The sequence below is a fragment of the Helicobacter canadensis MIT 98-5491 genome (genome assembly GCF_000162575.1).
GTDB classification, from domain to species: Bacteria; Campylobacterota; Campylobacteria; order Campylobacterales; family Helicobacteraceae; genus Helicobacter_D; species Helicobacter_D canadensis.
The window spans coordinates 1,327,300-1,442,642 of the sequence record NZ_CM000776.2 but is presented as its reverse complement, the minus strand read 5'-3'; the positions used below and the strand labels follow the sequence as shown (position 1 = coordinate 1,442,642).

The following is a 115,343-nucleotide window of genomic DNA, read 5'->3' as shown; positions in this document are numbered from 1 at the left end:
GTTGAGCTTGTAGCGGGAGATTTGAGTGTGAAAAGCGTGGGTGGTGCTAGTGGTAAATTTCAAATTATCAATGTTGTGCCTTCATTAGATACAGGTGTATGTGCCACTCAAACACGAAAATTTAATAAAAAAGCTGCAAGTCTTTCTAATGCTGAAGTGTTTGTAGTATCTCTTGATTTGCCTTTTGCACAAGGGAGATTTTGCTCAACAGAAGGCATTAAAAATGTTGTTGCATTAAGCGATTTTAGAAACAAAGCATTTGGTGAAGCTTATGGTGTGGTTTTGGCAGGTTCTCCACTTGAAGGACTTCTTACACGCGCAGTGTTTGTAGTGAATCCAGAAGGTAAAATTGTGTATAAAGAAATTGTTAGTGAAGTAACAAGCGAACCAGATTATGAAGCAGCTTTAGCGGCTGTTAAATAATTAGGCTTTTGTGATTTGTAAAGCGATCAATTAAAGTATTAATAAGGCGAGAAAATGCTTTTGTATTTGCATGGATTTAGGAGTGTTGGGCTTTGTTACAAAGGTAGTTTAATAGCTAGTTTTGCCCCTAATGCACTAACTCCTAACTTGCCTTATGTGCCAGATTTAGCTATAGAATTGATAGAAAATCTTATTGAAAAATACCAAAAGACGCAAAAAATTTGCCTTGTAGGCAGCTCTCTTGGTGGCTATTATGCAACTTTTTTAGCAGAAAAATATCAGCTTAAAGCAGTGTTAATCAATCCTGTTATAAATGCGTATCAAACTTTACTTCCAGCGATTGGCAAAGTATCTGTCCCTTATAATGGAGAGAATTTTATTTGGACGCTTGATTTGGTTTGGAGCCTTAAAAAATATTATGTTGAAGCTATTAATCCTAGTTTGTATTGTGTATTGTTGCAAAAAGGCGATAGGATTTTGGATTATAGGGTGGCTGCACAGAAGTTTAAAGATTCTAAATTAGTGATACAAGAGGGTGGTTCGCATCATTTTGATCATTTTCTCTCCCAAAAAGATTTATTGTTAAGTTGGGATTCTTAAAAATATATAAGCATTAATTAAAATATTTTAAAAAATTAGTAATAATCTCTAAAGCTTGTTATACTTTATGTCTTTTGTTTAAAAATAACTTGTTATAATAGTCTAAATTATTTTATTTCAAGGAAAATAAACAATGGAGCAATCAACACTCAATCTTTTAAGTGCATATATGCCAATGGCACAACGCTATAAATCTCAATTTTCATCGCTTAATACCTTGCTTAGTAAAACTACATTGACTGGAAAAATTAGTTCTTTAGATATTGCAGCTAATCTATTTGACTATATGGAGCAAACTCAAGAAAAATTTGAAAATCTCCAAGAAAAATTAATTAATACTATCATAGAGCAAAGTTTTTTGAATCTTTATGAAGAGGCGAAAACTTCCTCAAAGATTTTTTCAGAAATGTTGAGTGCTTTTTTGCAAAGTCGTTATGGAGAGATTCTAGCCTTTTCAAAGAGTCGTTATATTTTGGAGCAATGCGCTAATGCACAGGCTCAAGAAACGATTTTTGAATATCTAAAAGAATTTGCTAATCATAGTAATGCTTATAAAGACATACTTTTGTTTGATGATAAAGGGAATTTATTGAAGTCTCTTTCATCAAAAGTGCAAAATAAAACGAGCTTATCGGTTATTTTAGAGGCAAATAATCTTGAAGCCTTTGGGGATTTTTATAGTAAAGTTGATTTTTATATGCAAAATGGTATACAAGAAGAAAAACAAGAGTTTTTCTTTGTGTTGCCTTTGCGTGAAGATGAAGGTCGCCCAATGAAATTGGTAGCGGTTTTTGTGTTGGATTTTCAGGGTATTTTTGAGTGGTTGAATCGCCATTTTGCTTACCGATTCCCACAAGCAAATCTTGTTATCATCAATCAAAGAAATACGATTTTATTTTCAGATAATCCCAAAAATTTTAGCATAGGACAGCCTCTAAAGGTTAATGTTTTTGGGGATTATAGCTTTACAGAGTTTCGTTCAAAAGTATGTATGTTGTCGCAAGATGGAATTGAACCTATGCAGGTGGGAAGTCTTGTAGAGAATTGGAAAGTGTGTCGGATTTTACCTTTGTATGTAGCTTTTGATATTAAACAGCAAAACAAACAAAAGATAGACACTGAAATGCTAAAAGATTCACTTTTAATTACAGATGAGCTAGATTCTGTGATTGCCGAGGGAGAAAATATCAATGAAGAGTTAGGCGATGCAGTGATTAATGGAGAAATTATCGCCTCCAAAAGCCATTCTTATACACTTAATCCTATTTTAAATAATATTAGAATCTTGAGTGAAGAAATGAATACCTTATGTATTCAATCAACAGAGGAATTACAAAAGGGCATTTATGGTGCACTTTTTAATATTGTGAATTATTACTCTAAATACGCCGTAACTTTAATGGATAATTGGATGAAAGAGAGTATTGATGAAATTGGTTGGATTAAAAATATCCCAGAATTTTCAAGTTTTATTGTTTCTAAAAATGATAATAAGCGTTCTAGTATCACAAAAGAAAATTTGCAATTATTTTTGAAAAATCTTAGTGAAAGCTTGAAAAAATATCACAATATTTTATTGTTTGATCGAGAGGGGAATATTCTTGTTGATGCTCTTGATGAAGTTAAGATTGATAGCAATCAAAAAGCAAAATTAGTTGAACGCATTGAAAATGGTTCTTTGAATGCAGGAATTGTGCCTTCAAATTATGAACCAACACCATTGTATGGTGATAATTCGACAATTATATTTTATGTTGGCATTAAAGAAGGAATGCGTTTTATTGGAGGTTTAGCTTTTGTTTTGGATATTCAAAAAATCACAGAATTAATTCAAAACATTATACCTAAAGATTCGCCTATTATTTCAGATAAGAGTGAGATTTTTGTGGTTCTTTTTGATAATCATAGGAATATTTTAGCAAGTACAAATCCTGATTTTAGTTTTGAAAAATATGAGTTGAATGAAAAAATAGATTTCAAAAACATTAAAGATGCAGAGCAGATTATTCAGATTGGGCAAAAGTATTATCTTTTGAGGACTGAAGTTTGTTTGAATTCCAAAGGCGGTTTTACAGAATATACAAAAAAAATGCTTTATTCTATGGTGCTTGTCGCTTTAAAAGAAGAAGTATTAGAAGCATAGATTTAATAAGGATTAATAATGATTGCTTTATTAGAGACACAAGATGTTGATTTTAAGATTCGCTTTGAAGAATTATTAAAACGCGGAGCAATGGATATTTTAAGTGTTGAAGGGCGTGTGAAAGAACTATTAGAATCTATCAAGCAAAAAGGCAAAAATGCAGTTGTAGAGCAAGTTTCTAGATTTGATAATTGGGAACCAAAAGATTTTTTGGATCTAAAAATTTCACAAACCCAAATGCAAGAAGCTTATGAAAAGCTAGATACAAAGCTTAAAAAGGCTTTGCAAAAAGCTTATGAGAGAATCTATGCCTTTCATTCTAAGCAATTGCCTAAAACTTGGTTGGATTTTGAAGAAAATGGAAGTATTTTAGGGCAAAAGGTTAGTGCTGTGGATAGAGCGGGGCTATATATCCCAGGAGGCAAGGCGGCTTATCCAAGTTCGCTTTTGATGAATGCGATTCCAGCTATTGTTGCAGGGGTGAAAGAAATTGTAGTTTGCACACCAACTCCTAATAATGAAATCAATCCACTTCTTTTGGCAGCAATGCATCTTTGTGGGATTAAAGAAGCCTATAAAATAGGTGGTGCAAGTGCTATTGGAGTGATGGCATATGGTTGTGAAGAATTGCAAAAAGTAGATGTGATTAGCGGACCGGGAAATATTTATGTAGCAACTGCTAAAAAACTTGTATTTGGCGAAGTTAATATTGATATGATTGCAGGACCAAGTGAGATTGGAATTATTGCTACACCTAAGGCAAAGGTGGAATATCTTGCTTGGGATTTGCTCTCACAAGCTGAACACGATGAAATGGCAAGTTCGATTCTAATCACTCCTAGTCAAAGTCTTGCTAAAGAAGTTGCTTTGAAAATAGATGAATTTTTGCAGCAGTTACCACGCAAAGAAATTACAACAAATTCTATTAATCAACGCGGGGCGGTTATTGTTACAAAGGATCTTGATGAAGCGATTTTTTTAATGAATCAAATTGCACCTGAACATTTAGAGCTCATTGTAGAAAATCCTCTCGAAATTTTGCCAAAAATCAAACACGCAGGAGCAATTTTTATTGGAGAGAATACACCAGAGCCGATTGGGGATTACATTGCAGGACCAAATCATACGCTACCAACAGGTGGAAGTGCGAAATTTTTCTCTCCTCTTTGTGTGGATCACTTTATGAAAAAGAGTTCTATTATTGCATTTTCTCAACAAGCCATTCAGGAATTGGGTGAAGATTGCGGTATATTAGCACATACAGAAGGTTTGGATGCACACCAAAATTCGGTTTTAGTGCGATTAAATCAAAAATAAAGGAAGTATGATGGATCATATTTTTGAAGGATTACCACAGGATAAATGGACAGAGATTGTTTTAAATGCCTCCCATTCTTCAAGCAGTGTTGAGCTTAGAAGGATTTTGGAGAGATTAGCGGCGATGGAAATTTTGTTAGAGAAGCGATTAGGTGAGACTTGGGAGGAAGAATTGCAATATCTTTTAAGTAGTGAAGAAGTTTCTGAAGAAATTCATACGCATACACAGAATCTTGCTATCGAATCTATGGGGAATATTTTGACGCAAAATGAGTAAAATCCTTTTTTTGCTTCTTTGTGGAATCTCATTGCTTTTTGCTCCTATAGAGTGGAAAGCGCAAAACACAATAGAGCTAAAAAAAGATGAATTTTATGTGATGAAGTTGCAAGCCAATCAAGCACAAAAAACTTTGTATTTTCGTTGGACTTTACTTAAAAATGATGGATTAGTGATGCATTTAAATTATGATTCTTTTCCGCATCAATTTGTGCTTTATGAGGATTATCAAAGAAATTGTTATAAGATAGCTTTGTGGAAACCTGTTGAGGGTTATTACAAAGAAGAGCCTTATTTTATGCTTTGTTTTAAGGATTATAAACGCGTAGAAAAAATTGCAACTTTAAAATATTATATTTATGAGGGTAATCGAGATTTTAATATTATCGATGAAAGGAAGGTGGCTAATGGAAGTTTTGGCACAAATTAATCAAAAAATCCAAGATTTTTTAGAAGAGCTAGAATCTCCAATTGTTCTAGGATTATCTCAAAAGATTCAAAGTGGCAAGATGTTACGCAGTAAGCTTGCTTTGAATATTGCTGGTGAAAGTGATGAGTGCATTTTATTGTGTGCAATTATTGAAATGATACAAAATGCTTCTTTATTGCATGATGATGTGATTGATAATGCGACAACACGAAGATCTCAGCCTTCTATTAATGCAATTGCAGGGGATAAAAATGCAATTATGCTAGGAGATGTTTTATATTCTAAAGCCTTTTGCGAATTGAGCGATTTTCAAGAGAGTTTTCCGATGATTCCGCGTATCGTTTCTAATGCAGTAACTCTATTGGCTATAGGAGAAATGGAGGATGTGGAATTAGCCAAACAATTTAACGCTAATGAAGCCAAATATTTAAAAATGATTGAACACAAAACGGCTTCTTTAATTGAATCAACTGCTTATGCTGCGGCGTTTTTGGCAGGTAGGAATCAAGAAGAAGCAAAAGATTTTAGAGTATATGGTAGAAATTTGGGAATTGCTTTTCAGATTATTGATGATGTTTTAGATATTACTGCAAATGAAAAAATGCTAGGGAAACCAATATTGAGCGATTTTAAGGAGGGTAAAGTTACCTTGCCTTATATTTATTTGTATCATAGTTTAAATGGATTAGAGAAAAAGCGTTTAGAAAATGCCTTTAAAAAGGAGCTATCTAAAGAAGAGCAAGAATGGATTTTGCAGAATCTAAAAGAAAGTGGAGCGATACAAAAGAGTATTGATTTGGCAAAACATTTAGGAAGAGTTGGGATTGAAGCTATTTCCAATTATTCTTGTGATAAACTTGTAAAAATAATGGAAGAAATGATTAATAGAGATTTTTAAGGCTAAAAATGGATTATTATATTTTAAGTTATTCGCATAAGAATACCGATATTGCATTGCGTGAAAAATTAGCACTAGATACAAAAAATAAAAATACTAAACAATTATTGTTAGAATTGGTGGAAAATAAATTTATAGAAGAAGCAGTTATTCTTTCAACCTGTAATCGTATTGAATTTATTTTGAGTGTGCATAATCCGCAAAAGGCAGAAGAATTTTTGTTTGCAAAATTATGTGATTATTCAGGAATTAGCGAAGATTCTTTGAAAAAACACGCCGATTCATATGATAATATCGCTGCAATCCATCATCTCTTTAGTGTGGCAAGTTCTCTTGATAGCCTTGTTATAGGAGAAACACAGATTTCTGGGCAGCTTAAAAATGCTTTTAAATTTTCTTATGATTTGGGTTGTTGTTCGCTTAGCCTCTCTCGTGCTATTCATTTTGCCTTTCGTTGTGCAGCAAGTGTGCGTAACTCTACAAATATTTCGCGAAACTCTGTTTCGGTTGCTTCTACAGCAGTAGCAAAAGCAAAGGAAGTTTTTGGTGAATTAAAAGGGCAAAAAGTCCTTGTTGTGGGTGCTGGAGAGATGAGTTCATTATGTGTTAAGCATTTAATCAATCACGAAGCACAAATTGTTTTGCTTAATCGCGATATTGGGAATGCAGAACATTTGCGTGAAGAAATTTTAAAAAGCAGTCCTAATGCAAAAATTGAAGTGGCAAGCTTTAGGGATTTAGGGGTTTTGATTAATCAACTTCCACTTGTTTTTACGGCTACAGGTGCGCCTCATACTATTATCACACAAGATATGATAGAAAAAAAAGAAATGTTGCGTTATTGGTTTGATTTGGCAGTTCCACGCGATATTGATCAAGTGTGTGATGAAAAAATACATATTTTTGCAGTGGATGATTTGCAAGATATTGTTAAAAAGAATCTTGCCCTAAGAGAAGAACAAGCCAAAGTTGCTTATGGAATCGTTGGGCGATGCACTCAAGAGTTTTTTGCTTGGTTGCAGACTTTGAATGTGGAGCCATTAATCAAAGCAATTCGCCAACAAGCTAAGGATTCTAGCCTTAAAGAATTGCAAAAGGGGATTGCTAAAGGTTATTTGCCTAAAGAGTATGAAAAGAATATTGAAAAAACTTTGCACAATGCGTTTAATACCTTTTTGCATCAATTAACTATCAATCTAAAATCTGTGGCAAATACTTCAAGAGGTGATGGTATTATCGAATCATTGCGTTTTTTATTTGAAGAGAATACAGAGACAATGATGGTTGAAAAATATAAGTGTGAATATTCTGATAATAAACCGCTAAAGGAAGACTAATGAGATTTTCTAAATTTTTTATTCCGACTTTTAAAGAAGTTCCAAAAGATGTGATATTAAAAAGCCACGAATATTTATTAAGAGGCGGTTTTATTCAACAAATTGGGAGTGGAATCTATAATTTTTTGCCTTTGGGTAAAAAGGTGTTGGATAAAATTTCTAGAATTGTTAAAAATAAAATGGATGAAGCAGGAGCTAATGAAGTTTTATTAGGCTGTGTAACTCCAGCGAGTTTATGGCAAGCAAGTGGTCGCTATGATCGTTATGGAAAGGAGCTTTTGAGATTTAAAGATCGCAAAGAAAATGAATTTGTCTTTGGTCCTACGCATGAAGAAACAATCACAGAACTAGCAAAGACATATATTAAGAGTTATAAGCAATTACCTTTGCATTTTTATCAGATTCAAACTAAATTTCGCGATGAGATACGACCGAGATTTGGGTTAATGCGTGGAAGAGAATTTATTATGAAAGATGGCTATAGTTTTCATAGTAATTATGAAGACTTAAAGCGTGAATTTGATGTAATGGAAAAAACTTATAGTGCGATTTTTTTAGAACTTGGATTGGATTTTAGAGCAGTAGAAGCAGATAGTGGTGCAATTGGTGGAAGTGGTAGTAAGGAATTTATGGTATTAGCAGAGAGTGGGGAAGATACGATTTGCGTGTGTGATTCTTGTTCCTATGCAGCAAATTTAGAAGCAGCCAATCGCCTCCCTAAAATGCCTTTGACAACTCCTCCTGAAGCAAATTTTGCAAAATTTCATACTCCACAAATTAGGACTATTGAATCTTTGGCGGAGTTTTTTAAAGTTGATTCTTATTGGACTTTAAAAGCAGTGGTTAAGAAAGCTTTGTTTGATGGCGGAAAGAGTGAATTTGTATTTTTCTTTTTAAGGGGTTGTGATAGCCTTAATGAAACTAAGGCGCTTAATGCAATCAATGGGGCTAATGAAATAGTTGATGCAAGTGAGGAAGAGTTAAGAAAGCTTGGTTTATTTCCTAGATTTATTGGTCCTTATGCTTTGCGTAATCTCACTCAAAGTCCTTATATTTATTTTGACTTGGAATTACAAAATGCTAAGAATTTGATTTGTGGGGCTAATGAAGAGGATTATCACTTTGTGGGCGTGGATTTGGGGCTTTTTGAAGGTTTGGAGTTTAAGGATTTATTGGAAGTTAAAGAGGGAGATTATTGCAAGGAATGCCACAAAGGGAAGCTTTATTTTACTAAAGGCATTGAAGTGGGACATATTTTTCAATTAGGAGAAAAATATTCTCAAGCAATGGAAGCGACTTTTTTAGATGAAGAGGGCAAAGCAAAGCCTTTTGTTATGGGTTGTTATGGAATTGGAATCTCAAGGTTACTAGCAGCCATTATTGAACAAAATCACGATGAAAAAGGTATGAAATGGACAGCCACCACCGCACCTTTTTTGCTTGATATTGTGGTTTCAAATATTAAAGATGAAAATCAAAGTGAGTTAGCAGAAAAGATCTATCACGCCTTAAGTGCAAATGGAATAGAGTGTTTGCTAGATGATAGAAAAGAGCGTTATGGTGCTAAAATGGCTGATTTTGAGCTTATTGGGATTCCTTATGCGCTGATTGTGGGTAAAGGTGTAGAAGAGGGCAAGATTGAGCTTGTGTGTAGGAAGAATCTAGAAAAAATAAATTTAGAAATTGCTGATTTTGAATCATTGATAGAGAAGATTAAGCAGAATTTGCAAATGTGAAGATAAACTTCATAAAAATACTTTAAGATTTGCCCAAAAAGAAAGGTTTTGTATGCGACTTGTTTTGCTTGTGATGTATTTGATTATTGAAGTATTTGTAAGTTATGAAGTGATTTATATAATCGGTGTTTTAGGATTTGTGCTAGAGATTCTTGTGAGTGCTTTTTTGGGATTTGGGATTTTATTGAATTTCCGATTGTTCTTTGGGGAAGCTTTGGAGAAGTTGCGTTTAAAAGAGATGACTTATGAGGCTTTTGTGGGATCTAATATTTTTAGAATCTTGGGGGCGATTTTATTGATTTTACCTGGTGCTTTTACTGATATTTTGGGTTTATTAATGCAATTTAGCGTTTTTGGCTTGATGCTTGTTAAGCCTTTTGTGAAAGTGGATTCTGCAAAACAAAATTCTGATATTATTGATGTGGAAGTTATAGAAAAAGAAATAAAGGATTAAAGATGCAAAAAATTATCATAGGCACAAGGGGAAGCGTTTTAGCACTTTGGCAGGCAAATTTTGTAAAAGATTCTTTAGAGAAGCAATATCCTAATTTGCAAGTGGAATTAAAAATCGTTAAAACTAAGGGCGATAAGATTCTTGATGTGCCTTTAGCTAAGATTGGCGGAAAAGGGCTTTTTACTAAAGAATTAGAAGAGTTAATGCTAAAGGGTGAAATTGATGTGGCGGTGCATAGCCTAAAAGATGTCCCTGTGGAATTTGTTGAGGGGCTTGGTTTGGCTGCGATTACTAAGCGCGAGGATGTGCGAGATAGTTTTTTGAGTTTTAAATACAAAAACTTACAAGAATTGCCACAAGGTGCAAAAGTGGGGACAACTTCACTAAGGCGTGTAATGCAAATTAATACTTTACGAAAAGATTTGGATTGTATGAGTTTAAGAGGGAATGTGCAAACGCGACTTAAAAGGCTAAAAGAGGGGGATTTTGATGCTATTATTTTAGCACAAGCGGGAGTGAATCGCTTAGGGATTGAAGGGGAAGTGGATTGTATTGCGCCACTTGATTTTATGATTCCTGCTATGGGACAAGCGGCATTAGGGATTGAATGTAGAGTGGATAGCGAAGTTGCAAAATTACTTGAATTTTTAAACGACACAAAAGCTTCTTTTGAGACAAGTGCTGAGAGAGAGTTTGTAAAAACTTTGGAAGGTGGTTGCCAAGTCCCTATAGGCATTAATGCAACGCTTGAAAAAGATAATTTAACTATTAGGGCAATTTTGGGGATTCCTGATGGATCTAGGATTCTTAAAGATGCTAAAGTATGTGCCGTTTCTAGCTTGGAGGATTGTAAAAAAGCAGGGAGAGATTTTGCGCTAGAATTTATTAAAAAGGGAGCAAAAGAGATTCTGCAAGAAGCGCAAAAGTGGGAATTTATTAAAGCTTAGAAATAAAGGTTATTTAATCTAGACAATAAGGCTTTTATGGCTTTGAATTATTTGATTGAACTTTTAAGTGGTTTTGTCATAAAGGTAGATAATGAATTTATACACAATTGTATTGGTGGGTTTGGGTGGCTTTTTAGGAGCTGTGTTACGCTTTTTGGTTTATGAAGTGTCTTTTAAAATTTCTAGCTTTTTAGCTAATGTAACTAATATGCAATTTATTTCTTTGTTAGCTACATTGTTTGTTAATATTGTAGGTTCTTTTGCTTTGGGATTCTTGTTTGCTTATATCCAAAATGAAGAATTTAGTCTATTATCCAAAGATGTTTTAATGAGTTTCTTTGGTGTTGGGCTTTTGGGAGCATTTACGACTTTTTCTACTTTTTCGTATGGGAATTGGTTGCTTTTACAAAATGGATTGTATGGACAATTATTGCTTAATATTCTTTGTAATGTTGGACTTTGTCTTTTGGCTGTGTGTGGTGGATTTGCGATTTATAAAATTAGTGGGTAAGATACAAAGTGATTTGTGAAAAATAGTTCACTTTTTGTTTGAGTGTTGCTTGGTGATTGATTTTAAAATTTATCCTTTGGGGAAGCTGTGGAAGAAGAAGTGAATAATGTCCAAGTTGAAGGAGTAGATATGATAAATGGATTTTTTATAATAGGCTATTATTTTAGAGGCATTTATAGAGAGTATCAAGTGAAAAAAATATAAAATATATACACAAGGATTTCCTAAAAACAATGATAAAAGCTAGAAAAGAGCTTATTTTGGAAGTCGCCTTAGTAAAAAATAGAGATAAAAACATTGCAATGCCTAGTTTGTTGTTTAAAACCTTTAGGCAGAAATCCCAACTGCTTTAAAAGGGTGAATAATCACAAAAGGAAAAGATAATGAAATACCTACTTAAAAACAAAGACAAAGTGGTTTTAGAGTTTGAAGTAGAAATTGATAGTGAAATTCTTAAAGGACAAACCATTCATTATATCTCTTTAAAAAATGCAAAAATTTTTAATGAAAATTTGCTTCCAAGAATGGTTGATAAAACAAAATTATTAAGCTCATTAGAATCTTGGATAAAGCAAAGAAAAATTCCTAAAAATAGACAATTTGCAAAAAATGTTCTTGCCTCAATTCCTACAAACATTGAAGATAATTTAATGGCTTATGTAGATATTTCTTTTGCACTTTCTCTAAATGATTCTTATTGGATAATTCCCACAAATAAAGATTACAAATGGAAAGATTATAATCTCTATGAGAATGAGTTTAGCGAGGCTTTAGCCTTAAGTGCTTTTGGGCTTAAAACGACAAAGGCAAATGGCTTTACAAGTTCTCCTGAATACACTACCAATGGAATGTTAAAAAAATGTTGGTATAGGGAAAATGATAAAGTTTGTCTTTATAAATGTATTAGCGAAATGTATAATGGTTTAGGCGAAGCATATAGTGAATATTATATGGCTCAAATTGCTGAAATTATGGAATTTGAACACATAAATTATGATTTAAAAATGTTTCATAATCAATTAGTGAGTTCTTGTGAAATCTTTACAAGTGAAAATGAGGGTTATTTGCCAATTTACACACTTTTAGATGAATCAATCAAAAACTATAATAAATTAAGATTAATGAGAGAGATTCCAAAAATTTATGGTGAAAATGCTTTTAATGACCTTATGGTTTTTGATGCTTTAATTATGAACATTGATAGACATTTAGGTAATTTTGGAATGATTGTAGATAATGATACAGGAGAGATTCTGCGTCCTGCACCGATATTTGATAATGGACTATCTTTTATGGCAACTTTGGATAAAAATGATTTTTGTAATATCGCAAATAGTTTAGATAAAGATATAAGTTATTTTGAATTACAATTTGATGAGCAACTTAAAATATTCATAGAGCCTCGCCACGCTAAAAACCTCCAAAAACTCTCTAGTTTTAACTTTAAAAGACACGAAAAATATAACTTAAGCGAGGAATGGCTAAAACCCATAGAATCTTATATGCAACAAAGAGCTAAAATGGCTTTGAGATTTATAGAGGAACACAAACATAAATTATCTAAAGATTCATCTGAACATTCCAACGAATCTGACAACATACGAACAATGTTATAATAAGAAGTAGAATTCTAAAATTTGCTAAAAACTAGAATTCTAGCTGTATTTTAATATAATACTATCTTTAATTTAAGGGGTTACTTGTTACTTCTTCTAAAAATTAAAAATTTATTTTTAGATAATTATTCTTATTTTTTAAAATTTTGTCTATAATTATATTTTTAATTTTAAGATAAAGGAATGACAATGCTTAAAAAAATCGCAGTAAGTCTTGCTTTGGTAGGGGCTTTGGCTGTAAGTGCTTCTTCTCAAGAGATTGAAGGGTTTTCTCATCCTGAAAGTGTTTTTATTGTAGGTGAAGATGTTTTTGTAGGGAATGTGGGGGAAAAATTAGAGCCATTAAGCAAGGATAATGATGGCTTTATCTCAAAGCTTGATAAAAGTGGAAAAATGATAGAAAAGAAATTTTTATCCAATCTCAATGCACCAAAAGGTATGAATATTATTAATGGCGTTTTGTATGTGGTGGATATTGATACACTTAAAGGGTTTGATTTAAAAAGTAAAAAAGAAGTGTTGAATCTGCCCATCAAAGATGCAATCTTTTTAAATGACATTGTGGCTTTAGATGATGAGAATTTGCTTGTGAGCGACACAGGGACAGGGATTATTCATCAAGTGAATGTTAAAAATAAGCAATATGAAACTTTTGTAGTTGTGGATTCAAAGTTTGGCGGACCGAATGGAATCTTGCTTGATTCAAAGAATAATCGCCTAATTGCCGTAGGCTATGATCCAAATGGAAAGGCTAAAGGAAGCATTATAAGTATTGATTTAACAAGTAAGAATCAAAGTGCATTAAGTGAGCCTTTGGGTGCTTTAGATGGTGTGGTATGGGCTAAAAATGGAGATTTATTGGTAAGTGATTGGGGAGAAAATTTGCAAGGTGTGATTTATCGCTTGGATAAAAATGGAAAGATAGAAAAGCTTGATTTACCAGCTATGCAAGGACCAGCAGATATGGTAAGCGATGGAGAGAATCTTTGGATTCCAAGAATGGTTGAAGGAAAAGTGCTTAAAATTACTTTGCCTTAAAAAATAGCTTAAATTTGCTTTTATACTTCACAAAACCACCGCGAATCTATGGCGGTGGTGAAACTGCTATAATATAAAATATCGTTGTCTTTTAAAGATTAATTTGCTTTTGTTTTTATTATTTATGGATATTGTCATAACTCTATTTTGGATATTTATAAAATAAGTGTGCTATTTGTTAAATATTTTTAAGGTTTGGTTATTTACAATTGAATATTTAAATCAATCAAAGCTCAATAAGAATATTATGGAGAGTATGGATGCCACTAGGGGAAACGGATACAAGAATCAAATTTATCGATACCAAACTCAAAGATTCTGGCTGGAGCGAGGATTTTATCAAGCGTGAATATTATTTTACCGATGGTAGAAAACTGCTTGGAGGCAAAAGGGGTGTTAGAAAATTTGCTGATTATTTGCTGTGCTTCCAAAACAACAATCTAGCTATTATCGAAGCAAAAAGGCTTGGCAAAGATTCACTAGATGGATTATCTCAAGCCATAGAATATGGCGAGATTCTTGGTGTGCGTTTTGTGTATGCTACAAATGGCATAGACATTTATGAATACGATAGACTAGATTCACAAGGTCGCTATATAGATGAGTTTCCAAGCCCACAGATTCTCTTTGATAGGATTTTTGGCAACCTTTTGGAATGGCAACACAAACTCCTAACCCAAAAAGAACTTCATATCCCACAAAAGCCATTGCGTTATTATCAAAAAATAGCACTAGATAGAGTGATACAAGCCCTTATCAATAACAAAAAGCGAATCTTACTCACCCTAGCCACTGGCACAGGCAAGACAACTATCGCCTTTGCACTTTGCTATCGCCTCTTGCAATCCAAATGGAATCTTGATAATGCCAACAGAAAGCCAAAGATTCTCTTTCTTTGTGATCGCATTACCCTGCGAAATCAAGCTTTAAACGAGTTTAATCCCATAGAGGAGGATTGCAAAGAGATTAGTGCAGGAGAGATACGCAAAAATCAAGACAAAGTGCCTACAAGTGCTGATGTGTTTTTTGGTATCTACCAAAGCCTAAGTAGCGAGGAGAATATTCAAGAAGACGCCGAACAAGACAGACACAAAGAAGAAAGCAAGTTGTATTTGCATACCCAAAAGATTTCTTTGATCTTATTATCATAGATGAATGCCACAGAGGCGGAGCCAATCAAGAGGGGAGCTGGAGAGCAGTGCTAGATTATTTTGCGAGTGCGGTGCATTTGGGGCTTACTGCCACACCAAAGCGAAGCGATAATGTGGATACTTACAAATATTTTGGCAACGCTGTGTATGAATACAGCCTAAAAACTGGGATAGAAGATGGCTTTCTCACACCTTATAAAGTCAAGCGTATCATCACCACTCTAAGCGATGGCTATACATACAACCCCGATGACATTGTGCAAGGCGAACTACAAAGCGGACATTATGCGCCAATCAAGTTTGAGCGTGAGATCACACTACCCAAATACAACGAATTTATCGCCAAAAAGATTCTAGAGCTTATCGAGCCTATGGATAAAACGATTATCTTTTGTGTCAATCAAGCCCACGCAAGTGCTATAAAAATCGCCATTGATATACACAAAAAGATTCAAAGAGATGATTATTGTGTGAGAGTTACAAGCGATGAGGGGACTATAGGACTAAACTATCTTAAAGAATTTCAAGACAATGATAAAAGCTATCCTGTGATTCTCACAAGCTCCAAAATGCTAACAACAGGTGTCGATGCTAAAAATGTCCGAAATATCGTGCTTTTAGCAAATATCGGATCAATGATTGAGTTTAAGCAAATCATAGGGCGAGGCACAAGAGTGTATGAGGGCAAAGACTTCTTTACAATACTCGATTTTTTTGGTGCGACCAAGCTTTTTTATGATCCAAAATGGGATGGAGAAAGCAATGCCATAGATGAAGAGAGTAGCACAGATTCTGATACTAGTTTCCCTGCAAGCACCAAAAGCAACGAGCAATCAAACAAAACAGATAAGACGCCAAGCCAAAAGGTGGTGATTCACCTAAAAAGCACCAAACTAAAAGTGCTAGATATACAAACGCGTTATGTAGGAGGAGATGGCAAACCGCTAGGCACAAAGGAGTTTTTGGAATTTCTCATCGGTAAGCTTGGTGCATATTATGATGATGAAAAGAAACTAAAGGCGATGTGGAGTGAGCCAAAAAATAGACAAGCATTCTTAAAAAGTCTCCAAAATGATGGGATTGATGATGAAGTGTTAGAGAATCTACAAGAGATTTTTGAGCGAAAAGATTGCGATATTTATGATATTTTGGCGCACATTAGCTTTAGCAGCGAAATCGTATCACGCAGTGAGCGAGTGATAAGCGTGAGAAAAAGTGGCTTTTTGCAAAGATTCCATAAAGAGAGAGCTATAAGGCTTATAGAGTTTTTGCTTGGATATTATGAAAAACACGGAATCAACGCCTTTGACAACATTAGCACTTTGCTAGAGCTTAGCTCACTTGGCTCTACACAAGAAATCATTAATGACTTTGTCGGAATCTCTGCACTAAAAGAGAGCATAGAGGATTTACAAAGGGAGATATATGGGGTGTGAAAAATGGAAAATAAAATGATAAATACTTATGTAAAAAATCATGCTAATGATAATTTTATTATGATTTTAGATGAAACTCTATGTCATCAATATCATCATTTTTTACTATCCATTTCAAATCAATTTGAAAGTAAAAAGTGGAAAATGAAAAATTTTAAAAATTTTATTATTACTAATTTAAAAGAATGCACTCTAACAGAACAAGAAAGGCAAAGTTTAGCAGGCAATGAAGGTGAAATTTTAGATAAAGCTATCTCAAAACTAAGAATAAATGAAAGAAGTGGAGAGATAGGAGAAATTTTCCTCCATGGTATCATGAGGGAATATTACAATGCTCTACCTATTGTTCCTAAAATTTTTTATAAACAAAATCGCAATGTAGAAGCATTAGGATTTGACAGTGCCCATTTAACTATAGAAAATCAAGAATGCCATTTGTGACTAGGAGAATCAAAGTTGTATGATAAATTAGATGATGCTATAAGAAATGCTATAAAATCTCTAAAAGATCATCTAAGTGACGACGAAATTATGCGTAATGAAGCTAGAATAATTGCAAATCCATATGAATTAGATAATTTAGCAAAACATCATAACATTCAGGCAAGCACATTGGCAAATTTCAAGCAAATTATTAATGAGAATATTAATCTTGATGAATTAAAAAGCATTTTACATGTGCCAATATCTATTATTTATAATTGTGATTATACAAAAAGCATTGAGGAAATTACCGACGATTATAAAACAACAATAAAAAACTTTCATAAAGAAAAGGGGAATAAAATATCAGAGGAAATCAAAAAACTTTCAAATAAAATTACATATATCGATAGAATAAAATTTCACATAATTTTATTTCCTGTTCCTGATAAGGAGGAAATTATTAGCAAAATAAATAAAATCTTTGAGAGTTACAGAAATGCCGACTAATGAACAAATTGGTGAAAAAATTTTTGATAAATGTGTAGAAATATATGAAATTCTAAATAATGATAAAGAAGCAGAAGCTAAAGAAAAGCTTTTGTATTTGCTTGATGAAATTCAAGATAAAGCTTTATATCCACCTATACTAAATCATCTTATCAGACAATTTGGGTTATATCCCTATATGAATCAAGATACTTCAATTTTAGAAGACAAATTCTTACTAGAATGTTTTAAGGCAAATATCGGAGAAGACGAACCAAAAGTTTTACATAGAGAACAATCAAGAGTTTTAAAAAGACTTTTAAGTAATGAAAGTCTTATTCTTTCTGCTCCAACAAGTTTTGGCAAAAGCTTTATTATCGATGCTCTAATAGCTATGAGAAAACCAAAAAATATATTAATCATTGTTCCTACAATTTCTTTATTGGATGAAGCTAGAAGAAGACTTATAAGGAAGTTTCATAACTATAAAATAATTACAACCACACAACAAATTAATCTTGAAAGCAATAATATCTTTGTCTTTTCTCCAGAAAGAGCAATTGAATATTTTTCATTTATGAGCAAAGAAAACGTAAGGCTTGATTTTTTTATCGTTGATGAGTTTTATAAAATATCAAAAGAATACGAAAATGAAAGATTTGCTCCACTGCAAAATGCTATTTTGAAATATATGAATATTTCTAATCAAAGATATTATATTTGTCCCAATATAGATAAGATAAAAAATGAAAATAGTATTCTTTCCAAAGGAATGGAATTTGAATGCCTTAACTTCAACACTGTTTTTATTCATATTAATAAATGTTATGAGGATAAGGATTTTAAAAAGGAAGAAAAAATTATAGAAATAGTAAAAAAAGATGAAAAAACTCTAGTTTATACCCAAAGTCAAAGCAATATAAAGAAAGTTTGCAAAATCTTGGTGGAAAATGCCATTATAGAAAATTCAAATGCTTTATTGGAAAATTTTGCAAAATGGTTATCAAAACATTATGGAGAACACTACCTTAATGATACATTAAAAATTGGTGTGGGAATACATCATGGAAGACTTCATAGGTGTCTATCACAATTACAAGTAAGATTATTTGATGAAAAAGATTTACTAAAAACCATTGTTTCTACATCTTCTTTAATAGAAGGGGTTAATATTCCAGCAAAAAATCTTATTTTATGGGATAAAAGAAATGGAACAAAAAATATAAATTATTTTACTTATAAAAACATTATAGGTAGAAGCGGAAGAATGTTTAAATATTTTATAGGCGAAGTATATTTATTTGAATCCCCAAATGAAGATAGCAATGAAGAAAAGATATTAGATGTAGAAATCAAATCAGAATCTTTATCTATTAATGATGAGATAAATAATGAAATTCCCGATAATATACAAGCAGAAGTTAAAAACAATCAACGAGAGATAATAAACTTAATAGGAGTGGATAAATTCAATTTACTCAAAAAAGAAGCTTCATTAAAAAATGATTTAAAAGTTATTAAAAAAATAATTCAAATATTGCAGTATAAAGATTTTGATTGTGGCATTTTTACGCATTTATTTAATGACGAACCTGACAAATGGTATATCTTATCTAAAATTGCGTCTATAGGAGAATTTCATTGTAAAAATATTGGCGATATAAATACTGTTGAGTTGGTAAAAAAATTATCACAAAATTGGACTAAGCCGCTACCAGAACTTATTGAATATATGGGTATTGATTTGGATGATTTTTTTAAACTTGAAAATCATGTAGCTTTTAAGGTCGCATCGATATTTTCTGATATCAACACTTTACAAAAGATACTCTACCCCGAAAAAGCGATAGATATTTCAAGTTTTGTTACAAAACTTTCAAATGCCTTTTTGCCATCTGTGGTTTATACCCTTGAAGAGTTTGGACTCCCTAGAATCGTTTCTAAAAAACTTCATAAATGTGGATTCATTGATTTTGAAAATAAGGATTTAGCAATAGAACAAGTATTAGATAAATTTAAAGAATGTACAGCTGATGCTATAATCAATAAATTAAAAGAAAAAAATCTTTACGATGATTTTGAAGATTATATATTAAATTATTTTTATGAAGGTTTAGGGCAATAAAATGACACATTTACCGCAAGGGTGGGAAGTAAAAACAATAGAAGATGTGTGTAAAAATTCAAACTCGAATTTAGCCTTAAAAGATATAAAAGATAAAAGTGGAGATTATCCTGTTTTTGGTGCAAGTGGCATAGTTGGTTATGTGGATTTTTTTCATAAAGCTCAAGAATGTTTAGGCATAATTAAAGATGGTGCAGGGGTTGGAAGAGTCTTTGTTTTACCTAAACAATCATCATAATAGGCACTTTAAGCTATTTAGAAAACAATGAAACTACGAATCTCAAATATTTGTTCTACTTTCTTAAAAATCTAGATTTTTCAAAATATATTTTAGGTTCGGCAATTCCACATATTTATTTTAGAGATTATAAAAAAGAGCAGATTCCACTTCCGCCGCTAGAAGAGCAGATGAGAATTGTAAAGATTCTAGATTCTGCGTTTGAAAAGATTGATAAAAGCGTGGAGTTGCTCAAGGCAAATCTTGCCAATCTCGATGAGTTAGCCCAAAGTGTGCTTGATAGAGCCTTTAATCCTTTGGGAGATTCTATAGATTCTACAGAATCTACACAGAATCCTAGCACACACGATACACAATCTCCCTATCCCCTCCCGCAACATTGGGAATGGAAAACCTTGGGGGAGATCGGAGAAATTATTACAGGTAGCACCCCTAGCAAAAATAATCCAAAGTTTTATGGCAATGACTATCCATTATTTAAACCTAGTGATTTAGGGAGTGGTAATACTATTAAAGCGAGTGATAATCTTTCAAAATTAGGTTTTGAAAATGCAAGAAAGCTTCCCAAAAATACACTTCTTGTTGTGTGTATTGGGGCTTCTATTGGAAAAATTGGCTTAAGTGGAATTATTGGAAGTTGTAATCAACAAATTAATGCCATTATTCCAAGCCCTAATGTCTTATCAAAGTATTTATTTTTTGTGTGTCATAGCAAATATTTTCAATCCATTCTTAAAAAAAATGCCTCGCAAACTACTTTGCCTATCATCAATAAAACTGAATTTTCAAAGCTTGAAATCCCCCTCCCAAAAGACATAAAAGAGCAAGAGCAAATCGCTATGCACTTAGATTCTGTCTTTGATAAGATACAAAAGCTAAAAGAGCTTTATAACGCACAGCTACAAGACTATGAGGAGCTTAAGCAATCCCTGCTTAATCAAGCTTTTAGCGGAAAGTTATAAATGTTAAAAAATTTGCCAAACTTTAACACAACAGCAAGATATGTTAAAAATTTTGGATTTTTTTAACATATTATCAAAGGATAACAATGCAAAAAAGCATAAAACGAAATCTTACTATGGATTTTTTAAGCTTTAGTTTGGAAAATCAAGAAGAGTTTTTAGAAGTAGTTTATAAAAACGATGATATATGGCTTAGTGTTGCTTTAATGGCTAAATTATTTGAGTGCTCTAGTGATAATATTTATTTGCATATCAATAATATCTATAAAGAAAACGAACTTGATAAAAATTTAACTTCCGAGGAAATCTCGGTAGTTCAAAAAGAAGGAAAAAGGGAGGTTAAAAGAAAAATAACATTCTATAATCTTGATGCTATTATAAGCGTAGGATATAGGATAAATTCTTATAAAGCTACAAAATTTAGACAATGGGCTACAACAATTTTAAAGCAATTTAGCATCAAAGGATATGTGCTGGATAAAGAACGCTTGAAAAATGGTAGCGTAATAGATAAAAACTATTTTGATGAGCTTTTAGAATTAAATCGTATAGTAGGTATGTATCTTGACTATGCTGAAGATAGGGCAAAGAAAAATATAGCAATGACTATGCAAGATTGGAAAGATAAGCTTGATAGTTTTTTAGAATTTAATGAAAGAGAAATTCTAAAAGATAATGGTAAAATCAGTAAAAAAATAGCAGATGATTTTGCCAAAGAAGAATTTCATAAATTTAGAGTTATTCAAGACAAAAATTATAAATCAGATTTTGATAAAGCTATTTTAAAAGCTTTAAAGGATAATAATGCAAAACACAATCGATAGAATCACAGACATACTAAGGCGTGATGATGGTATAAGTGGTGCGATGCACTATAGCGAGCAGATTAGCTGGATATTGTTTTTGAAGTTTTTAGATGATTATGAAAGAGAATTAAAAGATGAAGCGTTTTTGAATGATGTGCCTTATGCAAGTATTTTGGATTCTCAGTATGCGTGGCAGAGTTGGGCAGCACCCAAAAAAGATGGCAAACTTGATGTGAAAAATGCGCTAAGTGGAAGTGATTTGCTAGAGTTTGTCAATAACGAGCTTTTCCCTTATCTCAAAAGTTTCAAAAACAATGAGGACTTTAAAAGTATCGCGTATAAAATCGGTGGAATCTTTGAATTTATCGACAATAGAATCGCCAATGGACACACGCTAAGAGAAGTGATAAACCTCATCGATGAGCTTAGCTTCAGCAAAGAAAGTGATGTATTTGCACTAGGTGATGTGTATGAGAAACTGCTCAAAGATATGGGAAGCGATGGCGGTAATAGTGGGGAGTTTTATACGCCAAGGGCGTTGGTTAAAGTAATGGTAGAAGTTATCAACCCTAAGCCAAAAGAGAGAATCTATGATCCAGCGTGTGGGAGTTGCGGATTTTTGGTGGAGAGCTTTTTGCATATTTTGTATGAAGATAGGGCAAAAGGACAAAAAGCAAATCTAAGCGTAGAGGAGCTAGAGTTTTTGCAAAAAGATGCACTCTTTGGCAAAGAAAAAACGCCACTTAGCTATGCTATGGGGGTTATGAATATGATACTTCACGGGATAAAATCCCCAAATATTATCAAAACAAACACACTAAGCAAGAGAATAACAGACATAACAGAGAGTGAAAGATACGAAGTCATACTTGCAAATCCTCCTTTTGGTGGCAAAGAAAAAGAACAGATTCAGGGCAATTTTATCGTGCCTTCCAACGCTACAGAGCTTTTATTTTTGCAACATATCCTAAAATCACTCAAAACCAATGGTAGATGCGCGATTATCGTGCCTGAAGGGGTGTTGTTTCAAAATTCAAATGCCTTTGTGAAAGTCAAGCAAGATTTGATAGAAAACTATAACCTAGAATGTGTGCTAAGCCTACCTAGTGGCGTGTTTCTCCCCTATAGTGCAGTAAAAACCAATGTGCTATTTTTCTCCAAAGGGTTAAGGGGCATTGTAGATGAGCAAGATAGCAATGTGTATTATTATGAGCTTATCCCGCCTTATAAACTCACCAAAAATAAGCCTTTGGAATATGTGCATTTTAAAGAATTTTTGGAGTGCTACAAACAACGAAAAATCACACCGCATTCTTATCTTGTGAGTTTGGAGGAACTAAAAGCAAGGAATTATGATCTAAGTGCCAAAAATCCCAATACAAAAGAGGAAAAATCCTTGCGTGAAGTGGGTGCGATTTTAGAATCTTTGCACAATACCCAAAATCAAGTGATGACACTTTTGGGAGAGCTAGAAACACAAATACACACAAAGATTTGAAATTTACATACGCTAAATTGCTTTTAAAGCAGGGAGTATAAGTGATTTTATATATACCACCTTATGCTTTTTAAAAATTTTTAGTTGTATTTAGGTGGAGTATTGAAGCTTGAAGCGTTGTTATTTTAGGGATTTTAAGATTTTGTGGTATTTTATTTACTATAAGAGTTTATAGAGACTATAAAAGTGTGGCCGGGAGAGAGGGATTCGAACCCCCGGAGGTGTTACCCTCAACGGTTTTCAAGACCGCCGCTTTCGACCACTCAGCCATCTCCCGAAAAATGTAAAATACTAAAAAACTAAAAGTTTATTTTATAAAGCATTATAAAGTGGAGGCGACACCCAGATTCGAACTGGGGAATCAAGGCTTTGCAGGCCCATGCCTTACCGCTTGGCTATGTCGCCACCATTTTGATTATTTCATCACCATTTAGTGGTGCCCGGGGCCGGACTTGAACCGGCACGGACGCAATGTCCGAGGGATTTTAAGTCCCTTGTGTCTACCATTTCACCACCCGGGCAAACATTATTAAAAGTCATTACTTTTATGATTTAAAAATGGAGCGGGAGACGGGGATCGAACCCGCGGCCCCAACCTTGGCAAGGTTATGCTCTACCACTGAGCTACTCCCGCATAAAAGCAAGGGTAAAATTATAGCAATGCTTTTAAAAAAAATCAATAGTTTTGTGCAAAAAATCAAAAATAATGTTAGAATCTTTTAAAGATTTTTTGAATTCAAAGGGCGGATAATGCAAACTAGGGCGATTTTATTAAAAGTGTTTGTAGGCGTAATGTTGGCATTTACAAATGGTTTTGGAATGCAGGGTGAGGATATTACTTATACGATTTATCGTTTTGACAAAGGGAAATTATATCTTGCACAAAATGCACAAGGAATTTTGTTTGCTGGAGTGAAGAATCAAAAGTTTCAAAGCTGTGAAATATCGCCCAATAAGGTTTTGGAAAATGGAAAGCTAGAGTGTGGAGAAGAGAGTTTTATGATTGAAAATGGAAAGATTCAAGATGAAGTTGTGCTTGAAGATTCTTTTAATCTCAAAAGTCAAGAGATTGTCTATCAATATTCTGAAGATAGCCCAAGCCAAGTTAGCGTTTTGGTGTTATGCTCTAATGATTCTAAGATTCAAAACCTTTTAGAATTAATGTATCAAAAAGAATTTAATTGCACAAACATTAGAGAAACTTTTTTGCCTTCTTTGAAAGAATCAATGCAGGAATATTTGAAAAATACCGAAGGAATGGAAGCTTTGGAATATCTTAAGAAGTTTCCTTTGGAAGAAACGATTAAAGATAGACTTTATTATTTTGATGATGAGATTTTAGTGTTTGAAAAAATGAGTTATCTCTATACGGGAGGAGCTCACGGAAATTATGGAAAATGGGGTGTTGTAGTCTCAAAAAAGGAAGGAATTATTCCGCTTAATGAAATGATTGATTTAAACAATTTGGAGTTAAAAAGGCTTCTTTGGGAGGAATATCAAAAGTATCTTGCAAAAGTTGATGATGCAGTGCAAGATTATATTGATTTTGAAAATTTTAAGGTATCTGATGCTATTTTGTTTGGTTATGATGGAATGATTTTTATTTATCAGCCTTATGAGATTATGCCTTATGCTTATGGTATTGTGGAGCTTAAATTGCCTTTGGAAGTCATTGAGAAATTTGGTGATTTTAGTCATTCTGCTTTGGGGTATTTATTTACAAAATAAGCTTTTTAATGTGGTTTTTCTTTTTGGGAGTGTATAATTTTTTCTTTATTTTAGGAGAGTAGATTTGAAAAAAGTAATCTTAGCATTGATGATTTTAGGAATTGGATTGTTTTTTAATGCTTGTGAGAAGCCAAAAGAGACTTTGGAAACCACTCAAGAGCAAGCAACTTTAGAAAATTTAAATATTTTGATGAATAATGGAGAGAAGCTTATTATTAATCAAAGAAACACACAAGACAAAAATCATAATTTTAAAAATATTGAACCTAAAAAAGCAAATGTTTTGCAGGATTTGCTTGTTACTTCAGATAAAAAGAATATAAAGTTATTGTTTTTTTTCACGACTTGGTGTGAGCCTTGTGTGGCTATTTTGTCTCATTTAGAGAATCTACAAAAGCAATTTGGCGATGAAATTGGTATTTATGGAATTGCTATTGATGATTTGGTTGGGGAAACGGAAAATTTTCAAGAAAGTGTTGAGGTTTTTATTCAAGAGAATCAATATTTTTTGCCTTTGGCGTATGGAAAAAATAGAGAAGAGCTTTTTTCAGCTTTAGGAGGAATTGATGGAATCCCTCTTATTGTATTATATGATGAAAAAGGGGAATATATTATTCATTATTTAGGGGCAATTCCAGAGGAAATGATGGAGTTTGATTTATCGCAGAGTGTAGCAAAAATGAGGACAAAATAATGTTTGATATTTTAAAAAGAACTTTACAGAAAACAACACAAAGCATTAAAGAAATATTGCCAAAAGCCCATAAAAAACTTACTAAAGAAGAATTAGAAGAAGTGTTAATTGCTACGGATATGGATTATGATTTAATTGAATTAATCCTTTCTCCATTAGGTGATGAGATTAGTAAAAATGAACTTGAAGTTGCATTGCTTAGGCTTTTTAGGGGAGAGAGTTATTATGATAAAGTGCAAGCTAAGCAAGTGGAGGCTAAGCCTTGTGTGGATTTGATTGTTGGAGTGAATGGAGCGGGCAAAACTACAACAATTGCAAAGTTAGCTAATCGCTACAAAAAACAAGGTAAAAGTGTCATTTTAGGGGCAGGGGATACTTTTAGGGCAGCAGCTATTGAACAATTAACCCTTTGGGGGAATCGTCTTGGCATCCCTGTGATTGCTTCTAAGCAAGGACACGATCCATCTGCAGTAGCCTTTGATACTATTACTTCAGCGGTGGCAAAAGGGATTGATTGTGTGATTATTGATACTGCAGGGAGATTGCATAATCAAAGTAATTTGCAAAATGAATTACAAAAAATCTTGCGAATCTGTAATAAAGCAAAAGAGGGTGCGCCCCATAGAAAAATTTTAATTTTAGATGGCACACAGGGCACTTCTAGCCTAGATCAAGCCAAGGTTTTTAGCCAAACTTTGGGCGGTATTGATGGAGTGATTATTACCAAACTTGATGGGACGAGTAAGGGTGGGGCTATTTTTAGTATCATTTATACTTTGCGTGTGCCTATTCTTTATATTGGGGTAGGAGAGGGTGCAGAAGACTTGGTAGAGTTTGATGAAAGCAAATATATTCAGACAATTTTAGATTCTATTTTTGATTCTTAAAATACCAAGTGATAGATTTTGCCACTAGTTTTTGGATGTTTGCAAGTTTTAAACAAGATTTATCTTTGAGAGTGGGTGCATAAGAGGATTAAAATGGCAAAGAAAAAAGCACAAATCTTTGAATGCCAACATTGTGGATTTCAAAGCTCAAAATGGCTTGGAAAATGCTCTAATTGTGGTGCTTGGGAGAGTTTTTTAGAATTAAAAGAAGAACACATAGAAGCTTTTAGTTCTTTAAAGCAAACTTCAAAAGTTACGCCCATTACAGAAGTTAAAGAAGAGGAATTTATTCGCTTTAGTTCTGGAGAGAGTGAGCTTGATATTGTGCTTGGCGGTGGAATCGTGCTTGGCGGAATGTATCTTGTGGGTGGAAGTCCTGGGGTTGGAAAATCAACTTTATTGCTTAAGATTTCTAGTAATCTTGCAAAAATAGGTAAAAATGTCCTTTATGTAAGTGGTGAGGAAAGTAGTTCGCAAATTGCCTTGCGTGCGGAGCGATTAGAAGCGATGAATCCGAATCTATATCTTTTAAATGCGATTCAATTAGAAGAAATTATCGCAGCTATTAAAAACAAAGATCGCAATTATACGATGCTTGTAATTGATAGTATTCAGACTCTTTATAGTGAGAAAATTGCTTCAAGCCCTGGAAGTGTTTCGCAGGTGCGTGAAGTAACTTTTGAATTAATGCGATTGGCTAAAGAATGGGGAATTTGTGTTTTTATTATTGGGCACATTACAAAAGAAGGATCTATTGCAGGTCCTAGAATCTTAGAGCATATGGTAGATTGTGTGCTATATTTTGAGGGAGATTCTAGTCGCGAATTAAGATTCCTAAGGGGTTTTAAGAATCGCTTTGGAAATACTAGTGAGGTTGGGATTTTTGAGATGAGGAGCAATGGGCTTGTAGGAGCTAAAGAAGCATCAAAAATATTTTTTTCCCAAAGAACTTCAAGTCCTGGAAGTGCCTTAAGTGTAGTTTTGGAGGGTAGTAGGGCATTGGTTTTGGAGGTTCAAGCCTTAGTGAGTGATTGTGCTTATGGTATGCCAAAGCGAGCTAGCACAGGTTTTGATACAAATCGTTTAAATATGATTTTAGCTTTATTGGAGAGAAAGCTTGAGATACCGCTTAATCGCTACGATGTTTTTATTAATGTAACAGGCGGGATTAAAATTTTAGAAACAGCTGCGGATTTAGCCATTGTTGCAGCGATTCTTTCAAGCTTTCGCAATCGTGTGTTATCATCACAAAGCGTGTTTATTGGTGAAGTAAGTTTAGTGGGAGATATTAGAGAAGTTTCTAATGTAGAACAAAGACTTAAAGAAGCATTATCTCTAGGGATTGACAAGGCAATTTTACCCAAAAAACCTCCGCAAAATTTAGGTATTAAATGCTTTGAAGTCCAAGAAGTTACAAAAATTATTGATTGGATGTGATTTGCTATAAACGCCTTAAAGGATTTGATATTATTTTAAGGCTTTACATAAGTTGTTCGATTCTATCTTTTTTAGGAGCTATTTCTGTAATTTGGATTCCAAAGTTTCCATCAACAATGACCACTTCTCCTTTAGCAATCACTTTATCATCCACTAAAACCTCTAATGGATCATTTGCAAGTTGATTTAATTCAACAACGCTTCCTATATCCATAGCAATGACATCTTTTAAAAGCATTTTTTTCTGCCCGATTCGCACTTTGACTTGCAAACGCACATCAAGCAACATTGCCATATTTTTCATTTCTGCGTTATTGAGTTCTAAAGCAGCATTGTCTTGGTGATTTGTATTTTGAATCGAAGGTTGTGGTGTTTCTTGGTTGGTTTCTTGGGAATTTTCTTTAAAGAGATTTTCAAACTCTTCTGAAAAGGCTAAAAATAGGGAGTCTTGAATAGTTCCTAGATTAAAAGAGAAAGTATAAAAATTTGTGAAGCGATCGGTTTCTAAGTCCGCAGTTTCGCTAATAAAATGAATGTCTTTAAGGCTAAAACTAAGTTTTGGAAGTTCCTTTTGTGCACCAAGTGAAGTAGAAACTGCCCCAAAAATATTAGACACAATTTCTTTGGTTGCATCTAAATCATCATCATCCATTGTTTCTTTCGTGCTACCTTCTCCTCCTAGCATCATATCAGCAAGGGCAGTCGCGACTTTTGGAGAAATGAAAAAAGCAAGTTTAGCACCATTGTCTGCTTCAATATCCACTCTAGCCATAGGAGCTTGGAGTGCAGATTTATCGCCATCTTTTTCTTGTAAGTGGCTAACATCTGGAGCTTGACCTAATAAACCTTCAATAGTAGAGATACTTTCTTGCGTGATGAGATTTAAAAAATTATTAAGCATATTTTCTCCTATTCATCTTCGATTTCATTTGCTCTTGATTTACGTTGTGATTCAAGCATTTCTAAGATTTCTTTGACTTGATCTTTTTCGGTTTTTATCATTTCTTTGATTTCAATGGTTTTGCGGTATCGGTGTAGCCCAATACTTGCTAAGAATTTTTCCCTGCCATCTACATTAATAATCACGGTGTCATCAGCAGGTCGATCAAGTCTCATAATATCGCCCACTTCCAAATCCAAAATTTCTCTTAATGTGAGTTTTGTTTCTCCAAGGATTGCAGCAACATTAACTTTAGCTCCACCTAAAAGGGCTTGAAGTTCTTTATTGCGAGATTTTTTGGAGCTAGTTTCGCTTAACATAATATCGCGACTAGCAAGGCGAGAAAGAACGGATTCTAGAGAAATAACAGGATAGCAAAGATTCATCATTCCGCTGCTATGCCCTATGATGATTTCCATAACCACCATAATAACAATTTCATTTTGCGCAACGATTTGCACAACATTGGGGCTTGATTCTTTAACATCCACATTAGGAAAAATTTCTGTAATAGGCGCCCACGCTTCTTTTAAGTTTTGCATCATTTGGCGTAAAATAGTATCTAATAAATTAAGTTCAATGTCACTAAATTCACGCGTTGATTCATAAGGATCGCCTTTGCCCCCTAAAAGTCTATCAATCATAGGGAAAGCGATACTTGGGTTAATTTCTAAAACGCCCGTTCCATCAAGGGGTTTCATAGAGAAGACATTGAAGCTTGTTGGGCTTGGTAAACTCATTAAGAATTCTCCATAAGTCATTTGATCTACGCTATGGAGTTGAATCTCAACGATAGATCGCATAATAGCCGAAATTTGGCTAGAGAGAGAACGAGCCATTTTATCGTGAATCCCTCTAAAAGCTCTTAATTGTTCCTTGCTAACGCGATTGGGACGCTTAAAATCATAGAGGGTAATTTGTCTTTGATGAATGGTAGCAGGTTTCTCAAAGCTTTCTGGCTCTGTCCCTTCATCATCCACGACTTCTAGTAGTGCATCAATTTCTTCTTGACTTAATATATCAGCCATCTATCCCCCTTTCTTCAAGGTATGCTCTAATTTTGCGAATCACAGATTTATGAATTTGTGAAATCCTTGATTCACTAATTTCTAGAATTTCTGAAATTTCTTTAAAGCTTAATTCTTCATAATAATAAAGTTGTATCACAAGTTGTTCATTTTTTGATGCAGATTCTAAGATATTTTGAATGATTCCAATTAATTCTTGTTTTTCTATTTTATTGTAAGTTTTATCTTCTTGTGCTGCACTTAATTCTTCATCTAGGGGCAAGATTCCATAGATTTCACTAGCATTCCTTGCTTCTTTTATTTTTTCAATATCTTCATTTAAGACTTTACTAAGATAAGCATTATCGGGTTCTTCTTGGTATTCATTGTAATATTTTGAAATTTCTTTGTTGATGCTTTTTATCAGCGTTCTTGTGTGGCGACTCATACAATCAAGCCCCCTTAAATAGTCAAGCATAGCTCCATAAACCCTTGATTTTGCATAGCCCCAAAAAGAGTCATTAAGATTTTGATCGTATTTGCGTGCAAGCTTGATAAGCTCTTCTGTGCCTATGGACACTAAATCAGCAAATTCCACATTAGCAGGTAATCTCTCCTTTAGTCGAGCTGCAAGTGCTTTGAGTGCTGGTAAATAGTCTAATGCTAGATTATCTTGATTTTGTTTGATGATATTTTCATATCCCTTAGAAGTTTTCAGCATTAGTTTTTTCTTTCTTTGATTTACTTATTTGAGTGGCTTGATCTTCTTGTTCTTCCTCTCGCATAGTTTTTTCCATAGCACGTAAGAAGCCACGAATTTTGTTTGCGACTTTTTCTCGTTTGTCAAATTCTTGAATATATTCTTCTAATGTTGCATTATAAGAAGTGCGTTTATCGTGAGTTTCTTGATCATTAACAAAACGCACAAAAAGAGAAACGCTTACTAAAGTGATTAAATAAAATCCTATGGTTGAAATAAGAGTCCAAGCGACAATCATTTCTGGTTCATCGAATTTTAAAAAGGATAATAAAAGTCCGATAAAAAATCCATTTACAATCGCAAAACTTAAGAAATTATCCATTTTTAATGCCATAAATTTATCCTTAAATGTTTAAAAATGTCCTAAAATTTTCTTGAGAAATTTCCCAAACTTTTTATCTTCTTGCACTAGCACATTTTGTTCCAATTTTGCAGCTAAGGATCTTGCGATTTTTTCTATTTCCATTGAAGCGTTGCAGTTTGGTTCTTCTTTGACAAAAAGAGCACGATTTTTGCTATAGCGATTAATAAGCGGTGTTTTGGTGAGTTTGCCGAGATATTCTAAGCGAATATTTTCAATATTGCTTTGTGCAATTTTTTGGATTTTATTAAAAATCATTTCGGCTTCTTCTTGATTTTTTGCCATATTAATAAGCATAAAGATTCTGTCTTTGAAATTAGCAGCAAGTTTGATCGTGGCATAAGCATCGGTGATAGCTGCTGGATCGGGGATTGTAATAACAATGGAATCATCGCTATTTTTTAAAAAAGTTTGGGTGTATTCGCCAATCCCTGCTCCTGTATCAATCAAGATAAAATCTAAAGAATCTAAAAGGCTAGAATCTTCAATAAGAGTTTCAAACATAAACTCACTTTTATAGCGAAAAATATCTGTGCCTGAATCACCTGGAATCAAATAAAGATTATGTTCTATGGGGATAATAATATCTTTTAGCTTGGCTTGATTTTTTAGCACATGTAAGAGGTTTTTTTCGCATCGAACTCCAAAGAGAATATCTAAGTTTGCAAGTCCAATATCAGCATCAAAAATCCCAACTTTGAAACCCAATTGCCAAAGTTTATAGGCAAGATTTGCACTAAAGGTGGATTTTCCAACTCCACCTTTTCCGCTTGTAATAGTGATGAATTTGGTGTTTATTTTTTTTGTTGTGTCAAGGAGAAGTTCTAAATTTGCAGCTTGATTTTTCATGATCGAACTAATCCATCTAACAAGCAATCAATTAAAAAATCGCTGGTAGCAACCATTAAATCATTAGGCACTTCTTGCCCAATTGAGAAATAGCTAGTTGCCTTTTTGGTTTCATAGATAAGCGAGAAAATATTCCCATAGCTATGGGTTTCATCTAACTTAGTAAAAATGAGTGTATCGATGCCTAGTGTGGAAAAGGTGTGATAAATGTCTTTTAAATCCTCATATTTTGTAGTCGCACTCATTACAAGGCTTACATCAATTTTTGTATTGGGATCGGCATTGACAAAGCTTTTGAGCGATTCAAGTTTGGATCTATCGTGTTGGGAGCTTCCTACCGTGTCAATTAAGATGTAATCACAATATTTTAGCGAATCAAGGGCATTAATAAATTCTTCTGTATCTACAACGGTGTCAATGCTTAGTTTCATTTTTTTGGCATAAAACATAAGTTGATCTACCGCACCAATTCGGTAGGTATCAAGAGTGATGATTCCAACTTTATAGTTTTTATTAAGCATTCTAGAGTAACGCGCAGCAAGTTTGGCTAAAGTTGTGGTTTTGCCTACTCCAGTTGGACCTACAAGCATCATAATATTTTTAACATTGCTATTTAGATTTTCTGTTCTTGCATAGACCATTTTGCGTAAAACTTCACGAAAATAACGCTTAATTAGCACGGAATTTTCACGCATTTTAATAGGCATTAATTCTAAAGTAAGCTGCATAATTTTTTCTAAATGCTCCCTAGCCATTCCACTAGCTTTGGCAATACGATAGATTTCTGCAAATTCATGAGGGATAATCAATCCTTCTTTTTTGGGTCCTTTCTCTTCCCAAAACATATTTTGTATGAGTTTGATTTTGTCATTAAGTTTATCGATTTCACCACGAATAATGCGTAAATTTGATAGATCTTGAGCTTCTTCTTGTTTTTTTGCCTTGGTGGTTTCTTTAGGCTTTTTGGGAGTGGAATCATCTTTGATTTGAGGCGATGGAGATTCTTTTGGGTAAGTGGATTTTGGTGGAATCTTGGTATTAACTCCAGCAATTTGAGAGATTTGACGCACTGCATCAGAGAGTTGCAAGGAAACATCTTCAGGTAGATTCTGCAGACTTTGTGCTGCGCGTTTTCTTTCTAATTCTTTTTGGGCAATAAGTTCTAGGCGTTCTGCAATATTGTTATTTTTAATGGGAGGTGTTTGTTCTTGCTTGGTTTGTTCTTGTTTAGTTTTGAGTTGTTTTAAATCTTCTTCGCTAATGGCAACAGAGATTTCATAGTTACCATCGGCAAGTTTTTTTTGCGAGATGATGGAAAATTCATCGCCGAGTTCCTTTTTGGCTTCTGCTAAAGCAAGGGCAGAAGTTTCAGCATTATAAGTAAATAATTTCATAAAAATCCTTTAAGAGGGATAGTTACACTCGGTCTATTTGCCCATTCTTTGTGTGGAATGCACAAATGTTTGAAGCAAATAGTTTTGTTTTTAAATCCCAAAATGTCAAGATCTAAAGTCCTTGGTGCGTTTTTAAATTCTCTTTTTCTTTTACGCCCAAAAATTCTCTCTAAGTAAAAACAAAAACTAAAAAAATCGGCGTAACAAAGTTTTGTTTTAATCCAAATTATACCATTAAAAAAATCAGCTTGTTTGGTGTATCCAAAGGCTGGATTTTTTAAAAAAGGCGAATAAGCAATTATAGCATTTTTCTTTTTGAGCCTTAAAAAAAGTTTCCAAAAAATTGCCAAAGAATCACCTTGATTGCTACCAATGCCTAAGAGGGCATAGGATTGTAATTTTTGTTTATTTTTAAATAAATCATAAGGACTTGGTTGGCGTATGAATCGGAATTTTGGGATTTTTCTTGCAAGAGAAAAGGTATTGTTTTTGGGGAAGTGTTTGGGGATGTAAAGCAAAAAATCTTTTTTAAGTGGAATGATTTTGTAAGATTTGTTTCCAAAATAAGAAATCAAGTGGGGTTTATTCTCCAAGAATTCTTGCTCCATTGCTTTCTATAACCACTAAATCTTCGATTCTAACTCCGTATTTATTTGGAATATAAATGCCAGGTTCAATAGAAAAAACCATTCCCTCTTCTATGCGGGTTTTTGAGCGTGCTGAAATAATAGGAAGTTCGTGAATGTCTAAGCCTATGCCATGACCTGTAGAATGCACGAAATATTTACCATAACCTGCTTTTTCAATGACATCGCGTGCTAAAGCATCAATTTCACAGGCTAACATTCCAGCTTTAGCGTGTTTAATAGCATTTTTTTGAGCTTTTAAAACAATATCATAGATTTTTTGAAGTGTTGAATCTTTGAAGTGTTGCTCTTTTTTGAAGTTAAAGCCGTTTTTGCTAAAATACCCTGTCCTTGTCCTATCTGAGCAATACCTTTGGTATTTTATTCCGGCATCAAAAAGCAATAAATCGCCTTTTAAAAGTAGATCATTAGAAGGTAGGGCGTGTGGTTTTGCAGCATTTGCATTGATTCCAACGATGGGATTAAAACTTAAATCGTATTTGCCTTTTTTGGTTAAAAAGGCTTGGGATTTAAAATGTAAAAAAGCCTCACTTCTGTCTTTGGCATTTTTAGAAATCCACGCTGCAAACTTGTCAAAGGCTTTAATATTTAGCTTTTGAGAATGCTCAATGAGTGCAATTTCTTCTTTGGTTTTACAGATTCGTTTTTCTTGGTGGAAATTGGGCTTGGGTAGGAAATTAATTTTTAAACCACTAGTGAGTTTTTCATAAAAATAGAGTGAAAACTCTTGTGGATTAAAAATAAAGGTAGCCTTTTCGTGTTTTTTAAGAATATTTCTTGCAGTGCGTATGAGATCGTGACTGATGAGAATTTCAATCTCATATTGGGTGCTTTTAATATGTTCTTTTGCTTCTGTCTCATAGCGACCATCGGTGATAAAGTATCCCTTTTGATCAATGGCTAAAAAAATTGCATTATCACAACTATAATGTGTTTCAAAATAAAGGGCATTTTCGTCTTTGATAATGAAATTTTCCATATTTGATAAGCTTGTTATGAATTTGCGTTAGCTTGAGCTTGTTGTTCTCTAGCTTGTTTGATAGCTTGAATTTCATTGAGAATTTGCGAAAGACCTTGTAAGGCTAAATGGTAGCCCATAGGACCAAATCCCGCAACAACTCCAGCACAAACTCCTGCGGTTATGCTTTTGTGGCGAAATTCTTCTCTTGCATGGATATTACTAATATGCACTTCAATAGTAGGAAGATTGACAGCACTAATGGCATCACGAATAGCAATAGAAGTGTGAGAATAAGCAGCAGGATTGATGACAATTCCATCATATTGTCCAAGTGCTTCTTGGATTTTATCAACAATTTCTCCTTCAAAATTGCTTTGGAAAAAATCCACTTCTAAGCCGATTTGTTCGGCGTGTTTTTGAATATTTTGGTGAATTGTTTCAAGTTTGGCAGGTCCATAGATTCTAGGATCTCTAATGCCTAGCATATTAAGATTTGGACCTTGGATAACAATCACTTTCATAAAAAACTCCTTGAAATAAATTGCAAGGATTATAGCAAAAAAACATATAAAGCTTATTAAAACTAAAGATTTTAGCGAAATTGAGTTTTAAAATGAAAGATGTTTTTTTGAAAATATTCTTATTTTTAAATCAATATGGTAAAATGTTTTTTGCCTTTAAAAATATTGATATAAGGAGTGAAATAATGGTTAAAAAAATTGTAATGGGTGCATTTGCTTTGGGTATGGTTTCTAGCTTTTTAATAGCTCAAGATGAAACAAAACTTTATAATCCTAAATCTGAGAAGAATCATCTTGCTATTAAAATGGAAATTTTAGGCAATAATGGTAATGTTGAGGCAGGAGAGATTATTGCTGTGGAAACTCAATATGGAGTAGCCTTTTATCCAAATTTAAAGGGCATTGAGAGTGGTATCCATGGATTCCATGTGCATACTAATCCTGATTGTGGTGCTACTGAAAAGGGCTTAGGAATGAAAGCAGGTGGGCATTGGGATCCACAAGAGACTAAAGCACATTCTTTTCCTTGGTTTGATAATGGACATAAAGGAGATTTACCAGCATTGTATTCAGATTCTAAACAGGAAGTTAAAACCCCCGTTTTGGCACCTAAAATCAAAACTTTGCAAGAATTGAAAAATCATTCCTTAATGATTCATGTAGGTGGTGATAATTATCACGATCATCCGCAGGCTTTAGGCGGTGGAGGCGCTAGAATGGTGTGTGGAGTGATTAAATAATATCTATAAACTGAAAACAAGGATTTATCCTTGTTTTTGACTTTTTTTCTTACTTAAACCTTTCCTCTTACTTTTTTGTATTTTTTTTAATATAATGTTTTAAAATTTTTCTTTGTAGAATTTAAGGAAAAAGTATGAAAATAGCTCTTATTAGTGATTCTCTTTTATTGGGTAAAACTTTGGAAATGTATTTAAAAGATTATTTGACGAGTTATAAATTTTGTGATTTTGTGGTTGCTACCCAGCCTATAGATTCTCAAAAACCTGTTTTTTTGATTGGTGAATATGAAAATGCTAGTTTAAATAAGCCTTTTACTAAAGAGGTTTTGATTGATAGATTGCAAAGATTTTTTGAAAGGATTCAAAAACAAGAAGAAAATAAAGAAGAAGAGGAGATTAAACAAGCTAATGTTGAGAGTGCAAATTGGCGTGAAATGCTAAGTGATTTGGAATTTCAAAAACAAGAAAAAAGAGATGATGTTTTGCATGAGAAGATTCGAGATGTCTTGGAGAGATATGCAAGGGAGATTGAGGGCATTATTTTAGAGCATTGGAAGGAAAGCTATGCAGATAGATAATTCAAAAAAAGCTACTTTAAAGGTTATTGGTGGAATTTTTAAAGGAAGAAATCTTCAAATGGCTCCTTTGGAGATTACTCGTTCTTCTAAAGCAATCTTAAAAGAATCGCTTTTTAATACATTAAATTGCGATGTAGTAGGATCTAATTTTGTGGAATTTTTTGCAGGGAGTGGGAGTATTGGCATTGAGGCATTAAGTAGGGGAGCTAAAAGTGCTATATTTTTTGAACAGAATAGAGAATCTTATGAAGTTTTAAAAAGTAATATTCAAAAGGTTTGCAAAGATTGTGATTGCCAGATTATTTTTGGTGATACTTTTGAAAATTATAAAGAAACACTAAAGGGAATTAAGGATTTTAGCATTGGGTATTTTGATCCACCTTTTGATATGCGTGAGGGAATGGAGGGAATCTATGAGAAATGTTTTAAGATAATTAAGAGCTTGGATTCTAATGTTTTTGGCATTGTGGTGTTAGAGCATATTTCTAGCCTTAGAATCCCCCAAAATTTAGGTGATTTTGAGTGTGTAAAAACAAGAAAATTTGGCAAAAGTGCTTTAAGTTATTTTGTAAAAGGATGAATAATGCAGTATTATGGAAAGAATTATAAAAGTCTTGCAAAGGCAGTTTATAAAGAAGATTTAAAAGATATTTTAGAAAATGAAGAGTGGATTTGTGTGGATATCCGAATGCCAGAGGATTTTAGAAGAGGGCATTTAAGGGGTGCTAGAAATATTACCACCCAAGAAGAGTTACAAGAAGTTTTAAATCAAGATAAAAAGATTTTAATTAATTGCTATTTGGGGCATTCTGCGTCTTTACTCGGAACTGATTTGGTAGAAGCAGGGTATTTAAATATCTATTATTTAGATGAGGCAGTGGCAAATTGCCTCTAAAGTAGGCAAAATTACCAAAGGATTCCTTGGAAACAGAGAGTTAGCAAATATCCTCCAAAGATTAAGATAATAAAGAGTAAAAAGGCTAAACCAAAGGCTTTTCCGCCTAATTTGATAAATTTTTTAAAGTCAATTTGAAGCCCTAAAGCAGCCATAGCAAAAACAATGCAAAGGGTGCAAAGGAATCGACCGCTTTCAATAATAGATTGAATGCTAAAGGTATTTAAAATAAGCGTGTCTTTATGGGCACTTAAAAAAGTATTAAGCACAATAACCCCTAAAAACATAAAGGCAAAATAGGGAATGTCAATTTTTTTGCTAGTTCTTTGGGCGGTGTTTTGTGCATTGTTATCCCTAGCGATAAAATAAGCAACAATTAATAAAAAAGGCACTAGTAAAATCACACGCATCATTTTAATGATGACTGCAAGATTGGCGGCACTTTGAGTGAAGATTCCATTAGTCATCTCTTTTGCCATTTCAGCAGCTCCAGCAACATTGGCAACTTCGTGCAAGGTAGCTCCCATAAAAAGCCCCATTCCATTACTATCTAAGGAAGGAATGATTCCAGTGCTAAAGGCAATGGGGTATAAAAACATTGCAATCAAGCCAAAAACCACCACGCTACCAACGGCAACAACGCCTTTAAAGGAATCAGACTTTAGACTTGATTCAAGAGCTAAAACCGCAGCAGCACCGCAAATAGCACTACCAGCACCCACAAGCATAGAAGTTTCCCTATCAAGCTTAAAGATTTTTGTCCCTGCAAATAAAGCAATCAAAAAAATACTCACAATCACAATAAAGGCAATCAAAAATCCATAAAAACCAACATTATATAACTCACTAAAAGTAATATTAAATCCATAAAGCACGATTCCTAAACGCAAAAGTTTTTTGGCGCTAAAATGCACTCCTGCTTGGAGTGTGTGTTGGAATCTAAAAAACCAAGGTGATAGGGCTGCTCCAATGATAATTGCAAAAGCAGTAGCAGCCAAATGGGTGGTGTCTTGGATAGCTTGGATTCCAGAGAGATAAAAGGCAAAGGCAACAATTAAGCCAACTAACAAAAGCCCTTTGAAATTTGAAGAAATCATTTTAAATAAATGTTCATTTTTTAACATTTTCCCCCCTATTTGAGAATTTTTGTGGGATTATAGCACCAAATGCATCATAATAAAAATATATTATTTTAATCAAAAATATAAAATATATTAATTTAATAAAAAATATGGAATACTTGATGATAAAGAATAAAATATCTTTTATATGAGATTCTAAGGCTTTTTAAATAAAAAAGGGGTGAAATTGAAAATTAGAGATTTGGAGATTTTCTTAGATTTATTGCACACCAAAAGTCCAACTTTAACCGCACAAAATTTTAAAATTACACAGCCAAATGTTTCGGTGTTAATTAGAAATATAGAAAAAATGCTTGGAATCACGCTTTTTGAGAGATTAGGGAAAAGACTTGTCCCAACAACACAAGCTTTGTATCTTGGGAGTTTGTGGGTGGAAGTAGTGCAGAGTTATTATTCAAGTTTAGAAGCTTTAGGGGAAGAGGGCATTTTGATTGGTGAAATCAATCTTGTAGCCACACACACTATAGGGGAATATTTTTTACCTAGAATCTTATTTGACTTTGCAAAGGCATATCCAAAAGTCAAGGTTAATTCAAAGATTTATAACACTCAAGAATGCTTGAATCTCTTAAAAAGTGGTAGCGTAGAATTGGCATTAGTGGAGGGTGAAATTGGGCTAGAATATGCACAAAGTGAGGGGCTAATTCGTGAAGTTTTGTGTGAAGATCGTTTGATTGTAGCGAGTAATGATTTTATTTTGGCTTCAAAACCGCGTTATATTGATGAATTATTAGATAAAAAGTGGATTTTTAGGGAATATGGTTCGGGATTAAGAGATAGCTTTTTAAATGCTTTGGGAAAATTAAAAAAAGAAGTTCCGATTTTTTTAGAATTAGATAGGACAACGGCTATTAAAGATTTGGTGGTAAATAAAGGGGCTATTGCGGTTTTTTCTGAAGTAGCCATACAGCAGGAGCTTAAAAATGGCATTTTGTTTTCTATTGAGATTGTTAATCTTAATTTAGAGAGGCATTTTTATAGTTTGAGGCGGAAAAGTCATCCTATCAATATTATTTTAATGCGTTTTGAGGAATTTATCAATGAAAGTTTGCAAAACAAACATTAAAATTTAGAGAGATTGGACATAGACTTTAAATTTATCACCCCTTTCTTTATAAGAGCTAAATTGATCTAAACTTGCCGCAGCAGGTGAAAGCATTGCGATGCTTTGTTGTGTGTGGTGTTTGTGGATTTCTTGCACCGCTATTTCTAGGGTGTGGCAAGGAAAACAAGGGATATGGTGATTTTTAGCTAAAAGAGCTATTTTTTGGGTGTTTGATCCAATGGCATAAAGGGTGATTTGACATTTTTCCATTAATGCAAAAAGTGGTGTTAAATCTGCGCCTTTGTCATCTCCGCCTAGAATCAAATGGAGAGTTTGATTTTGATAGCGTTTGATAGCTTCCATTGTGGCATCAAGATTAGTGCCTTTGCTATCATCAACCCAAAGGCGATTTTGAGAATCAAAAAATTCTTCAATTTTATGAGCGCCGATTTTAAAGCTATTTAGCAAATCATAATCCACTTCATTAAAGAGAATCTGCGTGGCACTAAGAGCAAGAATGGCATCGAGTAAAAAAGGTTCTTTAAAAGCGATTTTGTTTAGATCTAGGAAAAATTGCTTGGCTAGAGATTGAGAATTAGAGTAGAAAAAAAGTTTGGCTAGGGTTTTTTGACAAAAAGGATGAGACTGCAAAGATTGGGGGATAATGGCTATTTCTTTGTCTTTCATCGACAAAAGAGGTTTGAGTTTGTCTGCGATATAAGATTCATAATCACCATGCCAACTAATGTGATCTTGAGTTATGGGTAAAAGTAGGTATAGATTGGGTTTGGCTATATTGGTGTAATGGATTGTAAAGGAGCTAGTTTCTAAAATCCAAAGGGGAGCTTTAGGGTTAAGATTAGCCAAGGGAGTGCCAATGTTTCCACCACTAAGAGCGCCTTTATTTTGGAGGAGGTGGGTTAGCATTTGTGTAGTAGTGGTTTTTCCATTAGTTCCGCTAATCCACACGCTAAAGGGCATTGTGGGGGCAAAAAAATCATATTCGCTAATGGGTTGGCTAAGCTTTATCATCGGATTTTGTGGAGGGATACCTGGGCTTGTGATAATTTGTGCGTTAGGGTATTTTTCTAAATAATTTTTTAGTTGATTTGAAGGCAAAAGCGTGTTGCCTTTAGAATCTTTAGAGACTTCTTTAAAGTTATCATCAAAAATGTAGCAAGGGCTAAATTTATCAGCAATGGCTTGATTGGTTTTGCCATATCCAATTAAAAAAAGCATTCATATCCTTTTTAGCGAAGTTTGAGAGTTAAAAGTGCGATGAGGTTACTCATTAGAGCTACAATCCAAAAACGCACGATAATTTTACTCTCTTTTAAGCCTTTTTCTTCAAAATGGTGGTGAAGTGGTGCCATTAAAAAGAGCTTTTTACCCCTTGTTTTGTAGCTACCAATTTGCAAAAGCACAGATAATGCTTCAACAACAAAGATAAATCCTATCACAAAAAGTAAAATTTCATTTTTTGAAATAATTGCCATATAAGCGATGAATCCGCCGATGGCTAGACTTCCACTATCGCCCATAAAAACTTGAGCAGGGTGGCAGTTATACCACAAAAAACCAATAAGAGCACCGATGAGTGCTGCAGAGAGAATCACAACTTCTCCACTCTCTTGAATCTTGGGATACAAAAGATAAGCACTAAGCCCTGAATGACCTGCAACATAAACAAAAACTCCTAAAGAAACAAGTGCATAAATAGAGGGAATTGCCACTAATCCATCTAAACCATCGGTGAGATTGACTGCGTTGCTAGTAGCAATAAAAACTAGCATCCAAAATAAAAGGCTTAATATCCCCCAATCCCAAATGGGATTTTTTAAAAAAGGAAGATAAAGGTGGCTATCCATTCCATAAAAATAAAGCCCCAATGCAATAAAAAGTCCGCTTAATCCTTGTAATGCAAATTTTGTCCGTGCGTTCATTCCTGCATTTTTCTTTTGCATTACTTTGGAGAAATCATCATAAATCCCAATGCTGGAAAATAAAACAAGACTGAAGATTCCAAGAATCACATAAGAGTTATTGAGTTTGGCACAAAGCAGGGCTGCTGCTAAGGTAGAAAAAACAAAAACGATTCCGCCCATTGTTGGAATATTGACTTTTTCTTGGTGGTTTTTGGGTGCAAATTGCGAGATAGGTTGATTAGCCTTTTTGCTACTTGCCCATAAAATATAATAGGGCATTAAAAAAATAGTCATTAAAAATGCAACAAAAAAGGCAATGGCAGCACGAAATGTGATATATTGAAACAGGTTAATGTTTAGAAATTCATAAAAATAATGCAACATTCATCAAACTTCAGTTAAAAATTATAAAAAAATTGGATAGGATTCTATCTAAATAAACTTTAAAAAGAATGGAATAAATATGAAAACAATTTTAGTCATTACAGATGGGATTGGTTATAGTAAGCAAGAGAAGTTTAATGCATTTTTGGAGGCTAAGAAGCCTAGCTATGATCGCTTATTTAAGGAAGTTCCTTATGGAATGATAAAAACTTATGGGCTTTCTGTGGGATTGCCAGAGGGGCAAATGGGAAACTCTGAAGTGGGGCATATGTGTATGGGAAGTGGGAGAATCTTGTATCAAGATTTGGTGAAAATTAACCAAGCTATTAAAGAGGGTCGCCTTTTAGGTAATCCTGCTTTGGAAGTTTTAAAGGAATGTAAGCGGATTCATTTAGTGGGATTAATGAGTGATGGTGGAGTGCATTCGCATTTAGAGCATATTCTTGCCCTAGCTGAAGGATTGCAAGAGAGATTTGAGATTTTGTTGCATCTAATCACAGATGGGCGAGATGTCTTGCCGCAAACTGCTTTGAAATTTTTAGAAGAAGTGGAGCGTAGAATCCAAAATAAAAATATTAAAATCGCTTCCATTAGTGGTCGATTCTATGCTATGGATAGGGATAATCGCTGGGAGCGTGTGGAAGAGGCGTATAATGTGATTGTCTGTGCGGAGAACTTGCAGACAATATCGCCTAAGCAATATATTCAAGAGCATTATAATCAAGGGGTTTTTGATGAGTTTATCAAGCCTGCTAGTTTTGATGCAAGTGGAATCAAAAAGGGAGATGGCTTGATATTTGTGAATTTCAGAAGCGATAGAGCAAGGGAGATTGTTAGTGCGCTTGGAAATGAAGAATTTAGTGGGTTTGAGCGCAAAAAATGGACACCAATTCCGCTTGTAATTATGACGCCGTATGATAAAAACTTTAATTTTCCTATTTTATTCCCCAAAGAAAGCATTCCAAACACTCTTGCTGAAGTGATTTCAAACCATAATTTAAGGCAATTTCACACAGCTGAAACCGAAAAATACGCTCATGTAACTTTCTTTTTTAATGGCGGAATAGAAGATCCATATCCTAATGAAATGAGAGTTTTAGTCCCTTCTCCTAAGGTAAAAACTTATGATCAAAAGCCTGAAATGAGCGCTAGGGAAGTCGGCGATATGGTATTAAAGGCGATGGAAGAGGATTATGATTTTATTGTAGTGAATTTTGCAAATGGCGATATGGTAGGGCATACTGGGGTTTTTGAAGCGGCAGTTAGGGCGGTTGAAGCCGTGGATAGAGAAATCGGCAGAATCTATGAAAAATCTAAAGAAAAAGATTATGCTTTTGTGATGACAAGTGATCATGGGAACTGCGAAGAAATGCAAAATGATAAGGGTGAGATTCTAACAAACCACACCACAGGAGAAGTTTGGTGTTTTGTCTCTGCTCCAAGTGTAAAAGAAGTCAAAAATGGCGGATTAAATAATATTGCCCCAAGTATTTTAAAGCTTATGGGTTTGCAGATACCACAAGAGATGGATGAGGCGTTGTTTTAGGGATTGCTGGGTGGAATTTTGAAAAGATATGAGGAGATAATGTAAAAATGGATAGAAAAATTTATCTTTGTAGTTTTGCAGATACAAGACTTGGGATTTCTGCTTGTAGATTTAAGCAACAAGCAGAGGCAATGAAAGTATTTGATGAGATTTTTATTTTTACAGAGGCAAGTTTGCCTTTGAAATTTAGAGAAGATTTTAATGATAAGTTTTATAGTAATTATCAACAGGCAAAAGCTAGTGGGGGGGGGGGGGATTTAATTCCAACTAGAGGTTTTGGGTATTGGTGTTGGAAGCCAAAGGTTATTTTGATGATCTTGGAGCAAATCCAAGAAAATGATATTTTGATTTTTTTAGATATTGGTTTTGAGTTTAATCCAAACAAGCATGATTTATTATTAGAAATGGTAGCACAAGTAGAAGAGAATGAAATTATGGGTTTGGATGCAGGACTAGAACATTGTGCTGAGAAATATTGGAATAAAGCGGATTTGCTAGCTCATTATGGTTTATTGGATGATAAAGAATTTTTAGATTCTCCGCAAATGATTGGTGGAGCGATATTTTGTAAAAAGACCTTTAGAGTTTGCAATATAATACAAGAATGGTTAAATGTTTTTTATGAGCATTATAATTTTGTTGATGATAGTCCTTCTAAAATACCTAATTTGCCAACATTTAGGGAAAATAGGCATGATCAGAGTGTTTGGAATATTATTGCTAAAAGGGAAAAAGTCAAAAGTTTCCCTTCAAGTTTTTATTGGGAGCGTGATGAAAAAGTGGCGTTATCTTGCAATCGGAATAAAATTTATCTCCCACACGATGTTAAAAAACAAAAAAATTCAATGAATTTATGAGGGGAGAGGAATCTAGTTTTAGATTATACAAGACTTTGTGTTATAGAATATGGAATTTCACAAATTACATAAAAATATACCTTAAAAAATTTTCATAACTTCATTAAATGGGAAGTTGAAGTGGGGAGCAAGTAAAAACAGTGATGTAAAAAACTGCTTTAAGCAATATTTATAGGGGAATCATTTGTGGGTATGATTTCTCCGATAATTTGAGCTGAATCTATCCCTTCGCTTTTTAATTCATTTAGCAAACTTTGAGCTTGATTATAAGGGGTGGCAAAGACTAATCCACCAGAAGTTTGTGCATCAAAAAGTAAAATTTCTACCCCTAAATACAAGGAATCTAAAGGGAGATTAAAGTGGCAATAAGGATTGATTGCCTTTTGATTAGAGTGGCTACCTCCAGGGATAATTCCCATTTTGGCAAATTCTATAGCCTCTTGCAAAAGTGGAATTTGGTTTGAATAAAGCTTAATCGAGATTTTTGGATTTGTCATCTCATATAGATGCCCCAAAAGCCCATAGCCTGTAATATCTGTGCAGGCGTGAATAGTGTATTTAGAAGCTATTTTGGCGGCTTTTTGGTTAAGTGTTGCCATAATTTGAGAGATTTTTAGCTCCGTTTTAGAATCAAGCATATCTGCTTTAAGTGCTGTTGTTAAAATCCCCATTCCAATGGGCTTAGTAAGGATTAAGCAATCCCCAATTTGTCCGGTATTGTTACGCCATATTTTTTGTGGATGGATGATTCCTGTTACGCTTAATCCATATTTTTGCTCCTTGTCTCCTATTGTATGTCCGCCAAGTAGCACACCTCCAGCTTCTTTGATTTTGGATAATCCACCCTCAAGCACTTCGCTAATCATTTGCGAATCAAGGTGGCAACTATCCCACATTAGTAGATTTAGCGCAGTTTTCACCTCTCCACCCATGGCATAAATATCACTAAGCGAATTTGCCGCTGCAATTTGCCCATAAGAATAAGGATCATTGACAAGTGGCGTGATAAAATCCGCACTCTGCACAAGTGCAAGTTCATCGCTAATTTTATAGATTCCGGCATCTTCGTTTCCGCTAAAACCCACAAGGATATTTGGATCCTTGTTATTTTTGAGATTGCAAGAGAGATGTGAGAGATCTTCCAGACCCACTTTTGCAGCTCAACCAGCAGACTGAACGAAATGTGTAATTTTAATATCGTCTTTGATTTTAAGTTCTCCAAATTTTTCGCCATTTTAGCAGTTTTTAGCTTATTTTTGTAATAAAATAATGTTTTTAATTAAAGGTTTGAGTATGGAAGTTTTGGCATTGGACTTTTGGAGTGCAGGTGGATTGCTTGCAGTGGGGCTTTTAGCTGGGATTCTAGCAGGGCTTTTTGGGATTGGCGGTGGAGCGATTATTGTGCCAATGATGATTTTACTTGGAAATGATATTAAAATTGCCATTGGAATCTCTATTATGCAAATGATTTTTTCTTCTGTTTATGGCTCTTATGTGAATTACAAAAAGAAAAATTTAGACTTTAGAGATGGTGTTTATGTTGGGATTGGCGGACTTATAGGGGCTTCTTTTAGTGGAGTGGTTGTCTCTAGTATGCCTTCTAGCATTTTGGAGATTATATTTAGCCTTTTTATTGTTTATAGTATTATGCGATTTTTCTTTACCAATGCTTATGGTGGCGAACGCAAAGTGGGCGAAGGTTGGAAGTCGATTTTGTTTTTAATAGGTTGTGGGTGTGTGGTTGGAGTTTTTGCGATTTCGCTAGGAATTGGCGGGGGAATGATGTTAGCACCACTTTTGGCGTATTATCTTGGATATAGCTCAAAGCAAATTGTCCCTATTTCGCTATTTTTTGTGATTTTCTCATCAGTATCAGGCTTTACTTCTTTAGCGTTGCATGGTTATGTGGATTATGCCCAAGGCTGCATTGTTGGTATTGCCTCTTTGATTGGGGTTAGGATTGGGATTTGGACTTTAAGCAAGGTAGATTCTAAAAAGCACAAATACGCACTTTTAGCGATGTATTTGTTTATTTTAGCTATTATGTTTGAAAAAATGCTCTTTGGGTGATGAAATCTACTTCCTCTCCCCCCTCAACCTCCTAACTTCAAAACCTTCGACTCTCAAATATCAAATTCCATTACCATAATCCAACTTTTATCTTCACTTCCATTGAGTTTTATCAATTAATACTTTCTTTTCTCTTTCAATTCTCTTCTTAACTTACGCACTTCTTTTGCAAAGTTGAAGTAAGCAAGGGGTAATTTGAATAATTGTGCCCCCCCCCCCCGCAGTGTTTGCTTTTATAAAAGCTTCTCCTAGTTTATAAGTAAAACATTCTTTTTCTTTTAAGGATTCTTTGTAATCAGGATAAGATTCTAAATTAGGGAGTTTAAGATTAGGATTCTTTTTAATAGCTTCTTGGTATTGTTGTTGCTCTTGTTTGTGTTTATCTTTGATATAAGATAAAACATAAGGCATTCTAATATAGCCTAATAAAGATTTAGAATTTTCTATCATAGCTTGTCCTAGTTTATATGATAGATGATTGTGGATTCTGTCTTTAGCAGTTCCATAATGGAGAGTGAAGTCTAGTTCTTTAGTTTTTAAATTTAATTGGCTATTGGTTTGGGTGAGTTGTTGATTCTTTAAATCTAATTGCTGATTAGCTTCTGTTAATCTTTGAATTTTTAAATTAGATTGATTTTGATTAGATTCTAAAATCTTGATTTGAGAATCTAATTGATTTTTGGTTTGGATGAGTTCAGTCTCTAAAGAATGAGCTTTATTAAGATATAAATCATTCTCATTTTTTAGGCTCTCATTTTCACATTTCAACATAAAAAAAGAATGTTTTTTTTTGTAATTCCGCAGCCTCATTGCCCTAATTTCTAATTTTTTATCATTAATTTTATTTTTTTGGAGATCATTTAAAGACTGATTAAATAAATTTGCATATTCCAAATCATAATCAAATAATTCAAAATCATTGCGATAAATTTCTGAAATTATTTGATAAGTTTGCTCATTGTAATACTTTTTATAGCTTTCGTGGCTACTGCTATTAGCATGCACCAAATCTCTATTTATTTTCAGTTGTTTTTTTACTACTTCAAAATCTTTTTCTATATTTTCAAATTTCCCTATAAAATTAACCAATATGGACCGATTTTCATCGCAAACAAAACGATATTGTGGAACAAAGTGCATCCATGATAATATTTTATCTCTAACAGTTTTATTTTCTAAAGCTAATGCAAAATCATTAAAATTTTCATAGTCTTTTAAATGTATATCCGCCCATCGTTTATCTCCTAGGGTACAACTCCTTCCTTTAAGATAATGAAAAGCGGACACAGTCCTATCAAATGGATTTCTCACAAAAGCAAAAGAAAAAAGACTTTCAAATTTATCTTTATCTTTTTTAATATAATCTATAGCTTTTTTATGCCCCACCAACCATTTACTAGATTCAAACACAACTCGCTCTATACTTGTTCCAGCTACTTTTGGTATATGAATAAAAATGCAACCATATTTTTTATGAAATTCTTTAAACATATATATACTTTTTTGTCTTATATTTATACTTGGCTAAGTATTTCTTTGTAAGACTTTCTTGGATATATTTTCTATGCACATAAGCCGTCATTATTATCTCCTTTCTAAAATTGATTTTATTTTACGATAAAATATGGATTTCTTAAATCTTCCTTATTATAGATTAAGGGCTTTAGGCTGCTAAAATCATAAGTCATTTTGCCTGATTCTCTAACTATCGCATCGGCAGCTGCTGTATCCCATTCCATTGTTGGTCCAAGCCTTGGGTAGATGTCCGCTTCATTGCTAGCTACTAAGCATAGTTTTAGAGAGCTTCCCATAGAAATGAGTTCTTTTGGCTTATTGGTTTCTAGGCTTTCTATGAAGTCATTAGTTTCCTTGCTCATATGAGATTTGCTAGCTACGATTTTATAGGTTTCTCTTTGGGCATTGAGTGGCAGTTTTTTATCATTTTTAAACGCACCTTCTCCTTGTTTTGCGCTATACATAAGCTCTAAAGCAGGTGCATAAACAACTCCTAGAATTGGCGTATCCTTGTGGATTAGGGCAATGTTGATTGTAAATTCTCCATTTTTCTTGATAAATTCCTTAGTGCCATCTATGGGATCAACGCACCAAAAATATTCCCATTTTTTTCTTTCTTTATAAGGAATGATTTTGTTTTCTTCGCTTAATAGGGGTAGATTAAATGGAGATAGAGCATTGCAAATAATTTCATTGCAAAGCAAATCAGCTTCGCTTAAAGGGCTTTTATCTTCTTTTTCATAAATTACAAAATCCTTTTTATAAATGCCCATTGCTGCCTTACCGGCTTTTAGGGCAATTTCTTGGATTGTTTCTAGTTTGATGGAATTAAGCATGAATTTTTCCTTTTTTTAATAAATATTTTAAAATCGTTTCAATATTTTCATCAAGATTCTCGCTTTTTATATGAATCTCCGGATTTTCTGGTGCTTCATAGGGGCTATCTATACCGGTAAAATTTTTAATCTCTCCATTTCTTGCTTTTTTATAAAGCCCTTTGGGATCTCTTTTTTTGCAAACTTCTATAGGCGTATCTACAAAGATTTCTATGTATTCTCCCTTGTCAAGCAATTCCCTTATGATTTGTCTTTCTTTGCAAAAAGGGGAGATAAAAGCACAAAGCACTATTAAGCCGCTATCAACAAATAATTTGCAAACTTTTCCTATGCGTCTTATATTTTCCACTCTTGAGTTTTCATCAAAACCTAAGTCTTTGTTTAAGCCATGCCTTACATTGTCTCCATCTAGAAGATAAGTGTGGTAACCCATAGTAAAAAGTCTTTGCTCTAACGCATTAGCTAGAGTGGATTTACCACTACCGCTTAGTCCTGTTAGCCATAAGACACAGGGTTTTTGAGTTTTGAGTTTTGATCTTTGCTCTTTGGTGATTTTTGTGTCATGCCATGTGAGATTGTTTTCCATTTTTTTCCTTAAAAACTAAAAAAGATTGGTATTAAGCTTAAAGCTATGATAGAGTAAGTTAAAGAAACAACAAAGCCTATTTTTACAAAATCCATTGTTTTATACCCACACATAGAAGTAACCATCAAATGTGTTTGATAGCCATGAGGCATCATAAATCCACAACTTGCTCCATAGGCAACTGCGAAAATAAAAGGTATAGGGCTAACACCTAGACTTTGTGCAGTCGCAAGAGCAATAGGAAAGGCAAGGGCTGCAGCGGCATTATTGGTAATCATCTCTGTTAAAAGCAAGGTTAAAAGGTAGATTCCAATAAAGCTACCATAAACTCCATATTGCCCAAAAATGCTAATGATGAGATTAGCAAAATCTTGGGCTAGACCACTCTCTACTAGGACTTTGGTGATAGCAAGTGAAGAGCCTACAATAATAAAAATGTCAAGCGGGAATCGCCTTTTAATTTCATCAAATTTGAGAAATTTAAAAACTAGTAACACAAAGAGAAAAACAATTAAAGCTTTAAGTAAAGAAAAGATGCCTAAGGCCGAGAGGGTAATGACTGATAAAAAGCCAAAAACAATGAAAAGACTTTGTGCTTTATTTAATTTTTGAAGTTTATTAATATTGGAGATAATGTAGAAATTTTTAAGAATATTATCTCGCGTTTTAAAATCCTTTCCCACGCTTAGAATAAGTCTATCTCCAGCACTTAAGATGCTTGAACCAATTTTAGAGATATTTTGTGAGCCTTTTTTTAGTGCAATGATTCCTGCATCAAATTTAGTTCTAAAGTTTGCTTCCTTGACGCTTTTGCCAATCAAGTTAGAATTAGGCGTGATGATGGCATCTACTAGCTCTAAATCTTTGATTTTGGGATTTTGTTTGCCGATTTCTAAGCCTTTAAATTCTTTTAGTGTCTCTAAATGTGCCACATCTCCGCTAAAAACTAATTGATCTTCCTTGCAAATAATCTCATCTGGGCTTACAGGGGAGAGACTTCTGCCTTCTCTTAGGATTTCTATCAAAAAGAGAAATTCTAATTTTCTTAAGCCATTTTTCTCGATACTCTTACCAATCAAAGGGCTATTGGGTAAAACTTTTGCGCTAATAAGGTATTCAGAAATTTCTTGTTCTTTGTCAGTATAGTTTGGTAGAAGTTTGCTAAAAAGCATTAAAATAATCATCACACCTAAGCTAATGCAAAAGCCAACTGCAAAAAAATCAAAAATCTTTAAACTCTCTAAGCCATTTTGCACTACAAAGGAATTGACTATTAAATTCGTAGAAGTGCCTATAAGAGTCATAGTTCCCCCTGCGATTGAAAAGTAAGAAAGTGGGATTAGCAATTTAGAGGGATTTTGAAATTTGTTATTTTTGATTAATCCCATAAAACTAGCTACAACAGCAGTGTTGTTTAAAAATGCAGAAATTGCACTTACAATAACACCTAGTTTAAAGAGAGAAAAATAATAGCTCTTGCCGATAATAAATTTTGATGCATAGCTCATAACTGCACTTTTTTCTACCGCGATAGAAACAAGCAATAAAAGCACTAAAACAACTAAAGAATCACTAGTGTATGATCCAAGAAAAGTTTTTAGATCTAAATATCCCAAGAGATAGTATAATAAAGCAACTCCTCCAAAAGGCAAAGAAGCTCTAAATTTCCCACTAACAAGCAAAAGAAGTAAGGTTAAAATACTTAGGGCAACAATAACTTTCATATTTTTTTTACATTCCCACTCAGGATAGTTTTTTCTTATGTATGCATTCAATTCTCTTTCGGCTTGAGTGTAGATTCTATTTTCGCTTTTAGTGTCTAGAATCTCTTCTATCATTCCTGCTGCCAAGGTTTCATTAGAATATTTATCAATAATAATAAAGCTGCCTAAGGTTTTGTTCTTTTTGTAGATTTCTAAGGCAGTCTTTTTGTTTAAATTTAAAGTGCATTTTGCAATGTCATTAAGCTCTAAAGTTTTTGCAGGATATTCTTCAAAAGTATTAATGTCTTTTTTAAAATCAATTTGGCTAAAAATAACATTAGTTGTGAGATTTGCTATTTTGATTAAATAGTTTTCATGGAGATTGAGTGGAATCTCACTCATCCATATAATCATAGCTTTAAAGGCATTAGAAATAGGAATTTCTACATTTTTAGCAGTGATTATATCACCTCTTGAAATGTCAATTTCATCTTCTAGAGTTAGCGTAATGGCACTTGGAAAACTTGCACTTTTTGAGCTTTGTATTTTTTGATCTTTGCTAGGTCTTAATTCTTTGATATTGGGAGTGATAATTTCTTTAATTTTGCTAGTTTTAAGGCTAGGGAGAATGACAATCTCATCACCTACACGCACACTTCCACTTGCAATATTGCCACAAAATCCCCTAAAGTTTAAATGTGGGCGATTGACATACTGCACACTCATAATAAAGTCTTGATTGATATTTGTGGTAATTGGTAAAGTGTCTAATAGTGTAGATAGAGTTTCTCCGCTATACCAAGGCATATTGGCACTTTTAGAGGTGATGTTATCGCCATCTATTGCGCAAATGGGGACAAAATGGATTTTAATATCTTCATAATTTTGCAAACTAGGGAGAATTGCTTTATAGTCTTTGGTGATTTGATCAAAGACTTCTTGTTTGAAATCAACTAAATCCATTTTGTTGATTGCTATGATAAATTGTTTAATGCCTAATAAGCTTACGATATAAGAATGCCGTTTGGTTTGGGTTAAGACACCTTTTCTAGCATCAATTAAAAGGATAGCAATATCAGCATTACTAGCACCTGTAGCCATATTTCTCGTATATTGCTCATGCCCTGGAGTATCTGCTATGATAAATTTTCTTTTTTGAGTGGTAAAAAAGCGATAGGCTACATCAATAGTAATGCCTTGTTCTCGCTCACTTGCTAATCCATCCACCAAAAGAGCAAAGTCTAAATTTTGCCCTTCCTTTGAGTTTTTATTTTTTTGACTATCTTTTTCTAGAGTTTTGATTTGATCTTCAAAAAGTGTTTTAGAATCATAAAGCATTCTGCCTATTAAAGTAGATTTTCCATCATCTACACTACCACAAGTAATAAATCTACAGAGTTCCTTGTTTTCGTGTTGTTTTAAATATTCTTTTATTTCATTTAAATTCATTAAAAATATCCCTCTTTTTTCTTTTTCTCCATACTGGCTTCTTCATCTGTATCGATTAGTCTGCCTTGCCTTTCGCTACTTTTTGAAAGTAAAAGTTCTTGAATAATCTCTAAAACATTACTAGCACTAGAATTAATCGCCCCTGTTAGCGGGTAGCAGCCAAGAGTTCTAAAGCGCACTAGTTCTTCTTTAGCATTTTTTGCTAATTCTTTTGGCATTCTTTCATCATCTACTAGGATTTTAGCTCCCATATATTCTACAACAGGACGCTTTTTTGCAAAATATAGACTAGGGATTGGAATATTTTCTTTATAGATATATTGCCAAATATCAAGTTCTGTCCAATTGCTCAGTGGAAAAACTCTGATAGACTCACCTTTTTTGTGTCGGCTATTATAGAGATTTCAAAGTTCTGGGCGTTGGTTTTTGGGATCCCATGTGTGATTGGCATCACGGAAAGAATAGATTCTCTCTTTGGCTCTTGATTTTTCTTCATCGCGTCTTGCACCACCAAATACGGCATCAAATTGATATAAATCAAGCATTTGCTTTAAGCCTTGGGTTTTTGAAATGTCAGTGTGCATAGATGAACCATGGGTAAAGGGCGAAAGATTTAATTCCTTGATTTTTGGATTTTGATAGACGATGAGTTTGGCACCAAGCTCTTTAGCAGTTTTGTCGCGAAATTCTATCATTTCTTTAAATTTCCAAGTGGTATCCACATGCACTAATGGAATTGGCAGGGGAGCTGGATAGAAAGCTTTTTGTAGAAGATGGAGCATAACAGAGCTATCTTTGCCTATGCTATAAAGCATTGCAGGTTTTTCAAACTCGGCAATAACTTCGCGCATAATATAGATTGATTCAGATTCAAGATAATCTAAATGAGAATAATTATTTTGTATAATGCTACTCATTTTACTCCCTCCTTAAAGCTTTTAGTGTATTTTATGATTAATGTGTTTCTAGTTATGTAATGTAAATTTAAGTTTGATTTGAAATTCTGCTTAATTAAAAAAAATACCTTAAGGAATTTAAGATATTTTTAAATTTCTTTAGTGGATTCACCTTGTTTTTCTTCCTCTTCTTTAATGGCTTCAATGGCAAGATTTGAAAGGATTGTTGCAATTTCCATTGTGGAGTTGATGACACCATAAAGCCCCATTGCTTTGAGTTCTGATTCAAGTGCATTATCGCGTGTTTGGACAATGATTTTGGTGTATTTGGATAATGCTAGGATATGTCTGCAAGCTTTTTCAATCTCTACTGGTGATTCAATGCATAAAATCACTGCAGTAACCTTTTGAATCTCAACTTCTCTAAAAATCATTTTATCAGTGATGTTCCCATAAATGATTTTATCGCCTCGTATGATTCCTTTCTCTACCCTCTCATAATTTGAATCAATCCCAAAAACCTCTATATCGTAGTCTTTTAAGAAGTCAAATATTTTTTGTCCTACAAGTCCATAGCCGCAAATAAGAATGCGTTTTTTAGATTCTTTTTCCTCTTCTTGTTGTTCTTGCGTGTATGTAGTTGAAGTTTTTTGTGGAATCTTGATAGTTTTTAGGGCAAAAGCGGTGCATTTATCAAGATTATCAAGAATAAAAGGAGTGGCAATCATTGAGAAAATAACCATTAGCGTAAGGAATTGATGAATTTCAGTCGGAGTAATGGAAGCAAAAAATTCTGTTCCAAAAACATATTTTAAGATTCCACCATCTAGTTGTAAGTTTAGAATCTTGTGTTGGCTTGCAAGGAGGAAAATTGCAAAAGAGAATTCCCCAATTTGAGAAAGGGAGAGGGCAATTTTCATTGCGATTTTAGTCCCCCTAAAGAAACTCAAAAAAGCAAACATAATAAGAGTTTTTGCTAAAAGTGTGAGGAAAACTAAAAGAATAATAATAATGAAATATTTTGCTAAAAATATGACATCAACTTGCATTCCTATGGTGATAAAAAAGATTCCAAGCAAAAGATCGCGGAAATAAACTAAAACGGCAGCAACTTGGTATTTATAAGAAGTGCTTGAAATAATCATACCTGATAAAAACGCTCCAAGTGTCATTGAAAAACCAAAAGATTGGCTTAAAAAAGCAGAACCTAAAACAATCAAAAACACCGTTCCTACAAAGATCTCATCGGTTTTCATTTTAGCTGAAGAGCGTAAGATGATTTTGGCTAAGAATCTACCGGGCAATAAAAGTAAAAGCACAACAATAAAGGCTGAAATGCCTGTGGTTAGCAAAAGATCACTCATTGCTAGATCTTTGCTACTTAGGAGCTTAATCATCAAAAGGATAGGAATTACCGCTAAGTCTTGAAAGATTAGAATCCCTACAGATGCGATTCCATAAGAAGTTTTGGTTTGATTAACTTCATTAAGGTGTTTGAGAACAATCGCGGTTGAAGAAAGGCTAATCGCACTAGCAACAATAATAGAAGTATCAAAGTTAAATCCAAAAAGAGAATAGCAAATAAAAAAGAAAGTTAGAATGGAAAGTCCAATTTGCAAACCGCCAAACAAAAAAACTTCTTGCTTAATTGAAGACATTTTTTTGAAGCTAAAATCAAGTCCGATCATAAACATCAAAAAGACAATTCCCATTTCGGCTATTTCGCTTAAATCAGTGGAATCTTCAACTCTAAAGTTAAAAATATAGGCGGTTAAAACCCCAGTAACAATATAACCAATAATAGTGGGTATTTTGAGCTTGTTTAAAATAATCCCCGAAATGACTGCCATTGCAAAAACACAAACGATTACAAATAAAGTATCTATGGAATATCCCTTATTAAACAATTTTTTTGAATTATATACAAAGTTACAGGAAGTTACAAGATATTTGAAAGAAAATCTAGTTTTTATTAATAAGAAACATTATTATAATTATCTTTTAAGAATAATTATTCTAGACTCGCCGCATTTAAATTAAAAATTTGGAGAAAATTATGAGTAAAATCGGATTATTTTATGGAAGTGATGGCGGAAATACTCAAAGAGTTGCAGAAAAAATCGCTACAAATTTACGCGAAAAACATTCTAAAGAGGTAGAGGTTTTTGATGTAGCTAAAGCTTCTAAGGAAGATTTAAAAGGATTTACAAATCTAATTTTAGCGACACCAACTTATGGAAGCGGTGAGATTCAAAGTGATTGGGAAGAGTTTTTAACTGCTTTAAGTCCATCAGATTTTGAAGGCAAAGTAGTTGCACTTGTAGGGCTTGGGGATCAAGACACTTATAGCGATACTTTTAGTAATGGAGTTTTTGAGATTTATAATCAAGTTTCTAAAACTGCAAAAATAATTGGTAAAACTAGCACACAAGGTTATGAATATGAAGAATCAAATTCGGCTATAGAGGGCGAATTTATAGGATTGATTTTAGATGAGGATAATCAAGAAGATTTAACCGATGCAAGAATAGAGAAGTGGTGCGATTCTATCGCAAAAGAATTTATCTAATCTAGAGACTAAAACTTAATCTCTAGATTGCAAAATAATTGGTGTGTCTTATTTGGAATTAATGTGGATAAGCACACCTTCTAAGATAGAATCAATATCTCCATCTAAGATAGCTTCAACATTACTATAAGCGATATTGGAGCGTAGATCTTTGACTTGTTGGTAGGGTGCTAAAACATAAGATCGGATTTGATGTCCCCAGCCAATCTCACTTTTATCATCATTTGCAATTTGCTCATTGCGTTTTTGCTGTTCTAGTTCATAGAGTTTAGATTTTAGCATTTTTAGGGCAGTGGCTTTATTTTTGTGCTGACTTCTATCATTTTGACATTGCACGACAATTCCTGTTGGAATATGGGTAATACGAATGGCAGATTCGGTTTTATTGATATGTTGTCCGCCCGCTCCACTTGCTCTATAAGTATCAATTCGTAAATCTTTTTCCTCAATTTCAATGGAAATGTTATCATCAATTTCGGGCGTTACCTGCACAGAGGCAAAGCTTGTGTGGCGTTTGGCATTAGAATCAAAAGGTGAGATTCGAACAAGCCTGTGAATCCCATTTTCAACTTTCGTGTAACCATAAGCATTTTCACCTTTAATGATAAAACTTGCATCTTTGATTCCTGCTTCATCGCCTTCTTGGTAGTCCAAAAGTTCCACTTTAAATCCGCATCTCTCCGCCCACCTTAAATACATTCGATAAAGCATACTTGCCCAATCTTGCGATTCTGTTCCACCTGCTCCAGGTGTTATAGTAAAGATTGCATTATTAGAATCAAGTTCTCCGCTAAGCATAACTTCAATTTCTGCTTTTTTGATTTGCTCTTCTAGCATTGGCGCTTCGTTAAAAAGCTCATTAAGTGTTTCTTCATCATCGCTTGAGAGTTCAAAAAGCTCTTTGGCATCACTAAGGGCTAGACTTGCCTCTTTGTATTTTTCAAGCTGTCTTAGGCAGCGTTTTTTTTCTTTTTGGTATTCTCCAGCTTTCTTAGAATCTTCCCAAAATTCTTTTTGTTGCTCTAAAGATTCAATTTCTTCAATCCTTGATTGTAATTGGCTAGGCTGCATAATTTTTTCAATATTTTGTCGCTTGATTTCTAGCTCTTTAAGTAATTCGCCATATTCATAACTATCCAAAATTATTCCTTTATTTTATAAAATTCTTCTGCAAAAGCTTTGATTTCTGCAATGGCTTGGGTAGTGCTTTGATAATGCACTACTTGATGAAAAGATTCTTTTTTATAGACTTTGTCATAATATTCTACCAGCAAAATTTCTGCAACTTTTTCTAATTGATTGGCAAAAAAGGCATCATAGGCTTCTTGCCAAAATTGCTTTTTCATAAAGGGAGCAATTTTTTGCATCGAATCTTTGAAAAATTTTTCTGAAATTTTACCATATTGTGCGATGATTCTTTTGATTCTTTGCTCTAAGGGTGAAAGGATAAGAATCTTGGGTGCTTTTTGGTAGGCATTATAGAGTGGAGTGGGCAAAATAAGATTGCCAAGCTTCTTGCTTTCTCCCTCAACAAGCACAAAAGGAGCATTTTGTAATTCTCTTAATCTTGTAAAAATTAGATTTTGAAACATTTTAACGCTAGGTTGATTCCCGCAAATTTGACCAAAACTTGAGCCAAGGTGTTTAGCGATTTGTTCAATATCTAAGGAGTGATGAAAAGCACTAATAATCTCACTTTTACCACTGCCTGTAGGTCCAATGAGGGTTAAGAATCGGTGTGTGGGGGCTTGATCTAGGCTTTGAGTTATGAACTTACGATAGGATTTATAGCCTCCCTCTAGCACCAAAACGCGATATCCAATGTGTTGCAAAATAAGGGCAAAAGAGTGGCTACGCATTCCACCTCTAGCACAATAGATTCCAAAAGGAATAGCAGGAGTGATTTTTTCTTTAAGCTTTAAGAGATGAGTGGAGATATTTTGACAAATCAAACTTGCTCCAAGAATCTTAGCTCCAAAGGCATCTTGCCTATAAAGTGTGCCAACTCTTTCAAATTCATCATTTTGTAAAACAGGAAAATTAATGGCAGTTGGAATGTGAGAAAGTTCATATTCTCTAGGAGATCGGACATCAAGAATCAAAGGAAGATTTTGATCTAAAAAATTTTGAATTTCAATATCTTTTTGCACAAATTATTCCTTGGGTAAAATTAAAAAGTATTGTAGCAGAAAAAATTTATAATTATTTTCTTAAAAATATAATTTAGTTATTAAAATTAAGTTAAGTTTTAAGTTAGTATAATTCCGACTTGAATTTCAAAAAAAGGAATGTCAATGGAGAAAATTTACAAAGTTGAAATTATAACGCGTTCTGAAAAGCTCAATGTGCTTAAAGATACTTTGTCTGCAAAGGGCATTAAAGGAATGACAGTGAGTAATGTAATGGGTGCTGGGAACCAAAAAGGAAAAACAGAAGTGTATCGTGGGAATGAAATGCGTATTGATTTGCTTCCAAAGATTCGGATTGAAATCTTGAGTAAAGAAAGTATGGTTGATGAAATTATACAAGTAGCCAAAGAATGTCTTAATACAGGTAATGTTGGGGATGGAAAGATTATTATTTATCCTGTGAGTAATGTAATTAGGATTCGCACTAATCAAGAAGGGACAGATGCAATTTAATAAAGAAAAGGGTGTTAGATGATGAAAAAAATTATACTAATGTTAGGGTTAGCGGTTTTTGGGTTTGCTTCAGAGAATGTGATTTTATCTGTAGATACTTTGTTTTTGATTGCTTGTAGTGGGCTTGTTTTGTTAATGACTCCTGCTTTGGGTATGTTTTATGCTGGAATGGTTAATCGTAATAATGTTTTAAGCACAACAATTAATAGTGTTATTTTGTATGCTTTAATTGCATTGCAGTGGATTATTATAGGTTATACTTTAGCTTTTGGCGATGATATTGGATTGTTGATTGGGAATTTGAATCATATTTTTTTAGTGGGCATTGATGGGCAAAGTGTAGGCAATGTTAGTGAAAATTTATTTATGTTCTTCCAAATGCTTTTTGCGGTAATTGGTGCGGCTATTATTACAGGATCTTTGGCTGAAAGAATGCATTTTGGTGCCCTTTTGATTTTTATTTTGTGCTGGAGCACTTTGGCTTATGATGTTTTAGCACACTGGGTTTGGGGCGGAGGTTGGCTTATGGAGATTGGCTCTTTAGACTTTGCAGGGGGTGGAGTAGTGCATATCGCTGCTGGAGTAGCTGGACTTGTGGGCTGTATTATGCTTGGTAAGAGAAAATATGCACAAGGAATTATGCCTCATAATTTACCTCTTTCTTTCATTGGAGCTGTTTTTCTTTGGATGGGATGGCTTGGATTTAATACAGGAAGTGCTTTGAGTGTAAATTCTGTTGCGGTGAATGCATTTTTGACAACTAATTTTTCTGTGGTTGGTGCAATGCTTTCGTGGATGTTGGTAGAATGGATTAAATATGGCAAACCTACTTTATTGGGAAGTATTACAGGAATTGTGGCAGGACTTGTAGCTATCACACCATCAGCTGGATTTGTTACGCCTTTTGCAGCAGTTTTGATAGGATTTATAGCATCGCCTATTTGTTTTTTTGCTATTAGTTATTTAAAATCCAAATTTGGATATGATGATACTTTAGATGCTTTTGGTTTGCATGGAGTTGGTGGAATATGGGGCGGAATCGCAACTGGGCTTTTTGCGACAAGTTCTGTGAATGGAATCATCAAGGAAGATGCTGCTGGAGAAGGGTTGTTTTATAGTGGTGATGTTAGTTTGCTAGTTGTGCAGATTGTAGCGGTTTTGGCTTGTTTTGTGTTATCAGGAGTTGTGAGTTATGTAATCTTAAAAATTATTGCCCTTTTTAATCCTCTTAGGGTAGAAGAATCTCAAGAGATTAATGGTTTGGATCAGGCTTTGCACGGAGAGATTGCTTATCGCTAAGAGTGCTTAAAAAGCTTGAAATAAGGTTAATTTTGGCTTTTTGGATATGATCTTTGATTTGATTCCCATTGGGTTTTGATTTTTGAGATTGTATCCATTCTTTGGGAGAGTAAGAGTTGATTTGACTAAAGAGTTCAATGATCTTTTTACTCTCAAGTGTGGTATATTGAGCTTGACTAATGCATCTTTTGTAATCGGCTTCAAAGAATCTAATTTGATCAAGCAAGAGGGTTTTATCGCCTTTGAAACTATGAAAAAAATCAAGTATTTTAGAAGGGTGCATAGCAAAGAGATGAGTAATTTTAATATGATTGCCAATTAAAATCAGCATTTTTTTTTGGATTGTTTTTGGGATTTGCATATCAATAAGAGATTCTACTTTTTTTGGATTATCATATTCATTAGGGTTTTTAGAGTTTCTATAAGTGTATGGTTTTGCAATATTGTGATAAAGAGCTGTCAATTTAAGAAGTAAAGAATCATTATCAAGGCGTTTTAAAACTTCCATTGTATGGACAAAAACAGAGGATTCTAAGTGATTGGGATTGTATTCTTTTAGTATGGTGAGTGCATAGATGGAGGGAAAGATTTCCTTTAAAACACCAAGCTCAAAGAGAGTTTCAAAAAATAAATGGCTATTTTTCTGGCTTAAAACTTGTTTGATTTCTTCAAATACACGATTGGGTTCTAGCGTTTTTAATTCTTCTTTCATTGAATGGACTAAAACTTTGGTGCTTGGGTGAATCTTCCAGTGAATGCCAAGTTTTGCTTTAAATCTTGCAAGTCTTAAGATTCTTAATGGATCTTCGCAAAAAGCAGGTGAAGTGTGGCGTAAAATCTTATTTTGTAAATCTTTTTTGCCATTAAAGGGATCAATAAGAGTGTTTGAATTTAAGTCTAATGCCATAGCATTAATGCTTAAATCACGCCTTTTTAAATCTTCTAGCAATGTGACATTATCGGTTTTATAACTAAAACCATTGTAACCTTTTGTAGTCTTGGTTTCTTTTCTAGCAAGAGCAATTTGCGTGTGAGAATCAATAAGGAAAACGGGAAAATTTTTGCCTACTTTTTGGTAGCGTTGAAAATCATTTTCGCTAAATCCAACTGCTACATAATCTTTGTCCTTGGTGGGAAGCCCTAAGAGATAATCTCTAATCGCACCACCTACAAGATAAATTTTTTTAGTAAAGCCCGTATTTTCCATCAATTCGTTTGTAAATCACACGCATTTTAGAATCTTTATCATTAAAAACAAAGAATTGCTGTGAGCTACTTTTGAGCCTTTCTAAGGCATCTTCAATGTCTAAAGGTTTGTGTAAATCTAAATCCATTGGCACAATTTCATCTTCTTGATTTGAAGCTTTGGCTTCGTTTCTTAGGATTTCTATTGCTGTGATCTCTTCACTTGGTGTAGCTTGTTTATGATTGATTTTATCGTGGTAGCGACGCAAAACTTTGTGCATACGCGAAAATGCTAGATCAGCAGCTGTGTAGAGATCTTTATCTTTTTGACTAATGACAATAGTATTTGTTTTGGCGATAGATAGAGTAATATCGATTGTATAAGAACGCTTTTTCTTTTCTTTCCCCTTTTTTTCTTGATAGGAAATAACAATGCGTGTGCTTAAAATATTGAGATTATATTTTTCTAAGCTTTCACTAAGGCGAAAAATGTAGTTTTTAATCGAATCGGTTAATTCAAAATGCCGCGAAGTAATAGTTGTATTCATTATATCTCCTTTGTTTTTATTGTAGCATAAAAACTTTTTTATAGGGCATTTTGCATACTGCTAATGAGGTTATTTTTATGATAAGTGATTCCAAGAGAATCCATAAAAATTTCAAAAGCAAGGATAGCTTGGTTAATGAGCATCATTTTTCCATCTTGTGTGGGAATGTGTAGATTCTTAGCAAGATTTAAAAAAGGAGTTTGGATTCCATAGATTAAATCAAAGGCAAGTTTAGAATCTTCTAAGAGGGCTTTTAATTTGGATTCTTCAAGAGGCAGGGAATTTTGGATTAATCCAGAGGGTGTAGTGTTGATAATAATATCATAAGATTCTTGTTTAAAGAAATTGTCATAAGTGGAGCATTGAAATCCTAAGGCAATAAAAGATTCAAGTCTTTCTTTGGAACGATTGAGAATAGTTGTGGTTATTCCTTTGTCCTTTAAGATGCAGGCTACCGCTTTTGCAGATCCTCCAGCACCAAGAATGAGAGCATTTTTGAATTGGAATTTTTCAATACATTGATAGAAGCCAAGTGCATCGGTATTGTAACCCAAAAGTTTATTTTCTTTAAAAACCAGTGTATTAACCGCTTGGATTTGTTTGGCGATTCCAAAAACTTCATCGCAGTGTGAAAATGCGGTTTCTTTGTAAGGTATGGTAACATTAGCACCTTTAAGTTTTAGTGAGGTTAGGGTAGAAAAATTCTCTGAGTTATCTAGGCAATAGCGTCCATAGTAACCTTTGATTCCAAGAGTTCTAAAAGCGGAGTTATGCAAAAGTGGTGAAAGAGAGTGAGTAATAGGATTTCCAATAACGGCAAATTGCATAGATTAAATCTCTTTAAGAAATCTTCTCATTACCCAACCGCTTTTATTAGAAGTGGGGTTAATATCTTGGATTTTTACCCATTCTCCAGCACTCTCTAAAACTTCAACACTATCTTCAGGTGTGAGAACGCCTAGAACCTTTGCTTGTGTGCTTGGCATTTGACGAATATTAAGCCGTGGAGCTAATGAAGTAAAAAATTGAGGTAAATCAATCTTGATCACTTCCGTGTCTTGAGAAATAACTTTTTGAGGTAGGGTTTGTGTGTAGGTCTTTACAACCCAACCCAATGCTTTGCTATTTTGACTTGCTCCAATTAAAAACCATTCGCCATTATCTTCTAAAACAATGGCTTGAATATAAGGTGTAAGTTTGCCAATAATAGCAGAATTGACATTGGGTTCTTGACGAATATTAAGTGAGGGAACTTTAGAAGTAATTATTTTTTTATTTTCTACTTTAATCTCCACTTTTTCTTCTATCTTATTTTCTACTAATGTTGGTGTATTGGGTTGTGGAGTTTCTAGCTTTGGATCTTGTATAGGCTCGGGGGTAGTTGGTGATTCTTTTGGGGTTTCACTCTGCATAAGTTCTGCTTCGGTAATAGGTTTTGTTGTTTTTAGATCTTGCTTTTTTAAAATTTCAAAAATAGAATAATAAATAGCAAACACTAACAAAAGCACAAAAATGGGAAGCGGATAAATTTTAAAAAAACGCTTTATGTTAGCTAACATAATATCAGCCTTTTTATAGAAAGTTCTTAACATTATAGCATAAAGACGCATTTTAGACAAATTTTATTTCGTGATTACCTTTTGTGAGTTCTCCTAGAATGTATCCTTGGGATTCTTTTGCAACAAAATCTGCATCTTCTTGAGAGCAAACAAAAATCATACCGACACCCATATTAAAGGTGCGGTATTTATCTGTTTCTTCGGTGTATTTTGTTAGTAAATCAAAAATAGGTAAAGTTTTGATTTGGTTTTCTTTGATGAGGGCATCAAGGTTATTAGGAAGGCATCTTGGAAGATTTTCAATGATTCCGCCTCCTGTAATGTGTGCTAAGGCTTTGATTTTATTTTGGAGTTTTTTGAAAGTTTTAACATAGATTTTAGTGGGCGTTAGCAAGGTTTGAATAAGAGGTTTGCCATCAAAATTAGCTTCCAAATCAATTTTATTTTGGCTTAGAATCTTTCGCACTAATGAATATCCATTTGAGTGGATTCCGCTACTTGGAAGCGCAATTAATACATCTCCCGCCTTGGCTTGATTTTCTCTTTGAACGATTTCTTTCTCTCCAATTCCAACAGCAAATCCTGCAAGGTCAAAATCTTTTCCTTCATACATTCCAGGCATTTCAGCAGTTTCTCCACCAATTAAGGCGCATTCAGCTTCCAAGCAACCTTGAGTGATACCTTTAATCACTTCTAAAGCCTTATTTTTATCAAGTTTTCCTGTAGCGTAGTAGTCTAAGAAAAATAAAGGAGTAGCAAAATTACAGATAAGATCATTCACGCACATTGCTACTAAGTCAATCCCCACGCTATCTAAGATTCCATAATCAATTGCTAGGCGAAGCTTTGTCCCAACGCCATCAGTGGCGGCTAGAATCACAGGTTCTTTATATCCACTAGGAAGTGCATAAGCTCCACTAAAAGAACCAATTCCGCCTAAAACATTAGCATTAAAAGTTGATTTGACAAGCCCTTTTAGGCTTTCTACTAATGCGTTGCCCTCTGCAATATCTACGCCCGAATCTTTATAATTAAATTTTTGCATTAAAATTTCCAAAATAATAAAATTGAATATAAAATGATACAAAAAAGTAACTTAAGAGTTTTTTGTAAGGTTAATTTTGCTTTGAATGAATAATCTTTGGCAAAATTTAATTTGCCTAAGGTATAATTATCTAAAAATGCAAATATTTAAGGATGAAAAATGCAAGCACCCTATCTCAAACAATTTCCTGATGAAAATGGATTTTTTGGCAAATTTGGTGGAAGTTTTGTGCCAGAGCCTATTGCTAAGGCTATGGAAGAGATTAATCAAGCCTATAATCTTATCGCGCAAAATAGCGATTTTATCGCAGAGCTTCGCAAGATTCGTAAACACTTTCAAGGGCGCCCTACACCAATTTATTTTGCACATAATTTAACCAAAGAATATGGCGGTGCGGGAATCTATCTCAAGCGAGAGGATTTAAATCACACCGGCGCTCACAAGCTTAATCATTGTATGGGCGAGGCACTTTTGGCAAAATTTATGGGCAAAAAGAAGCTCATAGCAGAAACTGGAGCAGGGCAACATGGCGTGGCTTTGGCTACTGCTGCAGCGTATTTTGGGCTAGAGTGTGAGATTCATATGGGTGAGATGGATATAGCAAAAGAACACCCAAATGTCGTGCGTATGAAGATTTTGGGGGCTAAGGTTGTGAGCGTAAGTCGTGGAGCCAAAACGCTTAAAGAAGCCGTAGATTCAGCCTTTGAAGCATATTTGAGTGATCCAAAAAACACGATGTATGCCATTGGTTCTGTGGTAGGTCCTCACCCATTTCCTAAAATGGTGCGTGATTTTCAAGCGATTGTGGGTATTGAATCTAAAGAGCAATTTTTGGAGATGACAGGGGAATTACCAGATATTGTGTGTGCGTGTGTGGGTGGCGGAAGCAATGCTATGGGAATTTTTAGTGGTTTTATTGATGATGCCATAGATCTTGTGGGTGTGGAGCCACTAGGGCGTGGCAGTGCGCTTGGAGAGCATGCAGCAAGTCTAAGCTATGGAAGTGAGGGTGTGATGCACGGATTTAATAGCATAATGCTTAAAGATTCTCATGGAGAACCAGCACCGGTATATAGTGTGGCAAGTGGGCTTGATTACCCAAGTGTGGGACCAGAACACGCGTATTTGCATAGTATCGGACGCACAAAGATTGCAGCTATTAGTGATAAGGAAGCCATTAGTGCGTTTTTTGCGTTGAGTAAAAAAGAGGGCATTATCCCTGCTATTGAATCTAGTCATGCTCTAGCCTATGCGCTAAAGATTGCACCAGAATTAAAGGGTAAAAAAATTCTTGTGAATCTTAGTGGTAGAGGGGATAAGGATATCGATTTTGTGGTAGAAAAATATGGCTATGGCGAGTGAAGTGTTTTGTTGAAAATTTTAGAATTTCAATGGAGTATTTTTTGTTAGCATAGTTTGCTTTTTTGAATTTTTGGAACGGAAAATAGCTTCTTTAATGGCATTAAAATAGCTTTTTAGGTTGGCTTTGTTGTGATAGGCAATATCAAAAGCCGTGCCATGATCTACAGAAGTGCGAATGATAGGGAGATTTAAAGTAAAATTGATACTTTCTTTAAAATAAAGTGTTTTAAGCGGAATTAGTCCTTGATCGTGATACATAGCAACATAGTATTTTAAGTGTTTGCCAATAAAAGCAGTATCAGGAACGAGTGGCCCAATAAAGATTTCTTTGCCTAATTGTTCATTAACGCAATGGATTGCTTGTTTGATTGCATTTTCTTCATTGCCTAGAACGCCTAAATCACCAGCGTGCGGATTTAAACCCAAAACTCCACAGGGTGTTTTGGTGATGTGGGGAGCAAGATTTAAAAGGAAGCTTGTTAAGGATTCTTCGGTGATTTTATTGGGCACTTCTTTAAGGGGTATGTGATCGGTAAATAAAGCGACATAAAGTTTGGGGGAGCCTAAAATCATAATCGCATCTTGTTTGAATAAATCTCTAAAAGCTTCAGTATGTCCTGCATAGGGAATATTGGCTAATTGCCACGCTTTTTTATGGATTGGGAGTGTAGTTAAGGCTTTGGCTTGTTTGTTTTGTGTGAGATTTAAAGCACAAAGAAAACTAGCATAAGAATAAGCTCCACTTTCTTTGGTTAGTGTAGCAGGGATAATTTCTGGAATTTTGGCATTTGGAGAAATGCAGATAAGGTTTTTTGGGATTTTAATATCAAGTATCCTAGCTGCTTTTTTAAGAAGGGGTTTATCAATGCAATAAAGCGGAGTGCAAATTTTAGAAATTTTTTGATGACTTTTGAGTAAAATTTCTAGTCCAATTCCGTTAATATCTCCAACACTAATGGCAATTTTCATTTAATAGCAATCCGCTTGAGTTTGAAGTTTGTAATTAGAATAAATAAGAGATTTTGGAGCTTCAAATAATGCTTCAAATTCAAAAGATTCTTGTTTTTTTAGGGGTTTTTTGTAAGTCTCTTTGTGGCGAAAAATAGGCCTTATTGTGTATTTGATTTGTTGGAATTGATTAGAATTTTTAGGTATAAAGTTTGTTGTTACCACACAACCTTTTAAATCAAGAGATCCGGCATTTTTGATTGTGCCTTTGATGTAGTAGATGTCATCATATTGTAGTTTGCTATTATGGGAAAGAGTGAGTTCTATTTTTTTGAGATAGGTTTGCATAATATATTGATAAATAAAAGGAGAGGCAAAAAATAAAATAGCACTCATAAAAAGCATTAAAAAACACACAATAGTATTTGAAGACAAAAGGATGCTTAAGAGAAAGAAAAGCAAGATTCCTAAAAAAATTGATGAAAGGATTAGGTAATCATACAATGAAAAATATTGAGTAAATTGTGTTAAGAGTGAAAGGAAAGATTCAAGAGTTAGTTGCATTACTTTTCTCTAGAATTTTTTTCTTCAATTCCACTCAGTCCAAAGCGTCGAATGATCTCTTGCTTGACTAAGTCGGGGCTTAGATCTCTATAGGCTAATCCAACAAGAGAATGGTAGAGTAAATCAGCAGTCTCATAAATAATTTCTTTAGCATTTTTATCTTTGATGGCAAAGCCTAATTCAGCCGCTTCTTCAACGATTTTTTTAGCAATAGTGTTTTCGCCTTTGTGATATAAAGAGGCGGTATAAGAGGTATTTGGATCGGAATTTTTTCGTTCTAGCAAGGTGTGATAAAGCGTATCAATAGCACCATAAAGATTGGAAGTATCAATCGTTTTGGAAGATTTTTGCACTATGGAATCTAAAGTAATTTGATTAAAAAAGCAAGTGTGATTGCCTGTGTGGCAGGCAACTCCCTTTTGTTTGACTTTAAGCAGCAAAGTATCCTTATCGCAATCAAGATAACATTCAATAATCTCTTGTGTATGACCGCTTTGCTCACCTTTTTTCCAAAGGCGATTTTTTGTGCGTGAAAAGTAGTGAGCATAGCCACTTTGCAAACTAAGTTCCAAAGCTTCTTTATTCATAAAAGCAAGCATTAAAACTTCATTGGTTTGGTAATCTTGAGCAATAGCTGGAATAAGTCCATTTTGGAGTTTATCCCAAGCAATAGTTTCTAAAATTTCCACTTATTGTCCTGCAGAGCTTGATCTTTGCGTATCTTTAGAGTCAAGCCAAATATTTGGGGTAGAACCACCTGGAGTTAAGAAAATTTTTGCATCACGATTATTTTGAAGCGCTTCATTGAATTTACCTTGCACTTCAATTTGGCGGAGCTGCAAAAGTGAATTACTTAAGCTTTGACTAATAATTCGGTTGGCTTTAGCTTGTGCATCTGCTTGAATAATTGTTGCATCAGCAGCACCTTTGGCTAGGGCAGCTTGTTTTTCTGCTTCTTGTTTTGCTCTTTCTACCTCATATCTTGCTCTTTCTGCTTCTTGTCTTGCAACTTGCACGCGTTCAATTTGTTCTTTGATAGCTATAGGCAAAACAATCTCTGTGAGTTGGATTGATTCTAATTGCACTGGGCGATTTTCTAGGTTATTAATATTTTCGCGGAATCTTTGATCGATGAGTGTAGCAATTTCATTGCGTTTGGTTGGCAATTCTTCAGCAGGAAAACTTCCTACGACATTGCGGACAATTTCACGAATAACAGGAATAATAATTCTTTCTTCCCAATTTTGCCCCCAAGTAGCGATAGTTTGGGGCACTCCTAGTGGATCTAAGCGGTATTGAACAGCTAATTCCACAGATACAGATAAGCCTCTTGAATCAAGCACACTAATAGCTTTGTCTCTAATGCTCCCTTCATCAATATTACGAAAATTCTGTGTTTCAGAGCTTGTAAATTCTGCGATTCTTACTTTGGTATTTACAGGGATAATTTTTTGAATTCCGGGAATGAAAAAGTGAATTCCAGGTTGCAATGGCGTAGGATCAAATTCCCCAGTGGTGATTTTTACTCCCACCTCACCACTATTAATAATGGTAAAAGGCTTAAGTAAAAATAAAAGTGCAATAAGAATGATAAGCGCATAAAGTGTTGCCATTTTTTTACCACTTGGTAGGTTAAAAGATGGCATTTTGGGATAGTTTTGAAAACCTTTATTGCGATTATTTCCGTTATTACCATTACCGCTATTATTATCGTTTTGAGGTTTATAATTTTTATTTTTTTGTCTTAAATGTTCGTTTAAATCAATAGGCATAAATAACCTTTATGAAATATAAGTTAGCCAATGGCTATATTTTGGGTTGCGTCCATAGACAATATCAAAAAAGGCATTTTGGAGTTTGTAGGTGATTTCTCCTCTTTGCCCATTACCAATGATGCGAGAATCAAGTTCGCGAATTGGAGTTATTTCTGCTGCGGTTCCTGTGAAAAATGCTTCATCGGCAATATAAACTTCATCGCGTGTGATATTGCGTCTTATGACTTCTAATCCTAGATCTTTTGCAAGAGTAATTACGGAATCTTGTGTAATGGATTCTAAAGAAGAATCATTGGGTGGAGTGATTAGCTTGCCTTCTCTAACGATAAAAAAGCATTCTCCACTACCTTCTGCAATCATTCCTGAATCATCAAGTAGTAAAGCTTCTTCATAACCACATTCAATAGCTTCAAATTTTGCCATTTGTGAGTTGAGATAATTTCCAGCTGCTTTGGCTTTCCCAAAAAGTGATTTTATAGAATTTCGAGTGAGTGATGAAGTTTTTACGCGGATACCTTTTTCTAATCCCTCATCACCAAGATAAGCACCCCATTCCCAAGCTGCAATAGCAACTTGCACCGGAGAGTTTTTGTGATAAACTCCCATAGCCCCATACCCTAGATAAATTAGAGGTCGAATGTAAGTGTTACTTGTGAAATTATTATCTTTAATGAGTTCAATTTGTGCTTTTTCAAGCTCTTCTTGTGTATAAGGAGAATCAATTGCAACGATTTTTGCAGAATTTAAAAGTCGTTTGGTGTGTTCTTTAAGTTTAAAAATAGCCATTCCCTTATCGGTTTTATAGGCTCTTGTTCCTTCAAATACTGCATTTCCATAATGCAAAGTGTGGGTTAATACATGGATTTTTGCATCTTTCCAAGGCACGAGTTTGCCATCCATCCAAATTGATTTTGCTTCATTCATTTTTATAAACTCCAATGTAAAAATAAGCATTGGAATATATCAAAATGTTACTTAAAATTTTTTTATGCTATTGAAAAAGAAATTCTTTTGGCGGAGAATCTTCAAAGCTATAACCCAGTAGTGCAATCTTTTGAGCGTGTAGCAAGATTCGATTAGCAGGTTTGCCACCATAGAAAGTATCTCCAATAATAGGATGTTTGATGTGAGCTAAATGTGCTCTTATTTGGTGAGTTCTTCCTGTTTTGATAAGAATCTCTAACTTGGTTTTTTTGCTTTCAATTTCTATGGGAGTGATTTTAGTGTAAGCTTTGATGCCATTTTTCTTAGCTACAATGACTTTAGCAAAATGCCCTTTTTGGATAATAAGGGGCTCGGTAATTTCTTGCTCTTCATCAATGATTCCCTCTACAATAGCAACATATTGCTTAAAGATTTGTTCTTTTTTGAATTCTTCTTTGGCTTTGAGATGAAATGGGCTATTTTCTTTAATGAGCAATAAGACACCACTTGTTTCTTTGTCAAGTCGATGGAGTAGTGCCCATTGAGGATAGAGTTTAACAATTTCTTCTGAAGTTAAAAAAGCGGGTTTAGAGAGGGCAAGGATATTTTCATCTTGAAAAATTATTTTAATAGGCGGGAGCTGTTGGATTTTAAAATGAGTATTTGGGCTAAGTAAGGCACGGGCAATTTTAAGCTTTTTTCCTTGAATAGTAACTAGCCCCCTATCAATAAGATTCTTTGCTTCATTGTGGGAAATTCCTTCTTGCGCACTTAAAAGTTTATAAGCTTTTTGTGCATTGTTTGGAATCTTTGTAGGAATGTGTTGATTTTTTTTGGGTGAATTTTTAGTTTGTTTTGTTTTCATTTTTCATTCCTTATAATATTGATAATTTTGGTAATATCCAGTTTTTTTGTAATTTTACTTGGAGGGAGTAAATCGGATTTTGCGAGTATTTTATGGAGGTTTTCTAAGTTAGTTAAACTATAATTTTGAAGTGATTTAAAAAGACTTTTTTGATTATAGATATAAGGACCGCTAATGAGTTTAGTTCTAAAAAATGCCGGTTCTATTGGATTATGCCCACCAATATTTGGCAAAAAACTCCCACCTAAAATGACTAGTGAAGCAATAGAGTAGAGATTGTTTAATTCTCCTAGAGTGTCAATAAATCCAAAAGGTGCATTAATGCTAACTTGGATTCCATTTTGAGAAGCAACGCTTAGGTTAGGGCAATGATTTTGTTTAAGAAGTGCATTGAGTGTTTTTATTAGAGATTTAAAGCGTTCTGGATGACGAGGGGCAAATAGGATTCTAGGATTATTGGGCGAATTTTTAGGAAGAATCTTTAGAATCTCTTTGAGAATTAAGACTTCTTCTTGTTGGGAATTTTTTTCATGTGTGCTAGCAATTAACCATAATTCTTGAGAGGGTTTTTGATAATGTTTTGTGATTTGTGGAATTTCTGCGAGCTTGAGATTTCCAAAAACTTTAATATTTTTTGCCCCTAGAGTTTTAAGGTATTGTTTATCTTTTTTCTCTTGACAAAATATATTATCAACAAGGGTAAAAAGTCTGCGATAAAAGAAAGTTAGCTTACGATATTTATTGTATGAATTTGATGAGATTCTAGCATTGATTAAAAGGGTGGAGGCTTTTTTATTTTTAGCGCAGAATAAGGGCATAAGCCAAAGTTCAGCTTCTATTAAAGTGAGACTTTTGATTTTGAGATTCTTAGTCCAAAAGGGGATAAAAGTTTCAAAAGGTAAAAAACAAGTGATGGCATTTGGAAAAAGCTGTTTGGCTAGAGTGTAGCCTGTTTGTGTGGTGGTGGTTAAGAGAATTTGTTCGTTGGGCTTTAAAAGGTAGCTTAGGCTTGTGATGATTCCTTGCAGGGATTTTACTTCACCATATGAACAGGCATGAAACCAGTGGATTTGCATTTTGCTATTAATAAAATGGGGAAGAAAAAAACGCCTTTTAATGGAAGTTGTATATTTGGATTTAAAACTTAAAAAAAATAAAAAAGGCAAGGCGCAAATATGCGCTATGCAAAGGAGTAAATAGTAAAAGCTTACAAATAAACCCATAAGATTTTAAGCATTTTCTTCTTGATTATAAAGGATTCTTCCGCAATGTGGGCAGGTGATAATATCATCAGAGCGAATAACATCAGAGTAAATTTTGTCATTAATGCGAATAAAACAACCTCCACAAGCTTGTCTAGTGATAGGCACTACACTTGTATTTTTTGCCCATTTGCGGATTTTTTCATAAAAAGAGATGATTTTTTGATCCATTGCTTTGATGAGTGTTTCTTTTTTGTCAAAAACTTCTTGTTGTTCTTTTTTGATTTTTTGAATTTCTGTTTCTACTTTTTTTTCAATTTCTTTCTGTGATTCTTGGAGTGTGTTAATCTTGTCTTGCAATTCTTTGATATTGCCATTTTTGGTTTCTAAAAGAGTGTTTAGACGCACGATTTCTTCATTAGCAAAAGTGATTTGCTCTTTTGCAAGCTCTTCTTCCAAGCTTAAGGCTTTGCTTTCTTTTTCGGTTTTTATAAGCTTAGTTTTTTTGGCAATTTCTTCGAGTTTCAAAGAAAGATCTTCTAGGTGATTTTCATTTTTTTGAATAGAGAGAGAAATATCTTTTGCTGTATTTTTAATCTCATCTACTTGAGTTTGCAGTGCATTTTCTTCAGACAAAAGTTGATTTAATTCTTGGTTGGCTTCTTTGATTCTTGGTTCAAAAGAATCAATTTCTTTATCAAGATTTGCAATTTCTATGAGTTGGGTTAAGTGTTTATTCATAAATTACTCCGATTTTAAAATGACCTTTAAATGTAGCTAAAGGGATTTTTTGAATCTAAAATTATAGCTTTATAGCCAAGATTTGTCAAAAGTGGCAAGAGAATCTCCCCAAAATACCGCTCTAATTCATAATGTCCGCAATCAATGAGATGGATATTTTTTTGCATTCCCTCCATAGCATCGTGATATTTAATGTCTCCTGTGATAAAGCAATCAATGTGGCTTAATTTGCCTATGAAGCTTCCTCCACTTCCGGTGATAAGTCCAATATTTTTGCATTGTGGGTTTGTGGTTTGGGTAATTTTTAGGGTTTGGAGTTTGAATTTTTCTTTAATTAAGGTGCAAAGTGAATGAAAATCATTATCCCATTGAAACTGCACTAAAAATTCTTCTTGTGAGAAATTTTTGATTCCTAGAATTTCTTTTGTGACATATTTACCAAAATGTGTTTTGTCAAAATTAGTATGCATCGCAATGAGTTGAATATTTTTTTGAATAGCTAAATGAAGCAAAGAAGAAGGGTAATATTCGCTAATAATCTGCTTTAGTGGGGAGAAAATCAAGGGATGATGTGTGATAAGCACAGAATCTGCTTCCATTTGCTCTAAAAGATCTTGAGTAACTTCTAGTGCAACATAAATTTGCTTAAAACTCCCTTCTTTACTTCCTAAAATCAATCCAGAATTATCCCATGATTCTTGTAAGGAAAAAGGACTTAATGAATCTAAATCAACTAAAATTTGTGAAATGCTATTTTTTAGGTTTTTTTGCATTTTCTAAACGCTCCATACGCATTGGTTCTTGCTCTTTGTAAAGTATTGCACAAGCTTTTGAGAGATCGCGAATTTTTAAGATATAGTTTTGGCGTTCGGTAGCTGAAATAGCTTTTCTAGCATCAAGCACATTAAAAAGATGACTAGCCAACATAGCACAATCATAAGCGGGTAAGGGAAGTCCAGCTTCTAGGGCTCTTCTACCTTCTTCTTGCATTTTGGCAAAAAATTCAAAAAGCATTTTAGTATCAGCTACTTCAAAATTGTATTTTGAAAATTCATATTCTCCTTCTAAATGGACATCCGCATAAGTGTAATGTTCATTCCATGCAATATCAAAAATATTTTCAACACCTTGTAAATACATTGCAAGACGCTCTGTCCCATAAGTAATTTCTACTGCCACAGGTTCGCAAGGGATTCCCCCAACTTGTTGGAAGTAAGTAAATTGTGTAACTTCCATTCCATCAAGCCACACTTCCCAACCAAGTCCCCAAGCTCCAAGTGTTGGAGATTCCCAATTGTCTTCAATAAAACGCACATCGTGATCTTTGAGATTAAGCCCTAGAAATTCAAGACTTTTAAGATAGAGTTCTTGGATATTATCAGGATTTGGCTTAATTAAAACTTGAAATTGATAGTAACTGCCTAAGCGATTAGGATTCTCTCCATAACGCCCATCTGTTGGGCGACGAGAGGGAGCGACATAAGCAACACTCCAAGGCTTAGAATCAAGACTTCTAAGCAAAGTTGCAGGGTGAAAAGTCCCTGCACCCGCTGGAATATCATAGGGTTGAATGATTAGACAGCCTTGTTCTTGCCAAAATTGTTGGAGTTTTAATAAAAGTTCTGAAAAATATAGCATATTAGTCCTTCTTATAGCCATTGTAAAATAGTTTGTGGAAGTAAGTCTTTGTCTACAACTTGAGTGTGAATTTCATTTTTAGTGAAGAGTTCCAAAATTTGTTTTGGAATGGAGATGGAGAATTTTTGTGCAAGAGTATGCAGTGCCTCTTCATCGCTTAAATCTCCCATTCCCAAGGCTTTTGTGAGAGTTGGTGCAAATTTAGTCCATTCTGCGGTGGAGCAAAGTATGCAAGGAATGCTAGAATCAAGGCTTTGGATTTGCTCATAAGCCTTAATACCACAAGCTGTGTGTGGATCAATAATAATCCCCATAGTAGCGTATTTTTTAAGCGTTTCAAGGCAATAAGAATCTTCACAAAAAGTGGCTTCAAAATATTGTTGTATTTTTTGAAGTTCTGATTTTTCAAGGGAATATTTTTTGTTTTTTTCAAGGCTTTCCATTAGTTCTCTTGTGCGATTTTCTCCAAAGAGGGCAAATAAGATTCGTTCTACATTAGAGCTTTTTAGAATATCCATCGCAGGAGAATAGGTTTTTTGTAAGGATTTATGGGAAATATCATAGATTCCTGTTTGGATAAATTCTGTAAGAATGTTATTAGAATTTGAAGCAATCCAAATTTTTTGGATAGGGAAGCCCATTATTTTTGCATAAAATGCACCAAGTGCATTCCCAAAATTTCCACTTGGCACAATAATATGGACAGGTTTTTTGGTTAGGTTATAAACTTGTAAGCTAGAGTAGATATGATAAAGAATCTGAAATGCGATTCTGCCAAAATTTACAGAATTTGCAGCACTTAAAGAAATATTTTTTTGCTCCAAGGTTGCTTTGAAATTTTCATCTTTCAAGAGATTTTTTAACATATTTTGTGCATCATCAAAATTTCCATTAATTCCAATAACTTTGAGATTCTTTGCTTCTAGGGTTGTCATTTGTAGGCGTTGGACATCACTTGTGCCACCTTTTGGATAAATGCAAACGACTTTAATATGTGGTTTATTTGCAAAGCTTTGGAGGGTAGCAGGACCAGTGTCGCCACTTGTAGCAGTTAAAATAAGATATTCTTTAGAAGAATTGCTAATAAAATCACTAAAGATTGAACCAAAAGGTTGCAATGCCATATCTTTAAAGGCGCGTGTTGGACCACAATAAAGTTTTTGGATATAAAGCGTTTCGTTGATTTTTTCAAGTGGAGCGGGAATTTTTGAATCATCAAAGTTTTTGTAGAGTTTTAGAGCATTTTCAAGGATTGAATCTACAATGCCTAATCCCAATGCTTTAAAAATATTTTTTGCAAGAGAAGTATAATCTAAATTTGCAAAGGATTGAATTTCTTCTTTAGAAAAAGTGGGTAAATTTTTTAATGTATATAATCCGCCATAAGGGGCATTGGGGTTTAAAAGAGCATCTTTAAAAGTTATAGAAGGGCAATCGCCTCCTCTTGTCCCTATGAAGTATTGTTGTTGCACGCAAGTCCTTTTTTGTTAAAAATGGCGTATTTTATCACATTTTAAGCTAAAAAAATCTTAGTCTTTTTGTTTTGAATAGGGATTTTTGAAGTTTATGTTTTTTTAATAAAGAAAAGTTTTTTAAAAGGGAGCTTTTCCTAGAAATTTAGGAAAAGTAAAGAATTAAAAAGGCCAAACTGATTCAATGAGTTTTGTTCCCCAGCCTTTTTCTGTGCTTTTCTTGAGCTCTCCTTGAGTGTCATACATAATTTTTGCATCGGCAATGTATTGAGATTCTATAGTATTGTTTCTTGCAATGTCTGTTGGGCGAACAACGCCGCTTAGATGAATAATTTGTTTTTCGCCATTAATTAGCACTTCGCGACTACCTTCAATAAAATAATTACCATTTTGTAAAACTTTAATAATTCTTGCGGCAATAGTTGTTGTAAAAGTTTCTTGGCGGTTTTGAGTTCCTGTTCCTGCATAAGTAGAAGTGTTATTTCCTAGATTGATTCCAAAACCTGTGGCATTGTTGATTCCATTGACAATGCTTCCAATGCTTGAGCTAGATCCTGCATAAGAAAGGCTTGGTCCTCCAAAAGTTCCGCTTGAGTTTTCATTAAGGTTTTTGTTAGCACTTGAACTTGCTTGAGCTGTTTGATTGATAATGACGGTTACTAGATCATTTAGCTGCATTGCGCGTCTGTCAGAAAAAAGCAGATTATCTCCTCGCCCAAAAATGCTACCTGGATTCCCGAAATTATCTTCCTCTTCTTTGGGGGGTAATTCTTCAACATAGGCTGGAGGCTTAAAGGAAATTTGTGGATCTGTAGTGGCACAACCATTAAACAAAAATCCATAAATAAAAGCAAGACTTGGGAAAATGGCTTTTAAAAAATGCGTGGTTTTTTTCATAACTTATCCTTAAGTGTTTTTAGTGTTTTTAAAAGCAAAGTTTGTTCCAATTGTTTTTATAAGAATATTTTTTGTCGCTTGAATGATCTTGAGTGATTTGGTTTTTTAGATTCTTTAAAAAAAATTTAAAAATTTAAAGTAGAATTTATATTAATTTTTTGTAGAATTACTTGGACTATTTTATATGTATGTTTATTCGGAGGAATTGTGAATATTAAAGATTTTTTGAGGTATGAAAAGGCTTTGCATTTAAATGTTGGCGATATGCAAAGAATCGGGGTTATAACTTTATTTGTATTATTAATTATTATTCTAGTAATGTGGAATGATGATGGAATTACTAATTCATTGTTGTTAGGATTTGCTGCAATTGTTGGTGGATATATGGCGCTTAATATTGGCGCCAATGATGTGGCTAATAATGTTGGTCCTGCAGTAGGCTCTAAGGCTTTAAGTATGTTTGGAGCAATTACAATTGCTGCAATTTGTGAAATTTCTGGAGCATTGATTGCTGGGGGTGAAGTTGTAGATACGGTGCGTTCTGGAATTATTTCTATGGATGCTATTGGTGATTCTAGGAATTTTGCAACTTTAATGTTAGCAGCTCTCCTTTCTGGTGCAATTTGGCTGCACTTTGCTACTGCCATTGGTGCACCAGTCTCAACAACACATTCTATTGTGGGTGGAATCTTAGGAGCAGGTATTGCTGCTGGTGGCTTTGGTGTGGCTAATTGGGTGGAGCTTGGGAATATCGCTGCAAGTTGGATAATTTCGCCTTTAAGTGGAGGGATTATCGCGGCTTTATTGTTATATTTTATTAAAAATACCATTACTTATCAACAAGATAAAAAAGAGGCAGCTAGGAGAATTGTGCCTTATTTGATTGCTTTTATGACTTGGGCGTTTGCTTTGTATCTTATTAATAAAGGTCTTAAAAATATTATTAAAATGGATTTTGTGACAGCACTTATAATGAGTTTTGTGCTTGCTATTGTAGTATTTTTTATAGTTAAGATAACGATTGCTAATGCAGTGGAAAATATGGAAAACAAAAAGGAAGAAATCAATAAGCTTTTCACTATACCATTGATTTTTTCTGCGGCACTTTTGAGTTTTGCACACGGGGCAAATGATGTGGCAAATGCTATTGGACCTTTGGTGGCTATTTATGATGCGTTAAAAGAAGGTTTTAGTCTAGGAAATCAAGCTAATATTCCATTTTGGATTATGTTTTTAGGTGGGCTTGGAATTTCTATTGGTTTGGCACTTTTTGGTCCTAAATTAATTAGAATGGTTGGAAGTGAGATTACTGAGCTTGATCAAATTCGTGCTTTTTGTATTTCTATGAGTGCGGCTTTAACTGTGCTTGTGGCAAGTGAGCTTGGAATGCCAGTTAGTTCTACACATATTGCTGTTGGCGCGGTCTTTGGTGTAGGGTTTTTGCGAGAATATTTAAAGAAACGATATAAACAGATGGAATTAAAGATTTTAGAATCCTATAAGGGCAATGATAGCGAACAAATACGAAGATTTTTGGAGCGTTTTAGAAAGGCTTCTATCAAGAAAAAAGCGGCGATTTTAAAAAGTATTGATAGAAAAAAAGCAAAACGCAAGGAAGGGATTCCAGAGATTAAGAAAAAAGAGCAAAAGCAGCTTAAAAAAGTCTATCAAGAAGAACTTGTTAAACGATCTGCAATTAATAAAATTATCGCAGCTTGGTTAATTACCGTTCCACTTTCTGCATTATTTGGTGCGGTGAGCTTTTTTATTTTACGATGGATGGGGATTTAAACTTGGATTACTCTAAGCCAATTTATATTATTGGTGATGTGCATGGATGTTTGGAAACTCTGTGTGCATTGATTGAAAAGTTACCACAAAAATGGGATTCACAGATTATTTTCACGGGAGATTTGATAGATAGGGGAGCGAAATCTTGTGAAGTTGTGGATTTGGTGATGAAATATAATTATGCCTGTGTGCTTGGGAATCACGAAGAACTAATGTTAGAATATTATCACGCTATTCCCTCAAAGGGTTATAATAAAATTTGGATTAATAATGGTGGTTATGAAGCAATGGAGAGTTACCAAAGAAATGGTGGATTTGAGAAGATTCACGAGCATTTGGAGTGGTTTTTAAAGTTACCACGATTTTTAGAGATTCCGCTTTGTGATGAAAAAGGACAAAGACTTTTTGTAACCCATGGTTTTGGTTTGCCCTATTATAAAGAAAAAGAAAAAAAGGCAGAAATGGTGACTTGGAGTCGGCTAAAATCTCATAATTGGGAAAAAGAAGCAAAGAAAAATTATGGGGTTTTTAATGTCTTTGGGCATGATGTGCGAAAAGTGCCAATGATAATGGAGAATTTTGCGGCAATTGATACGGGCTGTGTGTATGTGGGAGATGATTCTAAAAGTGCGGTGTTAAGTGCATTGGAGTGGCCAAGCAAACAGATTTATCAACAAGATAATTGCGAGAGATAAAATGTCAAAATATAATGTTGTTTTATTGGGCGGCAGTAATTCTATGATGAAAAATGGTATAAAGGTGGGTATCTATGGCTTTGGTATAAAGCTAATCAAATCAAGAGAAAATATGCAAGGGATCTTAAGGGGAGAGAATAAAGTCTTGTGAGCCGTTGCTTGAGTGATAAATGGTTGTGCCATAATTAAGTGAAAAATACTGCATTAGGAGTTTTTGTAAAGTTGGCTCTATGCTAGGCTTAAACCAAGCGTTGTTGCTAATGGCAATCAAAAAGCTTGGGGAATCTTGATAAAATTCTTGTCTTGTAGCTTCATAACAAATTGCAATTTGAAAATGTTGGTTTTGGAGAATTGTTGAGTTTGGTTTTTGATTAGAATTGGTTGTAAAATCCACTCCGCCTTTAAAAAAGATTTGATTGATTAAATTTACAAGGAATTGGGGGAGGGGGATTTTTTCGCCAAAAGGAACTAAGATGATTTTATCAAAAATTTGCATTTTACCTTCATAAAAGAGATAAGCACTATTATAATAAGAATTGCCTTGCTTATGGATAGCACCCGTTAAAATTGCTAAATCTTGACTTAAATCCTGCAATATTCTAAGCAGAGAATCTTCGGCATTTAGAGCAATAGGGAAAGCAGTTTCAGGCAAAATTATCAAATCATAATTTTCTTGTTTGGCTTGTTGAATAAGACGAAAATTTTCATCAATAATTTGTTTTAAATTATTAGAATCCCAGCGTAAATTTTGAGGGATATTTGTAGAGATTGTTTTAATTTTAAGGGGTGATTCTTTGGAGGTTGGGTAGAGAGTTTGACTAAATAGTCCAATGCCAAATAAGCCCAAAATAAGCCCAAAAAAGCCTATTTTATAGAATCGCTTTTGAATGAGAAAGCCAAAAATAATAAGGGATATTAACAAAAGAGCAAGAATGCTTTTTGAGGAAAAAAAGTAGCTTTGAGTGAGTGTTAATTCAGGGATAAACCAATTAAAACCAAATGGATGAATAAAACTTGCACAGAGTAGGGCAGAGATTCTGTAGATTGGATTTTTAAAATAACACAAAGCAAGAAAAAAGATTCCAAAAATCAATGCTACAAAAATCCAAACCAATGGAATAAGGTAGGTTAAATTATAAAAACGAAAGCTTAAGCCAATCCAATAAAACCATAAGATTCCAATGCTACTACCGCAGATAAAAGCACTCAAACGAGAAAAATGAAGCAACATAAAAAATCCAAGAATCGCAAAAAAACTAGAAAAAAAAGGGTGTTTCCAAGTGTAAAAAAAGTGTTCTTCGTAAATAAAGGCACTTAAAAAAAGAGCTGCGAGAATCCCCAAAGTAATTTGGGTAAGTTTTGTTTTATTAGATGAAAATATCCCTATCAAGTGAAGTTTCCAAAGCTTAAAGAAATTTCTAATTCCATTTTTTTAAGATGAGCAATGACTTTTTGGAGTTCATCAATATCCTTAGATTTAATACGAATCTCATTTCCTTGAATCTGTGTTTGGACTTTGAATTTTTGATTCTTAATTTCTGCATTAATAGCTTTTATATTTTTGTCATCTAAAGCATCATTGAGTTTATAGGTTATTTTGAGATTGCCTCCACTTGCATTGTCTTTGGAGACTTCTTTTAAAACTTTTAAAGAAAGATTGCGTTTAATGAGTTTAGAATCCAAAATATCCTTAATAGTTTTTGCCTTATTTTCGCTTGCGGCAAGAATAGTTAGGGATTTTTCTTTTTCATTAAAATCCAAATCTTTAACTTTATCATCTTTAAAATCAAAGCGGTTTGCAATTTCTTTTTTGGCTTGCTCTAGGGCGTTTTTAAATTCTTGAATATCAACTTTTGCAGAGAGGTCAAAACTATGTTCCTTGCTTGCCATTTATTTTCCTTTTTATAATGATTTTTTAAAGATTTTTTCTTATCATATCTTTTTTTAGGTTAGTTTTGTGTAAAATAATAGAAACATTTATGTATTTTCTAAAAGGTTTTTTATTTTGAATAGTTTTAGTTATTTTGATTTGATTATCGGTTTGCTCATTGTATTGGTTGGGCTTAAGGGCATTGTAAATGGCTTTATTCGTGAAGTTTTTGGATTGATTGGAATTGTAGGTGGTGTTTTTATTGCCTCAGTTTATGCAACAGAAGCAGGAGGTTGGATAAGTCGACATATTTACACTTTTGAAAATCCATCAGCCATTTCATTGATTGGTTTTTTAGTCCTGCTTGCATTGGTGTGGATTTTATCTTTGGTGATTGCAGAGATTTTACAAAAAGTCACAAGGATTAGTGCTTTAAACTCAATGAATCGTATTTTGGGGTTTTGTTTTGGGGCTTTTAAAACCTTTATGATTTTTTCAATCATTTTTTATGCGATTTCTAATGTTCAAGTAGCAAAAAGATTTATGCAAAAATACACAGATAATAGCTTCTTATACCCATTGTTGCTTGATTCTGGGGAAGTGATTATTAAGTTGGATTTGCCACAAGAGGAAGTCCAAGAAGCTCAAGAAGAATTGAGCAAAAGAAATGAACAATTGCAAGAAAATAGAGAGATTTAATAAATAATTAATTAAATAAGCAAAGAGATTAAAGGAGTTCAGTTGTTTGAAGATGATATTTACATTCAAGGTCGAATCCAAAAAGCCAATGCTCTAAGAGAACTTGGAATCAATCCTTATAGCAATGGGGTGCCAAAGGAAATGGATTGCAAGACATTTTTAGAGACTTTTGATGTGCTTAAAACTCTAGAGAGTGAAGAAAAAAAAGATAGAAGTAAAAATGCGCAGGTTGCGGGCAGAATCAAGTTTATTCGTCTTATGGGAAAAGCAGCTTTTATTAAAATTGAAGACAATAGTGGAATTTTACAGATTTATCTCTCTAAAAATGAATTGGGTGAAGGATTTGATTTATTTAAAAAATACATTGAAGTGGGTGATATTATTATGGCAAAAGGCTTCCCTTTTGTAACCAAAACAGGAGAATTAAGCTTGCACGCCCTAGAGTTTCAGATTCTCACTAAAGCTATTAGTCCCTTGCCGGAAAAATATCACGGATTAGTAGATATTGAAATGCGCTATCGTCAAAGATATTTAGATCTAATTATGAATAGAGAAGTGCGAGATACCTTTGTTTTGCGTTCTAAGATTATCTCTTATGTGCGGAAGTTTTTTGAAGAAAATGGTTTTTTAGAAGTGGAAACGCCAATGATGCATCCAATTCCTGGTGGAGCAAATGCTAAGCCTTTTGTTACTTTTCATAATGCATTAAATGTGGAGCGTTATTTAAGGATTGCACCCGAGCTTTATTTAAAAAGGCTTGTTGTAGGTGGATTTGAGGCTGTCTTTGAGATTAATCGTAATTTTAGAAATGAGGGAATGGATCATTCGCATAATCCAGAATTTACGATGATTGAGTTTTATTGGGCTTATAAAGATTATAAAGATTTAATACGATTAACTAAAGCACTTTTTGATTATCTATTTAAAGTATTGAAACTTCCCAAGACTTTGCAGTTTAATGAAAAAGAGATTGACTTTAGCGAGTTTAGAGAGATTACTTATGTGGATTCTTTAGTTGAGATTGGTGGAATTCCTAGAGATGTTGCTATTAATGAGGATAGATTGTATGAATATCTAGTAAGCCATAATGTAAAATTAGAATCAAAAATGGAATTAGGCAAGTTACAAAGTGAAGCTTTTGATGCTTTTGTGGAAGATAAATTGATTAATCCAACTTTTATTACAGATTTTCCTATTGCTATTAGCCCACTTGCAAGACGCAATGATCATAATCCTGAAATTGCTGATAGATTTGAATTGTTTATCGGTGGGAGTGAGATTGCTAATGGATTTAGTGAATTAAATGATCCATTGGATCAATATGAACGCTTTAAGGCACAAGTTGCTGCAAAAGAAGCAGGAGATGAAGAAGCGCAATATATGGATGAGGACTATATTACAGCACTTTCTTATGGTATGCCTCCAACCGCTGGGGAAGGAATAGGTATAGATCGGCTTGTAATGTTATTAACAGGTCATAACATTATCAAAGATGTGATTTTGTTTCCCGCACTTAAACCACAAAAAAAGGATTAAAATGAGTTATGTTTTGGAAAATTCAGATCAAGAGATTTTTGGTTTCATACAAGAAGAGTTGAATCGTCAAAATACGCATTTAGAAATGATTGCTAGTGAGAATTTCACCTTTCCTAGCGTTATGGAGGCTATGGGAAGTGTTTTAACCAATAAATATGCCGAGGGTTATCCTTATAAACGCTATTATGGGGGTTGTGAATTTGTAGATAAAATAGAAGAATTGGCGATTAATCGAGCTAAAAAACTTTTTGGTTGTGAATTTGCCAATGTTCAACCACACGCTGGTTCTCAAGCCAATGGTGCGGTGTATGCGGCGTTGCTTAAGCCATATGATAAGATTTTAGGAATGGATTTAAGTCATGGTGGGCATCTTACACATGGATCAAAAGTGAGTGTTACAGGACAAATGTATCAGAGCTTTTTTTATGGAGTGGAATTAGATGGGTATATTAATTATGATAAAGTCCAAGAAATTGCTCAAATTACAAAGCCTAATATGATTGTTTGTGGTTTTAGTGCGTATTCAAGGGAATTAGATTTCAAGCGTTTTAGGGAAATTGCAGATAGCGTTGGAGCGATTTTATTAGCAGATATTGCTCATGTTGCAGGGCTTGTAGTGGCAGGAGAATATCCAAATCCATTCCCTTATGCGGATATAGTAACAACTACAACACATAAGACTTTGCGTGGACCTAGGGGGGGTATGATTCTAACTAATAATGAAGAATTTGCTAAAAAAATTGACAAGGCGGTATTTCCTGGAATGCAAGGTGGTCCTTTGATGCATGTGATTGCAGGTAAAGCAGTTGGTTTTGGGGAGAATCTAAAACCAGAATGGAAAACATATGCAAAGCAAGTTAAGGCTAATGCTAAGATTCTAGCTAGTGTGTTGCAAAAAAGAAATTATAAAATCGTGAGTGATGGGACAGACAATCATTTAATTTTGTTATCATTGCTTGATAAAGATTTTAGCGGTAAGGATGCAGATTTGGCATTGGGAAATGCGGGAATTACGGTAAATAAAAATACGGTTCCAGGTGAAATCCGTAGCCCATTTGTTACTAGCGGTGTAAGGATTGGTTCTCCAGCATTAACTGCAAGAGGGTTTAAGGAAGCAGAATTTGAAATTGTGGCTAATAGAATTGCTGATGTGTTAGATGATATACAAAATACACAAAAACAAGCACAAATAAAAGAGGAATTAAAGGAGCTTGCGTTAAAATTCCCTGTGTATAATAAAGCAATATTTTAACATTTAAAAAGAGGTGGAAATGCTAACAGATATGGATTTGAAACTTATCAAGATGATTACCACCCATTATTGGATTAAAGAGCCAGGAATTGGGCAAAAAATTCATCATAATGGTCGGATTTTTTATGATAAGTTTAAAAGGGTTGATGAACCGCTTACGAGGACTATTTTGCAGAGTCACTTTAAAAAAGAAATTACAGTAGCACACTCTCTTGTGAATTCTCAAGAAAAAGTAGAAAATATTGTATTTGATTATAATGGTTTTAATGCAGAGAGATTTTGGCATAGGGCACAGTTGCTTTTAAGAGAAGAAGGATTTATTAACTTTACTGCTTATGAAACAAAGACTCCTGGGCATTTACACCTCTATATTCATAAAGGGCATACAACTTTTCAAGAAGCTTGTCAATTGGGAAAAATGTTGAGTGCAAAGTTAGCACAAAAAATGCCAACAGAGTGGAAAATGTTTCCTTCGCTTGATATTCCAAAGAGTTTTAATATTCTTGCAGTTCCTTATGGAGTTTATAATAAGGAGCGTGGTGCATCTTGGTCGAAACATATGTAAAGGAGAAAAAATGAAAAATATTGAAGAGAGCAAAAAAGAAGAATTAGAGCTTGATGATTTATTGATTAGTGGTAGTGAAGATGAAGAAGTAAGAGAAACTAAGAGTAAAAAGATGATTTTATTGGTGGCAATTGGAGTGGTTTTATTTGCCATTATTATTTTGGTGGTGTATTTATTACAAGATGATACTAAGCAAACTACTCCAACAAACACTACAATTAATAAACCATTAGAAGAAGCAAAATTGCCAGAAGTTTCACAAAAAGAAACAAATACGGATTTTGGGCAAGTTCCAATTCAATCTCAAAATTCTAGTGATTCAGATGAGCAATTCCAAAGAATTATTGAACAAATTAAAGCGCAACAAAAAGAGCAAAGTTTGCCTAATCCGCCTAAAGAACAAGTTGCTCCCACAAAAGAAGTGGTTGCATCAAGTAAGCCTGAGCCTGAGGTAAAAAGGGTGGATAATAATGCGGTAACTCCAAGTGCTCCAAGCACTCCTAATGTAGCAGCACAATTTAATCAAAGTAGCAATGAAATTGCAAAGGGATTTTATATTCAAGTGGGATCTTTTAGTAAGGTTTCTCCCAATAAGGAGTTATTGGGAACTATTAAGGATTTGAATTTTGAATATAGTATGCAAAAATCAGGTGAAGTCAATCGTTTATTAATTGGTCCTTTTAAGACAAAACTAGATGCACAAAAGCAACTTAGTTTAGTTAAAGAAAAACTAAATAAAGATGCATTTATTAAAGAAATCAAATAAGTTTTTACTTATTTGATTAAAAATCAATAATAAAACCTCTCTCCAAATTAGCAAGGTCTTGGTAAAATTCCAATTTTTGGTGTGGGATATTCTGCATCAGATTTTCTATACTTTCTCTTTGGTTATAACCCATCTCACAAATTAAATGTGGAATCTTATTTTCATAGGCGAGTTTAATGATTTGATGAAGGATTTCATCTCCCCTTTCTCCACCAAAGAGAGCCTTTTGTGGTTCAAAGCTAAGAGGAGTTGGTAGAATCTCTCCCTTTTTGATATAGGGGGGATTAGAAATTAATAAATCAAAGGTGATATTCTCTTTTTTGTTAAAATCTAAAAATGCACTTTTATAGAGTTTGACATTGGATATTTTAAATTTTTCAAGATTAACATGCGTATTAAAAAGTGCTTCTGGAATAATATCGCTTGCATAAAAGTTTAAGTTTGAATTAGGCAATAAAAGGGCTAACATAATGCTAATGATTCCGCTTCCAATGCCAATTTCAGCGATATTTTTGCAATTATTTTGCGTAATAATATTTCTTGCTTTATCTACTAAGATTTCTGTTTCAGGGCGTGGTATCAAAACTCCTCTATCAACATAAAATTCTTTTCCATAAAAACTAACTTTATTGATAATGTATTCAATGGGTTCAAGATTTTTTCGCCTTTGGATAAGATCCATAAAAAGCATTTCATGAAATAAAGAGAGTTCTTCTGTGCTATGACTATGAAGATAGATTCTAGGTTGGTTTAGAGTGTGTGAGAGAAGAATTTCAGATTCTAAGCGAGGGCGTTGGATTTGACTATTTTTTAGTGTGTAGGCACCAAAATCTATAGCTTCTTTGAGCGTCATTTGTCACCCTCAAAAGCTAAATGTTCGCATTTTAGAGCAATTAATCGTGCCATAAGGGGTGGATGGGTGTAATAAAAACGCATATAAAGTTCGTGTGAAAGAGGAAATGAATTATTTTCTTTCACAAGCAATAAAAGAGCATTAGCTAAAGCTTCATTGCTAGTAAGCTTTGCTCCAAATTGATCGGCGTTGTATTCATTTTTTCTGCTAAAATAGCCAAGAATTGGGGTGAAATAAAATCCAATTGGCGCACTTAAAAGAATCAAGAATACAATGATGCTATGTGGAGATTGTGTAAGACTAGCCTCTGCAAATAGAGATTGTGGGAGGTTAGCAATGAGCAACAAAAGAATAAAAAAGAAAGATAAAACAAGTCCCATCATTTTATAAATATCGTTATGTTTAAAATGCCCCAACTCGTGTCCTAAAACCGCTAAAATAGAATCTTTTGGAATTTTTTCTAGGAGCGTATCAAATAAGATTACCCGCTTTGTTTTTCCGATTCCTCCAAAATAAGCATTTAATCTGCCATCTCGGCGTGAAGCATCCATAACAAAGACCCCGTTAGAATAGAATCCAACTCTAGTTAAAAGATTTTGGATTGCATTTTTTAAGTCTTTATCTTCTAAGGGGGTAAATTTATTAAATAAAGGTGCAATTAAAGTGGGATATAAAAGGTTGGTTGCGATAATAAAAAGAGCTCCTATGATAAAAGTATAAAATTCCCACGAGGGAATATTGGCAATAATCCAAGCAAAAATAAAAGTTAAAATACCGCCTAATACCAATAAAAGTAAAAAAGATTTTATTGTATCGGCAAGAAAAAGTTTGATTCCACCTTTGGCAAAGCCAAATTTTTTGTCAATCACCAAAGTTTTATAAGCATCAAATGGTAAAGAAAAAAGGCTTTGAATGAATAAAAACAATAAAACAAAGAGTGTGCTACCTAGGGGTGAATCTGTGGGTAAGAAAGATTCTAGCATTTGTAATCCAAAGAGAATCCAAATTCCCAATAAGCAAAAATCCACAAAAGTATTTAAAAAAGAGATTTTTTCTTTGATGATAGAATAATCGGCGGCTTTTTTAAAAGATTGAGAATCTAAAATATAAGGTTTTTTGTTGCGTTGAGTTTTTAAAAATTTAAGTTGAATTAGGCTAAGAATCATTTTTGGGAGCGTCAAAAGCAAGCCATAAAATAAAATAAAAGACATCAATTTCCTTGTGATGAATGAATTTTTAAAATTATAGCAAAAGTTGATGAAAATAGAGTTTTAAAGGGTAGTTTGCAAGGAGTTTTGTTATAATTTGTAAAATATTATGGGTTGGAGAATTATGGCTTTTTTAGAGAGAAATGATATTGCAATTGATTTGGGTACGGTTAATACTATTGTAAGAAATAATGCAGAAGATATTATATTTTGTGAAGCTACTTGTATTACTTTGGAAGATATGGGCGATTCTAAACGAGTGGTGTGTATTGGTGATCAGGCAAAAAAAATGATGGGACGCGCACCAAGCAATTTTGAAGTGATTAATCCACTTTTAAATGGAGCTATTAGCGATTTTGAAACAACAAAGACTTTTATTAGTGCTTTGATTTCTCTTGGGCAAACTTGGAAACTTGCTCCGCGTGTAGGGATTAGTATTCCAAGGAATCTCACGCAAGTAGAGCGACATTCTTTATATGAAGCTGCAATACTTGCAGGAGCCAAAGAGGCTTTTTTGATAGAAGATCCCTTTAGCGCTAGTGTAGGGGCTGGTCTTGATATTAGCACGGCAAGGGCAAAGATGGTGATTGATGCGGGTGGAGGCTTGATTGAAGCGAGTGTTATTTCTCTTGGGGGCTTGATTGCAAGTGCTTTTACAAAAGAAGCAGGAGATTTTATTGATTATGCTTTGATGGAATATTGCAGATATAACAAAAATATTGGTATTAGCAAGGAATTGGCAGAAAAAATTAAACGACAAATCAAAGTTTTTGGTGAAAATCCTATTATTAATATTGGAGCTAAATCTTTATCTAATGGAATGCCTATTTCTTATGAACTAAATTTAAATGATTTAAAACATGTGCTTTTGGCAGGAATGTTTAAAGTTAAAAATACGATTTTAGAAGCTATTCAAAAGTCTCCTCCGCAAATTGCTCCCGATTTAATTGAAGATGGAGCAATTTTGACTGGAGGTATGGCATTAATAGAGGGAATGCGAGAATTTTTGGAAGAAGAGCTTAAAATGAAAATTATTCTTTCTCCTAATCCTTTGTTGGATATTTCTAAAGGGGCTTGTATGATTATGCAAAATTATGATGCTTATGATAGAGTGGAATGGGGCGGAGGAAATCTGATTGATAATTCCTAGTGGTTTAGATCTTTGGTTGAGTGAAGGGGGGAGAAATATAGCCTTTCACGCTGGAAATTTAACCAAAGAAGCAGTTAAGCAAAATCAAAGTATAGAGCTACAAAGTCGTGGTTATTCTGTAGAGCAATTGTGTTTTTTAAATCAAGTGCATGGGAGTGATATTCTAAAGGCTTCCAAAAGTGGTTTGCTTGGTGATGGAGATGGGATTATATTAGACAAAACAGGCTTAGTGGGCTTAATTATGGTTGCAGATTGTAATCCCATTGTGATATATGATAAAGTTAAGCGAGTTTTAGTGTTGCTTCATGCAGGTAGGCTTGGAGTAGAAAAAGGGATTGTTTTTGGGGCATTTTCTCTGTTACAGAGAGAATACCAAAGTCGCTTGGATGATCTCTTTGTCTATATTGGTCCTTCTATTAGAGGGTGTTGTTATGAAGTAGGTGTAGAAGTTTTGAGCGAAGCACTAGAGAGCGGAAAAATTGCAAAAGAAGGAAAAATCTATTTAGATTTAATAGAGGTTTTAAAAGGGCAATTTAGGGAAATTGGTATTTGCAATTATGAAATTAATCCGCTTTGCACTTGTTGTAGTGGGAGATATTTTTCTTATCGTAGAGATAAGAATTGTGGGAGATTTGGAATATTTGCAAGTTTGACTGACAAGTTTAACTAAAAGGCAAGGAGATTCTGCATAGAGCAGAATCTAGCCTTTAGTGTAAAGCCGAATTAAGTTCTATTTTTCGATTAGAGCGGAAAGCAATCATAACACCACTCTTAGAATCACATCGGAAGTGGATTCCATTTTTACCTGAGAGTTCTCTACCTTTATAAAGTCCATTGTCTTTGATTTCAAAATCTGGATTAATTTCTTTGATTTTTTGAGCTTCTTGTGGGGTAATTTGGAAAATTGTTCCAGCTAGAATGGCGATTCCACCATCTACAATGCACCCATCGCCTAAGCTAATACCTGTAGAGCTATTCACGCCAAGGAGGCAGTTTTTACCAATGCTAATGGGATCAGAGTTACCACCACTTAGCACACCCAAGATACTTGCGCCACCACCAACATCGCTACCTTCTCCGACAATTACGCTAGATGAGATTCTACCTTCATTCATGCACGCACCCATTGCACCAGCATTGAAATTCACATAACTAGCACCCGGCATTTGTGTGTAGCCACCTGTGCCTAAATACGCACCAAAGCGAGTTTTTGCGGTGTCAAGGAGGCGGATATTGTCGTATTGTGGAATGACTTGCATTAAGTAGCGTGGGAATTTATCAACAAAATCAATTGCAGGGAATTCTCCTCGCATTTTGAGTGCAATTTCATTTTCTCTTAGCCAATCTAGCTCAAAAGGCACATTTCCACTCCAAGCTACATTACTTAAAAGTCCAAAGATTCCATCCAAATATAGACTTCTAAGAGGTGCCTTACCTAAAGAAAGTGCAAGGAGTTTCATATAAGCTGATTCAACACTCTTGCATTGTTTATCTTCATAGAGAGCACAGAATCGGTATCTAAAATCTCCATTTTCAGTATAGATTCTGTCTTCTTGTAAGGCGCGTTGCAATTCTAAAACTACGGCTACATTTTTGTGTGCGTTAGGATTGCTTTGGGTTTCTGCTAGGTAAGGAGAGAAAGCTTCTAGAGCTTTGATGACAAATTCTTCTGTGATACCAAAAACCAATTCACTTTCACAATCTTCTAGGATTTCGCATTCTTCACGCAAATCCCAAAAAATAGCATAACTGCCAAAGTTTTCTTGCCAGTTTAAAACAGGATAAGTGGCTTGTAAAACTTTATTGCTCATAACTCCAACATCAGCATAACAGATTCCAAAGCCAAGAGGTGCTTTGTATTCGCTTTTTGCTTGAATCTCGCTCACTTTTTGTTTAAATTCATTTGTATTCATATAAAATCCTTCTATTTTTGTTTGCCATTATAACGAAAGTTTGAAAATTCTACAAAAATTTAAAGTGAAGTTGGAATATAATTAAAACTTAGAAATTAGGGGAGTGGATTTGAAAATGCAACAAGAATTTTTGTTTTTAGTGTTAATGGGTGCGGTTATAGGAATCTTGTTTTTAGGCTTGTTGGTTGCCTTTTTATCAAGGAAACCTAAGGCATCTAATGCTATAGAAAAAATTCCTAGTGCCCAAGAGATTTTAGAAGTTTTAAAACAAAAAGACAAAAGCTTAGAAGACTTAAAAAAGTGTGTCAAATTAGCTAAGATTCATTATAGCACTTATATGGAGGAAATTTTAGATTTTGATGTGCAATTTGTATTGTTACTTGCAACACACAAAGCGGTCAATGCAAAATTGCTTTTAGAGATTGAATTGTATTTTAAAAATGCTAATCCTAGTCGCAAAGAGATTGTAGATAAGGCATTAGGGGTTGGAGTAGCAAACCGCAAGTGAGAGCTGTTTAGCAATAATAAGGTTTTTTAGAAACTAATTATTAGAAAGGAATGAAAATTTAAGCTAATTTCTATATAATTTCTTTAAAAAAGGGGTAAAAATGCAGTGTCCAGTTTGTAGTGGTGTAGATTTAGTGATGAGTGAGAGAAGTGGTGTTGAGATTGATTATTGTCCAAAATGCCGTGGAGTATGGCTTGATAGGGGTGAATTAGATAAAATTATTGAGCGTTCTACTCAAAATGCACAATCTCCAAAATATGAAGAAAGAAGGCAATATGAGGATACAAGGTATAGAGAAAGTTACCAAAAGCCTAAAAAACGAGAAAGTTTTTTGGGTGAATTATTCGATTTTTAGACTATGATTATTATTCCTGCTCGATTAAAATCCACTCGCTTCCCCAATAAGATTCTTGTTTCTGTTGGTGGGATTCCTATGGTGATTCGAGTTGCCAAAATAGCAAAAGAAGTGGATGAGGTTGTGATTGCTTGTGATGATGTTAGCGTTCAAGAAGTGTGTGAGCAATATGGCTTCAAGTCTATTCTAACAAGCAAAGAGCATGAGAGTGGCACGGATAGAATCGCAGAATGTGCAAGAATTTTGGGCTTAGGACAAGATGAAATTATCATTAATTTGCAAGGAGATGAGCCCTTTATTGAAAAAGAAGTGATACAAAAGCTAAAAAGTCTTATGGAATCTAAAGCACAAGAAAGAGGAGAAATTCCTTTTATGGGGAGTTGTATGCGAGTGATTTCCAAAGAAGAAGCAGAGGATCCAAATTTAGTTAAAGTTGTGCTAAATAAAGATAAGGAAGCAATTTATTTTTCGCGCTCTAGGATTCCTTATGATAGAGAAAATATTCTTGATTCACACGATAAATGGCGGTATTTTGGGCATTTAGGAATCTATGCCTTTAGCGGAAAAAGTTTGCAAGAATTTTGTGATTTACCCAAGTCTTCCTTAGAAGAAATTGAGAAATTAGAGCAATTAAGAGCTATAGAAAATAAAAAAACGATTGTAATGGCAGAAGTAAATAGTCGATCTTTTGGGATTGATACTAAAGAAGATTTAAAAAGAGCCTTAGAAATTTTTTCCCTTTAATAATGAAAATTTGTAGATTCTAGTTTGTTTGGCTAAAGGCTTAGAATCTACAAAACTTCAATAGTATTTATAATTAATTTATTTTTAACTAAATGATAAAATTTACCTTTTGTGAAAATAGCCGATTTTAAAGAAAGTAAAGCTATGGATTTTAATTTTCTTTAAGGTTTTTTAGAGTAAAAGCTAAATTCATTTTGATTTTTTAGAAAATGAAAGATTTTATAAAGATATTTGAATAATTTGAAAGGATAATAGAATGAATCAGTCTAGCAAAAGGGTTTATTTGGACAATAATGCAACAACAATGTTAGACCCTAAAGCTAAGGAATTAATGGATCCATATTTTTGTGAAAAATATGGTAATCCCAATTCCTTGCATATTTTTGGAACAGAAACGCACAAAGCCATTCGAGAAGCTTTCAATCATCTCTATGAGGGCATTAATGCAAGAGATGAAGATGATATTATCATCACTTCTTGTGCTACAGAATCAAATAACTGGGTGCTAAAAGGTGTGTATTTTGATGTCTTACGCTTTGGCGAAAAGAATCATATTATCACTACAGATGTAGAGCATCCAGCGGTTTTGGCAACCTGTAGATTTTTAGAAACTCTTGGAGTGGAAGTTACTTATCTCTCCATTGGTGAGAATGGGACACTAAAAGCTAAGCAAGTAGAAGAAGCCATTACGGATAAAACAGCGTTAGTTAGCGTTATGTGGGCAAATAATGAAACGGGAATCATTTTCCCCATTCAGGAAATTGGTGAAATTTGTAAAAAAAGAGGCATTTTGTTCCACACTGATGCGGTGCAGGCTATTGGTAAAATCCCTGTTGATGTGCAAAAAGCCAATGTGGATTTTCTAAGTTTTAGTGCGCATAAATTCCATGGACCTAAAGGAATTGGTGGGCTTTATATTAAAAAGGGTGTGAAATTAACTCCGCTTTTCCATGGTGGTGAGCATATGGGTGGAAGACGCAGTGGAACGCTTAATGTGCCTTATATTGTCGCAATGGGAGAGGCAATGCGTCAAGCTTGCTTGTATTTGGATTTTGAACGCAATAATGTAAGACGATTGCGTGATAAATTAGAAGATGCACTGCTAGAAATTCCTGATGTGTTTGTAGTGGGAGATAGAGCTTTGCGTGTGCCTAATACGATTTTAGTGAGTATTCGTGGAGTTGAAGGGGAAGCAATGCTTTGGGATTTGAATAAAAATGGCATTGCTTGTTCAACAGGAAGTGCTTGTGCTAGTGAAGATTTAGAGGCAAATCCGGTTATGAGTGCCATTGGTGCAGATAAGGAATTAGCACATACTGCAGTAAGAATCTCTTTAAGTCGTTTTACAACGCAAGAAGAAATTGACTATGCAATCACTATTTTTAAAAAATCAATTGAACGCCTAAGAGCGATTTCAAGTAGTTATTAAAAGGATTTAATATGGCAAAAAATGAATTACTTGGTGGAGCATTGTGGGATGCTTATAGTAAAAAAGTTAGTGAGCGAATGGATAATCCAACTCACTTGGGAGTTATCACACAAAAAGAAGCCGATGAGCGTGGCTTAAAGCTGATTGTAGCAGACTATGGTGCTGAGGCTTGTGGTGATGCAGTAAGGCTATATTGGCTTGTAGATGCTAATGATGTGATTGTGGATGCTAAGTTTAAAAGCTTTGGTTGTGGGACTGCTATTGCAAGTAGCGATATGATGGTTGAGCTTTGTTTGGGCAAAAAGGTGCAAGAGGCAGTCAAGATTACAAACATTGATGTTGAAAAGGCTTTGCGTGATGATCCTGATACTCCAGCAGTTCCAGGACAAAAAATGCATTGCTCTGTTATGGCTTATGATGTTATTAAAAAAGCAGCAGCTTTATATTTGGGTAAGAATCCAGAAGATTTTGAAGATGAAATTATCGTGTGTGAGTGTGCTAGAGTAAGCCTTGGAACACTTAAAGAAGTAATTAAACTTAATGATTTAAAAAGCGTTGAAGAGATTACAGAATACACTAAAGCAGGAGCTTTTTGTAAAAGTTGTATTAAACCCGGAGGGCACGAAGAGAGAGAATATTACCTTGTAGATATTTTGCGTGATGTGCGTGCTGAAATGGAAGAAGAAGCACTAAAAAACAAAGCAGATTTAGAATCAAAGGGAGATTTGAAGTTTGCCGATATGACTTTGGTTCAAAAGATTAAAGCCATTGAGAGTTTGATTGATGAAAAAATTCGCCCAATGTTAATGATGGATGGCGGAAATATGGAGATCATTGAGCTTAAAAATTCTAGCGATGGCTATACAGATGTTTATATTCGCTATCTTGGTGCATGCAGTGGCTGTGCTAGTGGTGCGACAGGAACGCTTTTTGCCATTGAATCAGTTTTACAAGAAGGGCTTGATTCTAGTATTCGCGTTTTCCCTGTGTGAGATAAATGCTAATGCGTCGTAGTGAATTTGAGTGCTTTGATTCTCAAATACTCCAGACAATGTTAGCAAAAATTGAGTTTGGAGTGATGGTTATACCTGATGATGAACCTTATGGAGTGCCTATTAGCTTTTGCTATGAAGAAGGTGAGATTTATTTTCACGGAGCAAAAAGTGGCAGAAAATATCATTTATTAAAGGAGAATCCAAAAGTCTCCTTTAGTGCTACAAAAGTTTATTCTTATATTCCTTCTTATTTTTTAAATAATACAATGATTCCTACGCAATTTTTCTTTTCTGTTTATCTAAGTGGCATTTTTGAAACAATTACAGATCATCAAAGAAAAAAACATATTTTAAAGGCGTTAGTGCAAAAGTATGAACCTTACAATGATTCATTGAATATGGATTTAGGTCAATTTAAAGGGCAAGAGAGAGGTGTGTTTGTTGGAATAATAAAGGTAGAAAGTCAAAGCATAAAAGCAAAATTTGGACAAAACTTAAAACAGGAAGCTAGAGAACAAATCATCAAAGATTTAACCAATAGAGGCACTTTGCTAGATCAAGAAACTATTGAAATGATGCGTTATTTTAGCTCTAGTCTTAAAGTTTGTTAGCGATGTAAAATTAATAGGCTAAGGGCTATAACCGCCATTCCTAGAATCAATCCATATAGGCTATCGTGAGCTTCTCCATAGTTTTTTGAAGCAGGAAGCAATTCATCTAGTGAGATAAATACCATAATCCCAGCTACAAAGGCAAAAGTAATAGCTAAAGTTAAATCTCCCATAAAAGGTAATAAAAATAATGCTCCAATGATTGCTCCTAAGGGTTCTGCAAGTCCCGAAATAGCAGAATAATAAAAAGCTTTCTTTTTGTTGCCTGTAGCGTGATAAATAGGTAGCGAAACCGCCATACCTTCAGGAATATTGTGAATGGCAATTGCAAGTGCAATAATAATACCAAATGAAAGATTATCTAGGCTTGAAGCAAACACGGCAAAGCCTTCTGGAAAATTATGTATTCCAATGGCAATAGCTGTTAAAATTCCCGTATGTTTAAGTTTTAAAGTTTCTCTCTGTGAGATTCCAGGGTGATAGCTTGGTTTTTGCTTGCCACTAGGAATGGGGCAAATTTTTAGCTCTAATAACTCATCATCATTTTTGGGGTTGTGTGGATTGAGTTCTTTTGGGATGAGTTTGTCAATAAGTAGGCTAATTAATAATCCTCCAAAAAAGCATAATAAGCCTATTATTTCACCAAAATCTTTAGAATAGGTTTTGAAATCCAATAATGAAGAAGGTAGAATCTCTACAAAAGCAATATAAATCATAACTCCTGCAGAAAAGCCAAGCCCAAAAGATAAAAATCGAGTATTATTAGTGTATGAAAAGAAAGCAATTAAAGCTCCAATTGCACTTGAGGCACCTGCAAAAAATGTTAACATAATGGCATAAAAAACTTGCCAAGATAAAATTTCCATAATTAATCCCTCTAAATAATAAAAAACAAATTGTAGCACCTTTTATATTAACTAAGATCAAGAGATTAATATTAACAATATAATTATTTTTTATTCAATGATTTAAAAGTAAATGGTTAATTTTTAGTCTCGATATAGAAATGTTACAATATGTAATTATAAAATTAGTAATGCAAACCAAATTGTAAGAATTTAGCTTAAATTCAAGTTTTATTTTAAAGTATCGGCATTATAATCTTACTATTTGGCTTATTTTTAATTGAAGCTGTTGGTTAGATATTAACATAAGCAAACTATTAAATTCTTTTTAAAATAAGATAATAATTTTTAAGGAAATATTTTATGAAATACAAAGTTTTTGCGTTTTTATCCCTCTCAACACTACTTTATTCGCAAGGTAATCAAGTTACAATCCAATATACTAATTCTCCCTTAACAGATCCCACTCAAATTGATTACACCGATATTTTAGGCAAAGATTCGCTTTTAAATAATAGCGATATTGCAAAGAGTTTGCAGCAGATTCCTGGGTTTTCGGTTGCTAAAAAAGGCGGTGGTGGAACCGAGGCATTTTTTAGATCGCTTGGTGGAGGTAGATTGCCAATTGTTGTAAATGGAGGGACTTTATTGGGTGGTTGTGGTGGTAGAATGGATACGACTTTAACCTATATTTTTCCACAAAATTATAATTCTATTGTCATTATAAAAGGTCCCCAAGATGTAAGATATGGTTCTTTGATTACTGGAGGAATGCTCTTTGATAGAGAGATTCTAACACTTCAAAAACCAAGCTTTAGCGGTGGGGTGGATGCACTTTATGGAAGTTTTGGAAGGGTTGATGCTAATACGCATTTAATAGGTGGAAATGAACTAGGTAGTTTGCAAGCTATCTATTCAAACTATAGAAGCGATGACTATAAAAGTGGCAGGGGAGATAGGGTGCATTCCGCATACAAAAGACAATCAGGGAGTTTTATTGGCGCCTTAACTCCTAGCCCTGATTTAAAATTAGAGCTTAGCTTTGATATTGGCAGGGGAGAAGCTGCTTATGCAGATAGGACAATGGATGCGAGAACTTTTGATAGGGAGTCTTATCAAGCACATTTGATTAAATTTTTCAATGACGATAAGCTAGATTTTCACATTTATCATCACGAAATTGACCATATTATGGATAATTTTAGCCTAACTAATGGCATTCCAAAAACAGGGAATAAATATCAAATTAGCAATCCCAATAGAACAAATACGGGCGGGAGATTGGAATATCAAAAAAAGTTTGATCTCTCTAAGATTTACTTTGGTGGAAATTATAATTTAGATAAGCATAAGACTAGATCTATTGCTAATCAAAATAGTGCACAAGAAGCAGAAATGATTCTAAATAGCCCTTATGCCCCTAATTATACTTTTAAAAGTTATGGGATTTTTTCGCAAATAGAAACCTTTACTTTATCTAATATGGGATATTTTGCGGGTATAAGGGGTGATAGGGTGGATATGATGGCTCACAAGCTAGATACTTCTAATACAAAATATGCCTTGAGTGGCTTTGGAAGAGCTGAAAAATATTTTGGCGATTACACGCTTTATGCTGGTTTGGGCTATGCACAAAGGATTCCTGATTTTTGGGAAGTTTCTAAGGGAAATGGTTTGAATCTGAAAAAAGAAAAAAACACACAATTGGATTTGGGGGCAACTTATCACAAAGAAAAGCTTAGCTTTAGCGTGTCTAGCTATGTTTCTTATATTCAAGATTATATAATGTTAAATTACAATACAGCCACCACTGCAAGCTTTAATACCGATGCGTTATTATTGGGTGGAGAAGCGGAGATTTCTTATGAGTTTTTGCCTAATACATTTGCATTAGCTCAAATGAGCTATACCTATGGACAAGACACAAAAGAAAATAGACCACTAGCGCAAATTGCACCCTTGCAAACACTTTTTGCATTAAAATATGATGACAATAAATATTTTATCAAAGGTGAAATCATTGCACATGCAAAACAAACTAGAAGTTTAGAAGGCTATGGTAATGTAGTGGGTCAAGATTTTGGTGATTCAAGTGGATTTGGCATTATAAACTTTTATGTGGGTTACACTTATAATAATCTCAAACTTTTTGCAGGAGTTGAAAATCTCACGGATAAACTCTATAGCTATCACCTCTCTAAAAATAGCATTGATTTGAGTGTGGCGGATAATCCTGTTAGCTCTAGAATATATGAAATGGGAAGAAACTTTTGGGTAAGAGCCAAAATAGACTTTTAAGTTTTGTAAAAATGGCAAATTTTTATTTGGTGGGATTTAAATTTGCTTTTTTAAGAAAAAATAAATATAATTTCAATCGCCCTTTTTGAGACTTGTGCAATGGGTTTTTTGAATAATGCTTCAGGGTGGGAACACAGCAGAGCCTTCAAAATATTTATGTGCCGCAAGTATCTTAAGAAGGGTTTTAAAAAACTTCATTTTTTTACTGCTTTAACCCTTTTATCAAAAATATTTTTTTATAATTCTAAAATTTTTTAAAATTCATGGAGTATTAAATGTATATCCCTACTTTACAAGAAGCATTGAAACTCGATAAAGATGGAATTAGAGAGTTAAAAGCAAATTTAACACAAGCCATTAAGCAAAGTAATCTTAATGCTTATGTGGGAGATTTGCAAGATTATAATGAAGAATGTCTCCCAATAGCTATTAAAGATAATATTAATGTTAAAGGTTGGGAGATCACTTGTGCAAGTAAGATTTTACAAGGTTATATCGCGCCTTATAATGCTACTGCAATAGAGAATCTACTTCAGCATAAAATGGCGCCTTTTGGGCGGACTAATATGGATGAATTTGCTATGGGAAGCACAACTGCAAGTAGTTGCTATGGAAAAACGCTTAACCCAAAAAATCCAAGCAAAGTCCCCGGTGGAAGTAGTGGAGGGAGTGCTGCAGCAGTTGCTGGTGGAATCGCCATTGCCGCATTGGGTAGTGATACAGGTGGTAGTATCCGCCAACCTGCTAGTTTTTGTGGTTGTGTGGGATTGAAGCCCACTTATGGTAGGGTTAGTCGTTATGGATTGGTGGCTTATAGCTCTAGCCTTGATCAAATCGGACCTATTACACAAAATATTACAGATTGTGCGATATTGTTTGATGCTATTAGCGGATATGACAAAATGGATTCGACTTCTGCTAATCTCCCATTTACAAACACTTATAATAATCTTAACGCAAATCGTAAAATGAGAATCGCAATATTGCCTAGTTTGCTAAAAGATGCGGATAAAAACATTCAAGATGCATACCAAAAAAGCATTGATCTCTTAAGTGCTAATGGACATACTATCGTTGAAAAAGAAATGCTTGATACTAGCTATATTATCGCTGCCTATTATGTGATTTGCACCGCAGAAGCGAGTTCAAATTTGGCGAGATTTGATGGAGTGAGGTATGGGAATAGGGCGGAAAATATTAATAATCTTAAAGAATTATATTTAAAAACCCGCTCACAAGGCTTTGGCGATGAGGTGAAGCGAAGAATCTTGCTTGGCTCTTTTGTATTAAGTAGTGGATATTATGATGCTTATTATATCAAAGCTCAAAAGGTGCGCACTCTTATTGCAAGACAATACAATGAAATCTTAAAAGATTGCGATGCAATTCTCTCTCCAGTAGCGCCAAGAACGGCTTTTGGATTTGATGAATGTAAAACTCCTTTGCAAATGTATTTGGAAGATATTTATACAATTGGGGTGAATCTTGCAGGGCTTCCAGCACTTTCTTTGCCAGTTGGAGAGAGTGAGGGAATGCCTATTGGAATGCAATTAATTGGTGCGGCTTTTGAAGAGCAAAAATTGTTAGATTTGGGTTTAAATTTAGAAAATCTTATTAAGGAGAGCTTATGAAAATTAGAGCGCGTGCATTGACTTTTGAAGATGTGTTGTTGGTTCCAGCTTATTCTGAAATTTTACCTAAAGAGGTTTCTTTAGAGACAAAGTTTAGCAAAAATATCACTTTAAACTCACCGCTTGTTTCTGCGGCAATGGATACGGTTACAGAATACCGCACTGCTATTGCTATGGCAAGGGTTGGTGGAATTGGTATTATTCATAAAAATATGGATATTAACTCACAAGTAGCACAGATTAAAAAGGTAAAAAAGAGTGAAAGTGGAGTTATTATTGATCCGATTTTTATTAGTCCAGATGCTACTTTAATGCAAGCAAAAGCCATTACAGATAATTATAAAATTTCAGGAGTGCCTGTGGTTGATGATAATGGCAGTTTAATTGGAATCTTAACTAATCGAGATATGCGTTTTGAGACAGATTTAAGTCGTCCTGTTAAGGAAATTATGACAAAGGCTCCTTTAGTTACAGCAAAAGTTGGCACAAGTTTAGAAGAAGCACGAAATATTATGAATAAACATAAAATTGAAAAACTACCAATTGTCAATGAAAAAGGAATTTTAAAGGGGTTGATTACTATTAAAGATATTCAAAAAAGAATCGAATATCCAAATTCCAATAAAGATGATTTTGGAAGATTGCGTGTAGGAGCGGCTATTGGTGTATTTCAATATGATAGAGCAAAAGCATTAGTAGAGGCAGGAGTTGATGTATTGGTGCTTGATTCAGCACACGGACATAGTCGCGGGATTTTAGAAACGGTAAAAGAAATTAAAAAGCATTTGGTTGTGGATATTGTTGCAGGAAATGTTGCAACAAAAGAAGGTGCTCAAGCGTTAATTGAAGCAGGAGCTGATGGTGTGAAAGTAGGCATTGGTCCAGGAAGCATTTGCACTACTCGTATTGTAGCAGGCGTGGGTGTGCCACAGATTACAGCCATTGCTGATGTATCTGAAGTTTGTCATAAAATGGGAATTCCACTGATTGCTGATGGTGGGATTAAATATTCAGGTGATATTGCAAAAGCACTTGCAGCGGGAGCTAGTAGTGTAATGATAGGCAGTATGTTAGCAGGAACTGAAGAATCTCCAGGTGAGACAATCATTTATCAAGGCAGACAATATAAAAGCTATCGAGGAATGGGTAGTTTAGGGGCGATGAATAAGGGGAGTGCAGATAGGTATTTCCAAGAAGGCACCGCACAAGAAAAACTTGTCCCAGAGGGTATTGAGGGTAGAGTGCCTTATCGTGGAAGGATTGCTGATGTAATCCACCAAATGCTTGGCGGATTACGCTCTTCAATGGGGTATTTGGGAGCTAAAGATGTTGCTACTTTATGGGAGAAAGCAGAGTTTGTGGAAATTACACAAAGTGGATTGCGTGAATCGCATGTGCATGATGTAATGATTACCAAAGAAGCTCCAAATTATCATATTAGTAATTAAATTTGTATGATTCTAGTTTATTTTAACAGACTAGAATCATTGTATAAAAAATATAGCAAAGATTAATTTGAAGTTTTTGTTCTATTCTGCAGTTTTTCCACATCAATTTTAAAATCAAAAAACTCTGATACCGCACCAGAATTCACTAAGGTTGTAAATTGTGAAGCAGCGGCGTTATAGTTATTTTCTTGTAAATATAAAAGTCCATTGGCGATTCTAGTTTCAAAATTTGTAGGTGCTTCGAGTTTAGAGAGTTGCAAAAGAGTGGCAGCATTTTCGGTATGTCCTGCACCAATTGCGGCAACAGCGGTTAAAAACAATGTTTGTGTGTCCTGTTCTTTAAAATCATCAATAAGGCTATTATAAAGCGTGAAAGATTTTTCAAACTCTTGGAGATAAATATAGCTCAAAGCGAGTGCTTGAATGATACCACGCACATCTTTTTGCTCAGTAATGAGACGATTGTCTAAATCTTGTTCTACATAATGTAAAGTCCCAATGATATAAGCAATTTCAATATACATTTCCCTAACAACAGCTGCTCCATAATAGATAGGATCTTTATTGATCGCAGGATCTTGATAGTAACCTTGAAGTTTTAAAGCAAGATTTTTTGGATCATCTTTGTAATTGATTGCTAGAAGATTGAGAAGGTTACTAAGAGGGTCATTTGGGAGAAGTGCTTTTAATCCATTGGTGGATTGGACTAGTAAGCTTTGATCTTGAAGGGCTATGTTTTGAACAAAATTAAGGGCATAATAGATAGCAATATTACTTTTTTTATTTTCTAGTGATTCAAGTGGCATTGGAGTTCCATTGCGTGCAAAGTTTAGGAGTGCTTGAATGAATTCCCTTTCTTCTTGGGTGCTTTGTAGATTTGCAAATTCTTGAGAGATTTCATTATTTAAACGAGTAGAATCGCGATGTGTGAGTTGTGAAGTAATGAGTGCAAAAATGCCGGCTAGTAAATCTTTAGGATTAAGGTGAAAAGCGCGTATAAAATGTTGATAAGAGCGATCAAAATCTCCCATTTGTGCGTAATTAAGCCCTAAATTATAATGCAAGATAGAATGATTAGGATAATTTTCTGTGGCATTAGCAAGTAGGTCATTGGCTTTTCTAATATTACCTTGTAATGTTTCTAAAATTGCATTGGCTATGTTGCGATTAACTTTAGAAATCGTTTGTCCGCGTAGCAATATTTCTTTGGCTTCTTGCAGGTTTTCAATGTGGATATTGATTCCACCTTCTTGGATGATATTGAAAGCTTCTTGAGCATCAAAGACTTTGTAGGGTGCAAAATAAAAAAGAATTTTATAGGAATTTAGCTTAAAGCCGCTAAAGTTATCCCAGAATCGTTTTTGTGCGGTGTTGATATTAAAAAAATCTTGTTTCAAGGTAATTTTGATGGGATAAGGATTGTTATTAATTGCTTCTTTATTGTTAGCGTATTTGTTGAGTATTTTTGAGGCTTGAGCGTAATCGTTTAGTTGAAGCTTAATAAGAAGTAATGCCATTTCTCTTTGGAGAGAATTTCCAAAAGTATTGATGGTTTGTTGGATTAAAGAATCAGCTTGTTTATATTCTCCAATTCTAGCATAGAGAAGGGCTAGGTTAAACCAATGGTTAGGATTTGTTGAATCTTTATTGAGGGTTTGTAGGGCTTTGTAATTATTGTTAAAATAGGCATATAATGATGAAAGTAGAAGATTATTTTGCTCTTGATAGTAAGAGAAACTTGGGTGGAGGAGTGGAGAGAAGGCTTCAAAATAGTTTCCTTGGTAATAATGTGTGAGTGCATAAAGATAGGAATAAAGAGGGAGATTTCCTGCATAAGGAAGATAGGTTTCTGCTAGATTAAGATAATATTGATATTTGAGTGGTTGATTGAGATATAATGCACAAACAGCGGCATTAAGGGAGCTAATGACACGATCTTCTCCTAAATCAATGGCTTTTTGGAAAGATTCCATTGCATTGGCATAGGATTTTTCTGCCATTTGCACAACTCCTAAATTATAATTAGAGAGTCCTTCAGAATAGTTAGAGATTTTACCATAGAGATCGAGTGCTTCTTGCTTGTTTCCGCTAGAATAAAGAAAGTTAGCTTTTTTGAGCAATGCATCAAGGTTTTCGGCATCAGGAATAATATCTCCACCTTTTTGAATGGTGAGTTGTGGAGGTGGTATTTGTGGAGTTTGTTTAGGTAATTCTGTCTCTTGAGAAAGAAAGTGCCCAATGATAAAAATAAGAGCAATAATGAAAATTCCAAGCAATAAGCCAAGAGGAATAGCAATTTTTTTGCGTTTTTTGAAGAATTCTTGGAGTTTATCCAGCTTTGTTTGTGGCTTTGGTTCCTCTTGTTTTGTCAGAATATCTTGGAGAATATCTAAGCCATCATCAAGATGAATAACTTGCTTGTTTTCTTCTTGCTCAATCATTAAATTACCTCAGATAGGGTTGCAAAACATTTGGAATCTCAATGCTCCCATCTTCATTTTGGTAGTTCTCCATAATTGCAACTAAAGTTCTGCCTACAGCAAGACTTGATCCATTTAAAGTATGCACAAGAAGATTCTTTTTGTTAGAATCTTTATAACGGATTTTTGCGCGTCTAGCTTGAAAGTCGCGTGTGTTAGAAATGGAGCTAATCTCACGATAGCAATTTTGTCCAGGTAGCCATACTTCAATATCAATGGTATTACTAGCACTAAAGCCTAAATCTCCACTGCAAAGTTGAACTAAACGATGAGGTAATCCTAATGAAGTCAGCAAATCTGAAGCACAAGCAACCATTCTTTCTTGCATTATATCACTATCTTGGGGAGTGGTGATGGCTACAAGTTCAACTTTGTCAAATTGATGTTGGCGAATAATGCCCCTTGTATCTCGACCTGCACTTCCGGCTTCTTTTCTAAAACAAGGTGTATAAGCAGTCATCATTAAGGGTAAATCTTCTTCTTTGAGAATTTCATTATTGTAAAGATTGGTTAGTGTAACTTCTGCGGTGGGGATCAAATAAAGCTCGTGCCCCTTTTTTGCTTCTTTGCTATCTAATTCTTCCTCTTCAAAATCCGAAATTTTAAAAAGATCGTTTTCAAACTTAGGTAATTGTCCTGTTCCAAAAAGGATTTGAGAATTAACAATAACAGGAGTTCCCACTTCACTAAAACCTCTTTGAGTGTTGAAGTCAAGCATATAGTTAATAAGTGCTCTCTCTAGTTTTGCTGCCATTCCCATAAAGACGCTAAAGCGACTTTTAGCAAGTTTAACTCCGCGTTCAAAATCAATCCAGCCATTTTGTTCGGCAAGTTCCCAATGTTCCTTGGGTGTAAAAGAAAACTCCCTTGGTGTAAGAATCTTTTTAATCTCAACATTGTCTTTTTCATCTTTGCCAATGGGAGTTTTAGAATCAGGAATATTGGGGATAATATGAGAGAATTCTTGTAATTTTTCTTCCCATCCTTGTATTTCTTGAGTATAAAGCGTAATTTCTGCTTTGAGTAAATCACATTCTTTTTTAAGTGGTTGGATATCTTTGCCTTCTTGTTTGTATTGTGCAAAAAGTTTAGTTTTGCTATTTTGTTTGGCTTGAAGTTCTTCAAGGGCAATCTTTTTTTGTTTGTAATTAAGATGAGTTTGTCTTAGGGTTTCTAAAAAAACTTCATCAATATTGCGTTTAGTAAGTTGTGCTACAACTCCTTCAAAATCATTCACTAAGAGTTTTAAATCAATCATAAATTCTAGCCTTAAAAAATAATTATCTAAGCTCATTTTATCCTATAGCTTGTTAAAACATAATAAATTATTAGATTGATTTTAATTTTAATAGAAAATAGTGGTATAATTTAGAAAGTTACTTGCCGCTATAAGTAAATTATAATGATTTAAGGAAAATTTATATGAATAGTGTTAGTGGATTTGGTTTAATCTTGGTGTTGATAGTGGCAGTTTCATTTTTAATTGTTATTGCGACTATCATCTCTGTGGCAAGAAGTGGCGATAAACTAACTTCTTTTGAGAAGAAATTTTTAGTTTTTGTGGCAATAGCACTATGTTTGCTAGTTATAGTACTTTATATTATTTCAAATTTGCCTTTGTTTTTTGCTTGGATTGGTTAGACTTTATTTTTTCTCCAAGCTCCTTTTTGAAAGATTTTCCAATACACAAATGCGCGTAAAAATGTCTCTAGGCAAATGCAAAGATAAATATAAGAAATAGGATAATGAAATTTAGCAATTAAATAACAAGGAATCACTCTTAATCCCCAAATCATTAAGGTATTAGTTATTAAGGTGATTTTAGTGATTCCCGCCCCCCTTAATGCACCATCTAAAATACAAATAAAAGCAAATGCGATTTGTGAAATACCAATAGGAATTAAGTATTTTGTGCTTGCTTCAATGGTTTGAATATCATGGGTAAAAAAACTTGAAAGTAAGGGAGCAAAAAAAGTCATAATTAAGCCAATTACCCCCATAAAAACACCTCCTAATAAAAGTGTATTTAAGGTGCTATACTTTGCTTCTAAGGGTTTGTGTGCCCCTAGATTTTGACCCATTAATGCCATAGCAGCAATCATAAATCCAAATCCCGGCATAAAAGCAAACCCTTCGATTCTTGTAGCGATTTGATAACCTGCTAAATTAAAAGTTCCATAAAGTGCTACAAATTTAGCCATTAAAATCATAGATAAGAGTGTAAAAAGTCGCTCACAACCAGATGGAATCCCAACAATAAAAGCGCGTTTTATATAATCAAAATTAATTTTTCCTCTTAGGGAAATTGGGCTTTTTTTGTAACATAGCAAATATAAGAAGAGTGCTAAGGTTTCAATAAAATTGATAATTAAAGTGGCAATAGCAGCACCAATTACTCCAAATTCGGGGATAAATAAAAAGCCAAAAATAAAAATATATTTCAAAATGGGGTTAAAAAGTGTGATAAAAATTTTAATAAAAAAGGGTATTTTTGTCGCCCCAGCAGCAGAAAATGAGGAAATACTCACTTGTTTAATCAAAAGCAAGGGAATGCCAAAAAGTGTCAAGCTTAGATAGGAACTTCCAATTTCTTTGGCTTCATTAGAAATCCCAATCCAGCTAAAAAAATAATCATAGCACAAAAATGCTAACAAGCATAAGGGAATGGAGAGGCAAAAAGCTGCAAAGGTGAGACTTAAGATTACTTCATCGGCACATTTTTTTTGATCTGCACCAAGGAATCTTGAAACCAAAGCACTATTGCCAACAAAAATAATCGTTGTAAAAGCAAAAGCTAACATCATATAATTAAGACTAACTCCCACGGCCACAATAGCATTGGCGCCAAAAACTCCAATAAACATTAAATCAATGGAGAGATTAATAATATCTAAAAGAGAATTTAACCCAGAAGGAATAGCAATGTTGAGAATCTTTTTGCTGCGTTGATTAGAATAAAAATGCAAAAATTTAGGCACGCGCAACAAGCCTAGCAACTAAAGCTAAAGAGTGAGAATCTTGATTTCTGCAAATAAGTTTCTCTTCGTAAAAAAGAATCTCTAAATCTAAAAATGCCCTTAAAAGCTCATTTTTTCGTAAAAGATGAGAAGAATCTGAAGCAAAAGCATTGTGAGATTCATTATCGCTTCTTGCAAAAGTTTCAAAAATCAAAATACCATTTTTTCTAAGTCCTTCAAGGATAGAAGGAAATAATCTACGCTCCAAAAAAAAGCTATTGCAAATGAGATCATAATGATTTTTTTGGATACTAAAGGTATCTAAATCCACGCAAATAGGATTAATATTGACTTCATCTTTAAGGCTTGAAATGGCATAAGTGGAAATATCAACACTATCGACTATAAAGCCATTATCACGCATAAATTTTGAATTTCTCCCCATTCCACAGGCAATATCTAGCGCTCTGCCTTTTTGTGCTTGAGCGATATTTTGAGAAAGAAGTTCTAGTGGAGAGTTTGGAATGGGGTTATTTTGGTGACGCAAATCCCATTTTTCTTTGTCGCTAATCATCAAAACGCTTTAAAATATTTTGATAAGAATCAATGCGTCTATCTCTTAAGAAGGGCCAGATTCTGCGCACTTCTTCACTGCGTTTTTTATCCCATTCAAAATATAAAATTTCTTCATTTTCTACACTTCCAAGTGTTAAAAGCTCCCCTTGTGCACCAAAGGCAAAACTAGATCCCCAAAAGCGTATGCCCTCTAAAACTCCACTTTTATCCTTTTCAAATCCCACGCGATTAATGGCAACTACTGGAATCCCATTTGCTACTGAATGACCTCTTTGGACAGCTATCCAAGCTTCTCTTTGGCGATCTTTTTCTTCTTTAGAATCTGAATCAAACCAACCAATAGCGGTTGGATAAATTAAGATTTCTGCTCCCTTTAAAGCCATACTTCTTGCAGCCTCTGGATACCATTGATCCCAACAAATCAAAATTCCAACCTTTCCAAGGCTTGTGGTAATAGGTGTAAATCCTAAGTCCCCAGGTGTAAAATAGAATTTTTCATAAAATCCCGGATCATCTGGAATGTGCATCTTGCGGTATTTTCCTGCAATCTCGCCATTAGATTCAAAGACTACTGCGGTGTTGTGATAAAGTCCTCTTGTGCGTCGCTCAAAAAGTGAAGTTACAAGCACAATTTTGTGATTTTTAGCAATCTCACTAAAATATTCGCAATCTTCTTCAAAACTTAAGGCATAATCAAAAAAATCCACATTTTCACTTTGGCAAAAATATTCTGTTGTATGTAATTCTTGTAATAAAACAAGATTTGCACCATTTTTTGCCGCTTCTTTGATCATTTTTGCAGTGGTTTGTAAGGTTGCTGTTTTTGTGCCTTTAAAAGCTTGTTGAATAAGCGCAACTTTAATATTTTGCATTAATAGTCCTCATCATTTTCATAATCGCTATCGCTATTATCGTAATCATCCTCATCATAATTGTATTTATCACTATCTTCGTATTTAGAATCATAACCATCATATTCTTCTTCTTCAAAGTCTTCACATTCATCTTCATAACTTTTTGCTAAGATTTGCATACTATCTCCTTTTTTAAAATAATTGAAATGGCTTCACTTGCAAGACGCAATCCAAAGCTTCCTGTAACACCACTAAAGCTTCCTAATTCCTTGCAGTTAGGCGGTTCTGGGCTAAAAACTGCTAGGAAATTCCCCTTAAAGCCTTGCTTTTTTAGCCCCTCGCGGAATTTTCTAGCAAATTTATCCCCATAGGTTTTCCAAATACTAGCGCTTTGAATCTTAGAGGGATCAAGCTTCTTAGCACTTCCTGTGGAAGAAAGAAGCAAGGGTATATTTGGATTTTTGGGGTGATTAGCGAGGGTTAGGGCTAGGGAAATTTTTGCTTCAATATCATCAATGGCATCAATGACAATGTCAAAAGGAGTGAAATCAAAATTTTGAAGAAATTCTTGGGTAATTTTGGTTTCTATGGCTTCTATACCTTGGTATTTTTGGGCTAGGATTTTTACCTTTTTTTCTCCTACGCCTTCAAAAGAACCAATTTGTCTATTTTGATTGGTTTCATCAAAGCTATCATAATCTATAATGCAGATTCTGCCAATTCCTGTGCGATAAAGACAATCAAGAGCGAATCCTCCAACGCCACCCACTCCAAGAATCAAGACACTAGCATTTTGGAGTTTTGCAAAACCATCTTCTTTAAAGAGTAAAAGAGTCCGAGTAAAACGCTTATTTGTCATTGTGTAATCCAATCTTGTAAAGGTTGCATACTTTTTCTAGCAGTAAAATCAAGGGTAATAGGGGTAATGGAGACATAATCATTCATTATGGCATTAAAATCTGAAGATTCTTGTTGATTGCGTTCTTTCCAATTTAGCGGATGAAGTCCTAACCAATAGTATTCTTCTCCGCGAGGATTTCTGTGTAAATGTGCATCATTTCCATAGAGCCTAATTCCAAGTTCTGTGATTTTCATTCCCTTGCATTGTTCTTTTGAAATCTGTGGAATATTGACATTTAAAAATTCTCTTTTTTGAAGAGGGAAGCCATTTTCTAAGATTTTTTTTGCAAGGTTATAAATAGTTTCCTTTGCAAGAGAAAAATCAAATCCAAAGCAGTTTTTATCTTGTAAAACTTGAGAAATAGCTATAGAAGGAATATCGTGTAAAACGCCCTCCATAGCTGCACTTGCGGTTCCTGAATAACTAACATCTTCGCCCATATTGGATCCTATGTTGATTCCACTTACAATTAAATCTGGCTTAAATCCTTCTTCATAAAGTGCGTGGAGTGAGAGATAAATGCAATCTGTTGGCGTTCCATCATCAAGCTTATAGAAGTCATCATCAAGTTTTATAAATCTTAAGGGACGCGTTAATGTCATTCCATGTCCACACGCAGATTTTTCACTCGCAGGAGCGACAATTACAATATGACCTAATGGAGCTAAAGCTTCCCTAAGTGCTAGTAATCCTGGGGATTGATAGCCATCATCATTGGCGATTAATATTCTTTTCATAGATACCTCATTAAAATGTAAAATATTCCTCTAAAAGAATTGTTAAAGTTTGATTGGTTTTAGGATTTAGAGATTGGAGCTGCGTTTGTAAAGATTCTTGGAGTTTTTTAGCTTCTATTTTAGCAGTTTCTAATCCCAAAAGATTGACATAACTATTTTTTTCTGAATCATTTTGTGTTGTTTTTCCTGCTTCTTGCGAGCTTTGTGTTGCATCGATAATGTCATCGCGGATTTGAAAAAATAATCCCAAATCCAAGCCAATTTTATAAAGTTTCTGACAGAATTTTTTGTCGCATTTGGCAATGATTCCTCCCATTTGCAATGCAGCCGCAATAAGTTTTGCAGTTTTGTTTAAATGAATGGTGCGTAATTTTTCTAAAGGCAGAGTTTGTTTTTCAAAATAGCAATCCAAAGCCTGTCCTAAAACCATACCATGGATTCCGCCATTATAGCTTAGAATCTCTATGAGTTTATTTTTGATTTTTGGCTTGAGTTTGGATTTGGCAATACAATAAAAGCTATGAGTATTTAGTCCATCGCCAACTAAAATTGCACCGCATTCATCGTATTTATGGTGCAAGGTTGGCACACCTCTTCTTAAAAGAGCATTATCCATTGCGGGTAAATCATCATGAATAAGCGAGTAAGTGTGCAAGATTTCTAGAGCCAATGCAGGTGCAAAGGCTTTGGAAGCAAATTTTGCTTTATTGGCATAAACAACACTTAAAAGCAATTTAGGGCGGAATCGCTTCCCGCCACTTAGCACCATTTCCCAAAGTGCTTTTTCATAATAGGGATGAAAGCTGGGAACTTTTGGGGATTGTGAGATGAGATAAGATTCAAATTCGCTAAAAAGGGAATGAAGTTTCTCTGTCATTCTTTGCCTTTTGTGTATTGACTTCTATAAAAAATTGAAAATCATCGCGAGAGATGAGCCATTTTTGCCTATCATTGACATAATCACCTAAAAAGCGAATGATAGAATCATAATTTTGTGGGACATCTTTTTGATTGATTCTTAAAACCTTATCACCAACTTCTAGTTTTTCAAATCCATTTTTGGCACTAGGTAGCACTTGTGTAATTGTGAAATCATTGGAAATTTCTATACCTACTCTTTCAAAAAAATCTTCTTTCAAAAGCATACCGCCGCGTCGTTTATCTACTTTTACAGAGAGATTTTGCACTATACCATTGCGTTCTATTCTAACAGGAATGGTAGAGCCTTCTTTTAAATCCAAGACTACGCGGTTAAATTGGCTGACATTTGGGATGGCTTCTCCATTAATCATCATAATAATATCGCCGTATTCAAAAGGATTGTTATTAAAAAATGGATCAATGAGATTAACTTCAACTCTATCTTGTGGGTTTTGAAACACTCTAATGCCAATATCACCATAATAAATGGGATTATTGATAAAGCGATCAAGATACTTTTTTTCTAAAAATTGATTTTTACCAATTCCAATCCCATAGCTTTGTTCGCAAATGGTATTAATAAGACTATTTTGAAAGGTTGGGACATTTAAAGTGGCAAAATCAATAGGACTTTGCATTCTTGTTGAAATCTTCCCACTAACATTATTAGCAGGAGTGATGCTAGCAGTTTCATCTTCTAGCATTTCATTGTTGATTTCTTTTAGGGAAATAGGACTTAAATTGGTTTTTGATTCTAGGAGATAAAAACCTAAAAAAGGATCGTGCTTAAGGATTTTGTAGCCTTTTGGGGCGGCATTTGGAGAATAAAAAAACAATATGCTTTTTGTAGGGAGTTTAGCATCTTTTTGTAAGGGTTTTATTGCGATTCCATAGCTTTGACCTATTTTTTCCATAGAAAGTGTAGCTTTGGCTTGACAAGCACTAAAATCATAAGCGACAAGTTTAACACTTAGGATAAGGCTACAAATTAAAAGCAAGATTTTTTTCATTTTTAACCTTTAAAAGGAAAGTTTCCAAGATTTCCAAGCATTCCCATTGCCATTTTTTTCTTATTTCCCTCCACACTTTTAAAAACATCATTAATTGCACTCATTAATAAAATTTGAAGCGATTCTTTGTCTTCTAGCAAGGAATCATCAATGCTAATATCTATGATTTCTCCCTCGCCATTAGCACTTACACTCACTAATCCTCCTCCACTTTTGGCACTAAAGGTGAGATTTTTGTTTTCTTCTTGTGCATTTTTGAAATTTTCTTGTAAATTCTCTAGGGTTTTTGCTAAGTCTTCTGGATTAAACATTTTTTAATTCCTTTTTAATTTGAATGATTTGATTGCTTTCATCTACCAAAACAACTTTAGGTTCGTAGTTTTCTAGTTCTTCTTTTGAGAATTGAGCATAAGCCATAATGATAATTTTATCTCCAATTTGCACTTTTCTAGCAGCGGCGCCATTGAGACAAATATCACCATTTTTGCCCTCAATAACATAGGTAGAAAATCTCTCGCCATTATTGATATTAACAATATCAACCTTTTGACCCTCTAAAAGCCCCGCAGCTTTCATAAGCTGAATATCAATCGTAATGGAGCCGACATAATTAAGATTGGCATCGCTCACTCTAGCACGATGAATCTTGCTATAAAGCATCGTAAAATTCAAAACTTATCCCTTGTTTTTGACTTTAAAAATTGTTGATATTTTAGCACATTTTAGAGTATTTTTTAAACATTTATAATTTTAATTGTTTCTTTTATTTTAATTCTAGCCATTTTTTATAGAGTGGTAATTGATGGGTGATGCTAAAGGTTTTGGCTTGAGATAAAAGATTTTCTTTTTTGAAAAAAGCAGGATTTTCTAAAGCCCAATTAATAGCTTCTATCATTATTTCTTTATTATTAAGAGGCGTGGTGATACCGCATTTGCCGAGTTTAAAATTTTGCATTTTTTGGGTGCTTTGTAAAATCATTTGGGGCGCACAATCAGTCGTGATAACAGGAATCCCTAAGGCTAATGATTCAACTAAAACATTGGGGAATCCCTCGTGATTGGAGGCAAAAAGAAAGAAGTCTGCACAGCTAAGTGGCGCATAGGGATTGGTAGTTGCTCCTAAGAGTGCAATGTGATTTGCAAGATTAAGTGCATTAATTTGTGTTTGCAAAGATTCTCTTAGCACACCTTCTCCAAGAATAAATAAAAAGATATTTTTATCTTTGAGTGCAGCTAGTGCGTTAATTAATAAGGTGTGATTCTTGCCCTCATCAAGTCTGCCAATACTAACAAAGATTTTTTTACCCTCTAGTTTTTTGGCTAGAATTTTTTCTTTGAGTGGCGTGTTTTCTTGGCTTAGATTCTGGATTTTTTCAAGATCAAAGCAGTTTGGGAGTAGGGTTGTTTTAGATTTTGGAATCTGGAAATTTGAGATTAGATCTTGCAAGTTTTGTGGGGAGTTAGCCGAAATTTTATCTGCCCTTTTATAGAGAGTTTGGATAAGAAAGCGATTGATTTTGGATTGCAAGTTTCCATAACCATATTGTTTGCTAGGATAGCTGCGTTCTGAAATGAAGATTTTTGGTTTTTTGGTGAAAAAAGAAGCAAGAATGTTGATATAGTTTGGGCGTGTCATAAGTGAAAAAGAATGCGTGCAATTACGAATAATCTTAGAGTATTTATAGGCTAAAATAGGGATTTTAATGAGTTTTTTAAGTCCACTTTCGTGAGTGGAATTTTTACCTAAAATGACTTTGGTTACATTGCTAGGGATATTGTAATGACAAATATCTTCTAGTAAGACAAGCGTGATTGGGTATTCTTTACTTAGGGCTTCTAAAAGTAGGGAAGTGATTCTCTCTGCACCACCTGGACCAAGTGAGTAAATAAGGATAACTAGAGACATTGTTTTAATTCTTTGAGAGTGGATTCGACCATTTTTTGGGCAGAGAAATTTTGTAAAATATGTTCTCTAGCTTGTTTTTTTAGTTTTTGTAGAGAATCTTTTTGAAGTGTTAGGATAGAATTAAGCCCTTTGCAAAAAGATTCTAAATCTTTTTTGGGGAAATAGTAGGGATAATTTTGTCCAAAATTAGCAATAATTTTACTTTCCCCAACATCGCTAACAAGTGGAATACATTCACACGCCATTGCTTCGGCAATAGAGTTTGAAAAACTCTCGGTATAAGATGTTGAGAGAATACAATCAAAGAGAGAATAAAATATTTGCGTGTCTTTTTGGATGCCTAAAAATAAAAATTGTTTTTTAAATTCTCCTAAGATTGTCTCGCACTCTTTTAGAATCTCCACATTGATTTTTCCAATAGCAATAAAAAAAACTTTCTGATTCTTGGCTAAAATTTCTCTAGCACCTTTTGCTAGTAATGGATAATCTTTAACTTTATCCATTCGTGCAGCTATCCCAAAAATAAAGGCATCTTCAGGGATTTGTAGGGAGCTTTTAAGGGTGTTAGATGGCTTGGGAAAAAATTTGGTTGTATCAATGCCATTGTAAATAATCTTGGCTTTTTCCATATGATACCCAATATTTTTATAAAAACTAATGGCATCGCTAGAGTTGCAAATAATAGCCGTTGCTTTAGAACTTAAGAACTTTTGTAAATAAAAATAAATTTTAGAAAATAGTGAAAGCCTTGTTATATCAATTCCGCTAGAGCGGAATCCCCAAATAACAGGAATTTTTAAAAAGCTACTAGCTAAAAGGCTAAAAAGGTTGGAATCGGGCATAAAAGCATAAATACAAGCGGGTTGAAATTCTTTTAAAAGTTTGCGATAACGCCATAAAAATAAAAAATCTCCTTTGCCTTTTTTGTGAAGACAAAAATGTGGGATTCCTTTGATTTCATCAACTAATTCACCCCCGCTATAAAGAGTGCAAAGTAACAAATCCACTTCTTGTTTTTGAGCTAATCCGCGTGCTAGTAATACCCATTGTCTCTCAGCTCCGCCAATAAAAAGAGAGCGGATAACAAGTAGAATCTTTGTTTTTTTCATTTTTCGATTCTTTGACGCACATTAAATCGTGGAATAAACGATTTAGGCAAACATAAATAAGTAAGTGCTTTGATGGCTTTTAGGTTGGGATAAATAAGAAAACTTTGTAAAATCTTTTTAAAAGCGTGTTTATTATCTCCGCCTTGCTTGTAGAGTAATGCTGCCATTGCACAGAGTTCAGCTAGGTATTTGGGGCAGAATTCTTTGCGTTCTTTATAGAATAATAAAATGTCTTGTTCGTAATTTTTAACCATTTCAAGGGGTTGGTATTTCATATTATGGGTAAG

At 34.1% G+C, this 115,343-nt stretch carries 112 protein-coding genes, 4 tRNA genes, 1 other RNA gene and 3 pseudogenes (2 of these 120 only partly in view); 57 read left to right on the top strand and 63 right to left on the bottom strand.

Annotated features, from left to right (window positions below):
• From tpx to HCAN_RS07005, 21 genes and pseudogenes are all read left to right on the top strand, one after another.
• On the top strand, positions 1–423 hold the 3' portion of the coding sequence (gene tpx / locus HCAN_RS07105; protein WP_006656432.1) for a thiol peroxidase. The gene continues 72 nt to the left of window position 1, outside the view; 423 of the gene's 495 nt are visible here — the last part of the coding sequence; its start codon lies off the left edge, out of view; it ends in the stop codon at positions 421–423.
• A 54-nt stretch (positions 424–477) separates the two neighbouring features.
• The gene (locus HCAN_RS07100; RefSeq protein ID WP_006656431.1) at positions 478–1,023 is read left to right on the top strand and encodes a YqiA/YcfP family alpha/beta fold hydrolase; all 546 of its coding nucleotides are present in this window, start codon (positions 478–480) and stop codon (positions 1,021–1,023) included.
• A gap of 133 nt (positions 1,024–1,156) precedes the next feature.
• Positions 1,157–3,166, top strand: coding sequence for a basic helix-loop-helix domain-containing protein (locus HCAN_RS07095; protein WP_006656430.1), 2,010 nt, complete (start codon positions 1,157–1,159; stop codon positions 3,164–3,166).
• Between the two features lie 18 nt (positions 3,167–3,184).
• Positions 3,185–4,483, top strand: a complete 1,299-nt coding sequence (hisD, locus tag HCAN_RS07090) for a histidinol dehydrogenase (protein ID WP_006656429.1) — start codon at positions 3,185–3,187, stop codon at positions 4,481–4,483.
• A gap of 10 nt (positions 4,484–4,493) precedes the next feature.
• Entirely contained in the window at positions 4,494–4,760 is a 267-nt protein-coding gene (locus HCAN_RS07085; RefSeq protein WP_006656961.1) for a DUF2018 family protein, read from the top strand.
• Positions 4,753–5,190 carry a hypothetical protein gene (locus tag HCAN_RS07080; RefSeq protein ID WP_006656427.1) on the top strand — a complete coding sequence of 146 codons (438 nt, stop codon included), beginning with the start codon at positions 4,753–4,755 and terminating at the stop codon, positions 5,188–5,190. The genes HCAN_RS07085 and HCAN_RS07080 overlap by 8 nt, the downstream gene beginning before the upstream one ends.
• On the top strand, positions 5,168–6,088 hold the full coding sequence (locus HCAN_RS07075) for a polyprenyl synthetase family protein (RefSeq protein ID WP_006656426.1): 921 nt from the start codon (positions 5,168–5,170) through the stop codon (positions 6,086–6,088). Before HCAN_RS07080 ends, HCAN_RS07075 begins: the two co-directional genes overlap by 23 nt.
• 8 nt (positions 6,089–6,096) lie before the next feature.
• Positions 6,097–7,425, top strand: coding sequence for a glutamyl-tRNA reductase (hemA, locus tag HCAN_RS07070; RefSeq protein WP_006656425.1), 1,329 nt, complete (start codon positions 6,097–6,099; stop codon positions 7,423–7,425).
• Positions 7,425–9,161 carry a proline--tRNA ligase gene (locus tag HCAN_RS07065; RefSeq protein ID WP_006656960.1) on the top strand — a complete coding sequence of 579 codons (1,737 nt, stop codon included), beginning with the start codon at positions 7,425–7,427 and terminating at the stop codon, positions 9,159–9,161. The genes hemA and HCAN_RS07065 overlap by 1 nt, the downstream gene beginning before the upstream one ends.
• A 52-nt stretch (positions 9,162–9,213) precedes the next feature.
• Positions 9,214–9,615, top strand: coding sequence for an FxsA family protein (locus HCAN_RS07060; RefSeq protein ID WP_006656423.1), 402 nt, complete (start codon positions 9,214–9,216; stop codon positions 9,613–9,615).
• Positions 9,616–9,617: 2 nt separating this feature from the next.
• The gene (gene hemC, locus HCAN_RS07055; RefSeq protein WP_006656422.1) at positions 9,618–10,562 is read left to right on the top strand and encodes a hydroxymethylbilane synthase; all 945 of its coding nucleotides are present in this window, start codon (positions 9,618–9,620) and stop codon (positions 10,560–10,562) included.
• A gap of 91 nt (positions 10,563–10,653) precedes the next feature.
• Positions 10,654–11,073: a fluoride efflux transporter FluC gene (locus HCAN_RS07050; protein ID WP_006656421.1), complete on the top strand. Its 420-nt coding sequence runs from the start codon at positions 10,654–10,656 to the stop codon at positions 11,071–11,073.
• Between the two features lie 383 nt (positions 11,074–11,456).
• Positions 11,457–12,689, top strand: a complete 1,233-nt coding sequence (locus HCAN_RS07045) for a HipA domain-containing protein (RefSeq protein ID WP_006656419.1) — start codon at positions 11,457–11,459, stop codon at positions 12,687–12,689.
• A 189-nt stretch (positions 12,690–12,878) separates the two neighbouring features.
• Positions 12,879–13,727, top strand: a complete 849-nt coding sequence (locus tag HCAN_RS07040; protein ID WP_006656418.1) for an NHL repeat-containing protein — start codon at positions 12,879–12,881, stop codon at positions 13,725–13,727.
• Between the two features lie 260 nt (positions 13,728–13,987).
• A pseudogene (hsdR, locus tag HCAN_RS07035) lies at positions 13,988–16,314 on the top strand (EcoAI/FtnUII family type I restriction enzme subunit R).
• A 3-nt stretch (positions 16,315–16,317) separates the two neighbouring features.
• Positions 16,318–17,247: pseudogene (locus HCAN_RS07030) on the top strand (HamA C-terminal domain-containing protein).
• Positions 17,237–19,351 (top strand): DEAD/DEAH box helicase, encoded by a 2,115-nt coding sequence (locus HCAN_RS07025; RefSeq protein ID WP_006656414.1) that lies wholly within the window; start codon positions 17,237–17,239, stop codon positions 19,349–19,351. The pseudogene HCAN_RS07030 and the gene HCAN_RS07025 overlap by 11 nt, the downstream one beginning before the upstream one ends.
• 1 nt (position 19,352) lies before the next feature.
• Positions 19,353–19,589 (top strand): restriction endonuclease subunit S, encoded by a 237-nt coding sequence (locus tag HCAN_RS08345; RefSeq protein ID WP_006656413.1) that lies wholly within the window; start codon positions 19,353–19,355, stop codon positions 19,587–19,589.
• A 50-nt stretch (positions 19,590–19,639) separates the two neighbouring features.
• Positions 19,640–20,551 carry a restriction endonuclease subunit S gene (locus HCAN_RS08085; protein ID WP_006656412.1) on the top strand — a complete coding sequence of 304 codons (912 nt, stop codon included), beginning with the start codon at positions 19,640–19,642 and terminating at the stop codon, positions 20,549–20,551.
• Between the two features lie 137 nt (positions 20,552–20,688).
• A complete protein-coding gene (rhuM, locus tag HCAN_RS07010; protein WP_231232583.1) occupies positions 20,689–21,375 on the top strand; it encodes a RhuM family protein in 687 nt (228 codons plus the stop codon).
• Entirely contained in the window at positions 21,356–22,855 is a 1,500-nt protein-coding gene (locus HCAN_RS07005; RefSeq protein ID WP_006656410.1) for a type I restriction-modification system subunit M, read from the top strand. Before rhuM ends, HCAN_RS07005 begins: the two co-directional genes overlap by 20 nt.
• A 189-nt stretch (positions 22,856–23,044) precedes the next feature.
• Here HCAN_RS07005 and HCAN_RS07000 read toward each other — a convergent pair.
• The 4 genes from HCAN_RS07000 to HCAN_RS06985 all read right to left on the bottom strand — a co-directional run bounded on the left by HCAN_RS07000 (position 23,045) and on the right by HCAN_RS06985 (position 23,489).
• A tRNA-Ser gene (locus HCAN_RS07000) sits at positions 23,045–23,132 on the bottom strand.
• Positions 23,133–23,185: 53 nt separating this feature from the next.
• Positions 23,186–23,260 (bottom strand) — tRNA-Cys (locus HCAN_RS06995).
• Between the two features lie 29 nt (positions 23,261–23,289).
• Positions 23,290–23,376 (bottom strand) — tRNA-Leu (locus HCAN_RS06990).
• Positions 23,377–23,414: 38 nt separating this feature from the next.
• A tRNA-Gly gene (locus HCAN_RS06985) sits at positions 23,415–23,489 on the bottom strand.
• A 116-nt stretch (positions 23,490–23,605) separates the two neighbouring features.
• Here HCAN_RS06985 and HCAN_RS06980 point away from each other — a divergent pair.
• The 4 genes from HCAN_RS06980 to radA all read left to right on the top strand — a co-directional run bounded on the left by HCAN_RS06980 (position 23,606) and on the right by radA (position 27,601).
• Positions 23,606–24,583 carry a DUF3298 and DUF4163 domain-containing protein gene (locus tag HCAN_RS06980; protein ID WP_006656409.1) on the top strand — a complete coding sequence of 326 codons (978 nt, stop codon included), beginning with the start codon at positions 23,606–23,608 and terminating at the stop codon, positions 24,581–24,583.
• Positions 24,584–24,647: 64 nt separating this feature from the next.
• Positions 24,648–25,277 (top strand): TlpA family protein disulfide reductase, encoded by a 630-nt coding sequence (locus HCAN_RS06975; protein ID WP_231232582.1) that lies wholly within the window; start codon positions 24,648–24,650, stop codon positions 25,275–25,277.
• Entirely contained in the window at positions 25,277–26,164 is an 888-nt protein-coding gene (gene ftsY / locus HCAN_RS06970) for a signal recognition particle-docking protein FtsY (RefSeq protein WP_006656407.1), read from the top strand. Before HCAN_RS06975 ends, ftsY begins: the two co-directional genes overlap by 1 nt.
• A 93-nt stretch (positions 26,165–26,257) precedes the next feature.
• Complete coding sequence (radA, locus tag HCAN_RS06965) at positions 26,258–27,601, top strand: DNA repair protein RadA (RefSeq protein WP_006656406.1); 1,344 nt, start codon at positions 26,258–26,260, stop codon at positions 27,599–27,601.
• A 43-nt stretch (positions 27,602–27,644) separates the two neighbouring features.
• On the opposite strand, the gene fliY is transcribed toward radA, so the two are convergent.
• The 9 genes from fliY to aroQ are packed head-to-tail and all read right to left on the bottom strand — an operon-like array spanning position 27,645 to position 35,041.
• A complete protein-coding gene (gene fliY / locus HCAN_RS06960; protein WP_006656405.1) occupies positions 27,645–28,502 on the bottom strand; it encodes a flagellar motor switch protein FliY in 858 nt (285 codons plus the stop codon).
• Positions 28,503–28,510: 8 nt separating this feature from the next.
• Complete coding sequence (gene fliM / locus HCAN_RS06955; protein WP_006656404.1) at positions 28,511–29,569, bottom strand: flagellar motor switch protein FliM; 1,059 nt, start codon at positions 29,567–29,569, stop codon at positions 28,511–28,513.
• On the bottom strand, positions 29,562–30,269 hold the full coding sequence (locus HCAN_RS06950; RefSeq protein WP_006656403.1) for an RNA polymerase sigma factor FliA: 708 nt from the start codon (positions 30,267–30,269) through the stop codon (positions 29,562–29,564). Before HCAN_RS06950 ends, fliM begins: the two co-directional genes overlap by 8 nt.
• A complete protein-coding gene (locus HCAN_RS06945) occupies positions 30,253–30,642 on the bottom strand; it encodes a hypothetical protein (RefSeq protein WP_006656402.1) in 390 nt (129 codons plus the stop codon). Before HCAN_RS06945 ends, HCAN_RS06950 begins: the two co-directional genes overlap by 17 nt.
• An 18-nt stretch (positions 30,643–30,660) precedes the next feature.
• Positions 30,661–31,518 carry a P-loop NTPase gene (locus HCAN_RS06940; RefSeq protein ID WP_006656958.1) on the bottom strand — a complete coding sequence of 286 codons (858 nt, stop codon included), beginning with the start codon at positions 31,516–31,518 and terminating at the stop codon, positions 30,661–30,663.
• Positions 31,515–32,912 (bottom strand): flagellar biosynthesis GTPase FlhF, encoded by a 1,398-nt coding sequence (gene flhF, locus HCAN_RS06935; protein ID WP_006656957.1) that lies wholly within the window; start codon positions 32,910–32,912, stop codon positions 31,515–31,517. The genes HCAN_RS06940 and flhF overlap by 4 nt, the downstream gene beginning before the upstream one ends.
• Positions 32,909–33,520, bottom strand: a complete 612-nt coding sequence (gene folK, locus HCAN_RS06930; RefSeq protein WP_006656956.1) for a 2-amino-4-hydroxy-6-hydroxymethyldihydropteridine diphosphokinase — start codon at positions 33,518–33,520, stop codon at positions 32,909–32,911. The genes flhF and folK overlap by 4 nt, the downstream gene beginning before the upstream one ends.
• Positions 33,495–34,538 (bottom strand): M24 family metallopeptidase, encoded by a 1,044-nt coding sequence (locus HCAN_RS06925; RefSeq protein WP_006656397.1) that lies wholly within the window; start codon positions 34,536–34,538, stop codon positions 33,495–33,497. Before HCAN_RS06925 ends, folK begins: the two co-directional genes overlap by 26 nt.
• Before the next feature lie 14 nt (positions 34,539–34,552).
• Positions 34,553–35,041, bottom strand: coding sequence for a type II 3-dehydroquinate dehydratase (gene aroQ / locus HCAN_RS06920; RefSeq protein ID WP_006656396.1), 489 nt, complete (start codon positions 35,039–35,041; stop codon positions 34,553–34,555).
• Between the two features lie 185 nt (positions 35,042–35,226).
• Here aroQ and HCAN_RS06915 point away from each other — a divergent pair, with 185 nt between their 5' ends.
• The 4 genes from HCAN_RS06915 (at position 35,227) to HCAN_RS06900 (ending at position 37,254) form a co-directional block, all read left to right on the top strand.
• Positions 35,227–35,781, top strand: coding sequence for a superoxide dismutase family protein (locus tag HCAN_RS06915; protein ID WP_006656395.1), 555 nt, complete (start codon positions 35,227–35,229; stop codon positions 35,779–35,781).
• Positions 35,782–35,915: 134 nt separating this feature from the next.
• Entirely contained in the window at positions 35,916–36,359 is a 444-nt protein-coding gene (locus HCAN_RS06910; RefSeq protein ID WP_006656394.1) for a hypothetical protein, read from the top strand.
• Positions 36,346–36,939, top strand: a complete 594-nt coding sequence (gene rsmD, locus HCAN_RS06905; RefSeq protein WP_006656393.1) for a 16S rRNA (guanine(966)-N(2))-methyltransferase RsmD — start codon at positions 36,346–36,348, stop codon at positions 36,937–36,939. Before HCAN_RS06910 ends, rsmD begins: the two co-directional genes overlap by 14 nt.
• A 3-nt stretch (positions 36,940–36,942) precedes the next feature.
• Positions 36,943–37,254, top strand: coding sequence for a rhodanese-like domain-containing protein (locus HCAN_RS06900; RefSeq protein ID WP_006656392.1), 312 nt, complete (start codon positions 36,943–36,945; stop codon positions 37,252–37,254).
• Between the two features lie 11 nt (positions 37,255–37,265).
• Here the strand turns inward: HCAN_RS06900 and HCAN_RS06895 are convergent, their stop codons facing one another.
• On the bottom strand, positions 37,266–38,378 hold the full coding sequence (locus HCAN_RS06895) for a YeiH family protein (protein ID WP_006656391.1): 1,113 nt from the start codon (positions 38,376–38,378) through the stop codon (positions 37,266–37,268).
• 184 nt (positions 38,379–38,562) lie between these two features.
• On the opposite strand from HCAN_RS06895, the gene HCAN_RS06890 reads away from it, so the two are divergent.
• The gene (locus HCAN_RS06890; RefSeq protein ID WP_006656390.1) at positions 38,563–39,462 is read left to right on the top strand and encodes a LysR substrate-binding domain-containing protein; all 900 of its coding nucleotides are present in this window, start codon (positions 38,563–38,565) and stop codon (positions 39,460–39,462) included.
• Between the two features lie 3 nt (positions 39,463–39,465).
• Here HCAN_RS06890 and murD read toward each other — a convergent pair whose 3' ends face one another.
• Together murD and mraY are read right to left on the bottom strand one after the other, a co-directional pair.
• Positions 39,466–40,680 (bottom strand): UDP-N-acetylmuramoyl-L-alanine--D-glutamate ligase, encoded by a 1,215-nt coding sequence (gene murD, locus HCAN_RS06885; protein WP_006656389.1) that lies wholly within the window; start codon positions 40,678–40,680, stop codon positions 39,466–39,468.
• A gap of 11 nt (positions 40,681–40,691) precedes the next feature.
• Entirely contained in the window at positions 40,692–41,750 is a 1,059-nt protein-coding gene (gene mraY, locus HCAN_RS06880) for a phospho-N-acetylmuramoyl-pentapeptide-transferase (protein ID WP_006656388.1), read from the bottom strand.
• Positions 41,751–41,829: 79 nt separating this feature from the next.
• On the opposite strand from mraY, the gene gpmI reads away from it, so the two are divergent.
• Together gpmI and HCAN_RS08310 are read left to right on the top strand one after the other, a co-directional pair.
• The gene (gene gpmI / locus HCAN_RS06875; RefSeq protein WP_006656387.1) at positions 41,830–43,296 is read left to right on the top strand and encodes a 2,3-bisphosphoglycerate-independent phosphoglycerate mutase; all 1,467 of its coding nucleotides are present in this window, start codon (positions 41,830–41,832) and stop codon (positions 43,294–43,296) included.
• Positions 43,297–43,343: 47 nt separating this feature from the next.
• Positions 43,344–44,153, top strand: a complete 810-nt coding sequence (locus tag HCAN_RS08310; RefSeq protein ID WP_006656954.1) for a hypothetical protein — start codon at positions 43,344–43,346, stop codon at positions 44,151–44,153.
• Positions 44,154–44,311: 158 nt separating this feature from the next.
• Here the strand turns inward: HCAN_RS08310 and selD are convergent, their stop codons facing one another.
• Complete coding sequence (gene selD, locus HCAN_RS06865) at positions 44,312–45,304, bottom strand: selenide, water dikinase SelD (RefSeq protein ID WP_006656953.1); 993 nt, start codon at positions 45,302–45,304, stop codon at positions 44,312–44,314.
• Positions 45,305–45,446: 142 nt separating this feature from the next.
• Between selD and HCAN_RS06860 the strand changes: the two genes are divergently transcribed.
• Positions 45,447–46,223, top strand: a complete 777-nt coding sequence (locus tag HCAN_RS06860; protein ID WP_006656952.1) for a sulfite exporter TauE/SafE family protein — start codon at positions 45,447–45,449, stop codon at positions 46,221–46,223.
• Between the two features lie 153 nt (positions 46,224–46,376).
• On the opposite strand, the gene HCAN_RS06855 is transcribed toward HCAN_RS06860, so the two are convergent.
• From HCAN_RS06855 to HCAN_RS06830, 6 genes and pseudogenes are all read right to left on the bottom strand, one after another.
• Positions 46,377–47,714 carry a sulfotransferase family 2 domain-containing protein gene (locus tag HCAN_RS06855; RefSeq protein ID WP_006656951.1) on the bottom strand — a complete coding sequence of 446 codons (1,338 nt, stop codon included), beginning with the start codon at positions 47,712–47,714 and terminating at the stop codon, positions 46,377–46,379.
• Between the two features lie 116 nt (positions 47,715–47,830).
• A complete protein-coding gene (gene cysQ / locus HCAN_RS06850) occupies positions 47,831–48,574 on the bottom strand; it encodes a 3'(2'),5'-bisphosphate nucleotidase CysQ (RefSeq protein ID WP_006656950.1) in 744 nt (247 codons plus the stop codon).
• Complete coding sequence (gene cysC, locus HCAN_RS06845; protein WP_006656949.1) at positions 48,567–49,160, bottom strand: adenylyl-sulfate kinase; 594 nt, start codon at positions 49,158–49,160, stop codon at positions 48,567–48,569. Before cysC ends, cysQ begins: the two co-directional genes overlap by 8 nt.
• Before the next feature lie 8 nt (positions 49,161–49,168).
• Positions 49,169–52,312 (bottom strand): sulfate adenylyltransferase subunit CysN, encoded by a 3,144-nt coding sequence (cysN, locus tag HCAN_RS08390; RefSeq protein WP_006656948.1) that lies wholly within the window; start codon positions 52,310–52,312, stop codon positions 49,169–49,171.
• Positions 52,312–53,229 (bottom strand): annotated as a pseudogene (gene cysD, locus HCAN_RS06835) (sulfate adenylyltransferase subunit CysD). The gene cysN and the pseudogene cysD overlap by 1 nt, the downstream one beginning before the upstream one ends.
• Positions 53,230–53,357: 128 nt before the next feature.
• A complete protein-coding gene (locus tag HCAN_RS06830) occupies positions 53,358–55,058 on the bottom strand; it encodes a cation:proton antiporter domain-containing protein (protein ID WP_006656379.1) in 1,701 nt (566 codons plus the stop codon).
• Between the two features lie 206 nt (positions 55,059–55,264).
• On the opposite strand from HCAN_RS06830, the gene HCAN_RS06825 reads away from it, so the two are divergent.
• Positions 55,265–55,777: a flavodoxin gene (locus tag HCAN_RS06825; protein ID WP_006656378.1), complete on the top strand. Its 513-nt coding sequence runs from the start codon at positions 55,265–55,267 to the stop codon at positions 55,775–55,777.
• A gap of 48 nt (positions 55,778–55,825) precedes the next feature.
• Here HCAN_RS06825 and prfB read toward each other — a convergent pair whose 3' ends face one another.
• Both prfB and mnmH read right to left on the bottom strand, forming a co-directional pair.
• Positions 55,826–56,917 (bottom strand): peptide chain release factor 2, encoded by a 1,092-nt coding sequence (prfB, locus tag HCAN_RS06820; RefSeq protein WP_006656377.1) that lies wholly within the window; start codon positions 56,915–56,917, stop codon positions 55,826–55,828.
• Positions 56,918–56,919: 2 nt separating this feature from the next.
• Complete coding sequence (gene mnmH / locus HCAN_RS06815) at positions 56,920–57,927, bottom strand: tRNA 2-selenouridine(34) synthase MnmH (protein ID WP_006656376.1); 1,008 nt, start codon at positions 57,925–57,927, stop codon at positions 56,920–56,922.
• 144 nt (positions 57,928–58,071) lie between these two features.
• Here mnmH and HCAN_RS06810 point away from each other — a divergent pair, with 144 nt between their 5' ends.
• Together HCAN_RS06810 and HCAN_RS06805 are read left to right on the top strand one after the other, a co-directional pair.
• Positions 58,072–58,419, top strand: coding sequence for a P-II family nitrogen regulator (locus tag HCAN_RS06810; protein WP_006656375.1), 348 nt, complete (start codon positions 58,072–58,074; stop codon positions 58,417–58,419).
• Positions 58,420–58,500: 81 nt separating this feature from the next.
• A complete protein-coding gene (locus HCAN_RS06805; RefSeq protein ID WP_172617277.1) occupies positions 58,501–59,718 on the top strand; it encodes an ammonium transporter in 1,218 nt (405 codons plus the stop codon).
• Here HCAN_RS06805 and HCAN_RS06800 read toward each other — a convergent pair.
• The 5 genes from HCAN_RS06800 to purM are packed head-to-tail and all read right to left on the bottom strand — an operon-like array spanning position 59,672 to position 64,055.
• Positions 59,672–60,925, bottom strand: a complete 1,254-nt coding sequence (locus tag HCAN_RS06800; RefSeq protein WP_006656373.1) for a tRNA nucleotidyltransferase/poly(A) polymerase-related protein — start codon at positions 60,923–60,925, stop codon at positions 59,672–59,674. The two genes, HCAN_RS06805 and HCAN_RS06800, sit on opposite strands and share 47 nt — an antisense overlap.
• On the bottom strand, positions 60,903–61,451 hold the full coding sequence (gene hpf, locus HCAN_RS06795) for a ribosome hibernation-promoting factor, HPF/YfiA family (RefSeq protein WP_006656372.1): 549 nt from the start codon (positions 61,449–61,451) through the stop codon (positions 60,903–60,905). The genes HCAN_RS06800 and hpf overlap by 23 nt, the downstream gene beginning before the upstream one ends.
• A 38-nt stretch (positions 61,452–61,489) precedes the next feature.
• Positions 61,490–62,278: a shikimate dehydrogenase gene (locus tag HCAN_RS06790; RefSeq protein ID WP_006656371.1), complete on the bottom strand. Its 789-nt coding sequence runs from the start codon at positions 62,276–62,278 to the stop codon at positions 61,490–61,492.
• Positions 62,279–62,281: 3 nt separating this feature from the next.
• A complete protein-coding gene (locus HCAN_RS06785; protein WP_231232580.1) occupies positions 62,282–63,010 on the bottom strand; it encodes an SH3 domain-containing protein in 729 nt (242 codons plus the stop codon).
• Positions 63,011–63,062: 52 nt separating this feature from the next.
• Complete coding sequence (purM, locus tag HCAN_RS06780; RefSeq protein ID WP_006656946.1) at positions 63,063–64,055, bottom strand: phosphoribosylformylglycinamidine cyclo-ligase; 993 nt, start codon at positions 64,053–64,055, stop codon at positions 63,063–63,065.
• Positions 64,056–64,214: 159 nt separating this feature from the next.
• Between purM and trpB the strand changes: the two genes are divergently transcribed.
• The gene (gene trpB, locus HCAN_RS06775; RefSeq protein WP_006656368.1) at positions 64,215–65,417 is read left to right on the top strand and encodes a tryptophan synthase subunit beta; all 1,203 of its coding nucleotides are present in this window, start codon (positions 64,215–64,217) and stop codon (positions 65,415–65,417) included.
• An 18-nt stretch (positions 65,418–65,435) separates the two neighbouring features.
• Here trpB and pdxA read toward each other — a convergent pair whose 3' ends face one another.
• From pdxA to flgH, 12 genes are all read right to left on the bottom strand, one after another.
• Entirely contained in the window at positions 65,436–66,386 is a 951-nt protein-coding gene (gene pdxA, locus HCAN_RS06770) for a 4-hydroxythreonine-4-phosphate dehydrogenase (protein ID WP_006656945.1), read from the bottom strand.
• Positions 66,387–66,929, bottom strand: coding sequence for a DUF2393 domain-containing protein (locus HCAN_RS06765; RefSeq protein WP_006656366.1), 543 nt, complete (start codon positions 66,927–66,929; stop codon positions 66,387–66,389).
• The gene (gene hisIE, locus HCAN_RS06760) at positions 66,929–67,618 is read right to left on the bottom strand and encodes a bifunctional phosphoribosyl-AMP cyclohydrolase/phosphoribosyl-ATP diphosphatase HisIE (protein ID WP_006656365.1); all 690 of its coding nucleotides are present in this window, start codon (positions 67,616–67,618) and stop codon (positions 66,929–66,931) included. The genes HCAN_RS06765 and hisIE overlap by 1 nt, the downstream gene beginning before the upstream one ends.
• Positions 67,619–68,701, bottom strand: coding sequence for a prohibitin family protein (locus HCAN_RS06755; RefSeq protein WP_006656364.1), 1,083 nt, complete (start codon positions 68,699–68,701; stop codon positions 67,619–67,621).
• A 9-nt stretch (positions 68,702–68,710) separates the two neighbouring features.
• A complete protein-coding gene (locus HCAN_RS06750) occupies positions 68,711–69,628 on the bottom strand; it encodes a branched-chain amino acid transaminase (RefSeq protein ID WP_006656363.1) in 918 nt (305 codons plus the stop codon).
• A gap of 67 nt (positions 69,629–69,695) precedes the next feature.
• Positions 69,696–70,493, bottom strand: a complete 798-nt coding sequence (locus HCAN_RS06745; RefSeq protein WP_006656362.1) for an RluA family pseudouridine synthase — start codon at positions 70,491–70,493, stop codon at positions 69,696–69,698.
• Complete coding sequence (waaA, locus tag HCAN_RS06740) at positions 70,490–71,716, bottom strand: lipid IV(A) 3-deoxy-D-manno-octulosonic acid transferase (protein ID WP_006656361.1); 1,227 nt, start codon at positions 71,714–71,716, stop codon at positions 70,490–70,492. The genes HCAN_RS06745 and waaA overlap by 4 nt, the downstream gene beginning before the upstream one ends.
• Positions 71,717–71,722: 6 nt before the next feature.
• On the bottom strand, positions 71,723–72,436 hold the full coding sequence (locus HCAN_RS06735; protein ID WP_006656360.1) for a zinc ribbon domain-containing protein: 714 nt from the start codon (positions 72,434–72,436) through the stop codon (positions 71,723–71,725).
• Between the two features lie 26 nt (positions 72,437–72,462).
• Complete coding sequence (locus HCAN_RS06730; RefSeq protein ID WP_006656359.1) at positions 72,463–73,209, bottom strand: Nif3-like dinuclear metal center hexameric protein; 747 nt, start codon at positions 73,207–73,209, stop codon at positions 72,463–72,465.
• Entirely contained in the window at positions 73,187–74,074 is an 888-nt protein-coding gene (gene glyQ, locus HCAN_RS06725) for a glycine--tRNA ligase subunit alpha (protein ID WP_006656944.1), read from the bottom strand. Before glyQ ends, HCAN_RS06730 begins: the two co-directional genes overlap by 23 nt.
• An 11-nt stretch (positions 74,075–74,085) precedes the next feature.
• Positions 74,086–75,546: a threonine synthase gene (thrC, locus tag HCAN_RS06720; protein WP_006656357.1), complete on the bottom strand. Its 1,461-nt coding sequence runs from the start codon at positions 75,544–75,546 to the stop codon at positions 74,086–74,088.
• Between the two features lie 162 nt (positions 75,547–75,708).
• Positions 75,709–76,443, bottom strand: coding sequence for a flagellar basal body L-ring protein FlgH (gene flgH, locus HCAN_RS06715; protein WP_006656356.1), 735 nt, complete (start codon positions 76,441–76,443; stop codon positions 75,709–75,711).
• Positions 76,444–76,650: 207 nt separating this feature from the next.
• Between flgH and HCAN_RS06710 the strand changes: the two genes are divergently transcribed.
• Together HCAN_RS06710 and HCAN_RS06705 are read left to right on the top strand one after the other, a co-directional pair.
• Positions 76,651–78,234 carry an inorganic phosphate transporter gene (locus HCAN_RS06710; RefSeq protein ID WP_006656355.1) on the top strand — a complete coding sequence of 528 codons (1,584 nt, stop codon included), beginning with the start codon at positions 76,651–76,653 and terminating at the stop codon, positions 78,232–78,234.
• A 2-nt stretch (positions 78,235–78,236) separates the two neighbouring features.
• Positions 78,237–78,929 (top strand): metallophosphoesterase family protein, encoded by a 693-nt coding sequence (locus HCAN_RS06705; protein ID WP_104761859.1) that lies wholly within the window; start codon positions 78,237–78,239, stop codon positions 78,927–78,929.
• Positions 78,930–79,053: 124 nt separating this feature from the next.
• On the opposite strand, the gene HCAN_RS06700 is transcribed toward HCAN_RS06705, so the two are convergent.
• Together HCAN_RS06700 and HCAN_RS06695 are read right to left on the bottom strand one after the other, a co-directional pair.
• The gene (locus HCAN_RS06700) at positions 79,054–80,271 is read right to left on the bottom strand and encodes an apolipoprotein N-acyltransferase (RefSeq protein WP_231232591.1); all 1,218 of its coding nucleotides are present in this window, start codon (positions 80,269–80,271) and stop codon (positions 79,054–79,056) included.
• A 44-nt stretch (positions 80,272–80,315) separates the two neighbouring features.
• A complete protein-coding gene (locus tag HCAN_RS06695; RefSeq protein WP_006656351.1) occupies positions 80,316–80,819 on the bottom strand; it encodes a YajQ family cyclic di-GMP-binding protein in 504 nt (167 codons plus the stop codon).
• Positions 80,820–80,934: 115 nt separating this feature from the next.
• Here HCAN_RS06695 and HCAN_RS06690 point away from each other — a divergent pair, with 115 nt between their 5' ends.
• Genes HCAN_RS06690 through HCAN_RS06670 form a run of 5 tightly spaced genes read left to right on the top strand, consistent with a single transcriptional unit; the run spans position 80,935 to position 85,617 of the window.
• Positions 80,935–81,498: a CvpA family protein gene (locus tag HCAN_RS06690; protein WP_006656942.1), complete on the top strand. Its 564-nt coding sequence runs from the start codon at positions 80,935–80,937 to the stop codon at positions 81,496–81,498.
• 42 nt (positions 81,499–81,540) lie between these two features.
• A complete protein-coding gene (gene lysS, locus HCAN_RS06685) occupies positions 81,541–83,034 on the top strand; it encodes a lysine--tRNA ligase (RefSeq protein WP_006656349.1) in 1,494 nt (497 codons plus the stop codon).
• 1 nt (position 83,035) lies between these two features.
• Positions 83,036–84,286 carry a serine hydroxymethyltransferase gene (locus HCAN_RS06680; protein ID WP_006656941.1) on the top strand — a complete coding sequence of 417 codons (1,251 nt, stop codon included), beginning with the start codon at positions 83,036–83,038 and terminating at the stop codon, positions 84,284–84,286.
• Positions 84,287–84,305: 19 nt separating this feature from the next.
• Entirely contained in the window at positions 84,306–84,851 is a 546-nt protein-coding gene (locus HCAN_RS06675) for a DUF1882 domain-containing protein (RefSeq protein ID WP_006656346.1), read from the top strand.
• Positions 84,852–84,861: 10 nt separating this feature from the next.
• Positions 84,862–85,617, top strand: coding sequence for an SPOR domain-containing protein (locus tag HCAN_RS06670; protein ID WP_006656940.1), 756 nt, complete (start codon positions 84,862–84,864; stop codon positions 85,615–85,617).
• Positions 85,618–85,633: 16 nt separating this feature from the next.
• On the opposite strand, the gene HCAN_RS06665 is transcribed toward HCAN_RS06670, so the two are convergent.
• Entirely contained in the window at positions 85,634–86,470 is an 837-nt protein-coding gene (locus tag HCAN_RS06665) for a HemK/PrmC family methyltransferase (protein WP_006656344.1), read from the bottom strand.
• Positions 86,467–87,681: a M48 family metallopeptidase gene (locus tag HCAN_RS06660; protein WP_006656939.1), complete on the bottom strand. Its 1,215-nt coding sequence runs from the start codon at positions 87,679–87,681 to the stop codon at positions 86,467–86,469. Before HCAN_RS06660 ends, HCAN_RS06665 begins: the two co-directional genes overlap by 4 nt.
• A 121-nt stretch (positions 87,682–87,802) precedes the next feature.
• Between HCAN_RS06660 and HCAN_RS06655 the strand changes: the two genes are divergently transcribed.
• Together HCAN_RS06655 and HCAN_RS06650 are read left to right on the top strand one after the other, a co-directional pair.
• Complete coding sequence (locus tag HCAN_RS06655) at positions 87,803–88,828, top strand: rod shape-determining protein (protein WP_006656342.1); 1,026 nt, start codon at positions 87,803–87,805, stop codon at positions 88,826–88,828.
• Positions 88,815–89,498: a purine nucleoside phosphorylase YfiH/LACC1 family protein gene (locus HCAN_RS06650; RefSeq protein WP_006656341.1), complete on the top strand. Its 684-nt coding sequence runs from the start codon at positions 88,815–88,817 to the stop codon at positions 89,496–89,498. Before HCAN_RS06655 ends, HCAN_RS06650 begins: the two co-directional genes overlap by 14 nt.
• Before the next feature lie 37 nt (positions 89,499–89,535).
• Here the strand turns inward: HCAN_RS06650 and HCAN_RS06645 are convergent, their stop codons facing one another.
• Entirely contained in the window at positions 89,536–90,741 is a 1,206-nt protein-coding gene (locus HCAN_RS06645) for a 2,3,4,5-tetrahydropyridine-2,6-carboxylate N-succinyltransferase (protein WP_006656340.1), read from the bottom strand.
• Between the two features lie 115 nt (positions 90,742–90,856).
• Here HCAN_RS06645 and HCAN_RS06640 point away from each other — a divergent pair, with 115 nt between their 5' ends.
• The 6 genes from HCAN_RS06640 (at position 90,857) to HCAN_RS06615 (ending at position 95,383) form a co-directional block, all read left to right on the top strand.
• Positions 90,857–91,249: a hypothetical protein gene (locus tag HCAN_RS06640; RefSeq protein WP_006656938.1), complete on the top strand. Its 393-nt coding sequence runs from the start codon at positions 90,857–90,859 to the stop codon at positions 91,247–91,249.
• A gap of 100 nt (positions 91,250–91,349) precedes the next feature.
• The gene (locus HCAN_RS06635; RefSeq protein ID WP_006656338.1) at positions 91,350–91,604 is read left to right on the top strand and encodes a TFIIB-type zinc ribbon-containing protein; all 255 of its coding nucleotides are present in this window, start codon (positions 91,350–91,352) and stop codon (positions 91,602–91,604) included.
• Between the two features lie 3 nt (positions 91,605–91,607).
• Complete coding sequence (gene kdsB, locus HCAN_RS06630) at positions 91,608–92,348, top strand: 3-deoxy-manno-octulosonate cytidylyltransferase (RefSeq protein ID WP_006656337.1); 741 nt, start codon at positions 91,608–91,610, stop codon at positions 92,346–92,348.
• A 256-nt stretch (positions 92,349–92,604) separates the two neighbouring features.
• The gene (locus HCAN_RS06625) at positions 92,605–93,777 is read left to right on the top strand and encodes a NifS family cysteine desulfurase (RefSeq protein ID WP_006656336.1); all 1,173 of its coding nucleotides are present in this window, start codon (positions 92,605–92,607) and stop codon (positions 93,775–93,777) included.
• 11 nt (positions 93,778–93,788) lie between these two features.
• Positions 93,789–94,769 (top strand): iron-sulfur cluster assembly scaffold protein NifU, encoded by a 981-nt coding sequence (locus tag HCAN_RS06620; protein WP_006656335.1) that lies wholly within the window; start codon positions 93,789–93,791, stop codon positions 94,767–94,769.
• An 11-nt stretch (positions 94,770–94,780) separates the two neighbouring features.
• The gene (locus HCAN_RS06615; RefSeq protein ID WP_006656334.1) at positions 94,781–95,383 is read left to right on the top strand and encodes a pyridoxamine 5'-phosphate oxidase family protein; all 603 of its coding nucleotides are present in this window, start codon (positions 94,781–94,783) and stop codon (positions 95,381–95,383) included.
• Here HCAN_RS06615 and zupT read toward each other — a convergent pair.
• Positions 95,380–96,249: a zinc transporter ZupT gene (gene zupT, locus HCAN_RS06610; protein WP_006656333.1), complete on the bottom strand. Its 870-nt coding sequence runs from the start codon at positions 96,247–96,249 to the stop codon at positions 95,380–95,382. The two genes, HCAN_RS06615 and zupT, sit on opposite strands and share 4 nt — an antisense overlap.
• A 342-nt stretch (positions 96,250–96,591) precedes the next feature.
• Here zupT and HCAN_RS06605 point away from each other — a divergent pair, with 342 nt between their 5' ends.
• The 4 genes from HCAN_RS06605 (at position 96,592) to guaB (ending at position 101,605) form a co-directional block, all read left to right on the top strand.
• Positions 96,592–98,526 (top strand): TonB-dependent receptor domain-containing protein, encoded by a 1,935-nt coding sequence (locus HCAN_RS06605; RefSeq protein WP_006656332.1) that lies wholly within the window; start codon positions 96,592–96,594, stop codon positions 98,524–98,526.
• An 83-nt stretch (positions 98,527–98,609) separates the two neighbouring features.
• Positions 98,610–98,707, top strand: an RNA gene (gene ffs / locus HCAN_RS08145) — signal recognition particle sRNA small type.
• A 100-nt stretch (positions 98,708–98,807) separates the two neighbouring features.
• Positions 98,808–100,157, top strand: coding sequence for an Asp-tRNA(Asn)/Glu-tRNA(Gln) amidotransferase subunit GatA (gene gatA, locus HCAN_RS06600; protein ID WP_231232590.1), 1,350 nt, complete (start codon positions 98,808–98,810; stop codon positions 100,155–100,157).
• The gene (gene guaB, locus HCAN_RS06595) at positions 100,154–101,605 is read left to right on the top strand and encodes an IMP dehydrogenase (RefSeq protein WP_006656329.1); all 1,452 of its coding nucleotides are present in this window, start codon (positions 100,154–100,156) and stop codon (positions 101,603–101,605) included. The genes gatA and guaB overlap by 4 nt, the downstream gene beginning before the upstream one ends.
• A gap of 62 nt (positions 101,606–101,667) precedes the next feature.
• On the opposite strand, the gene HCAN_RS06590 is transcribed toward guaB, so the two are convergent.
• Positions 101,668–104,046 (bottom strand): tetratricopeptide repeat protein, encoded by a 2,379-nt coding sequence (locus HCAN_RS06590; RefSeq protein ID WP_006656328.1) that lies wholly within the window; start codon positions 104,044–104,046, stop codon positions 101,668–101,670.
• A gap of 4 nt (positions 104,047–104,050) precedes the next feature.
• Entirely contained in the window at positions 104,051–105,343 is a 1,293-nt protein-coding gene (serS, locus tag HCAN_RS06585) for a serine--tRNA ligase (protein WP_006656936.1), read from the bottom strand.
• A gap of 164 nt (positions 105,344–105,507) precedes the next feature.
• Between serS and HCAN_RS06580 the strand changes: the two genes are divergently transcribed.
• On the top strand, positions 105,508–105,726 hold the full coding sequence (locus tag HCAN_RS06580; RefSeq protein ID WP_006656326.1) for a hypothetical protein: 219 nt from the start codon (positions 105,508–105,510) through the stop codon (positions 105,724–105,726).
• Here the strand turns inward: HCAN_RS06580 and HCAN_RS06575 are convergent.
• The 13 genes from HCAN_RS06575 to HCAN_RS06520 form a co-directional block, all read right to left on the bottom strand.
• Positions 105,723–107,063 carry an MATE family efflux transporter gene (locus HCAN_RS06575; RefSeq protein WP_006656325.1) on the bottom strand — a complete coding sequence of 447 codons (1,341 nt, stop codon included), beginning with the start codon at positions 107,061–107,063 and terminating at the stop codon, positions 105,723–105,725. The genes HCAN_RS06580 and HCAN_RS06575 overlap by 4 nt on opposite strands.
• The gene (locus tag HCAN_RS06570) at positions 107,056–107,616 is read right to left on the bottom strand and encodes a class I SAM-dependent methyltransferase (RefSeq protein ID WP_006656324.1); all 561 of its coding nucleotides are present in this window, start codon (positions 107,614–107,616) and stop codon (positions 107,056–107,058) included. The genes HCAN_RS06575 and HCAN_RS06570 overlap by 8 nt, the downstream gene beginning before the upstream one ends.
• Positions 107,609–108,490, bottom strand: coding sequence for a carbon-nitrogen hydrolase (locus HCAN_RS06565; RefSeq protein WP_006656323.1), 882 nt, complete (start codon positions 108,488–108,490; stop codon positions 107,609–107,611). Before HCAN_RS06565 ends, HCAN_RS06570 begins: the two co-directional genes overlap by 8 nt.
• Positions 108,490–108,651: a hypothetical protein gene (locus HCAN_RS08215; protein WP_006656322.1), complete on the bottom strand. Its 162-nt coding sequence runs from the start codon at positions 108,649–108,651 to the stop codon at positions 108,490–108,492. Before HCAN_RS08215 ends, HCAN_RS06565 begins: the two co-directional genes overlap by 1 nt.
• Positions 108,639–109,331: a ThiF family adenylyltransferase gene (locus HCAN_RS06560; protein ID WP_006656321.1), complete on the bottom strand. Its 693-nt coding sequence runs from the start codon at positions 109,329–109,331 to the stop codon at positions 108,639–108,641. Before HCAN_RS06560 ends, HCAN_RS08215 begins: the two co-directional genes overlap by 13 nt.
• Complete coding sequence (gene surE, locus HCAN_RS06555; protein WP_006656320.1) at positions 109,328–110,110, bottom strand: 5'/3'-nucleotidase SurE; 783 nt, start codon at positions 110,108–110,110, stop codon at positions 109,328–109,330. Before surE ends, HCAN_RS06560 begins: the two co-directional genes overlap by 4 nt.
• Before the next feature lie 10 nt (positions 110,111–110,120).
• Positions 110,121–110,987, bottom strand: a complete 867-nt coding sequence (locus HCAN_RS06550; protein WP_006656319.1) for a polyprenyl synthetase family protein — start codon at positions 110,985–110,987, stop codon at positions 110,121–110,123.
• Entirely contained in the window at positions 110,959–112,041 is a 1,083-nt protein-coding gene (locus tag HCAN_RS06545; protein WP_006656318.1) for a DUF7488 domain-containing protein, read from the bottom strand. The genes HCAN_RS06550 and HCAN_RS06545 overlap by 29 nt, the downstream gene beginning before the upstream one ends.
• A 2-nt stretch (positions 112,042–112,043) precedes the next feature.
• Entirely contained in the window at positions 112,044–112,352 is a 309-nt protein-coding gene (locus HCAN_RS06540; protein WP_006656317.1) for a YbaB/EbfC family nucleoid-associated protein, read from the bottom strand.
• Positions 112,345–112,713 (bottom strand): aspartate 1-decarboxylase, encoded by a 369-nt coding sequence (gene panD, locus HCAN_RS06535; protein WP_006656316.1) that lies wholly within the window; start codon positions 112,711–112,713, stop codon positions 112,345–112,347. The genes HCAN_RS06540 and panD overlap by 8 nt, the downstream gene beginning before the upstream one ends.
• A gap of 91 nt (positions 112,714–112,804) precedes the next feature.
• Positions 112,805–113,947 carry a glycosyltransferase gene (locus tag HCAN_RS06530; RefSeq protein WP_006656315.1) on the bottom strand — a complete coding sequence of 381 codons (1,143 nt, stop codon included), beginning with the start codon at positions 113,945–113,947 and terminating at the stop codon, positions 112,805–112,807.
• On the bottom strand, positions 113,938–115,056 hold the full coding sequence (locus HCAN_RS06525; protein WP_006656314.1) for a glycosyltransferase: 1,119 nt from the start codon (positions 115,054–115,056) through the stop codon (positions 113,938–113,940). The genes HCAN_RS06530 and HCAN_RS06525 overlap by 10 nt, the downstream gene beginning before the upstream one ends.
• Positions 115,053–115,343 carry the 3' end of a glycosyltransferase family 2 protein gene (locus tag HCAN_RS06520; protein WP_006656313.1) on the bottom strand. It continues 639 nt past the right edge of the window, so the window shows 291 of its 930 coding nt (coding positions 640–930); its start codon lies beyond the right edge, outside the window; it ends in the stop codon at positions 115,053–115,055. The genes HCAN_RS06525 and HCAN_RS06520 overlap by 4 nt, the downstream gene beginning before the upstream one ends.

Excerpts from the sequence above, each read along its gene's own strand:
- HCAN_RS07100 (WP_006656431.1), top strand. The coding sequence starts at position 478 with ATGCTTTTGTATTTGCATGGATTTAGGAGTGTTGGGCTTTGTTACAAA.
- HCAN_RS07095 (WP_006656430.1), top strand. The coding sequence starts at position 1,157 with ATGGAGCAATCAACACTCAATCTTTTAAGTGCATATATGCCAATGGCA.
- hisD (WP_006656429.1), top strand. The coding sequence starts at position 3,185 with ATGATTGCTTTATTAGAGACACAAGATGTTGATTTTAAGATTCGCTTT.
- HCAN_RS07085 (WP_006656961.1), top strand. The coding sequence starts at position 4,494 with ATGGATCATATTTTTGAAGGATTACCACAGGATAAATGGACAGAGATT.
- HCAN_RS07080 (WP_006656427.1), top strand. The coding sequence starts at position 4,753 with ATGAGTAAAATCCTTTTTTTGCTTCTTTGTGGAATCTCATTGCTTTTT.
- HCAN_RS07075 (WP_006656426.1), top strand. The coding sequence starts at position 5,168 with ATGGAAGTTTTGGCACAAATTAATCAAAAAATCCAAGATTTTTTAGAA.
- hemA (WP_006656425.1), top strand. The coding sequence starts at position 6,097 with ATGGATTATTATATTTTAAGTTATTCGCATAAGAATACCGATATTGCA.
- HCAN_RS07065 (WP_006656960.1), top strand. The coding sequence starts at position 7,425 with ATGAGATTTTCTAAATTTTTTATTCCGACTTTTAAAGAAGTTCCAAAA.
- HCAN_RS07060 (WP_006656423.1), top strand. The coding sequence starts at position 9,214 with ATGCGACTTGTTTTGCTTGTGATGTATTTGATTATTGAAGTATTTGTA.
- hemC (WP_006656422.1), top strand. The coding sequence starts at position 9,618 with ATGCAAAAAATTATCATAGGCACAAGGGGAAGCGTTTTAGCACTTTGG.
- HCAN_RS07050 (WP_006656421.1), top strand. The coding sequence starts at position 10,654 with ATGAATTTATACACAATTGTATTGGTGGGTTTGGGTGGCTTTTTAGGA.
- HCAN_RS07045 (WP_006656419.1), top strand. The coding sequence starts at position 11,457 with ATGAAATACCTACTTAAAAACAAAGACAAAGTGGTTTTAGAGTTTGAA.
- HCAN_RS07040 (WP_006656418.1), top strand. The coding sequence starts at position 12,879 with ATGCTTAAAAAAATCGCAGTAAGTCTTGCTTTGGTAGGGGCTTTGGCT.
- HCAN_RS07025 (WP_006656414.1), top strand. The coding sequence starts at position 17,237 with ATGCCGACTAATGAACAAATTGGTGAAAAAATTTTTGATAAATGTGTA.
- HCAN_RS08345 (WP_006656413.1), top strand. The coding sequence starts at position 19,353 with ATGACACATTTACCGCAAGGGTGGGAAGTAAAAACAATAGAAGATGTG.
- HCAN_RS07005 (WP_006656410.1), top strand. The coding sequence starts at position 21,356 with ATGCAAAACACAATCGATAGAATCACAGACATACTAAGGCGTGATGAT.
- HCAN_RS06980 (WP_006656409.1), top strand. The coding sequence starts at position 23,606 with ATGCAAACTAGGGCGATTTTATTAAAAGTGTTTGTAGGCGTAATGTTG.
- ftsY (WP_006656407.1), top strand. The coding sequence starts at position 25,277 with ATGTTTGATATTTTAAAAAGAACTTTACAGAAAACAACACAAAGCATT.
- radA (WP_006656406.1), top strand. The coding sequence starts at position 26,258 with ATGGCAAAGAAAAAAGCACAAATCTTTGAATGCCAACATTGTGGATTT.
- fliY (WP_006656405.1), bottom strand. The coding sequence starts at position 28,502 with ATGCTTAATAATTTTTTAAATCTCATCACGCAAGAAAGTATCTCTACT.
- fliM (WP_006656404.1), bottom strand. The coding sequence starts at position 29,569 with ATGGCTGATATATTAAGTCAAGAAGAAATTGATGCACTACTAGAAGTC.
- HCAN_RS06950 (WP_006656403.1), bottom strand. The coding sequence starts at position 30,269 with ATGCTGAAAACTTCTAAGGGATATGAAAATATCATCAAACAAAATCAA.
- HCAN_RS06945 (WP_006656402.1), bottom strand. The coding sequence starts at position 30,642 with ATGGCATTAAAAATGGATAATTTCTTAAGTTTTGCGATTGTAAATGGA.
- HCAN_RS06940 (WP_006656958.1), bottom strand. The coding sequence starts at position 31,518 with ATGAAAAATCAAGCTGCAAATTTAGAACTTCTCCTTGACACAACAAAA.
- flhF (WP_006656957.1), bottom strand. The coding sequence starts at position 32,912 with ATGAAATTATTTACTTATAATGCTGAAACTTCTGCCCTTGCTTTAGCA.
- folK (WP_006656956.1), bottom strand. The coding sequence starts at position 33,520 with ATGGAGCAAGAATTCTTGGAGAATAAACCCCACTTGATTTCTTATTTT.
- HCAN_RS06925 (WP_006656397.1), bottom strand. The coding sequence starts at position 34,538 with ATGGAAAATTTCATTATCAAAGACGAAAATGCCCTTTATTTTGAAACA.
- aroQ (WP_006656396.1), bottom strand. The coding sequence starts at position 35,041 with ATGAAAGTGATTGTTATCCAAGGTCCAAATCTTAATATGCTAGGCATT.
- HCAN_RS06915 (WP_006656395.1), top strand. The coding sequence starts at position 35,227 with ATGGTTAAAAAAATTGTAATGGGTGCATTTGCTTTGGGTATGGTTTCT.
- HCAN_RS06910 (WP_006656394.1), top strand. The coding sequence starts at position 35,916 with ATGAAAATAGCTCTTATTAGTGATTCTCTTTTATTGGGTAAAACTTTG.
- rsmD (WP_006656393.1), top strand. The coding sequence starts at position 36,346 with ATGCAGATAGATAATTCAAAAAAAGCTACTTTAAAGGTTATTGGTGGA.
- HCAN_RS06900 (WP_006656392.1), top strand. The coding sequence starts at position 36,943 with ATGCAGTATTATGGAAAGAATTATAAAAGTCTTGCAAAGGCAGTTTAT.
- HCAN_RS06895 (WP_006656391.1), bottom strand. The coding sequence starts at position 38,378 with ATGTTAAAAAATGAACATTTATTTAAAATGATTTCTTCAAATTTCAAA.
- murD (WP_006656389.1), bottom strand. The coding sequence starts at position 40,680 with ATGCTTTTTTTAATTGGATATGGCAAAACCAATCAAGCCATTGCTGAT.
- mraY (WP_006656388.1), bottom strand. The coding sequence starts at position 41,750 with ATGTTGCATTATTTTTATGAATTTCTAAACATTAACCTGTTTCAATAT.
- gpmI (WP_006656387.1), top strand. The coding sequence starts at position 41,830 with ATGAAAACAATTTTAGTCATTACAGATGGGATTGGTTATAGTAAGCAA.
- HCAN_RS08310 (WP_006656954.1), top strand. The coding sequence starts at position 43,344 with ATGGATAGAAAAATTTATCTTTGTAGTTTTGCAGATACAAGACTTGGG.
- HCAN_RS06860 (WP_006656952.1), top strand. The coding sequence starts at position 45,447 with ATGGAAGTTTTGGCATTGGACTTTTGGAGTGCAGGTGGATTGCTTGCA.
- HCAN_RS06855 (WP_006656951.1), bottom strand. The coding sequence starts at position 47,714 with ATGTTTAAAGAATTTCATAAAAAATATGGTTGCATTTTTATTCATATA.
- cysQ (WP_006656950.1), bottom strand. The coding sequence starts at position 48,574 with ATGCTTAATTCCATCAAACTAGAAACAATCCAAGAAATTGCCCTAAAA.
- cysC (WP_006656949.1), bottom strand. The coding sequence starts at position 49,160 with ATGGAAAACAATCTCACATGGCATGACACAAAAATCACCAAAGAGCAA.
- cysN (WP_006656948.1), bottom strand. The coding sequence starts at position 52,312 with ATGAATTTAAATGAAATAAAAGAATATTTAAAACAACACGAAAACAAG.
- HCAN_RS06830 (WP_006656379.1), bottom strand. The coding sequence starts at position 55,058 with ATGGCAGTCATTTCGGGGATTATTTTAAACAAGCTCAAAATACCCACT.
- HCAN_RS06825 (WP_006656378.1), top strand. The coding sequence starts at position 55,265 with ATGAGTAAAATCGGATTATTTTATGGAAGTGATGGCGGAAATACTCAA.
- HCAN_RS06810 (WP_006656375.1), top strand. The coding sequence starts at position 58,072 with ATGGAGAAAATTTACAAAGTTGAAATTATAACGCGTTCTGAAAAGCTC.
- HCAN_RS06800 (WP_006656373.1), bottom strand. The coding sequence starts at position 60,925 with ATGGAAAATACGGGCTTTACTAAAAAAATTTATCTTGTAGGTGGTGCG.
- hpf (WP_006656372.1), bottom strand. The coding sequence starts at position 61,451 with ATGAATACAACTATTACTTCGCGGCATTTTGAATTAACCGATTCGATT.
- HCAN_RS06790 (WP_006656371.1), bottom strand. The coding sequence starts at position 62,278 with ATGCAATTTGCCGTTATTGGAAATCCTATTACTCACTCTCTTTCACCA.
- HCAN_RS06785 (WP_231232580.1), bottom strand. The coding sequence starts at position 63,010 with ATGTTAGCTAACATAAAGCGTTTTTTTAAAATTTATCCGCTTCCCATT.
- purM (WP_006656946.1), bottom strand. The coding sequence starts at position 64,055 with ATGCAAAAATTTAATTATAAAGATTCGGGCGTAGATATTGCAGAGGGC.
- trpB (WP_006656368.1), top strand. The coding sequence starts at position 64,215 with ATGCAAGCACCCTATCTCAAACAATTTCCTGATGAAAATGGATTTTTT.
- pdxA (WP_006656945.1), bottom strand. The coding sequence starts at position 66,386 with ATGAAAATTGCCATTAGTGTTGGAGATATTAACGGAATTGGACTAGAA.
- HCAN_RS06765 (WP_006656366.1), bottom strand. The coding sequence starts at position 66,929 with ATGCAACTAACTCTTGAATCTTTCCTTTCACTCTTAACACAATTTACT.
- HCAN_RS06755 (WP_006656364.1), bottom strand. The coding sequence starts at position 68,701 with ATGCCTATTGATTTAAACGAACATTTAAGACAAAAAAATAAAAATTAT.
- HCAN_RS06750 (WP_006656363.1), bottom strand. The coding sequence starts at position 69,628 with ATGAATGAAGCAAAATCAATTTGGATGGATGGCAAACTCGTGCCTTGG.
- HCAN_RS06745 (WP_006656362.1), bottom strand. The coding sequence starts at position 70,493 with ATGAAAACAAAACAAACTAAAAATTCACCCAAAAAAAATCAACACATT.
- waaA (WP_006656361.1), bottom strand. The coding sequence starts at position 71,716 with ATGGGTTTATTTGTAAGCTTTTACTATTTACTCCTTTGCATAGCGCAT.
- HCAN_RS06735 (WP_006656360.1), bottom strand. The coding sequence starts at position 72,436 with ATGAATAAACACTTAACCCAACTCATAGAAATTGCAAATCTTGATAAA.
- HCAN_RS06730 (WP_006656359.1), bottom strand. The coding sequence starts at position 73,209 with ATGCAAAAAAACCTAAAAAATAGCATTTCACAAATTTTAGTTGATTTA.
- glyQ (WP_006656944.1), bottom strand. The coding sequence starts at position 74,074 with ATGCTATATTTTTCAGAACTTTTATTAAAACTCCAACAATTTTGGCAA.
- flgH (WP_006656356.1), bottom strand. The coding sequence starts at position 76,443 with ATGAAAAAAACCACGCATTTTTTAAAAGCCATTTTCCCAAGTCTTGCT.
- HCAN_RS06695 (WP_006656351.1), bottom strand. The coding sequence starts at position 80,819 with ATGGCAAGCAAGGAACATAGTTTTGACCTCTCTGCAAAAGTTGATATT.
- HCAN_RS06680 (WP_006656941.1), top strand. The coding sequence starts at position 83,036 with ATGAGTTATGTTTTGGAAAATTCAGATCAAGAGATTTTTGGTTTCATA.
- HCAN_RS06675 (WP_006656346.1), top strand. The coding sequence starts at position 84,306 with ATGCTAACAGATATGGATTTGAAACTTATCAAGATGATTACCACCCAT.
- HCAN_RS06670 (WP_006656940.1), top strand. The coding sequence starts at position 84,862 with ATGAAAAATATTGAAGAGAGCAAAAAAGAAGAATTAGAGCTTGATGAT.
- HCAN_RS06665 (WP_006656344.1), bottom strand. The coding sequence starts at position 86,470 with ATGACGCTCAAAGAAGCTATAGATTTTGGTGCCTACACACTAAAAAAT.
- HCAN_RS06660 (WP_006656939.1), bottom strand. The coding sequence starts at position 87,681 with ATGTCTTTTATTTTATTTTATGGCTTGCTTTTGACGCTCCCAAAAATG.
- HCAN_RS06655 (WP_006656342.1), top strand. The coding sequence starts at position 87,803 with ATGGCTTTTTTAGAGAGAAATGATATTGCAATTGATTTGGGTACGGTT.
- HCAN_RS06645 (WP_006656340.1), bottom strand. The coding sequence starts at position 90,741 with ATGAATACAAATGAATTTAAACAAAAAGTGAGCGAGATTCAAGCAAAA.
- HCAN_RS06640 (WP_006656938.1), top strand. The coding sequence starts at position 90,857 with ATGCAACAAGAATTTTTGTTTTTAGTGTTAATGGGTGCGGTTATAGGA.
- HCAN_RS06635 (WP_006656338.1), top strand. The coding sequence starts at position 91,350 with ATGCAGTGTCCAGTTTGTAGTGGTGTAGATTTAGTGATGAGTGAGAGA.
- kdsB (WP_006656337.1), top strand. The coding sequence starts at position 91,608 with ATGATTATTATTCCTGCTCGATTAAAATCCACTCGCTTCCCCAATAAG.
- HCAN_RS06625 (WP_006656336.1), top strand. The coding sequence starts at position 92,605 with ATGAATCAGTCTAGCAAAAGGGTTTATTTGGACAATAATGCAACAACA.
- HCAN_RS06620 (WP_006656335.1), top strand. The coding sequence starts at position 93,789 with ATGGCAAAAAATGAATTACTTGGTGGAGCATTGTGGGATGCTTATAGT.
- HCAN_RS06615 (WP_006656334.1), top strand. The coding sequence starts at position 94,781 with ATGCGTCGTAGTGAATTTGAGTGCTTTGATTCTCAAATACTCCAGACA.
- zupT (WP_006656333.1), bottom strand. The coding sequence starts at position 96,249 with ATGGAAATTTTATCTTGGCAAGTTTTTTATGCCATTATGTTAACATTT.
- HCAN_RS06605 (WP_006656332.1), top strand. The coding sequence starts at position 96,592 with ATGAAATACAAAGTTTTTGCGTTTTTATCCCTCTCAACACTACTTTAT.
- guaB (WP_006656329.1), top strand. The coding sequence starts at position 100,154 with ATGAAAATTAGAGCGCGTGCATTGACTTTTGAAGATGTGTTGTTGGTT.
- HCAN_RS06590 (WP_006656328.1), bottom strand. The coding sequence starts at position 104,046 with ATGATTGAGCAAGAAGAAAACAAGCAAGTTATTCATCTTGATGATGGC.
- serS (WP_006656936.1), bottom strand. The coding sequence starts at position 105,343 with ATGATTGATTTAAAACTCTTAGTGAATGATTTTGAAGGAGTTGTAGCA.
- HCAN_RS06580 (WP_006656326.1), top strand. The coding sequence starts at position 105,508 with ATGAATAGTGTTAGTGGATTTGGTTTAATCTTGGTGTTGATAGTGGCA.
- HCAN_RS06570 (WP_006656324.1), bottom strand. The coding sequence starts at position 107,616 with ATGATTAGCGACAAAGAAAAATGGGATTTGCGTCACCAAAATAACCCC.
- HCAN_RS06565 (WP_006656323.1), bottom strand. The coding sequence starts at position 108,490 with ATGCAAAATATTAAAGTTGCGCTTATTCAACAAGCTTTTAAAGGCACA.
- HCAN_RS08215 (WP_006656322.1), bottom strand. The coding sequence starts at position 108,651 with ATGCAAATCTTAGCAAAAAGTTATGAAGATGAATGTGAAGACTTTGAA.
- HCAN_RS06560 (WP_006656321.1), bottom strand. The coding sequence starts at position 109,331 with ATGACAAATAAGCGTTTTACTCGGACTCTTTTACTCTTTAAAGAAGAT.
- surE (WP_006656320.1), bottom strand. The coding sequence starts at position 110,110 with ATGAAAAGAATATTAATCGCCAATGATGATGGCTATCAATCCCCAGGA.
- HCAN_RS06550 (WP_006656319.1), bottom strand. The coding sequence starts at position 110,987 with ATGACAGAGAAACTTCATTCCCTTTTTAGCGAATTTGAATCTTATCTC.
- HCAN_RS06545 (WP_006656318.1), bottom strand. The coding sequence starts at position 112,041 with ATGAAAAAAATCTTGCTTTTAATTTGTAGCCTTATCCTAAGTGTTAAA.
- HCAN_RS06540 (WP_006656317.1), bottom strand. The coding sequence starts at position 112,352 with ATGTTTAATCCAGAAGACTTAGCAAAAACCCTAGAGAATTTACAAGAA.
- HCAN_RS06530 (WP_006656315.1), bottom strand. The coding sequence starts at position 113,947 with ATGTCTCTAGTTATCCTTATTTACTCACTTGGTCCAGGTGGTGCAGAG.
- HCAN_RS06525 (WP_006656314.1), bottom strand. The coding sequence starts at position 115,056 with ATGAAAAAAACAAAGATTCTACTTGTTATCCGCTCTCTTTTTATTGGC.